The following is a 111,990-nucleotide window of genomic DNA, read 5'->3' as shown; positions in this document are numbered from 1 at the left end:
GAAAACGAGCATCGGCGGCCGAATCGGCCGGATGTTCCGCGCCGTGCTGCGAACGGTCATTCCCGTTCTGGCACTCTGCGCCGCGCTGGCCGCGCTGTACCTCTATATGGATACCATATTGCCTTACTTCGCCGACGGCCCGGCGCGATGGCTGACGGTCAGCCATCTCCTGGTTCCGCTCGCCTTCCTGGCGGTGCACCTCACCAATCGCCGCTACGGCCCATCCTATGCCTTCGCCCAGATCGTCTTGTCCTTCGCGGCGCTGGGCGCGGCGATCCTGTTCGGCGGAAAGGTCTTGGCGCTGCTTCTGCCGGACGCGGCATTTCCCAGCATCCGCATGGTCGCGTCGTTCGGCGGTGCGTTCTTCGTGGCGGGCTTCCTGGCCATCGTCGCCTTCGACGGGGCCCGTGGGCCGCGCTGGTGGACCGCGCCGCTGACCGGCTCGATCGTCGCCGCGCTGATCTTCGCGCCGATCTTCTACGCCGCCGCTTACGTCGGCACGCCGACGCCCTGGTTCGCGCATATGGCGATCCATGCCGGCCTGCTGGTCGGCGGTGCGGTGCTCACCCTCATTCCCTACTGGCTGCTCCGCCGTCTGGTGCAGCCGCTGCCAGGGTTCGGCGGGTATTAGACGGCCTTTTCGACCCCCAATGTCGAAATAGCGATTCGTTCCCTTTCGCGACAAAATGTCGAGAGGTGATAAAGTTTCTTCGCACGCATACACCACCGGAATCGTGATTACATGCGTTTCCATGACACGGCGTGGGAACGCAGCTAGGACGACACCGATGGCCATTCCATCTCTGCAGGATTTCCTGCGCTGGATGCAGGGACGAGATCAAAAGAAGAAATCTGCGTTCGACAGCGAGCGGGAGGCCTATGAGTTTGTCCAGAAGGTCTACAAAGATACAGGAGGCGTTTCCCCCGAGCTCCGCAACGCCTATCTATTTTATTTGAAGAATATTCATGACGACTGCCCAGCAGCTAGCTCTGGACCTGGATCGAATTAGAATCGTTCCGATCCCGAACCACGAAGCGCTGCGTGGCTTTCACTGCGGCGAAAATTCGGTCGACGATTGGGCTGCCACGTGCTGGGACCGCGAGAAGTCATATCGCGCGCGGACTTTTTGCGCGATAGAGGATGGCGCAGTCGGCGCATTGGGCTTCTACTCGCTTTCGATGACGGGCATCTCGGCAAAAGGATTCGGTGGCGGCGCTGCGGATCAATTCACCCGCGATGGCTACATCCCCTTCATCTACGTCGACTTCATCGGCGTTTCGATCGCGCATCAACAGCAGAAATTGGGCACCCTGTTGATGGTCGCGGCCCTTCGGCGCTGCGCGAATGTCGTCAGGAGTGTCGCCATCTATGGCGTGGCATTGAACTCGCTAAATGCGCGCACCACAGCTTTCTACAAAAAGCTCAATTTCGGTGTTCGAGATCGGCCGGGAATGCAGCACCCGCTCATGGTCCTTCCGGTCATGACACTGCTGGATGCAGAAAGAATAGCAGAACAGCAGGGCCGGTGATCACCGCGCCCCAACACGCCGCGCCGCGTGGCCCGCGTGCTTGGCGCCGGCGATGCGCTTGGGCGCGCGCATATGGCCCTCATGGCCTTTCTCTTCGTGGAACAGGCCGATGAGCTGCTCGGTCATCGCGCCACCGAGCTGCTCAGCGTCGACGATGGTCACCGCCTTGCGGTAATAGCGCGTCACGTCGTGGCCGATGCCGATGGCGGTGAGCTCGACGTCGGATTTCTCCTCGATCTCCTCGATCACCCGGCGCAGGTGGCGCTCGAGATAGTTGCCCGCGTTGACCGACAGCGTCGAATCGTCGACCGGCGCGCCGTCGCTGATCACCATGAGGATCTTGCGCTGCTCCGGGCGGTGTACGATGCGGTTGTGCGCCCACATCAGCGCCTCGCCGTCGATATTCTCCTTGAGCAGGCCCTCGCGCATCATCAGGCCGAGATTCTTGCGGGCGCGGCGCCAAGGCTCGTCGGCCGCCTTGTAGACGATGTGGCGCAAGTCGTTGAGGCGGCCGGGATGCGGCGGCTTGCCGTCGGCGATCCATTTCTCGCGGGACTGCCCGCCCTTCCACGCGCGCGTGGTGAAGCCCAGGATCTCCGTCTTGACCGCGCAACGCTCCAGCGTGCGCGCCAGGATGTCGGCGCACATCGCCGCGACCATGATCGGGCGGCCGCGCATGGATCCGGAATTGTCCAGAAGCAAGGTCACCACCGTGTCGCGGAAGGTCATGTCCTTCTCGCGCTTGAAGGAGAGCGGGTACATCGGATCGATGATGATGCGGGGCAGGCGCGACGTGTCGAGCATGCCCTCCTCGATGTCGAACTCCCAGGTGCGGTTCTGCTGCGCCATCAGGAGGCGCTGCAGCTTGTTGGCGAGGCGCGAGACGACGCCCGACATCGCCTGGAGCTGCTGGTCGAGGAAGTTGCGCAGCCGCCCCAGCTCCTCGGCGTCGCACAGCTCGTCGGCGTGGACCTCCTCGTCGAACTGCAGCGTATGGACCTTGTAGCCCCATTCGTCCGAATGGCTGAAGGGCTGCTCGGGCCGCTGCGGCTTGGCGCCGTCTTCCGGCTCGGCCGCGTCCGACATCTCGTCGGTCTGCTCGGCCCGCATCTCGGCAGAGGCGTCTTCGCTTTCCTCGCCCTCGGAATCCTGCATGTCGGCTTCGGAGGTTTCCGATTGCGTGTCCGAATCCTGCTCCTCGCCCTCCTGCTCCTGGCTCTCGGCATTCTCGCCTTCGCCGGAATCGTCCGACGACTCGTCGGCATCGAACTCGTCCGACAGTTTGAGGTCGCGCAGGATCGTGCGCGTCAGCTTGGCGAAAGAGGCCTGGTTGCGCAGCGTGCCGGTGAGCTTCTCAAGGTCCTTGCCGGCATGCTCTTCGATGAAGGGTCGCCACAGATCGACCGCGTATTTCACGGACTCCGGCGGCGCTTCGCCGGTCAGCTTCTCGCGCACCATCAAGCCGAGCACGTCGGCGATGTTCGCATCCGCCTTGACCCGTGCCTTGGCAAGGCCGCGCTGCACCAGACGCTGCTCAAGTCCGGCCGCGAGGTTGTGCGCAACGCCCTTCATCGCGAGCGAACCGATGGCTTCGACCCGCGCCTGCTCGGCCGCCTCGAACACGGCGGCGGCGTCGGCCGATTGCGGGCGGAACTGGTCGTGGACCTTGTCCTCGTGATGCGCCTTGCGCAGCGCATAGGCGTCGCCGGCGCCGCGCACGATGGCGACCTCGTTCGGCGGCAGGTTGCGCGAAGGCAGGGGCAGGCGTGCCTTGAGGCCCCGCAAGGTGGGCGGCTCTGCGGAGAACGTGACCTCGAGCTCCGGCTCGCCCGACAGCGCCCGCACCGCGGTACCGACGGCTCTCTTAAAAGGCTCCGAGGGATTTTCCGGCTTGGACATGGCTGCTCGCTACGCTCGCGCGAATAGCGAATGGCGAGTAGCGAATAGGGACGCTGCGTCCCCTACTCGCCATTCGCTATTCGCTATTCGCTGCGTCACGGTCATGTCACCAGCACCTTGGCGGCGCTCTCCGGCAGATCTTCGCCGAAGCAGCGCTGGTAGAACTCGGCCACCGAGGCGCGCTCGAGCTCGTCGCACTTGTTGAGGAAGGTGAGCCGGAAGGCGAAGCCGACGTCCTGGAAGATCTCGGCGTTCTCGGCCCAGGTGATCACGGTGCGCGGGCTCATGACGGTGGAGAGGTCGCCGTTGATGAAGGCGTTGCGCGTCATGTCGGCGACGCGGACCATCGCGGCGATCTGCTTCTTCTTCTCCGGCGTCACCGCATAGGACGGCACCTTGGCAAGCACGATCTCCTGCTCGGCGTCGTGGCTGAGATAGTTCAGCGTGGTGACGATGCTCCAGCGGTCCATCTGGCCCTGGTTGATCTGCTGCGTGCCATGATAGAGGCCCGTCGTGTCGCCCAGGCCGATCGTGTTGGTGGTCGAGAACAGGCGGAACGCGCTGTGCGGACGGATCACCTTGTTCTGGTCGAGCAGGGTGAGCTTGCCGGCGGTCTCCAGCACGCGCTGGATCACGAACATCACGTCGGGGCGGCCCGCGTCGTATTCGTCGAACGTCAGCGCGACGGGATGCTGCAGGCACCAGGGCAGCAGGCCCTCGCGGAACTCGGTGATCTGCTTGCCGTCCTTGAGGACGATGGCGTCCTTGCCGATCAGGTCGATGCGGCTGATATGGCTGTCGAGGTTGATGCGCACGACCGGCCAGTTGAGGCGCGAGGCGACCTGCTCGACATGGGTCGACTTGCCGGTGCCGTGATAGCCCTGGATCATCACGCGGCGGTTGAAGGCGAAGCCCGCGAGGATCGCCAGCGTCGTCTCGCGGTCGAAGCGATAGGCCGGATCGTGATCGGGCACCCAGGTCGTGCGGGTCTTGAAGCCCTTGACCTTCATCTTGGTGTCGATGCCGAAAAGCGCCTTGGCGTCGACGTCGACGTCGGGCGTCATCGTAGCGTCGAGGTCCTGCTGCTGCTCACTCATGATTTTGCATCCGGCCCTTAAAACTCTTTGCGGAAGATGACCGCCGGATGAGGGAAGGGCGTCAGGAGCCCTTGCTTAGGTCAGCCCGGAGGCGCGTAGCACGCCATAGGCCTTGATAACCTGCTTCAGACGCTCCTCGGCGCCCCGATCGCCGCCGTTCGCGTCGGGATGAAACCGCTTCACAAGTTCCTTATACCGCGCCTTGATCTCTATCAAGGTGGCGCCGGCCTCGAGCTGCAGCGTATCCAGCGCCTGGGTCTGGAGCCGCGTCAATGTGCGCTCCGGGCGGCGGACATGCGGCGTGGTTTCGGTGTCTTTCTCGAATGTTCCGTGACCGTCCTCGACCCCGAACCCGCCGCCAAACGGATTCTGCATACGTGCCGCGCGCTTGCCGAGCGGCCAAGTCGGGCGATGCCCGGTGAGAGCGTCGTTGCGGAAGGATTCGATGGCTTTTTCGTCCATGCCGGCGAAGTAGTCCCACGACTCGTTATGCTCGCGGGCGTGTCCGAGACAGAGCCAGATATACTCGCCCAGCTGGTCGCGCGAACGGGTCACTTTGAAGGCGCCCTCTTCCTTGCAGCCGGCGCGATCGCACGGCCGCACCGCCGCCTTCGCAGGCTGCGCGCGCGCGCCGTCCGGCTTGATCCGGATGTCGGATTTGAATCGTGCGCTCTGTTTGGCTGCCATGGGGGAATTATGGGGCGTGAAGGTGAAAAAACAAGAAAACCTATTGCTTGACTTACGTCGCCGGTCGGATGACACGCTATCGCATGACGATGGCCGACACGATCCGCGAAAAGCTGACCGCTGCCTTCGCGCCGACGGAACTCTCGATCGAGGACGACAGCGGCAAGCACGCCGGCCATTCCGGCGCGCGCGCCGGCGGCGAGACTCACTACAGCGTGCGCCTGGTGTCGGAGGCTTTCGCGGGCCTTGGCCGCGTCGAGCGCCAGCGCCGGGTCTATGCCGCCCTGGCGGAGGAACTCAAACCCGACAAGATCCACGCCCTGGCACTCACGACGCTGACGCCTGCGGAGGTTTGGCAGGAGCATTGACGCCGCTGCCCGGCGCCGGCGGGATCACCCGCAGCGCCGTGATCTGGTTGCGCTGCCGCCGCAGGATCTCGAACTGGTAGCCGAAGAAGGCGAAGCGCTGGCCTTGCTCCGGAATCGTCCGCGCCTCATGGATGACGAGCCCCGCGATGGTCGTCGCCTCCTCGTCCGGCAGGTTCCAGTCCAGCGCCCGGTTGAGTTCGCGCACCGGCACCGTGCCGTCGATCAGGAAGGAGCCGTCGGGGCGCCGGCGCACGTCGGGGCGCTCTTCCTCTTCATGCTCGTCGGGGATGTCGCCGAAGATCTCGTCGAGGATGTCTTCCAGGGTGATCAGGCCCTGCAACGCGCCATACTCGTCGACCACCAGCGCAAAATGGGTGCGCTGGTCGCGGAACGCCGCCAGCTGCTCCTCCAGCGTCGTGGTGTCGGGCACGAACCAGGGCGGAGTGGCGAGCGCCGCGATGTCGACGGCATTGGCCGAGCCGCCATGGGCGATCACCGCGCGCACGATGTCCTTGGTATGGACCACGCCGATGATGTTCTCGGGCTGCTCCCGCCATAGCGGCACGCGCGTGTGGTTGGATTCGAGGATCGTGTCCAGGATCTCCTGCGGCGGCTGGGCCGCATCGACCGTCACCATGTTCTTGCGGTGGATCATCACGTCGCCGACGCTGAGCTCGCGCAGGTCCAGGATGCCGCCGATCATGTCGCGGTGCTCGCGCTCCACCGAGCCTTCCTTGTGGTGCAGGTCGACCGTGCCGCGGATCTCCTCATGCGCCTCGACGTCGGACTCCTCCTGCTCGCGCACGCCGAAGATGCCGAGCACGCGCCACACCAGGAACTGCACCGCGTTGACGGCCGGCGCCAGGATGCCGACCACCAGCTTGACCGGCGTCGCCACGGTGAGGGCGAAGCGGTCGGTGCGCGCGATTGCCAGCGTCTTCGGCAGGACCTCGACGAAGAACAGGATCAGCACCGTCATCACGGCCGTCGCGACATACACCGCGCGGGGCCCGAAACTGTGCTCGAGCACGGTGGTCGCCAGCGACGAGGCGAGGATGTTGACGAAGGTGTTGCCCAGCAGCAGGGCGCCGACCATGCGCTCGCGGTCGCCCATCAGCGCATTCACGTCGCGCGCCGCCCGGCTTCCTTCCTTCTCGAGCTGGTGCATCCGCCCGCGCGACACCGCGGTGAGCGCGGTCTCCGAACCGGCGAAGAAGGCGCCGAGCAGCAGCAGCAGCACGATCGGCGCAAAGGAGAGGAGCAGGACGGTATTCATGGGACACTCGCGGATTTGGATGACAAGAATGTCATTCGACGGGGCAGGGTACCAGCGGCGCGATTTCACCTCCCCGGAGGGGCGGCGAAATCAGCCCAGGGTCTCCAGCACCGCCCCGACGGGCACGTCGGTCGTCACGAACGCCTGCCCGATTCCGCGCACCAGCACGAAGGTGAGCCGCCCATCCTTGACCTTCTTGTCATGTGCCATGTGCTCCAGCAGCGCCTGGGGCGACGGCCGCGGGCCGGCGATCTCGGCGATGGCGGTGGGCAGGCCGACGCTCTTCAAGTGCCGGACGAAGCGCTCGGCATCCTGGCCGCTGCACAGGCCGAGGCGCACCGACAGCCGGAACGCGAGCGCCATGCCGATGGCGACGCCTTCGCCGTGCAGTAGGCGCTCCGAGAAGCCCGTCGCTGCCTCGAGCGCGTGGCCGAATGTGTGACCGAGATTCAGCAGCGCCCGATCGCCGGTCTCGCGTTCGTCGCGCGCCACGATCTCAGCCTTCATCCGGCAGGCATGCGCCACGGCCTGCACCATGGCGGCGCTGCCGCCGTCAAGCGCCTCGCGCCCATGCGCCTCGAGCCATTCGAAGAACGCGGCATCGCCCAGTCCGCCATACTTTGCGACCTCCGCATAGCCGGCGAGCAATTCGCGGCGCGGCAGCGAGGCCAGCAGATCGGTGTCGGCGACGACGATCCGCGGCTGATGGAACAGCCCGACGAGGTTCTTGCCGAGCGGCGTGTTGATCGCCGTCTTGCCGCCGACCGACGAGTCGACCTGCGCCAGCAGCGTCGTCGGGATCTGCGCAAAGCCGATCCCGCGCTTGAGCACGCCGGCTGCGAACCCCGTGAGGTCTCCGATAACGCCGCCGCCGAACGCGACGACGAGTCCGTTGCGGTCGACGCCTGTCTTCAACAACTCGCTGGTCAGAAGCTCCAGTCCCGCGAAGCTCTTGGTCCCTTCGCCGGGCGGCAGCACGATGGGCCGCGCATCGAGGCCGGCCTTGGCGAAGGCGTCGAGCAGGGCCGCGAGGTGCATCTCGCCGACATGGCTGTCCGTCACGACCGGCAGCGGTCCGCGCGCCAGCGGCCGCAGAAGCTCGGGCACCCGCGCCAGCAGGCCCGGTCCGATATGGATCGGATAGCTGCGCTCGGCGAGGCTGACGGCCACGATCTCGCTCATGCCGCGCAGGCTCCTGTTTGATTCAGCAGGCTCACGACGCGCTCGACCGTGGCGGTGTGCGGCCCCTCTTCGCTGTCCAGCGTGTGGTCCGCCTCGGCATAGGTCGGAGCCCGCTCGGCAAGCAGGCGCGTCAGCGTCTCGTGCGGATCGCCGTTCCGCAGCAGCGGCCGCGAATCGCGCCGCTGGGTTCGCGCCAGCAGCACGGGCACCGGCGCGCGCAGCCAGATCGTGACCGCACCGCGCTTGAGCGCCGTACGCGTCTCGCCGTCCATGAAGGCACCGCCGCCGGTCGCCATGACATGCGGCGGCTCCGCCAGCAGGCGCGCGATCACCTTGCGCTCGCCCAGGCGGAAGGCGGGCTCGCCGAAGCGCTCGAAGATCTCGGAGATGGTGCAGCCCGCCGCCGACTCGATCTCCGCATCGGCGTCCTTGAACGGCACGTTCAGCCGCGCGGCCAGGCGACGGCCGATCGAGCTCTTGCCCGCGCCCATCATGCCGACCAGTGCGACCGTTCGCGTCAGTTTCATCGCTTTCGCTTACACGTCCGGCGCGTTTCATTCCAGCAGGGCTTGGCGAAGCCCCGCAATTCCGCCACAAACGCGTGAGGAGTTCGCGTATGCGCAACAGGAACATGGACGGGATGGGCTGGGGTTCACGGATCGCGATCGCGCTGGCTGTACTGGTCGTCTTGGCCGCCGTCGCACTCGCGGTTTACGGCGGTCGGGTGCAGCCTCAAACCCATCCGGTCGAGCAGATCATTCCGAATGACCGGCTGCCGAGCTAGAATCGCCTTCGCGGCGTTCCTCGCGCTTGCCGTCATGGCCGCGGCGCAGGACCAGCCGCCCGCCACCGGTGCGCCGACGCCGCTGGGCGGCCCCCAGACCGCGCCCGCGCCGTCATCCGGCGGCCAGGGCCCGGACGCGCAGCCTTCGGACGATCCGCCGCCCGCCGCCGACGCGGTGCCGGGCGAATTCAAGCCCGGCATCTTCCGCAAGGCCGTCCAGCCCGTCGTCACCGAAGGCGATCTGAGCGGCGTGGTCGACGGCCCGCCGGTCGGTACGCTCGACGACGCCCATGGCGGGCTCGGCCAGGCGATGTGGTCCGGCGCGGCGCGCGGGGACATCGAAGACCTGCTCGGGCGGATTCCCTTCGCCAGCGCCGATCCCTTCGCGCGCAGCCTGTCGCGCCGCGTGCTGCTCACCATCTCCGATGCGCCGCCGGGCGCCGCCAGGCGTGCCCTGGTGACGATCCGCATCGAGAAGCTGCTGCAGGGCGGCCTGATCGACGAGGCCGGCGCCACCGCCGCCGCGCTGCGGCTCGGCAACGATCCCGATTTCGCCCGCGTGCAGGCCGAGGCCTTGCTCTATGCCGGACGCGACAAGGAGGTGTGCAGCGATCTCACGGCGACGCGGCTGACCGCGCCCGAGCCGTTCTGGCTGCAATTGCGCAGCTGGTGTTTCGCCGCGAGCGGCGACGGCGCGTCTGCCGAACTGACCCGCGCCGTGCTGGAGGCGCAAGACATCAAGGACCCGGCCCTCGACCGCCTGACGTCCGACATTCTCGCCGGGCGGAAGACGTCCCCGGCCAATATCGAGCATCCTACCGCGCTGCACATCTATCTCTTGCGCAAGGCAGGGCTGCCGGTGACCAATGCGATCGCGGCGAAGCTGGGCACCGCCGCGAACCTTTTGGCGGCGCGCGATCCGCGCAACAAGCCGGCAGACCGCCTGGCGGCCGCGACGCGCATTGCGAGCACCGGCGCACTCTCCGGTGCCGAGACCGTGGCGCTGCTGAACGCGCAGGACATCCCCCCTTCGGCGCTCGTCAAAGGCGACGCGGACAAGCTGCCTTACCTGCCTGCGCAATCCCTGTTGCGCCGCCAGGCATCGCTGGAAACCCGCTTGCCGGTCCGCGCCGCGATCCTGTCCACGGCCGTCACGCCCTATCCGGAGCGCTGGGCCCAGACCGCGCAATTGCAAGGCGATCTCGCGGCGACGATCCCGCCCGATTCCGCAGACCCGGCAAACCGGATCCTGTTCGCGCGCACGCTGGCGCTGGCCGGCCGCAGCGATGCCGCCGCCGGCTGGTATGCGGGCGCACCCGACAGCATCGAGCGCGAAGCCTTTCTGGTTCTGATCGACTTGGCCGCGCCGACGGCCGCCCGCGACGCCGCGGCGCAGCGCGCGATTTCCTGGCTCACGATCAACGCGACGCCGCAGAAAGATCCCAGCCCGCTGGCCGCGCTCGCGCTCGGCTTGAGCGACGCGCTCGGTCGCCCGATCTCACCCCAGGCGCAGACACTGGCGGCCGCTTTCGAGGCCTTGCCGTGGGCAAGCGTCACGCGCCGTCCGCCGGATGCCGAACTGGCTATGCTGCGGGACGCCGCCGCGCAGCCCGGTCGTCGGGGCGAGGTCGCGCTGCGCGTGCTCGCCCTCGTCGGCGACGGCGGCCCACGCGGCCTGTCGCCCAGTGTCCTCATCGCCTGCGTCCGCGCGCTGGACCGGGCCGGGCTGACCGCCGACGCCCGGGCGCTCGCGGTCGAGGCGCTGGCGCTGTCGCCGCTATGAAGGCCGACGATGCCGCGCTGATCGAATCCTTCCTCGACATGATGGGGGCGGAGCGGGGCGCGAGCATCAACACCCTGGCCGCCTATCGCCGCGACCTGCTCGACTTCGTCGCGCATCGCGCCGGTAGGGGCGGCAGCGTGCGCAGCGCTGCCCGCGACGACGTCAAGGCTTATCTGGAAGTCCTGTCGCGATCCGGCGCCGCGGGCTCGACCCAGGCCCGCCGCCTCTCGGCCCTGCGCCAGTTCTACGGCTTTCTCTATACCGACGGCGTCCGCAAGGACGATCCGACCACGGCGATCGAGGCGCCGCGCCGCGAGAGGCCGCTGCCCAAGGTCCTCTCGCGCGATGACATGGATGCGCTGATCGTCGCCGCGCGTGTCCAGGCGGGAGAGACGCCCGAAGGTCTGCGACTGCTCTGCATGGTCGAGATGCTCTATGCGTCGGGCCTGCGGGTGTCCGAGCTGCTCACGCTTCCGGTGTCGGCGGCGCGCAACCGCGACGGCTTCCTGCTGGTGAAGGGCAAGGGGCAGAAGGAGCGTCTCGTCCCGCTCAACGATCCCGCCCGCGAGGCGATCGCGGCCTATATGACGGCCCGCGACGCCTTCCTGCCGCAGGGCCCGCGCCGCGCCCACGCCGAACGCTTCCTGTTCTGCAGCCGCGCGGCGGAGGGACACATCACGCGCCGCCGCTGCCACCAGATGCTCAAAGCGCTGGCGCTGGCCGCGAACATCGATCCGGACAAGCTCTCCCCGCATGTCCTCAGGCATGCCTTCGCGACCCATCTGGTCGAAGGCGGCGCCGACCTGCGTTCCGTCCAGACGCTGCTCGGCCATTCCGACATCGCGACGACGCAGATCTACACCCATGTTGCCAGGGATCGCCTCGCCGCCGTGGTGGACGACGCGCACCCGCTCGGCCGGCGGCGGCGCAAGCCGCCCGCTTGATCGCGCCGCCGCGCGATGGCAGTTTCCCGCCCGCGCCGGCGCCGCCGCAACCTCACGACGGACCCTCATTGCCCCAGCTCACACCATCCTTTTTCCGGCAGGATCGGAAGGAGCTGCTCGCCGATCTGCCGCGTTTCGCGGACGGCCCGCGCAACGTCCGCTTCCGGCACATCGTGCACCCCTATGTCGACCGCTCGACGCCGTTCAACACCGAGGTGCAGGCGATCACCTTCGAGACCATCCGCATCGCTGCCGCGGCCGCGCCCGACATCGCAACCCGCTGTGTCTGCGTGACGCTGGCCGATGAGGGCCATATCGTGCCACCCGATTGCCTCGCGGTTCCCGGGCTCACGCGGATGGCGGGCGATGTCGCTCCCTTCAAGCATCCGCGACCCTTGCCGCTTCTGTTCGACAGCATCGATCTGGGCGTCGCCGCCGACATCGGCGCGGCGGACGGCGAGGAGTTCGTGATCTTCACGAACTCCGACATCCATCTGCTGCCGCATTTCTACCGCAGCATCGCCAGGCTCATCGCGGAAGGCTATGACGTCATCACCGTCAACCGCCGCGTGATCCCGCGCCAGCCCGGCGACGCCCGGGACCTTGCCCTGATGTTCGCCGACTACGGCAAGGATCACCCCGGCTTCGACTGCTTCGTCTTTCCGGCGCGGCTCTATCCCGCTTTCGTCAAGAGCAACGCCTGCGTCGGCGCCGGCATGGTGATGCGCAGCCTGCTGTTCAATCTTGCGGCGCTGGCCGGGCGCTTCCTGATGCTCACCACCCCGCATCTCACCTTCCACATCGGCGAGGACAGTTTCTGGGTCAATCCGAAATACGCCGACTATGTCGACTTCAACCTGCGCCAGGCGCAGGAGGTCGTCGCGGGATTTGCCGCGCGGTCGCCGGAGCGCGAGAAGCTCGCCGGTTTCCTGCGCGCGAATGGCGAGAAGAAGGTCTTCCGCCGCCAGCTCGCGGGCATCGCCGCGCCGCAGACCGGCGGCGCTCTGGCATCGGCCATGCGGCGCTGGCGCGGTTGACGCCATCGGACGGCCGCGCCACGGTTGCGCGGAATTGGAGGGCCTTTCCGTGAGTTTCACCACCATCGAACGCCAGGCGCCCGTGCGCATCTACCGCTCCAAGCTTTTCGTGCCGGGGTCCAAGACCGCTTTCTTCGAGAAAGCGGCCGCCGGCGCCGCCGATTGCATCTGCCTCGACCTCGAGGATGCGGTCGCCCCCACCGACAAGGACAAGGCGCGCGACAACGTGGTGGCGGCGCTCAACGACGTCGACTGGAAGGGCAAGATCGTCACCGTCCGCATCAACGGTCTCGACACCGGCTGGTGCTATCGCGACGTGATCGCCCTGGTGGAGAAGGGCGGCGAGGCGCTCGACGCCATCATGATCCCCAAGGTCGCCAACGCGAAAGACGTCTACGCCATCGACTGGCTGATCACCCAGTGCTCCGCCGCCGCCGGCCGCAAGAAGAAGATCGGGCTGGAGGTCATCATCGAATCCGTCCTCGGCCTCAAGAACATCGATGAGATCGCCGCGTCCTCGAAGCGGATGGAGACCCTGCACTTCGGCGCCGCCGACTACGCCGCCAGCCAGGGCATGCGCACCACGAACATCGGCGGCGGCAACGCCGACTATGTGATGCTCACCGACAAGGATGACGCCGGCGCACGGGCGCGACACTGGAACGACCTGTGGCACTACCCGCTGTTCAAGCTGGTGCAGGCGGCGCGGGCGCACGGCCTCGTCGCGATCGACGGTCCGTTCGGCGACTACCAGGATCCCGACGGCTTCCGTGCCCAGGCCAATCGCACCGCGATCCTCGGCTGTGAAGGCAAATGGGCGATCCATCCCAGCCAGGTCGAGCTCGCCAACGAGATCTTCACGCCGCCGGAAAAGGAAGTCGCGCGCGCCCAGGCGATCTTGGATTCGATGAAGGATGCCCATAGCACCGGCAGCGGTGCCGCCTCGTTGGGAGGTGTCCTGATCGACGCGGCCTCGATCCGCCAGGCCGAGGTGATCGTCAAGCAGATGGCGATGATCAGGGACAAAGGGAAATAACACACCCACTGTCATCCCCGGCCGAGCAGCGCGAAGCGCTGCGAGAGGGATGACGGGTTTGCTTGGGTGGCAGCGTATCACCACGGCCTTGCCGCCGGCTCTTCAGTGGAGGACGATGCCCCGCGCCGGAAGCTGACCGTACCTGGCGGAATTGGGGGAGGGTCCTATGCGCATCCTGATCGAGGCCGCGGCGGCGGTCCTGTTCATCGTCTCGACCGCGCTCCTGTTCAGCGAGCGCATCCGCGCCAGCCGCATCCTCTTCGTGCTGGTGGGCCTGCTCACGCTGGCGTCGTCCTACGTCATCACAAAGCACATCCTCGACGCGACCGTGGGCCAGCGCATGCACCGCCACCACGTCGTCGCGGGCGCGCCGGCGCCCGGGCCGCAGGAGCCACCGACCCAGGCCGACGATGCGCAATCCACGACCGACACGCTGCTCCAGGCCGTCTACCAGGGCACCGAGGGCGCGCTGAACCGCATCGTGCGCTCCGGCACCGGTCAGGCAAGCGCCAGCGTCGGCAGCGACACGGTGGTCGACGTCATCGTCGGGCTGTCGCTCGCAGTGCTCGGGGTGCTGTCGCAGCTCGTCTCCATGTTCTTCCGCCGCCTGACGGGCGCCGATTGAGCCAAAAATAGGCTGCGAAGACCAAGCATTCGCATGTTCTGTACTTGCTGATCCGCCTCGCCGCCGACATCATGTCTTCTGTTTTCCTGTATCGGAGGGACACCATGAAGGCATTCTCTTTCGCTCTGGTCGCTGCGGGACTTTTCGCGCTGGCGTCGCCCGCATCGGCCGACGATCCCAACAGGCTCTCGATCGAAAACGTTCCGCCGTCCACCCATCCGGCGAACGTCCCGGCCGGGCTCAAAGTGACCTGCGTTCCCAACCCCAACAACGGCGCGCAGGCCGGCGAATGCCCCGTCGTCCACTACAAGGGCATCACGACCTGGGCTTACAGCTATCTCGACAACCGCGTCTCGCTGGCGCTCGTATCCTATGATGCGACCGGCAAGGTCGTCGCCACGGTCGAGAAGCCCGGAACGCGTTATGTCTGGAACGCGACGTCCGACGACGCGACGCAGACCGTGATGTTCTTCGGCCAGAGCTCGACCCACGTCACGGCGTCGTATGCGTCGCTGGCGGGCGGCCAGTAGCGGCCGGCACGCGCTGGAGCTTGTCCGGATTGCGCACCGCATAGAGCGCAGTGATGCGCGTACCGTCGCTTTCGATGGTGAGGGCGCCGAACAACGTGTCCTGTCCGCGCAGGACGAGGCCAGGACGACCGTTGATCTCGGTCGCGGTCATTTCGATCGGCACGCCGGTGTAGAATTTCCGTCCCAGGCCGATGACGAAGCGCGCGATCCTGTCCGCGCCATGGATGGGGTTGAGCGCCGCCGCGACGCGGCCGCCGCCGTCGGTAAAGGCGATGGCGTCCGGCGCCAGCAGCGCCATCAGCTCCACCTCGTCGGCCGACGCGCTGGCCTTGGCGAAGCGCGTAAGCAGGTCGCGGTGCTGTTCGGCAGACGCTTGGAAGCGCGGCCGGCCCTCGCGCACCCGTTCGCGCGCCCGCGATATCAGCTTGCGGCAGGCGGCTTCGCTTTTCTCCAGCGTCTGCGCGATGGTTGCGTAGTCGCAGTCGAACGCGTCGTGCAGGATCAGCGCCGCGCGCTCCTCGGGCGACAACCGCTCCAGCACATGCAGCAGCGCCAGCGACAGATCCGATGCCAGGTCGGCGCGCGCTGCGGGCGCATCGGCCGCCAGCGCCCGCATATCGTCGGGCAGCAGCGGCTCGGGCAGCCAGGGCCCGACATAGGTCTCGCGCCGCGCCCGCGCCTTGCGCAGCGCATCGAGCGCCAGCCGCACCGTCACGGCCGACAGCCAGGCGCGCGGATCCCGGATTTCCGCGCCGGCAGCACGCTCCCAGCGCAGCCAGGCCTCCTGCGCCACATCCTCCGCCGCACCCATCTCGCCCAGCATGCGATAGGCGATGGAGAGCAGGTGCGGGCGCTGCGCCTGGAAAGTATCGAGCCTCGTCATGCCGCCTTCAGCATCTGGTTGACCGCAACCTCGTCCTTGCCGACACGCACGCGTTGGCAGGTCTTGGCGTGGCCGAGCGCGCGTTTGAGCACCGGATAGTTGCGCGCGGTCATCGCCCGCAGCGACAGCGCGAGCAATGCCGTCTTGCCCCAGCGCGTCGCGACGGTCTCGCGCAGTTCGTCGAGGTCCGCGCTGCCATTGAGCAAGGCGCGGCCATAGTCGAAGCCGAGCTGCGCATCGGAATCGGTCGGTGCACGACGGAGCAGGGCGCCGATCACCTCCGCCTTCATCCCCGCCTCTATCGCCATGTCGGTCGCGATCTGCACGCAGGGGCCGCAATCCTCGACGAGTGCGGCGGCGATGCCGGCGGCGCACCACGGGTCACGCGGCGCGTCGCCGCGCCAGCCGCCGCCCGCCATCTGCATCTTCATGAAGCGGCGGAACCCAGCCGTCGAGGTGTCGAGCATCTCGTGCATATAGGTCGCATCATAGCCGTAATGCGCCTCCATGCGGCGCACATAGCGGTGCAGGAACCATTTGAGCATCACACATCTCCTCGTTTGTCGCGCAGGCGCAGCCAGGCGAGCACCGCGCCGGCGATGCCAGCCAGGATCACGCCCACGCCTTCGCTGATCCGGTCGCCGGCCGCGACGGGCGGCCCTATCGCGATCCATTCCTCGACATGGAGCAGGCCGTGGAGCAGGGGCCAGGCCGCGCCTGCCGCCGCATAGGCCGCGCGCGATGCGCCGCGTCGCGCGCCCAGCAGCATCCCGATGCCGCTCGCGGCGAAAGCCAATCCGATATCGGTGATGAAGTGATGGTGCAGATGATCTGGCGCGTTCAGATGCACCACCACCGCCGCCCACCACGCCGGCCACAGCAGCATGGTGAGACCGTTCGCCAGATGGAACAGCCCCAGAAACCCCAATCCCAGCCTGACACCCATTGTCCGTTCCCGGCGTTACAAACCATAAGACGATGCGCCCACTGGATTTGTGACCACAAATCCGCATATCAGGGATGGACCACGGCCGAGCCGGGCGGAAAACCCCTGTTTTCCGCCATTTTCATCGGGAACCCATGCACACCTATCTCGACTTCGAACGTCCCATCTCCGAGCTGGAGGGCAAGATCGTCGAGCTGCGCAAGCTCGCCGAGGAAGACCCGGCGATGCAGATCGACGCCGAGGTCGGCCGCCTGCAGACCCGTGCCGATGGCCTGATCAAGGACACCTACGCCAAGCTCTCGCCATGGCAGAAGGTCCAGGTTGCACGCCATCCCGGCCGTCCGCACTTCTCCGATTATGCGCGTGGTCTGTTCGACGAGTTCACGCCGCTCGCCGGCGACCGCAGCTTCGGCGACGACCATGCCATCGTCGCAGCGCTGGCGCGCTTCCGCGGCCGCGCCGTGGCGGTGCTCGGCCATGAGAAGGGCAACGACACCAAGTCGCGCCTGAAGCACAATTTCGGCATGGCGATGCCGGAGGGCTACCGCAAATCCGAGCGCCTGTTCCAGATGGCCGACCGCTTCGGCCTGCCGGTGATCAGCCTGGTCGACACGTCGGGCGCCTATAGCGGCGTCGCGGCGGAGGAGCGCGGCCAGTCCGAGGCCATCGCGCGCTCGACCCAGGCCGGCCTCGAGATCCGGGTGCCATTCGTTTCGACCATCATCGGGGAGGGCGGCTCGGGCGGCGCGCTCGCCATCGCCACGGCGAACCGCGTGCTGATGCTGGAGCACTCGGTCTATTCGGTGATCTCGCCCGAGGGCTGCGCCTCGATCCTGTGGCGCAAGCCGGAGAAGGCGCAGGACGCCGCCGCCGCGATGCGGATCTCGGCGCAGGACTGCCTGCAGCTCAAGGTGATCGACGCGATCATTCCCGAGCCCGTGGGCGGCGCCCATCGCGCGCCGGACGAGGCCATCCTCAATGTCGGCGAGCAGATCGCCCGCGCCATCGCCGAGATGGACCGCGTGCCGGGCGACGAATTGCGCAACGAACGCCGCGAGAAATATCTCGCGATGGGAAGAAATCTTCTCGCCTGATCCAACCTCCCCACGGCGCGGGGAGGTGGCTTCATCCCAGTCCTCTCGCAAATCCCCTGATGCTCGCCACCAGGTCGTCCGGCCGTTCCAGCGCCGCGAAGTGGCCGCCCTCCTCGAACTGGTCCCAGCGCGCCACGTTCATCGAGCGCTCCACCTGGCTTCGCGGCGGAAAGGGGATGAGGTCGACCGGAAACGCCGCGATCCCCGTCGGCTTGGTCAACCGCGCGCCCTGCGGCAGCGGGTTCAGGAATACCTCCTCGGCGCGGCCGCGATACATCCAGGTCGCGGTATTGAAGGTCCGCGTCACCAGATAGATCATCACATTGGTCAGCAGCTGGTCCTTCGTATAGGCATTCTCGAAGCCCTTGCGCGTGTCGGACCAGCCGTGGAATTTCTCCACGATCCAGGCGGCGACGCCCACCGGCGAATCCATCATCCCGTAGGACAGCGTCTGCGGCTTGGTCGTCTGCTCGAGGAAATAGGCGCCCTCGGCCTGGAACAGCGCGCCGGCCTTGGCGGCGAACGCCTTCTCCTCCTCGCTCTGCGGCGCCACGCCGGGCGAGAACCAGCCCATCATGTTGAGATGCGCCGCGCGGCAGCCCTTGCCCTCATAGGACATGTAGGCCGAGATCGAGCTGCCCCAGTCGCCGCCCTGCGCGATGTAGTTCGGCAGGCCCAGCACCTCGGTCATCAGCGTGTCGAACAGCGCCGCCGTGCGCCGCGGCCCGATCGGGCGCCCGGGCTTGCCCGACCAGCCATAGCCGGGCAGGGACGGCACCACGACGGTGAAGGCGTCCTTCTCGTCGCCACCATGCCGTTCGGGATGCGCCAGCGTGTCGATGATGTGCTGGAATTCGAACACCGAACCCGGCCAGCCATGGCTGAGGATCAGCGGCTTCGGCGCCGCGCCCGATCCCGTCTCGCGGTAGAAATGCAGGTCGATATCCTCGACCGCCGCGCTGAACTGCGGAAAGCGGTTCAGCGCCGCCTCGGCCTTGCGCCAGTCATAGCCGGAGGTCCAGTAGGCACACAGCTCCCGCAGGAAATCGAGATTGGCGCCATAGGCCCAGCTGCCCTCGAGGCCATCGCCGCGCGGCATCTCATGCCATTCATAGGCGCGGACTTTGGCAAGGATCGCATCGAGCGTCGCTTGCGGCACTTCGATCTGGAACGGTTTCATGGCGGCCTCCCGGGATGCCGCATGTTGGTCCGGCGCGGGCGAAACGGGAAGGGGCTCCGCCGCGTCAGCCCCGCCTTACCACCAACCGCGCCATTTGAACCAGGCGATCGGGATGAGCGTGCTCAGCAGGATGACGCCCCAGCCGAACGCATAGCCATAGGTCCAGCCCAGCTCCGGCATGTTGTGGAAGTTCATGCCGTAGACGCCGGCGAAGAAGGTCGGCGGGATGCCGACGATCGAGGCGATGGTCAGCACCTTGAAGATGTCGTTCTGCTCGGTGTTGATGAAACCCAGCGTCGCGTCGAGCAGGAATTGCACCTTGTCCGTCAGGTGGGTCTCGAAATCGTCGAGCGACTGGACGTCTGCGGCGGCGGTTTTCAGCCGCGCCGCGATGTCGTCGCCGATCCAGCTCTTGGCGCGGTCGAGGACGAAGGGGATCGCCCGCTGCAGCGCCAGCAGGGTCTCGCGCAGCTCGGAGAGCCGCTCCTCCATGTCGCCCAGATGGACCAGGGTCTCGCGCAGCATCTGCGCCTTGCGCTTGACGTCGCGGCGCCCCTGCACGGTGCGGTGGAAGACCTTGCCGGAGCAGGCACGGGTGTCGGCCTTGATGGTCTCCAATTTGTCGGCGCTGTAGTCCACGATCGCCTCGACGATCTCGGCGAAGACCTGCGCCGCGCTGTAGTCGGTCTTGCTCTGCGATATCCGCTCGCCGACCTTGTGGAAGGTATGCAGTTCGTCGAACCGCACGCTGACCAGCAGCTTGGGCGTCAGCACGAAGCCGATCGGCGCGGAGACCGGCTCCTGGCCGGGATGATAGGGCGTGATCGGCAGGCTGAGCGTCAGGATGTCGCCGCTGGCCTGCATCCGGCTCGAGGTCTCGATCTCGTCGAGCGCGGCACGGGTGGGGATGTGCAGGCCGCAGAACTCGCGCGCGTCCTCGATCTCCTGCTGCGTCGGATCGTGCAAGTCGATCCAGACGGCCTCGCCGTCCTGCTTGTAGTCATGCCGCATGGTGCGAATGCCCTGGAGCGCAATGGGTCGCCATGCCTGCGGCGGTCAAACAAGCGCTCCGTGGCAATGCTTGAATTTGCGGCCCGAGCCGCAGGGGCAGGGGGCGTTGCGCTGCACCTTGCCCCAGGTCTTGGGATCGTTGGGGTCGACCGGCACCTCGCGGTCGCGGAACACGGCGCGCGGCCCTTGCGCCGGCGGTGGTTGGTTGGCGAATTCGTCCTCGCCGGTCAGCGGGTCGATATGCGACGCGCGCATCGAGAGCGGCGACGGATCGACCAGTTCCGGCGGCGGCTCACTCTGGATCTGCACATGCATGATCTGGCGGATCACTTCGGTGCGCATCTTGCCGAGCAGGCTCTCGAACAGCGCGAAGGCTTCGCTCTTGTACTCGATCAGCGGGTCACGCTGGCCGATGCCGCGCAGGCCGACATACTGGCGCAGATGATCGAGATGGATGATGTGCTCGCGCCAGTCGTGGTCGAGAGTCTGCAGCAGGATCGCCTTCTCGGCATAGCGCATCATGTCGCTGCCGATCTCCGCCGCCCTGGCCGCGGCGCGCTTGTCGACCGCGCTCTGGATGCGCTCGCGCACCTCTTCGTCGGCGATGCCTTCTTCCTTGGTCCAGTCGACGATGGGCAGGTCGACGCCGAAGATCCGCGCGATCTCGTCGTGCAGGCCGGCCGCGTCCCACTGCTCGGCATAGGCGCGCTCGGGGATGTGGCTGGCGACGAGATCGCCGACCACTTCGGCGCGGAACTCGGCGATCTGGTCGCTCACGTCGTCCGCCGACATGATCTCGCGGCGCTGCTCGAAGATCACCTTGCGCTGGTCGTTGAGCACGTTGTCGTATTTGAGGATGTTCTTGCGGATCTCGAAGTTGCGCGCCTCGACCTTCTGCTGTGCCTTCTCCAGCGCCTTGTTGACCCAGGGATGGGCGATCGCCTCGCCCTTCTCCAGGCCCAGTCGCGTCAGGATCGTGTCCATCTGCTGCGAGCCGAAGATGCGCATCAGGTCGTCCTGCAGCGACAGGAAGAACTTCGACGCGCCCGGATCGCCCTGGCGGCCCGAACGGCCGCGCAGCTGGTTGTCGATGCGGCGGCTTTCGTGCCGCTCGGTGCCGATGATGTAGAGCCCGCCGGCTGCCAGCACTTTGTCCTTGTCCGTCCTGACTTCCGCGCGGATCTGGTCGGTGCGGCGCGCCAGCTCGTTTTCGTCGACGATGCCGCCGAGCTCGGTGCGGATGCGCATCTCGGCATTGCCGCCGAGCTGGATGTCGGTGCCGCGGCCCGCCATGTTGGTGGCGATGGTGACCGCGCCCGGCACGCCGGCCTGCGCCACGATGGCCGCTTCCTGCTCGTGATAGCGCGCGTTCAGCACATAGTGCTGGATCTTGCGCTTCTTCATCAGCTCGGACAGCTGCTCGGACTTCTCGATCGAGGTCGTGCCGACCAGCACCGGCTGGCCCTTGACGCGGCATTCCTCGACCAGCTTGACGATCGCGTCGTTCTTCTCGTCGGCGGTGCGATAGACCTCGTCATCGGCGTCCTTGCGCTGCACCGGCACGTTGGTCGGCACTTCCATGACGTCGAGATTGTAGATGTCCATGAATTCGGCAGCCTCGGTCAGCGCCGTGCCGGTCATGCCCGCCAGCTTGTCGTAGAGCCGGAAATAGTTCTGGAAGGTGATCGAGGCGAGCGTCACGTTCTCGGGCTGGACCTCGACATGCTCCTTGGCTTCCAGCGCCTGGTGCAGCCCTTCGGAGTAGCGCCGCCCTTCCATCATGCGGCCGGTGAATTCGTCGATGATGACGATCTTGCCGTCCTTGACGATGTAGTCGCGATCCTTCTGGAAGATCGTGTGCGCCTTCAGCGCCTGGTTCACGTGATGCACGACCGAGATGTTCTCGATGTCGTAGAGGTCGCCGGTCTCCAGCAGGCCCGCGCCGCGCAGCAGCTCGACCATGTGCTCGTTGCCCGCCTCGGTCAGCGTCACCTGGCGCGACTTCTCGTCGAGCTCATAGTCGCCCTTGTCCTCGAGCTCCTCCTTGCCGTCGCGGTTCTTGATCTTCTTGGTGCCGGGACGGCGGAGAGAGGGGATCATCGCATCGACCGCGACATACATGGCCGTCAGGTCGTCGGTCGGGCCGGAGATGATCAGCGGCGTGCGCGCCTCGTCGACCAGGATCGAGTCCACCTCGTCGACGATCGCATAGGAATGGCCGCGCTGGCTCATCGTCGCGATCGAATACTTCATGTTGTCGCGCAGATAGTCGAAGCCGAACTCGTTGTTCGTGCCGTAGGTCACGTCGGCATTGTAGGCCTGCTTGCGCTCCTCGTCGGTCAGGCCGTGCACGATGCAGCCGACCGAGAGGCCGAGGAAGCGGTAGACCTGGCCCATCCACTCGGCGTCGCGCTTGGCGAGATAGTCGTTCACCGTCACGACATGCACGCCCTCGCCGGCCAGCGCGTTCAGGTAGACGGGCAAGGTGGCGACCAGGGTCTTGCCTTCGCCGGTCTTCATCTCGGCGATGTTGCCGCCGTGCAGCACCATGCCGCCGATCAGCTGCACGTCGAAATGCCGCTGGCCCAGCGTCCGCTTGGCCGCCTCGCGGACGGTCGCGAAGGCTTCCGGCAGCAGGTCCTCCAGCGTCTCGCCCTTGGCCAGCCGTTCCCGGAAATGGGCGGTCATTGCCCGCAGCTGGTCGTCGGTCTTGGGGACGAATTGCGGCTCGAGCGCGTTGATCTCGGCCACTTTGGCCTTGAATTGCCTGATCTTCCGCTCGTTGGACGAGCCGAAGATGCGCTGTGCGATGCCGCTGAAACCCAGCATGAAATCCTCTTAACAAAGCCGGAAAAGGCGGGCGCGCCCTGCCGAACCGGCAAGGCAGCCGCGCGGGAGAGATAAGAACGGCTCACCCCCTTGTCAAATCAGGCGTTTCGGGTCACATGCGCGCCCGATTTGGAGGCAGGTTCCATGGCGAAGGGCAAGGCGTCCGTAGCGGCCAAGGCGGCCAAAGCCTCCGCAGGTCATGCCGTTTCGCCTCTGGCGCCCAAGAGCATTGCGAGCCTGCCTCCGCTGGCGGGCGTCCGGCTGGCGACCGGCGAGGCCGGGATCCGCTACAAAGACCGCACCGACGTCCTGCTCGCGGTGTTTGCCGAGGGCACCCAGGTTGCCGGCGTCTTCACGAAATCCCGTACCGCGTCCGCCCCTGTGGACTGGTGCAGGGCGGGCCTCGCAGGCGCCGGCGCCCGTGCCCTGGTGGTCAACAGTGGCAACGCCAACGCCTTCACCGGCAAGGCCGGCATGGAGGGCGCGCGCCAAGTCGCCGAATCCGCCGCCGCCATCGTCGGCTGCAAGCCGGGCGAGGTCTTCCTCGCCTCGACGGGCGTCATCGGCGAACCGCTGCCGGCCGGCCGCATCACCCGGATTCTCGGCCCGTTGGCAGAAGCGGGCGCCGCGGGCGGCTGGCGTGCCGCGGCCGAGGCGATCATGACGACGGACACCTACCCCAAGCTTGCCACGGCGCAGGCCACCATCGACGGCAAACGCGTGACGATCAACGGCATCGCCAAGGGCTCGGGAATGATCGCGCCCGACATGGCGACGATGCTGTCCTTCGTCTTCACCGACGCGAAGCTTCCGGCTTCCGTGCTGCAGGACCTGCTGACCGCCGGCGTGTCGACCTCGTTCAATGCGATCACCGTCGACAGCGACACCTCGACCAGCGATACGCTGCTCCTGTTCGCAACCGGCAAGGGCGCGGCGCATCCCGCGATCGCCAAAGCGTCCGACAAGCGGCTGAACGAATTCCGCCGGGCGCTCGACAAGGTCCTGCTCGATCTGGCGCTCCAGGTGGTGCGCGACGGCGAGGGCGCGCAGAAGCTCATCCGCATCGACGTGACGGGCGCCGAGTCCGACGGCTCGGCCAAGCGTATCGCGCTCGCCATCGCGAACTCGCCGCTGGTGAAGACCGCCATCGCGGGCGAGGACGCCAATTGGGGTCGCATCGTGATGGCCGTCGGCAAGGCCGGCGAACCCGCCGACCGCGACAAGCTCAAGATCAGCTTCGGCACCCAAGTCGTCGCCGAGGCTGGCGCGCGCGCCGCGAAATACAACGAAGCTGCCGCGACCAAGGCGGTGAAGGGCCGGGAGGTCGAGATCGCGGTCGACCTGGGCCTCGGCAAGGGCAAGTCGCGCGTCTGGACCTGCGACCTCACCCATGGCTACATCGATATCAATGGCAGCTATCGCAGCTGAGATGGACACGCAGCGCGACATCGTCTTTGCCGATGCCGGCAAACGGCCGTTGGCGCTCGATATCTATCGTCGCTCCGGGGCCGCAAACGGCGCCGCCGTCCTGTTGCTTCATGGCGGCGCCTGGGCGCGCGGCAGCAAGACGATGCTGGCGCCGCACGCCCAGGCACTCGCCGCGCAGGGATTCGTCGCCGTCGCATCCGAATACCGGCTGGTCGGCGAGGCGCGCTTTCCGGCGCAGATCCACGACGTGAAACGGGCGCTCAGATGGATGCGTTCGCACGCCGCCGAACTCGGTTTCGATCCGGACAAGCTTTGCCTGGAAGGCCATTCCGCCGGCGGTCATCTGGCGCTGCTCGCGGCCGGCAGCGGCGACGACGAACGGCTCGACCCGCCCGAGGGCGCGGGCGGCATCTCCGCCGCCGTGGCGGCCGTCGCGGCGATCTATCCGCCGGTGCTCTTTTATCTCGGCGACGCAAGGCCATCGGGCGGCGTCCCGGCGGCGGTGCTGCCCGGCGCGGAGATTTCCGCCGGCATGGCCGCGCTCGCCAGCCCCATCGCGCATGTCGGACCCGGCCTGCCGCCGGTCATGCTGCTGCACGGCGACGCCGACAGGATCGTTCCGGTCGACACGTCGCGCGCCTACGAAGCGCGCGTGCGCGAAGCCGGCGGCAAGGTCGATCTGCATCTCTTCGCCGGCTTTCCGCATGGCTTCGCCAATCATCCAAAGGTGGTGCCGCAGGTCATGACGATGATCGGCGATTTCTTCCGCCGCACGGTTGTCGAGCCGGAGGCCTATGTGTTCGGACCTTCACGGTTCGAACGCGCAGCCGCCCAGGGCTGAGCGCCGGTGGAATTTGCGTTCGACCTCCGTCAAAACCGCTGATAAATCTTAATCCAACCTTAGGGCTGGGCGGAGATCATGGAACGCATGGGTGCGAGGCTCGTTCTGGTGGTCGCCTGCGCGCTGATCGATCCGGACGGCCGCGTTCTCATCGCGCAGCGGTCGCCACAGAAAGCGATGGCAGGACTATGGGAATTTCCGGGCGGAAAGGTCGAGCCGGGCGAGCGGCCCGAAGAGGCGCTGATCCGCGAGCTCGCCGAGGAATTGGGAATCATGGTCAAGGAGCCATGTCTCGCGCCCTTCACCTTCGCCTCGCACGCCTACCCGGATTTCCAGCTCCTGATGCCGCTCTATGTCTGCCGCCGCTGGGAGGGGATCGCGGTGCCGCGCGAGCACAGCGCGCTCAAATGGGTGCTGCCGCGGGAGCTGACGCAATATCCGATGCCGGCGGCCGACCTGCCGCTCATCCCCATGCTGCGCGATCTGCTCTGAGCCGGCTTGCGGCCGACGCGAGCGGTGCCACGGCGATCGAATATGCCATGATCGCGAGCATCATCTCGATCGTGATCTTCACCGCCGTTAGCGCCATCGGCACCAGCCTGACGACCTTCTTCCAGAACCTCTCGAACGCGTTCTAGCCGGGGCTCAGCTCTTGCGCGCGCCCAGCACGTCGGCCAGCCGGGCCGTCGCGCTGCCGGGCTTCAGCGGCGTCTGCTGGCTCGCATGCGGCGCCCAGCCGGTCAGGTAGACGATCTCGAAGGTGGCGCGCAGCCGTCCGTCGGGATCGGTGAAATGCTCCGCATAGTGCGCCCAGGCGGCGGCGAGCAGGGCGCGGGGCATCGGCTTGCGCGACCGCTCCACCAGCGCATTGGTCTCGCCCATCGCGCGCAGGTCGCGCACCAGCCCGCCGAAATCGCGATAGCGCACGACGGTCCGCTCCACATCGGCAACGGGCAGCGCGAAGCCGGCGCGCTGCAGCAGGCCGCCGAGCTCGCGCACGTCGGCGAAGGGCGCCACCCGCGGACTGACGCCGCCCAGCACCGCGATCTCGGCCGCTGCCAGGGACTGGCGCAATTCGGTCAAGGTCTCGCCGCCGAACAGGGCGCCCAGGAACAGTCCATCGGGCCGGAGCGCGCGTCGCACCTGCACCAGCACGCCCGGCAGGTCGTTGACCGCATGCAAGGCAAGGGCGCTGGTCACGAGGTCGAGCGACTCCGGCGCCGCCGCAAAATTTTCCGCGCCGTCGAGCGCCAGCTCCGTCCGCGCCGCGAAGCCGCGCAGCACGCCGCCGAGCCGTTCGGCGAGCCCGGCTTCCGCTTCGCGCAGCAGGAACGCGTCGCCGCCGATCCGCCGCGCCCGTTCACGGTGCAGCGCGAGCGCCTTGGAATCGAATATGCGCGGAACGTCCATTGCGCTAGTCTAGCGCCATGAGCGGGGGATTGCAGGGCGGCCTCAAGCGCGCGGCACGGGCCGCCCTCGACCTCGTCTTCCCGCCGATGTGCATCGCCTGCCGCACCCAGGTCGCCGAGCCTGGGGCGCTCTGTGCCAAGTGCTGGCAGGACGTGCGCTTCCTCGAAGGGCCGATGTGCGGCTGCTGCGGCCTGCCGTTCGATTTCGACATGGGCGGCGAGACGCTGTGCGCCGCCTGCCACGCCGACCCGCCCGCCTTCGACAAGGCCCGCGCCGTCATGCGCTACGATGCGGCGAGCCGCGGCCCGCTTCTGGCCTTCAAGCACGGCGATCGCCTCGATCTCGTTCCGGGCTTTTCGCGCTGGCTGGAGCGCGGCGGGCGCGCTCTGCTCGACGAGGCCGATCTGATCCTGCCGGTTCCGCTGCATCCGGGGCGCTTGTGGTCGCGGCGCTACAACCAGTCGGCGGAACTCGCGCGCGCCTTGGCCCGCCTGAGCGGCAAGACCGCCGACCTTTTCGCCTTGCGCCGGGCCCGTGCCACGCCCAGCCAGGGCGCCATGACCTCGGCCAAGGCGCGGCGGCGCAACATGTTGGGGGCGTTCAAGATTCCGCCCCGCCACAAATCGGCCATCGCCGGGCGTAATATCCTGCTGGTCGACGACGTGCTGACCACGGGCGCGACCGTCGAAGCCTGCGCCCGTGCGCTAAAGCGCGCAGGCGCGGCGAAAGTGCTGGTTTTGGCGCTCGCCCGCGTTGTCCGGTCGCGTGCCGGCGATATGATGTAACTGTCACGGAAAGGTGCTGCCGAGTCGCCCGCGATGTCCAACGTCAAGATCTACACCACCCCGATCTGTCCCTATTGCGTGCGCGCCAAGGCGCTGCTCAAGAAGAAGGGCGCGACCTTCGACGAGATCGACGTCTTCATGGATTCCGATGCGCGCCGCGAGATGGAAGCCAAGAGCGAAGGCCGCCGCACCGTGCCGCAGATTTTCATCGGCGAGAAACATGTCGGCGGCTGCGACGACCTGTACGCACTCGAAAGCCAGGGCAAGCTCGACCCGCTTCTGGCGAGCTGACATCCGCGCTATCATCGCCGCATGACCGCTTTCAAAGCCGCCTGCGTCCAGCTCCGCTCCTCCGACGATATCGCGGAGAACGTCCGTACGACCTCCGCCTTCATCCGCGAGGCACATGGGCAGGGTGCGCAGTTCGTCGCCACGCCCGAGAACACCACGCTCATGGCGCCCGACGGCGGCGCCAAGCTGGCGCAGAGCTATGACGAGGCGCACGATCCGGCCCTCCCGGCCTTCGCCGCGCTGGCGGAGGAGCTCGGCATCTGGCTGCTGATCGGTTCGCTGGCGATCAAGGTCAGCGAGACCAAGACCGCCAACCGCCAGTTCCTGATCGATCCCAAGGGCCGCGTCACGGCGCGCTACAGCAAGATCCATCTGTTCGACGTCGACCTGCCCTCGGGCGAGAAATACCGCGAGTCGAATACCGTTGCGGGCGGCGACGAAGCGGTGCTCGCAGACACGCCCTGGGGCAGGATCGGTCTGTCGATCTGCTACGACATGCGCTTCCCGCAACTTTACCGCGCCCTGGCGCAGAAGGGTGCATTCCTGCTCACCGCCCCGTCCGCCTTCACCGAGACCACCGGCAAGGCCCATTGGCATGTGCTGCTGCGCGCCCGCGCCATCGAGAACGGCGCGTTCGTCGTCGCGCCGGCGCAAGGCGGCACGCACGCCAATGGCCGCAAGACCTATGGCCACTCGCTGATCGTCGCGCCGTGGGGCGAAGTGCTGGCCGAAGCGGGCACCGAGCCGGGCATCATCGTCGCGCAGATCGATCCGGCGGCGGTGGTCGACGCCCGTAGCCGGGTGCCGAACCTGCAGCACGACCGGCCGTTCCGCGGCCCTTAGCCGCCCGATCCCTCACGCCCTTCCCCAGCCGATGGCACCATCTTGGTTAATACGGACGGGCAGGACGCGTGGACGCGGATTGCGAATTGTCCGTCCCATTTGCGAATCCGTCGTATAAAGTGCTTTGAGGAGCGGAACCGGCAAAAAGGCTTGCGCGTGATCGTCTACAATCTCCGGTGCAGGAATGCCCATGAGTTCGAAGGCTGGTTCCGCGACTCCGCCGCCTATGACGCGCAGTCCCGGACCGGCAAGCTGACCTGTCCGGTCTGCGATTCCCGCAAGGTCGAGAAGGCGATCATGGCGCCGGCGGTCTCGGTGGCCGCCAGGAAATCGACCATCACCGCCGACGAAGCCAAGAAGATGCGCCAGTTCATGACGGGCCTGCGGAAATACGTGCAGCAGAACGCCGACTATGTCGGCCCGAACTTCGCCGAAGAGGCGCGCAAGATCCACTATGGCGAGGCCGAGGAACGCCATATCTACGGCGAAGCGTCGCTCGAGGAAGCCAAGGAGCTGGTGGAGGAGGGCGTCGACGTCGCCCCGCTGCCGCCCGATCTCGACGGCGTCAACTGAGCGCTAGCGTCCCGCCACGACCATGTAGTTGACGTCTACATCGTCGGACAAGTGCCAGTCCCAATTGAGCGGATCGAATGCCACGCCCTGTGTTTTTAGCGGGTTGAGCCCCGCACCTTCAAGCAGCCTCCGGAGTTCCGCCGGCGCGACGAACTTGTTCCAGTCATGCGTGCCCGGCGGCAGCCAGCGCAACACGTACTCCGCCCCGATCTTGGCCAGTGCCAGCGATTTGAGCGTCCTGTTCAGCGTCGCCACGATCGTCAGGCCGCCGGGCTTCACAAGCCTCGCGCAGGCCTGGAGATAGGCCTTGAGGTCCGCGACGTGCTCGACGACCTCCATGTTGAGGACCACGTCGAACGCCGCACCCTCCGCTTCCAGCGCCTCGGCGGATGCCGCGCGATAAGTGATCGGCAGCGTCCCGGCATGCGCCCTGGCGGTGCCGATGTTCTTCTCGGAGGGATCGACCCCGGTCACCGCAAAGCCCAGCCGCGCCATCGGCTCGCACAGCAGCCCGCCGCCGCAGCCGATATCGAGCAGGGCGAGCCCCGCGAAGGCCTTCAGCCCGGTGCGCCCGAAATGCGCCGCCGCCGTATCGCGAATGAACTGGAGCCGCACCGGGTTGAACTTGTGCAGCGGCGCGAACTTGCCCGCCGGGTCCCACCATTCCGCCGCCATGGCGGAGAATTTGGCGACTTCGGCGGGATCGATGGTGGCGTCGGTCAGGGTCATGGGCATCTTCATACGCCCGGCACGGGTGTGCCGGCGAGGGGCAGAAGACTCGCCCACAGGACCTTTATCTGCAAGGAATCATGATAGTATTCATATAGAAATCATCCAATTTCATGTTTTTTGTATAAGTATTACTCGGATATTTGGAGGAAATATGAAGTTGTCACGCATATTTTCAGCAGCCGTAATTACAATTTTATTGAGTCTGACGGTGCCGGTCGATCGCGCCGCCGCGGGGTTTGGCGTCGGGCTGACGGTCAGTATCCATATCATACCGACCAACGATCCCGGACGCTTCAATCTGCAGATCGACGGCGTGAACCGCGCTGTCTCCGTCGGCAATGGCGGCACGACAGGCTCGGTCAGCATGTCTATGGGCACGCATGGCGTTTCCGTCACGCCGGGAACCGGCAGCGGGACCAATCTCGCCCAGTACACGATTATGGTCGGCGGGGACTGCGGTCCGGGCGGCACCGTGCTTCTCGGCTTTGGCCAGCATAGGACCTGTATCGTCACCGCCGTCAGAAAACCGCTCTGGACCCACGGCACATGGACCAGGGGGCCCGGCACCTACAGCTTTTCCGTCTGCGCCTATGGCACGCAATGCGACCTCATCGCGACGGCCGGCCAGGCCATTCCCGTCAAGGCGGAGGCATGGGGCGCCGGCGGCGGAGGCGGAGGCGGGGGGGAAGCAAACCACCAGGGCGGCAGCGGTGGCAATGGCGGCGGCGGTGGAGGCGGCGGCGGATATGCGACGACCACAACCACGATCGTCGTCCCCAACGGCGGTGGCACCCAGTATTACACCGTCCATGTCGGCGCCGGCGGTCACGGCGGAGCAAAAGCCGACCCGGCGGCCGGCCGCGACGGCGGAACGGGCGGGAACAGCGACGCCCAGCTCGGCTCTGGCCAATATCTCTATGCAACAGGCGGCACGGGCGGCAAATCGGGGAAGCCCGGCAGTAACGGAACGTTCGGTGGCATCGGCTTCCCCGGCAGCGGCGATTTCGACAACTGGGCCGGGACGGCCGGCTACCCTGGCGCCCCCGGATTGATATGTACCGGCGGCGGCGAAGGGCTTGGCGGTGCAGGCGGCGGGCCCGGCAGGACGGGGCCCGGATACATCAACGAGGGCGGCGTTGGCGGCCATGGCGGCTATCTCAACAAAGGCCTTATTTCCTGCAACAAGCACGGCACGGATTATCTGCTGGCGCCGGGCGCGCCGGGAGGCAACGGAAAGGTGACGTTCACCTGGTGACACGCGCGTGACGGAACGGACGCGCGATCATTCCGCGCGTTGAGCATTGCAACGTCGCCGTCTATGTATCGCGCGGAAACCCGCGCACACTCAGGCACATGGCGAAGATTGCGATGAAATTCGGCGGCACCTCGGTGGCCGACCTGGACCGCATCCGCCATGTCGCCCAACTGGTGAAGCGCGAACGCGATCGCGGCAACCAGGTGGCCGTCGTGGTTTCCGCCATGGCCGGCGAGACCAACAAGCTCGTCGCCTGGTGCAACGACATCGCCAGGGCGCCCGGCTCCAACGCGCCCGCGGTGCCCGACCCGCGCGAATACGACGTCATCGTCGCCTCCGGCGAGCAGGTGACCAGCGGTCTCCTCGCCGTCGCGCTTGGCGCCATCGGGGTCCCGGCACGGTCCTGGATGGGCTGGCAGATCCCCATGCGCACCTCGGCCGTGCACGGTTCGGCCCGCATCGAGGGCATGGACGGCGACCTGATGAACGAAAGCCTCGCCCGTGGCGAGGTCGCGGTCGTCGCCGGCTTCCAGGGCGTCGCGCCGCATGACCGCATCTCGACGCTGGGCCGCGGCGGCTCGGACACCTCGGCGGTGGCGGTGGCGGCGGGGCTGAACGCCGACCGCTGCGACATCTACACCGACGTCGACGGCGTCTACACCACCGATCCGCGCATCGTGCCGAAGGCGCGGCGGCTGGAGAAGATCAGCTTCGAGGAGATGCTCGAAATGGCATCGCTGGGCGCCAAGGTCCTGCAGACCCGCTCGGTCGAGATCGCCATGCTTCACCGCGTTCCCACCCGCGTGCTGTCGACCTTCGACCCCGACGCGGGCGGAACGCTTCTCTGTGACGAGGACGAAATCGTGGAAAAGAAACCGGTCACCGGCATCGCCTATAGCCGCGACGAGGCGAAGATCACCCTCCTGAAGATCCCCGACCGGCCCGGCATCGCGGCGGCGATCTTCGGACCGCTGGCGGATGCCGGCGTCAATGTCGACATGATCGTCCAGAACGTGTCGGAGGACGGCAAGAAGACCGATCTCACCTTCACCGTCACCCGCGGCGAACTGCAGCGCGCCCTGGCCTCGATCGAGAAGGCGGCCGAGCAGATCGGCTATCGCGAACTGCTGCACGACGCGAATGTCGCGAAGGTCTCGATCATCGGGATCGGCATGCGGGCGCATCCCGGCGTCGCCCAGACCATGTTCCGCACCTTGTCGGAGAAGGGGATCAACATCCAGGTGATCTCGACGAGCGAGATCAAGGTGTCGGTCCTGATCGCCGAGGAGTATGTCGAGCTCGCCGTGCGCGCGCTGCACTCGGCGTATGAATTGGATGTGGCGTAGATGAAGAGCCCGGCGCCCGGCAGCTCCTCCCCCGTCATGACGGGGGAGGGAGACCATTGCGAAGCGATGGTGGAGGGGGAGTTGGCCCCCTCCGTCTCAGCGCTGCGCGCCGAGCCACCTCCCCCGCTTTGCGGGGGAGGATCGGGAGCGCCCTGATGCCCGTCTCCGGCGGTCCGCGCCTGCTGCTGCGCAAGCTGCGCGAGATCATGGCCGAGCAGACGAGCGCGCAGACCCGCCTCGACAAGCTGGTCACCGTGATCGCGACCAATATGGTCGCCGAGGTCTGTTCGATCTATCTGCGCCGCGCCGGCAAGGCGCTCGAGCTCTTCGCCACCGAGGGCCTCAACCGCGCCGCCGTGCATACCACGCGGATGAAGGAAGGCGAGGGCCTGGTCGGCCTGGTCGCCCAGACCGCCGAGCCGGTGAACCTCTCCGATGCGCCGTCGGATCCCCACTTCTCCTACCGCCCGGAGACCGGCGAGGATCCCTACAAGTCGTTCCTGGGCGTGCCGATCGTGCGCGGCGGCCAGGTGTTCGGCGTGCTCACCGTGCAGAACCGCGCCGCGGTTCTCTATTCGGAAGAAGAGGTCGAGGCGCTGCAGACCGTCTCGATGGTGCTGGCCGAGGTCGTGGCGCAAGGCGGCCTGTTCCGTATCACAGAGCTCGACGAGCCCGAGCTGCGCGCCGACCGCCCGCGCACCTTCACGGGCGAGGGCCTGGCCGAAGGCGTCGGCATCGGCCGCGTCGTGCTCCACGAGCCGCGCGTCAAGGTCGAGAAGATGATCGCCGACGACACGCAGGAGGAGCTCACGCGGCTCGAAGAGGCGATCGGCAAGCTGCGCGACGCCGTCGACGAGATGCTCGAGTCCAGCGAGCTCGATCTCACCGGCGAGGGCAGGGAGGTCATCGAGGCCTATCGGCTCTTCGCCCACGACCAGGGCTGGCGCCAGCGCATGCGCGACGCGGTGCGCACCGGCCTCACCGCCGAGGCCGCGGTCGAGCGTGTCCAGGACGAGATGCGGGTGCGCGTCCAGCGCCTGGACGATCCGGTGCTGCGCGAAAGGCTGCACGATCTCGACGATCTCGCGCGCCGCCTGCTGCGGCATCTCTCGGGCGAGATCGGCGCGCAGGAACTGCCGCTCAACGCCGTCATCATCGCCCGCGCCATGGGTCCGGCTGAGCTGCTCGATTACGGCCGCGAACGCCTCGTCGGCCTGGTGCTGGAGGACGCCGCCTCCACCAGCCATGTCTCGATCGTCGCGCGCTCGATGGGCCTGCCGCTGATCGGTTCGGTCGAGGGCATCTCCGATTCCGCGCGCGGCGGCGACCTGATCGCGCTCGACGGCGAGACCGGCGAGCTGCACCTGCGGCCGCAGCCCGAGATCGTCGCCGCCTTCGAGGCCAAGCGCGCCCTGCGCGAACAGGTCCAGGCGCGCTTCGCCGCGCTGCGCGACCTGCCCGCCATCACCAAGGACGGCGTGCCGATCCAGCTGATGATGAATGCCGGCCTCAAGCTCGACATGCCGCATCTGGCGGAATCGGGCGCCGACGGTATCGGCCTGTTCCGCACCGAGCTGCAATTCATGATCGGCGAGACCATGCCGCGGCTGGCGGACCAGGTGGAATTCTACCGCGCCATCATCGACGCCGCCGGCGACAAGCCCGTGGTCTTCCGCACGCTCGACCTGGGCGGCGACAAGGTGCTGCCTTATGCGCGCTGGGAGCGGGAGGAGAATCCGGCGCTGGGCTGGCGCGCCATCCGCATCGCGCTCGATCGCCCTGCGCTGTTGCGCTACCAGGTGCGCGCGCTGTTGATGGCGTCCGCCGGCGGCACGCTGCGCATCCTGTTGCCCATGGTCTCGAATGTCGACGAGTTCAATCGCGCCCGCGCCCTGATCGACCGCGAGACCGAACGCGCCCGGCTCCTGGGCATCGAACGGCCGCGCCAGGTCCTGGTCGGCGCGATGCTGGAAGTCCCTTCGCTCGCCTTCATGCTGCCGCAGCTCATGCGTTCGGCCGATTTCGTCTCCATCGGCTCCAACGATCTTCTGTCCTTCGTCTTCGCGGTCGACCGGACCAATCCGCGCGTTTCGCGGCGCTACGACGTGCTCAATCCGGCCGCGCTCTACCTGATCCGCCTGATCGTGAACTCGGCCGCGGAGGCGCATGGCGAGTTGTCGCTGTGCGGCGAAATGGCCGGTCGTCCGCTGGATGCCATGGCCTTGCTTGGCTTGGGGCTTCGCACGCTTTCCATGCATCCGGCGAACATCGGTCCGATCAAGGCGATGATCCGCAGCATGAATCTCAGCGAAGTCACGCCGTTCGTGGACAAGCTCTGCGGCCGGACCGACCATAGCCTGCGCACAAGGCTGGCGGCGTTCGCGGCGGAGCGCGGTATCGCGCTAAAGTGAACGGCCGCCCGTGACATTGTGTTCGGCAGGGTTGTGTCCGCAACCGGCGGCTGCCACAATCCGGCATCCGTTTTTCAAGGGGCACCCATGCGTCGTGCAGTCGCGATAATGTTTCTGGCCGCCAGCTTGCTTGTTCCGCTGGGCGGCGCGCTGGCCGATGGTGACGGCGCGCCCGCGGCGCAGACCGATGGTGCCGCGCCCGTGGCCCAGACCGCCGCACCGAGTGATGCAGCCGCGGACGACAACGCCCTTGTCTGCCGCTCCGAAAGCGCGACGGGATCGATGCTCACCAAGCGCACCTGTCACAAACGGCGGGAATGGGAGAGCATGCGGAACCTGCGGCAGAACGTGGACAAGCTGAAGACCATCAGCGCCACGGAGAACGGCCGCTAACCGGGTCGGCACCGGCTTTTCCGGGAGCGCCGGACCGGGCCCGGCTGCGGCCGTCTCAAAGATTTGGCTGGCAGGTGTGCGGCGCAGCGGATATTGGTTGCCCGGATGACCAAAGTGACACGCCTCACCGTGGACGACGGCGGCAATATCAAGACTCGCCGCATCCATCTGCGCGAAATCTCCGGCGACAGCGATACGCCGCTGGAGACCGTCGGCCAGGATCTGCGCGCCGCAAGGCTGCGCCGGGGCGACGACCTGGCGACCGTGTCGAAACACCTGAAAATCCGCAAGGATCATCTGGAGGCGATCGAGGAAGACCGCCTCGACGTGCTGCCCGGCCGCACCTACGCCGTCGGGTTCGTCCGCTCCTATGCCGATTATCTCGGTCTCGACACGGCACAGTGCCTGGAACGCTTCAAGGCCGAAATCGCTGGCCGCTCCGATGCCGACGTCGCCCAGCCGGTGACCGTCATCGACGAGGACGATCAGCGTCGCCTGCCGCAAGGCTGGAAGATCATCGCCGCCGTCGTCGTCGCCCTGATGGCGTATGGCGCCTATTACGTCCTCTCCTCCAGTGCGATGCTGTCCGCGCCCGTGGCGGCCCCGCCGGAGCAGGTCGCACCCAAGCCGGTGGTGGCGCGGGTGCCGCCGCCGGCCATGGCACCGCCGGCACAGCCCACCACGCCGCCGGCCAGCCCCGCGCCCCAGGGCGTCGCGGGCCAGCAGGCTCCGGCCGCCGCCAGCCCCGCAACCGGTGCGCCGCCCGTACCGGCCGTTGCGGCGCCGCTCCCGCCGGGCAAGATTTACGGCCAGAACAATCGCGGCGCCCGCGTGGTGCTGCGCGTCCACCAGACGACACGCGTCCTCGTCCAGGGCGAAGACGGCATGGTCTATATCAACCGCACGCTGCAGCCGGGCGACACCTATCAGGTGCCCAATGTGGTCGGCCTTGCGCTGACAGCGGCCAACGCCAATGCGGTCGAGGTCGATCTCGACGGCGAATCGAAGGGCTTCGCGGGCAAGGATCCCGGCGTGGTCGAAGCCCTGTCGCTCGATCCGCAGTCCATCGTCGACCGGCAAAACGGAGGTCCGGCACAATGAGCGTACGCGCCTATCGCGACATCCATCGTCGCAAGTCCCGCCAGATCATGGTCGGCAAGGTGCCGGTCGGCGGCGACGCCCCGATCAGCGTGCAGACCATGACCAACACCGTCACCGGCGACGCGCGCGCCACCATCGACCAGATCCGCGCCATCGAAGAGGCCGGCGCCGACATCGTGCGCGTCTCGTGCCCCGACGAGGACGCGACCAAGGCGATGCGCGCGATCACCCGCGCCGCCAACATCCCGGTCGTCGCCGACATCCACTTCCACTACAAGCGCGCCATCGAGGCCGCCGTCGCCGGCGCCGCCTGCCTGCGCATCAATCCGGGCAATATCGGCTCGGCCGCGCGGGTGAAGGAAGTCGTCCAGGCCGCCAAGGACCATGGCTGCTCGATGCGCATCGGCGTCAACGCCGGCTCCCTCGAGAAGGAGCTGCTCGAGAAATACGGCGAGCCGTGCCCCGAGGCGATGGTCGAGAGCGCGCTGAACCATGCCAAGATTTTGGACGACCTCGATTTCCGCGAATACAAGATCTCGGTGAAGGCGTCGGACGCCTTCCTCGCCGTCGCGGCGTACCAGCAGCTTGCCGACGCCGTCGACTGCCCGATCCATCTGGGCATCACCGAAGCGGGCGGCATGATCTCCGGAACGGTGAAATCCTCCATCGGCATGGGCATGCTGCTGTGGAGCGGCATCGGCGACACCATCCGCGTCTCGCTCTCCGCCGATCCGGTCGAGGAAGTCCGCGTCGGCTTCGACATCCTCAAGAGCCTGAACCTGCGCCATCGCGGCGTGAACATCGTCTCGTGCCCGAGCTGCGCCCGCCAGGGCTTCAACGTCATCGAGACGGTCAAGACGCTCGAGGACCGCCTCAAGCACATCGCGACGCCGATGTCGCTCTCGATCATCGGCTGCGTCGTGAACGGCCCGGGCGAGGCGCGCGAGACCGATCTCGCCTTCACCGGCGGCGGCGCCGGCAAGGGGCACGGTCAGATCTATCTCAACGGCAAGCCGGCCTACCGCCTCGACAACGAGAAGCTGGTCGAGCACGTCGTCGAGCTCTGCGAGAAGAAGGCCGCCGAGATCGAAGCCGCCCGCGGCAACGCCGAACCGGCGCTCGAGCCGGCGCAGTGACCATGGCAGGATTGCCGTGAGCGACGGCGATTTCCTCGACCTGGCGCTGCAGGAAGCGCGGGCGAGCTTCGATCAAGGCGGTATCCCCATAGGTTCGGTTCTCGTACGGGCCGGAGATGTCATCGGGCACGGCCACAATCAGCGCGTCCAGCTCGGCGACGCAATCGCGCATGGCGAAATGGACTGCATTCGAAATGCCGGACGCCAGCGGACCTACAAGGATACCGCCATTTACACGACGCTTAGCCCCTGTATGATGTGCTCCGGCACGATCGTGCAGTTCGGCATTCCCCGCGTCGTCATTGGCGAGAATGTCACCTTCGGCGGCAATGAGGACTTTCTTCGCTCGCGCGGCGTGGAGGTCGTTATTCTGGGTGACTCGCGATGCATCGATCTGATGCGGACATTCCAGCAAAAATATCCTCGAATTTGGAACGAGGACATCGGGGCCGACTGAAGCTCCTTATTAAGCGCAGCCTTCCGCTCGACGATGATGAAGTCGATGAATACATCGCGGCGTGGAAGCAGCTGCTCGACGCCAAGGATGCTGCCGAGCCTCGCGAGCCGCAGCGGCATTCGGAGGCCAAAGGCGCGACCGAGCCCCACGAACTGCAGCGCCGGCTGTTCGACCACATGTACGGCAATCTGGATGTGCTGGACAACAAGACGAACTCGCTGATCCAGATGACGGGGATACTCGTCGCCGCCTATGCCGTCATACTGGACAAGCTGCATCTCGACATCGTCGCCGCGCAGTATATCACGCTCGGTGTTTGCTACGCCGCGTATGCGATTCTGCTGTGCCTCAAGGTCATTTGGGTGCACTGGTCCTCGCGGGACGACCTCGAAGACGCGCACGAGCACATGGCCTCGCTCATTCGCGTCCGCACAGCGCGCACCGTAGAATTTCGCCGGGCATGGACATTCTCTGCGATCAGTCTCGTTTCGCTCGTCGTGCTGCTTCTATATGCCGTGGCTCAGCGCCCCGACGTCAGCAAAGCGACGCCCGCCTTCATCGCCTCGGCCTACCCGCTCGTCGTGTACGCGCCCTACCTGGCCTTGGTCCATCTGATCGCCGTTTACGCCTACGACAACCTTCTCATAGGCTACCGGAGGCGTCCCGGGCAGCCCGCAATTGCGGCGAAACCGCCTCATCCGGCACGCCAAAGGCGCTTGCCGCGCTGACCGGAGGGCGCACCGGGCTCGAAACCCTTGAGAGGCGCTGGCGCGACGTGATAGCCGAGTGCCCGTATGCCGCGTCCGCACCTCGCCGGATGCGGTCTCATTCGTACAGGCGCCGATATCCATGATTCCCACAGCCAAGCTCGAACGCCTGCTCGACCGCTTCCATGCGATCGAGGCGCAGCTTGCCTCGGGCGAAGGCGGTGCCGGCTTCGTCAAGCTTTCCAAGGAGCATGCGGAACTCAGCCCGGTGATCGACGTCGTGCGCGACTACCGCAAGGCGCAGGAGCAGCTTCAGGGCGCCGAGACGATGATCGCCGATCCCGCCACGGACACCGAAATGCGCGGTCTCGCGGAGGAAGAGCGCGCCGAACTGAAACAGCGCGTCGAAACGCTCGAGCACGACCTGCAGATACAGCTCCTGCCCAAGGACGCCGCCGACGCGTCCTCCGCCATCCTCGAGATCCGCGCCGGCACCGGCGGCGACGAGGCGGCGCTGTTCGCCGACGACCTGCTCGCGATGTACACGCGCTATTGCGCGCTGCAAGGCTGGAAGACCGAGGTCATGTCGCGCACCGACAGCGATCTCGGCGGCATCAAGGACGCGGTGATGGACGTGACCGGGCAGGGGGTCTACGCCAAGCTCAAATTCGAAAGCGGCGTGCACCGGGTGCAGCGTGTGCCGGTGACCGAGACGCAGGGGCGCATCCACACCTCCGCCGCCACCGTCGCGGTGCTGCCCGAGGCCGAGGACGTCGACATCGTCATCAACGACAAGGACCTGCGGATCGATGTCTATCGCGCCCAGGGCGCCGGCGGCCAGCACGTCAACAAGACCGAATCGGCAGTCCGCATCACCCATCTGCCGACCGGCATCGCGGTCGCGCAGCAGACCGAGAAGTCGCAGCACAAGAACAAGGCGCATGCGATGAAGCTGCTGAAAGCCAAACTCTACGAGATCGAGCGCGAACGCGTCGACAGCGCCCGGGCGTCGGAGCGCAAATCGCTGGTCGGCTCCGGCGATCGGTCCGAGCGCATCCGCACCTACAATTTCCCGCAAGGCCGCGTCACCGACCACCGCATCAACCTGACGCTCTACAAGCTGGACAAGATCATCTCGGGCGACGATCTGGGCGAGATCGTCGACGCGCTGGTGGCGCAGGACCAGGCCGACCGCCTCGCCGCCCTGGACTCCGAAGCGTGAGCGATCCGGTCGGCGATGCGGCGCAGCGCCTGCGCGAGGCCGGCGTCGGAACGGCACGGCTCGATGCGCGCCTGCTATGGGAGTTCTCGCGCCCCCGGGACGCCGCGCTGTTCGAGCGCCTGGTCGCCCGCCGGGCTTCGCGCGAGCCGCTTGCCTACATCACCGGCGCCAAGGAGTTCTGGAGCCTGGCTTTCGCGGTGGGTCCCGGCGTCCTGATCCCGCGTCCCGACACCGAGACGCTGATCGAATCGCTCACCCGGCGGATTCCGGACCGGACCACGCCGCTCTCGCTGATCGATCTGGGCACCGGCTCCGGCTGCCTCCTGATCGCCGCGCTCAAGGAATATCCCAATGCGCATGGCGTCGGCATCGACGCCTCGCCGGACGCGCTCTATTGGGCGACCCGCAATCTCGCGACTCACCGCCTGAAGGAGCGCGCGACGCTGATCGAGACCGCCTGGCCCGAGGAGGCCAGTCCCGGCTTCGACGTCATCCTCTCCAATCCGCCCTATATCCCGTCGCGCGACATCGCAGGCCTTGAGCCCGAAGTTGCCCGCTACGAACCGCATCAGGCGCTCGATGGCGGACCCGACGGCCTCGACGCCTACCGCGCCCTGGCGCCCCGAATCGCCCGCCTGTTGAGGCCCGGCGGCGTCGCATTCGTCGAGATCGGCCAGGGGCAGGGTGACGCGGTCACCGGGTTCCTACGCGCGGCGGAGCTGCAAGTTCCCGTTATTGAGCCCGATTTGGCGGGAATCCCGCGCTGTATCGTTGTGGAACGCCCAAGTTCCGCGCCTGAGAAAACAGTTGGAATGTCGGGGGCAAGTCGCTAGTTTCCGGCCCCGTGGGGACATAGGGACCCTGCCGGCAATCGGTCATACGGACCGAGGGGGGCCGGAGCGGCAAGTCCGCGGTTCTTGTGCAAAACGAAAGACGAGCCCTGCATTGCTGCGGCAGCCCAATTGCGCGGCCCCAAAGGGCTAAAGCGCATGCATCGCGCGCGGTGAAGCGATGTTCGTCCTCTTATTAGGGGCATAGTTTGAAACGATCACGTAGAGGCGGCCGCAGGCCGCAACACGCAGGCGGCGGCCACTCCAACAACAATGGCGGTGGTGGTGGCGGCGGCGGCGGTGGACACAATCCGAACCGCACCTTCGATTCCTCGGGACCGGAAGTGAAGATCCGCGGCTCGGCCGCGAATGTGTACGAGAAGTATCTTCAGCTCGCGCGCGATGCGAATGCCAGCGGCGACCGGGTGATGGCGGAGAACTATCTCCAGCACGCCGAGCACTATTATCGCATCATGGCGGCACAGCAGGCGCAGCTCGCGCAATACCAGCAGCAGCAGGCCGCGCAGCAGCAGAACAACGGCCAGCCGCGCGGCAACGCACAGGGCGACCAGCCCTTCGTGCCGCAGCCGGGCCAGAGCGCGCCTGTCTTCTCGCTCAACGAGAATGAGGAAGAGGGCGAAGAGGAAACCGCCGAATAGGCGGTCGCCTCGCCTGCGGAACGCGGGCAGGGCGGCGGCGTTTGCCTCCCTGTCCATTCCGCGCTAACTCCGGCACATGCTCGTCGACAGCCATTGCCATCTCGATTTCCCCGAATTCGCGCCCGAGCTCGATGCCGTGGTCGCGCGCGCCCGCGATGCCGGCGTACGGGTTTGCGTCAGCATCGGGACCAAGCTCACGAATTTTCCGAACGTCCGCGCGGTCGCCGAGCGTTTCGATGACGTCTGGTGCTCGGTCGGCGTGCATCCGCACGAGGCGGAAGGCGAGCTGCTCGACGGCCCGCAGGTCCTGATCGACGCCGCGGCGCATCCCAAGGTCGTGGGCATCGGCGAGACCGGTCTCGACTACTACTACGAGCACAGCCCCCGTCCGCAGCAGATCGCGAATTTCCGCGCCCATATCCAGGCGGCGCGCGCGACCGGCTTGCCCGTCATCGTCCACACCCGCGACGCCGACGACGACACGATCGGCGTGCTGCAGGAGGAGATGGCGGCCGCGCCCTTCACCGGCCTGATCCATTGCTTCACGGGGACGCGGCGCCTGGCGGAAGCGTCGCTCGACCTGGGCCTGTCCATCTCGGTCTCCGGCATCGCGACTTTCAAGAAGTCGGAGGAACTGCGCGCGGTGCTGAAAGGCGTGCCGCTCGACCGCCTGCTGGTCGAGACCGACGCCCCCTTCCTCGCGCCCATGCCCCATCGCGGCAAGCGCAACGAGCCCGCTTTCGTGACCCACACCGCCGCGATGCTGGCGACCCTCAAAAGCGTGAGCGCCGAAGAGCTTGCGTCGGCCACCACGGAAAACTTCTTCCGCCTCTTCACGAAAGTGGAGCGACCGCGGTGAGTGTGCCGCCTGGTTCCAACACCGTCATGGCCGGGCTTGACCCGGCCATCCATCGTGGCCGCGCCTGCGGGCGCAAAGGACTCACTTCGGCGCGCCGGCACGCGCCGGATGGATGGGCGGATCAAGGCCGCCCATGACAGAGGAGAAATTCCACGCCGTCATCCTCGGCTGCGGCTCCTCCGGCGGCGTGCCGCGCATCGGCGGCACGGATGGCGCGGGTTTCTGGGGCGCCTGCGATCCGGCCAACCCGAAGAACCGCCGCCGCCGCTGCTCGCTGCTGATCAAGCGCATCGCGGCCGGCGGCGAGACCGTCGCGCTGGTCGACACGTCGCCCGACATGAAGGACCAGCTCGTCGACGCGCGGGTGGCCAGGCTCGACGGCGTGCTCATCACCCACGACCACGCCGACCAGCTCCACGGCCTCGACGACCTGCGCCAGCTCGCCTTGCTCCAGCGCCGCCGCCTGGACGTCTATTCCGACGCCCAGAGCTTCGTCGGCGTGATGCAGCGCTTCGGCTACTGTTTCACCCAGCCGCAAGGCAGCGACTATCCGCCGATCCTCAATGCCCACACGCTGCCCGAGCCTTTTGCGTCGTTCGCGATCGCCGGGGCAGGGGGCGACCTGCCCGTGCGCGCCTTCGGCCAGCGCCATGGCCGGATCCGCTCGCTCGGCTTCCGCTTCGGCCCCATTGCATACTCGCCGGACGTCGACGGCCTGGACGACGCAGCCTTCGAAGCCCTGGCTGGCGTCGACACCTGGATCGTCGACGCGCTGCGCTACACGCCGCATCCGAGCCACGCCCACCTCGGCCGGACTCTGGAATGGATCGCCCAGGTCAAGCCGCGGCGCGCCATCCTGACCGACATGCATGTCGATCTCGACTACGAGACCCTGAAGGCCGAACTGCCCGACGGCGTCGAGCCGGCCTATGACGGGATGACGGTGTCGGCTTAGAACGGTGCTCCACAGACACGTGTCATGGCCCGCGAATTGTTCGGTCCGGAGACATAGCCGACAGGTGTTCGGGGACATGGTCGACACATTATCGGCAGACGGTCCCGGCCATCGATCTATGATTTCCCATAATATTACTTATACGTATAATGGATGATGCTGCGCCTGTGCATAGCGGCCCGCCCGAGCCCCGCCGGCCGGATCGATGCGCTATCAATCAGGCATGACCAAGCCCGAGCCCAGCCGCGATGTCGCGGACCTTGTCGAGATCCTGCGCCGGCTGCGCGATCCCGTCGCCGGCTGCCCATGGGACCGCGATCAGACCTTCGAGACCATTGCGCCCTACACCATCGAGGAGGCTTACGAGGTCTCCGCTGCGATCGAGGACAAGAACTGGCCGGAGCTCAAGGACGAGCTAGGCGACCTGCTCCTCCAGGTCGTCTACCACGCGCGGATCGCCGAGGAGCGCGGCCTGTTCGCCTTCGGCGATGTGGTCGAGGCGATCACCGGCAAGATGATCCGCCGCCATCCCCATGTCTTCGGCGACACCGCGGCCGAGCAGGACGCTCACGCCCAGAAGGATACCTGGGAGGCGCTCAAGGCCGCCGAGCGTGGCGCCAAGGGCCAGGCCGGCGTGCTGGACGGCGTTCCCCTCGCCCTGCCCGCCCTGGCCCGTGCCGACAAACTTCAGAAACGTCTTTCAAGCGTCGGATTCGATTGGAATTCTCCGGAACGCGTGATCGACAAGGTGACGGAGGAAGCCCGGGAGATCGTCGAGGCGCAAGCCGCCGGCGCCTCCCAGTCCGAGATCGAAGGCGAGTTCGGCGACCTGCTCTTCGTGATCGCCAATCTGGCCAGGCACCTCAAGGTCGACCCGGAAGCCGCTCTTCGCATGACGAATTCCAAGGTCACCCGCCGCTTCGCCTGGATCGAGGCACGTCTCGCCGCCCAGGGCCGCGGCCCTAAAGACGCGACCCTGGCCGAGCTGGAGGATCTGTGGCTCGGAGCGAAAGCAGCTCTCAGACCCACAGATCCGTCCACAGGTTTATGAACAGGTCCTGCTAACCGCTTGCTGGAACAAAGTTCTTGTCTGTGAAGCGTTGCGAGAATCGCTCCACATCCCGGGGATCGATCGCCAGCGTCAGCGCGACGCCTTTTGCCTGGTCTTCCCGCCCCAGGACCTGCGCGTGGCGATAGACCCAAGCGAGGCCCTCGCCGTCGGCATGCGGCAGCATTAGGCGATATTGAATGTTGGCATGCGTCAACTCGGTCTCGAAACGGCGCAAAAGCTGGCTTAATCCGTCACCGGCCAGCGCGGAGACCGCGACCGGACCGTTCGGCCTTTCGTTGCCGGCCAGCAGCCCGGCGCGGACCTCCGGTTCAATCCGGTCGATCTTGTTGAGGACCTCGATGAACGGCCGCCCCTCGGTGTCGACGCCGAGATCCGCCAGCACTTTGAGCACGTCGGCTTTTTGGGCAGAACTTTCCGTATGGGACGCGTCACGGACGTGAACGATGACATCGGCTTCCAGGACCTCCTCCAGCGTGGCGCGGAAGGCGGCGACCAGCTCGGTTGGCAGGTCGGCGATGAAGCCCACCGTGTCGGACAGCACGGCCCGTGTCCCATGCGGCAGCTTGAGGCCGCGCATCGTCGGATCGAGAGTCGCGAACAGCAGGTCCTTGGCCAAGACCTCGGCGTCGGTCAGCGTGTTGAACAGGGTCGACTTGCCGGCATTGGTGTAGCCGACCAGCGCGATCACCGGGTAAGGCACCCTCTTCCGGGCCTGGCGTTGCAGGCCTCGGGTCCGCTTGACGCTTTCGAGTTCCTTCTTGATCCGCGCGACGCGGTCGCCGATCAGGCGCCGGTCGGTCTCGATCTGCGACTCGCCGGGACCGCCGAGGAAGCCGAAGCCGCCCCTCTGCCGTTCCAGATGGGTCCAGGACCGCACCAGCCGCGAGCGCTGATAGCTCAAATGCGCCAGCTCGACCTGCAGCCGGCCCTCATGCGTGCGGGCCCGCTCGCCGAAGATTTCGAGGATCAGCGCCGTGCGGTCGAGCACCTTGGTCGCCCAGGCCTTTTCCAGGTTGCGTTGCTGGACCGGCGAAAGCTGCGCGTTGACGATGATGACCGTCGGCTCCAGCGCCTTCGCCTCGCCGCCGATCTCCGCGACCTTGCCGCTGCCGATCAGCGTCGCGGGCGTCGGCCGCACCAGCGGCACGATATGGCTCGCGATGACCTCGAGCCCGATCGCCGCCGTCAGGCCGATCGCTTCCTCGAGCCGTGCCTCGGCGTCGCGGTCCAGCCTTGCGCCGGCGGCGCGCGCCTTGGGTTCGACATGGACGACGACCGCGGTGCGCACGAGATCGCGCACGCCGTCATAGCCGGCCTTGGCGGGAGCCTTGCGGACTACGCGTTTTCCTTCTCGATCGCCGTTTCTTCCTGCAGCTGGATCGGACCCAGCGGCATGACGGTCGAGATCGCGTGCTTGTAGACGAGCTGCGCCTGGCCGTCCCGGCGCAGGAGAACGCAGAAATTGTCGAACCACGTGATGTTCCCCTGAAGCTTTACGCCGTTGACCAGAAAGATGGTAACGGCCGATTTGCTCTTGCGAACTGCATTGAGAAAGGTGTCTTGCAGATTTTGTTGTTTTTCGCTCATCGGGGAATCCAAGAGATGACTGTGCCGCGCGCCCCTGCGAAGCACTTTCCGTAGCATAGGCTGCATTGCTGCGTTTGCGAAAGGGCTTAGCTGCCTGTTTTTGCGGCGCGCTGTGAGGACGTCAGGAAATAAAGTTCCTGGACCCTTCGGGTCACCGGCCCCGGTTTACCATCCCCAACGCGCTTTCCGTCGATTGTGGTGACGGGGACCACGCCGGTGGCGGAGGATATGAAGGCCTCGCGCGCCGCCAACGCGTCGGCCAAAGCAAATCGAAGTTCCGTGACCTCGAGCTGCGATGTCGCAGCCGCTTCCAGGATGACCCGGCGGGTCACGCCGGGGAGGATGTCGTTGCCGAGCCCGCGGGTCCGGAGCTGGCCGGCGGCATCGACGATCCAGGCATTGGTCGAGCTGCCTTCGGTCACGAAACCGTCGTCGTCCACCAGCCACGCCTCATAAGCGCCGGCGCGCCGGGCGGCGGTCTTGGCCAGGAGGTTCGGGAGCAATTGGACCGTCTTGATGTCCACCCGCCCCCAGCGCTCGTCGGGCCGCGAGATCACCGCGACGCCGTCGCGCTGGCGCTTCTCGAGATCGACCATGGAGATGCTGCGGGCGGTGAGGATCAGGCTCGGGCGCACGGGCACGCTCGGGATCGGATGATCGCGCCTGGCGATGCCACGGCTCACCTGGAGATAGAGCAAGCCATCGCGAACGCGATTGCGGCGGACGAGCTCCCGCATCACGAGCTCGAGCGCGTTCCGCGGCATCGGCATCGCGATCTCGAGTTCGCGCAGCGAGCGCTCGAGCCTGTCGAGATGCTCCGCCACGTCCATCAGCACGCCGTGCGCGATGCCGCACACTTCATAGACGGCGTCGCCGAGCTGCAGCCCGCGATCCTCGATATGCACATGCGCCCGGCCATGCGGTTCATAGCGGCCGTCGACATAGGCGATCCGCCCGGCCGGGGCGCGGCCGTTCCAGCCCTTGCTCACGAATGCCTCACGCGTTGAAGCCCTGCTCCCGCCCGTTGGGGCCGACGCCGAGGGATTTGAGTTTCCGGTGCAGCGCGGAGCGCTCCATGCCGATGAACGCCGCGGTGCGCGAGATGTTGCCGCCGAAGCGATTGATCTGCGCCACCAGGTAGTCGCGCTCGAAGATCTCGCGGGCCTCGCGCAACGGCAGCGAGATGACGAGGTCGCCCCGCCCTCCCCCGCCGCCCCAAGGCGCGCTCGAGCCGAGGTCCGCCGGCAGGAGGTCGGCCGAGATCACCTGTGCCGCGTCGTCGGTCGCCAGGATCAGGAGACGCTCCACGATGTTGCGCAGCTGGCGGACATTGCCCGGCCAGCTATGCGATTGCAGCACCGCCATGGCGTCGTCGCCGATCTCGCGCATCGCGAGGCCCGACGTCGCCGACAGGCGCTTCATGAAATGCGACACCAGCGCGGGGATGTCGTCCCGCCGCTCGGCCAGCGAGGGCACCCGCACCGGCACGACGTTGAGCCGGTGGTAGAGATCCTCGCGGAACTTGCCGGCAGCGATCTCGGCCCGCAGATCCTTGGTCGTCGAGCAGATCACCCGCGCATCGACCTGCACCCGCATCGTGCCGCCGACCCGGGTGAAGGTCTGGTCCACCAGCACGCGCAGGATCTTGCCTTGCGTCTCCAGCGGCATGTCCGCGACTTCGTCGAGGTAGAGCGTGCCGTTATGCGCCAGCTCGAACATGCCGGTCTTGCGCGCGCCGTTCTCGCCCGCCTCGACGCCGAACAGCTCCGCTTCGATGCGCGACGGCGCCATGGTGGCGCAGTTGATCGCGACGAACGCGTTGCCGGCGCGGCGCGAACGGGAATGGATCAGCCGCGCGACGACCTCCTTGCCCGAGCCCGACGGGCCGGTGACGAAGATGCGGCTGTTGGTCGGGGCGATCTTGTCGACCGCTTGGCGCACCTGGCTGATCGCCGAGGATTGCCCGACCATCTCCGAATCGTCGCCGGTCTTGAGCTTCAGCTCCTGCACTTCGCGGCGCAGGCGCGAGGCCTCCAGGGCGCGGCCGACGACGTGGATCAGGCGGTCCGCCTTGAAGGGTTTCTCGATGAAGTCGTAAGCGCCCTTCTTGATGGAGGCGACCGCGGTCTCGATCGTCCCGTGGCCGGAGATCATCACCACCGGCAGGTCGGGCTGCTCGCGCTTCAAGGTGTCGAGCACCTGGATGCCGTCGAGCTTGCTGCCCTGCAGCCAGATGTCGAGCACGACGAGATGCGGCCGGCGCACGCGCACGGCGTTGAGCGCACTGTCGCTGTCGCCGGCGACGCGCGTCTCATACCCCTCGTCGCGGAGGATGCCCGCGATCAGGTCGCGGATGTCCTCCTCGTCGTCGACGATCAGGATTTCAGACGCGATCTGCGATCCGTTCTTGCTCATCCGATGGTCCCTTGGCTTTCAGGCTTTTCTGTTTCGGCGGGAAGATCATCACGACCTCCGCGCCATGCTGGCTTTCGCCGTGCTCGTGGCCGTCCTGGCCGGCATCCTGCAGCAGCAACTCGCCGCCATGGTCTTCCAGGATCTTGCGCACGATCGCGAGGCCGAGGCCGGTGCCCTTGGCGCGCGTCGTGACATAGGGTTCGGTCAGCCGGTCGCGATGCTCGTGCGGCAGGCCGATGCCGTTGTCGGTGATGCGGAACACGACGCGGTCCTCGCCGGGCTCCAGTGCGATGACGATGCGGCCGGGCGTGTCGTCGCCCTTGCCGAGCCGGGCCTGGATGCCCTCGCCGGCGTTCTTGAGCACGTTGGTCAGGGCCTGCGCCACCAGCCGGCCGTCGCATTCGACATAGACCGGGTTCTTGGGCAGCCGCGTCTCATAGGTGATCTGCGGATTGCCGACGCGCTGCAGGAACACCGCCTGCTGGATCAGCTCCTGCGCATTCTCGCGCCGCATCACCGGCGTCGGCATGCGGGCGAAGGAGGAGAACTCGTCGACCATGCGACCGATGTCGCCGACCTGGCGGATGATGGTGTCGGTGCATTGCGCAAAGACCTCGGGATCGGTCGTGATCTCGCTCGCATATTTGCGCTTGAGCCGCTCGGCGGAGAGCTGGATCGGCGTCAGGGGGTTCTTGATCTCGTGCGCGATGCGGCGCGCCACGTCCGCCCAGGCGGCGGTGCGCTGGGCCGAAACGAGGTCCGTGATGTCGTCGAAGGTCGCGACATAGCCGCTGCCGTCGGAACCGCGTTCGCTGGAGACCTGGACGCTGAGCGCCCGTGTCGTGGAGCCGCGCTTGACGGTGACCTCGCCGCCGGCGCGCCCGACCGGCTCGGTGATGGCGCGGCGGATCATGGCGGCCATTTCGGGCACCGATTCCGAATAGTGGCGGCCTTCCAGCTCCTCCGGCGCGGCATTGAGAAGACGCGCCGCGGCACGGTTGACGATGGTGATCGTGCCGTCATGATCGAGGCCGATCACACCGGCGCTCACGCCCGCGAGCACGGCCTCGGTGAAGCGGCGGCGCTCGTCGTTTTGCCGGTTCACCGAGACCAGCGCCGTGCGCTGGGCGTCGAGCTGCGAGGTCATGCGGTTGAAGGCCCGGCCCAGAAGCCCGATCTCGTCATCGTCGCGCTCGACCTCGACCTGCGCCTTCAGATCGCCCGCCGAGACCCGCTCGGCCGCCGTGATGAGGCCGGAGATCGGCCGCACCAGGCGGTTTGCCGCCCACAGGCCGAGCCAAATGGCGGCGAGCAGGATGACCAGCGAGACCACGCCGTAAAGCGCCGCGAAGATGAGCTGGACCTCCGCCAGGTTCTGGCCGAGGCGATCGTATTCGTTGGCCGTGTCGTTGGTGAGCTTGTAGTAGCTGTAGACCTGCGGATCGACCGGTCGCGCCACCAGCAGATAGGCATCCTTCAGGATCGAGATCCGGATCAGCGCATACATGACGCCGGTCTTGGGATCGCCATAGGTGATGGCCGACGGGTTGGTGCGCGCCCATTCGAACTCGCCGGCTCCCGGCTTCTTCGTCGCGGAATATTTGAAGTTGGTGTTGCTGCCCTTGTAGTTGCCGTGGCTGTCGATGATGAACGAGCCCAGCAGGCCGCGCTTCTCCGCCATGTCCGCGAGCTTGGCGAACATCAGGCCAGCCTTCATCTGATGCCGCTCGTCGACCAGCGACGGATCGCTCTCCAGCGCGATCATCATCTCGATCGCGTCGTTCGCGATGCCCGTGCCCTTGTCGAGCATGTAGCGGTAGGAAATGCTCTTGGAGTTGTCGATCGCGCCCTGCACCCGGGCGGAGAACCATGCCTCGATGCCGAGGTTGAGCGTCACGGTGGAGAAGATCGCGACGAGAATGGCCGGCGTCACCGCGATGACGCTGAACATCAGGACGAGACGCACATGCAGCCGTGCTCCGGCAGTGCCCGCCGTGCGCGCGCGCCACAGCCGGGCGATGCGCCAGGCAATGAGGCCGGCCAAGGCCAGGCCAAGCGTCAGGTTCAGCGCGAGCAGCCCGTCCAGGACCTCGGGCGTCGGCGCGATCGGTACTGCGCCCGTGACGGTGGCATAGGTGAGTATCCCCGCCAGCACGGCGAGAATGCCGACGCCGAAGGCAAGCAGCGACGGGCGCGAAATTGCCCGTATCCAATTCAGAACACCGCCGCGAGGCGGTTCTGCAACAAGGTTCGCTGTCGACATAGGGTTCCGTTGCGACCGCTAAACCGTTAGCGGCATTCGGCAATCCGACATAGTGTAGCGAAGCGGCAGCATGTTGCAAGAATGCTGCGTTGCGATACCGCAACACGGTTAAGCGGGCGCCCTACTCCGCTCGCAATCCCCGGATGACCTCAAGCCCGAGATCCCGGATTTTTTTGCGCAGCGTATTTCGGTTCAGGCCCAGCAGGTGCGCCGCGCGGATCTGGTTGCCGCGGGTCGCGGCCAGGCAGATCGACAGCAAAGGCCGCTCGATCTCCTGCAGGATGCGATCATAGAGCCCCGGCGGCGGAAGCTTCTCGCCCTGGGCGAGGAAGTATTTCGTCAGATGCCGCTCCACCGCGGCACTCAGCGACGCGGGCTCGTCGCCCTCGTCGGCACCGATCGCGCGGGCCGGTTCCTTCAGCTCGGCCGAGATCGCCGTCGCCGGAATGGTGTCGCCCGAATGCAGCACGGCCAGACGGCGGATCAAGTTCTCCAGCTCGCGCACATTGCCCGGCCAGCGATAGTGCTTGAGCATGTCGAACGCTTCCGGCTCGAGGCGCTTCGACGGCAATCCCTCATCCTCCGCCTTGTGCAGGAAGTGGCGCACCAGGTCGGGCACGTCTTCGGCGCGTTCGCGCAGCGGCGGCAGGCGCATCGGCACGACGTTGAGACGATAGTAGAGGTCCTCGCGGAACAGGCCCTGCTGGATCAGCTGGCGCAGGTCGCGATTGGTGGCGGCGATGATGCGGACATCGGTCTTGATCGGCGTGCGGCCGCCGACCGTCGTGTACTCGCCCTGCTGCAGCACGCGCAGCAGGCGGGTTTGCGCCTCCAGTGGCATATCGCCGATCTCGTCGAGGAACAGCGTGCCGCCTTCGGCCTGCTCGAAGCGCCCGACGCCGCGATTGGTCGCGCCGGTGAAGGCGCCGCGCTCATGACCGAAGAGCTCGCTTTCGACCAACTCCTTTGGAATCGCCGCCATGTTGACGGCCACGAAAGCCCCGTGCCGGCGCTTGCCGTAGTCGTGGAGGGCGCGCGCGACCAGCTCCTTGCCGGTGCCGCTCTCGCCCATGATCATCACGGTGAGGTCGGTCTGGGTCAGCCGCGCGATGACGCGGTAGATCTCCTGCATCGCCGGGGAGCGGCCGATCAGCGGCAGGCGGTCTTCGCTGCGGGCTTCCTGGGGCTCGCGCCGCGTGCCCGGGCTCGCCAAGGCGCGCTGGACGACGGCGGTGAGCTCCTTGAGATCGAACGGCTTGGGAAGATAGTCGAACGCGCCGCGCTCCGTCGCGGTGATGGCGGTGAGGATCGTGTTCTGCGCGCTCATCACGACGACGGGCAGGTCGGGACGGATCTTCTTGATGCGCGGGATCAGGTCGAAGCCGTTCTCGTCGGGCAGGACGACGTCGGTGATCACGAGATTGCCGTCGCCCGCGGCCACCCAGCGCCACAGCCCCGCCGCCGTGCCCGTCGTGCGCACGTCATAGCCGGCGCGGCCCAGCGCCTGGTTCAACACGGTGCGGATCGCGGAATCGTCGTCGCACACAAGGATCAAGCCGGCGGGCACATCAGCCTCCTTCGCTCGGTCCCGCCGCCTTGGGCAGCAGGATGCGGAAAATGGTTCGGCGCGGCGCGGAATCGCATTCGATGACGCCCCCATGGTCGCCGACGATCTTGGCGACCAGCGCCAGGCCGAGACCCGAACCGCGCGGCTTGGTCGTGACGAAAGGATCGAAGATGTTCGGCATCAGGTCCGGCGGCACGCCCGAGCCGTTGTCGCGCACCGTGACCTCGAGCGGCAGGCTCAGGCGCTCGCCGGCGACGGCGGCGCCGAAGCGGACGCCGGGCCGGTAGCCGGTCGTCAAGGTGATCTCGCCGCCCGTCTCGGGAAGCGCGTCGGCCGCGTTGCGGACGAGATTCATGAAGACCTGGATGAGCTGGTCGCGATCGCCCAGCACAGGCGGCAGCGAGGGATCGAAGGACTCGATGATCGTCACACCCTTGGCGAAGCTGGTCTCGGCGACCTTGCGCACGCGGTCCAGGACTTCGTGGATGTTCACCGGCGTGCGCGGCAAGGCGCGCGTGTCGCCGAACGACTCCATGCGGTCGATCAGGGCGCGGATGCGGTCGGTCTCGTCGCAGATCAACTGCGTCAGGTCGCGCTCGGTCGGCGGCAGCGCTTCTTCGAGGAGTTGCGCCGCGCCGCGGATGCCCGCCAGCGGATTCTTGATCTCATGCGCCAGCACCGCCGCCATACCGTGCATCGAGCGCACCGCGCCGCGATGCAGGAGCTGCCGGTCGATCCGCTGCGCAAGGCTGCGCTCTTGCAGGATGACGACCACCGAATCTTCGGGTTCGGGAAGCGGCGTGACGAGGACATCGGCGATCCGCTCGCCATAGCGCGGCGTGGTGAGATCGACATTGCGCTCGCCCACAGAGGCGCCGCGCTCGCGGGCCTGCGCGACGAGTTGGATCAGCGGGCTGCCGAAGGGGACAAGCGCGTTGAGGCTCTGGCGGACCAGTAGCCCCGCGCCGCTGTCGAAGAACTGCTCGGCCGCCGGATTGACGAAGAGAACACGCAATTCCGGGCCGACGATCAGCAACGGCATGGGCAAGGCACCGGCGATCGCTGCCGTGGCTGCCCCTTCCTTCAGTCCGGCCTTGTCGCGTTCCATGCCATCTCATGCCTAATGGATAGGCATGGTAGGACACTGTCTACAAACTAGGCAACACCTATGTTGCGCCGCAGCGTAGCCTTGCCGCGTCGTGCAATTGTGCTACCCAGTCCGCCAAACTGCGGAGAAAACATGGCTGGGGTCGCCGTCCTTGTCGTTGCTGCCGGAAGAGGCGAACGGGCCGGCGGGCCGGTGCCCAAGCAATATGCGCCCTTGCTCGGCAAGCCGATCCTGCGCTGGACGCTCGAAGCTTTCGTCCGCCATCCGGCCGTCACCGCGATCCAGGTCACCATCGGTCCGAACGACGAAGCGCTCTATCGGGAAACCGTCGCCGGCCTGGATCTTCTGCCGGTGCTCGCCGGCGGCGCGACGCGGCAGCATTCGGTGATGCACGGGCTGGAGGCGCTCGCGCATCGCCGGCCGGATTATGTGCTGATCCACGATGCGGCCCGCCCCTTGGTGTCCGCGAAGCTGATCGACGCCGTCATCGCCGCGCTGCAGGCCGGGACGGAAGGTGCCGTGCCGCTGCTTCCCGTCGCCGACACGCTGCGCAAGCGGGAAAGCGGCAAGTGGGTGACGGTACCGCGCGATGGCTTGCTGCGCGCCCAGACACCGCAGGGTTTCGCGTTTCCGAAGATATTCGAGGCGCATCGCCACTTTGCGCGCGAGAGCGTGACCGACGACATGGCGCTCGCCGAGCTGGCCGGCTTGCATGTCGAGGCGGTGCCGGGCGAAGACAGCAACATGAAGGTCACCGCGCCGGAGGACTTTGCCTTGGCCGAACAGCATCTGCGCGCCCGGCTCGGCGAGAGCCGCACCGGCATGGGCTACGACGTGCACCGCTTCACCGCCGGCGACCATGTCTGGCTCTGCGGCGTGAAGGTGCCGCACGACCACGGGCTGGAGGGACATTCCGATGCCGATGCCGGGCTGCATGCCCTGACCGACGCGATCCTCGGCGCGATCGGTGAAGGCGATATCGGCCAGCATTTCCCGCCCACCGACGCGCGCTGGCGCGGCGCGCCGTCCTGGAAATTCCTCGACCATGCCGCGTCGCTGGTCGGCGCCAAGGGCGGCGCCATCGTCCATTGCGATGTCACGATCATCTGCGAGCGGCCGAAAGTGGGACCGCACCGCGAGGCGATGCGGACGCGGATCGCCGAGATCCTCAAGCTCGACCCGTCGCGCGTCAGCGTGAAGGCGACGACGACCGAAGGCCTCGGCTTCGAGGGCCGGCGTGAGGGCCTGGCGGCGCAAGCCGTGGCGACGGTCCGGTTGCCGTGATGCGGGTGATCGAACTCAAGCCCGGCGACGAGGCGCTGCTGCAACGGGCCGAGGATCTGTTCTATCCGGGCGCAGCCGCGCTCCAGCGCGCCGCCGCGTTGCTGCGCGAACCGACCTTCGTGATGGTGGCCGCCCTCGACGAGGACGGAGACGTGATGGGCCGCATCTACGGCCATATCCTGCACCGCTTCGAAGCCACCGACTTCCTGCTCTATGAGGTCGACGTCGCCGAGGCGCACCAGCGCAAGGGCGTCGGCCGCGCCATGGTCGAACATCTGAAACGTCTCGCCATCGCGCGCGGCTGGCGCGAGATGTGGGTGCTGACGGAGCTCGACAACGAGGCCGGCAACGCGCTGTACCGCTCGGCCGGCGGCAGCCTCGAAGGCTCGCCCGCGAACATGTATGTCTTCCCGGTCGTCGAGCGATGATCGTCGGGGCGATCTCGACCGTCTTCGGCATCGGCCATTTCCGTTACGGGCCCGGCACCGTGGCCAGCCTTGTCGCCTTACCCTTTGCCTGGCTGATGCTGTCGGCGCTCGGACCCGCCGCGCTGCTGGTCGCGAGCAGCGCCGCCTTCGCCGCCGGCGTGTGGGCGACGGGTATCTATGAAGCCCGAACCGCAAAGAGCGATCCATCGGAATGCGTCGTCGACGAAGTGGCCGGGCAGTGGCTCGCCTGTGCCGCGGCGCCGCTCTCGCCGCTCGGCTTCACCCTCGCCTTCGTGCTCTTCCGCTTTCTCGACATCACCAAGCTGTGGCCGGTGTCGCTGGGCGAGAAGCTGCCGCGCGGCTGGGGCATCATGACCGACGACATGATCGCGGGTGCCCTGGCGGCGGCGATCATTGCGGTGCTGCGCTGGCGCGGCCTAGTCTGACCCGCCCCAGCGAAAGGCCCGCGATGTTCTCCTCCCCCCTGCTCCGTCTTGCCGAAGTCGTGATCGCCGACGCCCGCGCCGCCAAGCTGCGCATCGCCACGGCGGAGAGCTGCACCGGCGGATTGATCGGCGGGCTGCTGACGGAGATCCCCGGCTCGTCCGCGGTGTTCGATCGCGGCTTCATCGTCTACACCAACCGCGCCAAGCAGGATCTGCTGGGCGTGCCGGGCGATCTGATCGCCGACATGGGCGAAGTCTCCGAGGCGGTGGCCCGGATGATGGCCGAAGGCGCGGTCGAGAATTCCAACGCGCAGCTCGCCGTCGCCGTCACCGGCATCGCAGGCCCGGGCGGCGGCACGCCGATGAAGCCCATCGGCCTGGTGCACATCTCGGCCTGCCGCGAAGGCCGTTCGATCCTGCATGAAGAGCAGCGCTTCGGCGACATCGGGCGGACCGAGGTGCGGCTGAAGACCTGTGAAGCGGCGCTAAACCTGCTGCACCGGCTGATCTGACGGAGGGCATCGATGAGTGCGAGCGGAACACAGCCCACGACACATCCCATACCGTTCGAAGAATTCAAGCTGATGTACGAATCGACGGAGCGTGTGACCGACCGGCGGATCGAGCTGGCACGCACCAACTCGTCGCTCTGCACGCTTGTGATCGCCGGGCTGGGAGTCACGGCCGCCTGGGCGCATGGGCGACAGGACGTCGAGCTTACAGCCGCCGCGATCATCGTCGTGATTTCCCTCCTTGGCATCGTGTTCTGCCGCTTCTGGAGCAGCCAGATCGAGGCCTACAAGGACCTCAATGGCGCCAAGTTCGACGTCCTCGACGAACTCTCAGACCGCGTGGTTTTCCCGGGCTATCCGGCGGGCGTCAAATCGTCCAAGCCGTTTGCCCGTGAGTGGGAATTCCTTCAGCAGAAAAAAGCGCTACAGCGCTACAAGGGAGGCTTTGCGCTGGGGTCGACCGCTTCCGAATTCGTCGTACCGATGAGCTTCCTGATATTCTTCCTCCTGGTGGCGCTATGCGCCCTGGGCTTCGCCGTCTCGATATCGCGCATCTTGTGACCGGCCTTGACCGATGAACATATTCGTCATCGCGCCTCGTGGAGTGGACCTCGACTGGCCGAGGAAGCGGAACATTCTCGAACGTGCGGCGGCTGACCTGGAGGTCGCCATCACGATCCCCAGCTATGGCGCCGCCGACGCCGTCTCGCACTCGATCAGCTCGCCGCTGGTCGCTGCAGACGCCGTCCTCGCCGATCTTTCCTTCGAGAGACCGAGCTCGTATTACGAACTCGGAGTCGCGGAGGCACTAGACAAGACGGTCAAAGCCGTCGCGAGAGCCGGCACCCCCATCCATCAGACGCAGCATCGCCAAGATGTGATGATGTATGAGACTCTGGAAGACTATGACCGCATCATCCGGCAGGTGTTCCAGGATCTTCGGTCGGCCTCCCGGACAGCGCCTTCGCCCGCGCTTCGAAGGCGTCGGCCATCTTGATGTAGACCTTGCCGAAGGCGGCGCCGGCGACGGCGTTGAGGACGCGGCTCTTGAACTCGAATGCCAGCGTGAAGTCGACACGGCAGCGTCCGCCCTCCGGCGTGAAGCGCCAGTGGTTCTCGAGTTGCTTGAACGGACCCGAGGTCTGCGCCACGTCGATGGTATGAGCGGCGGGATCGAGGATCACGCGGCTGGTATATTTCTCGCGCAACGCGCCGTAGCCGATCGCCATCTCGGCGGCAAGGACGTCGCGACCTTCCTCCTGTTCGCGGCTCAGCACGCGCAGTGCGACGACCCAGGGAAGGAATTTGGGGTATTGCTCGACGTCGGCGACGACCCGGTACATCAGATCGACCGTGTACGGAACAATCCGTGTTTCGGTGTGAGTGGTCACCAGCAGACCTCCATTCGCCTTCGCTCCTTCGGAGCTTCGGCGCGACAGGCCCGAAAAATCGCATCGCGTTTTTTCGACCTCCCCGCAAGGGGAAGGCGAATCGGAGCGAACACCGTCACGCGCGCGCTTTTGAAAGGCGCGCGATCTTCAGCGCGGCGAAGTCGCTGTCGGCATGATAGGAACTGCGGGTCAGCGGCGAGGCGGAGACCATCGCGAAGCCCTTGGCGCGGGCGGTCGCCTCCAGCGCGGCGAATTCGTCCGGCGTCCAATAGCGCTGCAGCGCCGCATGCTTCCTGGTCGGCTGGAGATATTGCCCGATGGTGAGGAAGTCGACGCCCGCGGCGCGCAGGTCGTCCATCACCTGCATGATCTCCTCGCGGCTCTCGCCCAGCCCGACCATCAGGCCGGACTTCGTGAACCCCTGCGGCGCCAGTTCCTTGGCCTTCTGCAGCAGGCGGAGCGAGGCGAAATAGCGCGCGCCGGGACGCACGGTCAGATAGAGCCGCGGCACGGTTTCGAGATTGTGGTTGAAGACGTCCGGCGGCGACGCCATCACGATCTCGACCGCGCCGTCCTTGCGCAGGAAGTCCGGCGTGAGGATCTCGATCGTGGTGCCTGGGCTGGTGACCCGGATGGCGCGGATCACGCGCGCGAAATGCTCGGCCCCGCCGTCGGCGAGGTCGTCGCGGTCGACCGAGGTGATCACGACATGCTTGAGCCCGAGCTTCGCCACCGCGTCGGCGACGTTCTGCGGCTCGGCATCGTCGAGCGGTGACGGCAGGCCGGTCTTCACGTTGCAGAAGGCGCAGGCGCGGGTACAGGTGTCGCCCATGATCATCATGGTGGCATGACGCTGGGTCCAGCACTCGCCGATGTTCGGGCAAGCCGCCTCCTCGCAGACCGTGTGCAGGCCGTGGTCGCGCACGATCGATCTCGTCGCGGCATATTCCTTCGACACCGGCGCCTTTACGCGGATCCAGTCGGGCTTGCGCAGCACGGCCGTGTCGGGGCGATGCGCCTTTTCCGGGTGGCGCGGCGCGATTTGATTCGTGCGGTCGATGACGACGGTCATGGTCCGCCTGATATAAAGGGTCGCGCGCGCGAAATCATGGAAAATTGAACTTTTGTTGCCATGGTACGTTGCATAGGCCTCGAAGGAGATTCACATGGCAACCCGCAAAGCCGCCCGTCCGGCCAACAAGGCCCTCGCGCGGGCCTCCATACCCGCCCGCCGCAAGCGCGCCTCGCGCTCCTTGCTGAGCGGATTGCCGGTTCGCAGCATCGCCGTGCTGGTCGGCGTCGCCGGCCTTGCGGCGCTCGGGATTGCGCTCGCCAATTCACGGCGCTTGCGGGAAGACGTCTGGCAGCCTTTGCAGTCCGCGGTCGAGCCGCAGGCCGATCGGGTCTGGGCCGAGACGCGGCCATGGCGAGACCACGTCTCCCGTGTGCTCTCTTCCATCAACGCCGACGAAGTCCGGGACGCGATTGCCCAGCGCTTGTCGCAATGGGTGGACCGGCTGCACTGATTTGTTGAATTCAATCCGACAAGATCCTCTTTTTTTGGCGCTCCGCCAGATACTTGCTCAAATTTGCCGGATGCAGGCGCCGAGGTCGGCCCGTCCTGCCCGCTGACGTCTCGGCCTGCCTGCACCAGGCCCGGCACTTTAGGAAAGTAGTCCCTGCCCTCTCTCATTCAAGAGGCGACGCCCCAAATAATTCGTAATATATCGGGAGAGTGCCGGTGCAATCCGGCCGGTGCGGGCTTACCTGCTCGCATCCGAACAACAAATCCTGGGTGGAAAATTTGAGCGTCGCGAATATCGCCGCCGCGTCCGGCGAAGAGAGCGCAGCCGGTCTCGATGCGTCGAGATGGCAGCAGCCGGTGTTCCATGCCCTGATCGAGGCCCGCGGGCGCTACGGCGCCGATCGCGCGGCGCTGATCGACGGCGACGAGCGCAGCCTCACCTATGAAGAGATCATCCGCGCCTCGCTGGCGCTGGGTCACGCGCTCAAGCGCGGCACCAAGGCCGGCGAGTCGGTCGGCATCCTGCTGCCGACCGGCGCCGGGGCGGTGATCGCCTTCTTCGCGGTCTCGGCCTATGGCCGGGTGCCGGCGATGCTGAACTTCACCAGCGGCGCCGCGGGCCTGCGCAGCGCGCTCGCCACGGCCAAGATCAAGCGGATCGTCACGGCGCGGCGCTTCGTCGAGCTCGGCAAGTTCGAGGCGCTGATCGAGGACCTCTCGAAGACCTACAAGATCGTCTATCTCGAAGAGGTGCGCGAAAAGCTCTCGCTGATCGACAAGGCCTTCGCCGCGGTCGGCACCTTCCTGCCCAGCCTGGTCGCGAGCAACGCGATGCATGCGAAGCCGGCGGTCATCCTGTTCACCTCCGGCACCGAGGGCGAGCCGAAAGGCGTGGCGCTCAGCCATGCCAACCTGCTCTCCAATGTCGAACAGGTGCGCAACCATATCGGGCTCTACGAGACCGACATCCTGTTCAATCCGCTGCCGACCTTCCACTGCTTCGGCCTGACGGTGGGCTCGCTGATGCCGCTGCTCCTCGGGATCAAGGTGGTGTGCCATCCCACGCCGCTGCAGCCGCGCGAGATCGTCAGCCGCATCCGCAAGACCGGCGCGACGATCCTGCTCTCCACCGATACCTTCATCTCGCAATATGCCCGGGCCGGCGACCAAGGCGACCTGAACTCGCTGCGCCTGGCGGTCTGCGGCGCCGAGCGGCTGCGCGACGAGACGCGCGCCCTGCTGCGGAAGAAGTATTCCATCGAGCTGCTCGAAGGCTATGGCGTGACGGAAGCGGCGCCGGTGATCGCGGCGAACCAGCCCGAGGCCAACCGCCCGGGCACGGTGGGCCGGCTGCTGAAGGGCATGGCGGCACGGTTGGAGCCGGTCGAGGGCATTCCAAATGCCGGCCGCCTGTTCGTCAAAGGGCCCAACATCATGCTCGGCTATATCAAGGCCGACCAGCCGGGCGTGATCCAGCCGCCCGACGGCGGATGGCACGACACGGGCGACGTCGTGTCGATCGACGACGAAGGCTTCATCGCGATCAAGGGCCGCCTCAAGCGCTTTGCCAAGATCGGCGGCGAGACGGTATCGCTGGCGGTGGTCGAAAGCATCGCCTCGGCGCTGTGGCCCGACCACAGCCACGCCGCCATCGCCGTGCCCGACGGGCGCAAGGGCGAGCAGATCGTGCTGGTCACCACCAACAAGGACGCCAACCGCCACGATCTCGTCGGCTGGGCGCACAATCACGGCGTGGCCGAGCTGGCCGTGCCGCGGCGCATCCTGGCGGTGGAGGACATCCCGGTCCTGGGCACGGGAAAGACCGACTATGTGCAGGTCGAGAAGACGGCCAAGGCACAGATCGCAGCCGCAACGGCCGCCTGACGCGGGAAGAGCGCCGTTGCGCAGTTTGCGGCCTAGCCGAACGGCAAGGTGGTGACGCCGGCCGCATATAGCGGCCACCAGACTGCCAATGGCTGCAAGGCCAGCCTGATCCAGTAATACGATCTCGCCGATGGCAAGCCCTGGACGTCAAGACCGTGGACCGCATTCTTGATGTTGGCGGGAAAGACGCAGACGAAATAGATCGCCAGGGCCCATCCCGCCGCCGGCCGCAGCAACGAAACCATCAGGCCGGCGGCGCCGGCCAGTTCGCACAGCCCGGTCAGCGCCACCACGGCGCGAGGCGCCGGAACGATGCTGGGCATCATCGGCAGATAGCGCTGCGGGGTGCGCAGATGATCGAGCCCGAAGAACAGCAGGCTGATGCTGAGGCCCCAGCGCATGGCTGCCGGAGGGTCGACGCCGTGGCCCGCCAATTGCTGAACAAGGGCCGCGGCGCCGGAAATCGTCGCCAGGAACACGAAAAACATCATGCAGCAGACCCTTCAGACGACAGGAAACGCTCCGCAATGGCGGCGGCCGTCAGACTGTGACGACGATCTTCCCGAACTGGCCGTTGGCTTCGAGATAGCGATGAACCTCGACGATCTCGTCGAAGGCGAAGATCTTGTCGATGATGGGTTTCAAACGGCCGCTGGCGAGGCCCCCGAGGATGTAATCGACCGCCGCTTTCTGCCGGACGGGGTCGCCGCTGGTCAGCCAGATGTTATGGGCTTTGATGGTCTGCATCTTGGCGAGGAAGTCGAGGACCGGAATCGGGGTGGCTTGGTGGCTCAGCGCTCCATAGAGATAGATGGTCCCACGGAACGCCAGGACCTCCATCAGCTTGAGGAAGTTGGGTCCGCCGACCGGATCGAATATCACGCGGGCGCCCTGGCCGCCGGTGAGCTTCAGGACCTCCGACACGAGATCCTGTTCCTCGGTCGCGATGACGTGCCGTGCGCCGGCATCGAGCAGTTGCTGGCGCTTGGCGCCGGTGCGGGTCAGGGCAATGGGCGTCGCGCCGGCCAGGTTGGTCAGCTGGATCGCCGCCAGCCCGACACTGCTGGAGGCGGCAGGGATCAGGACGACGTCGCCCGCCGTGAGCTTGGCGTCCTCGATCAGCGCGCCATAGGCGGTGACGAACATCATCCAGATCGAGGCCGCCTCCGCATAGGAGAGCGACGGCGGATGCTTGACGACCGCGTGGACCGGAGCGAGCACGACTTCGCCATACATGCCGTAGCTGTTCATCGAGAAGGCCGGGACGGTGTTGACCGCGTCGCCGGGCGCGAACCCCGTCACGCCCTCGCCGACGGAATCGACGATGCCGGCGGCCTCGTAGCCCAACCGCGCCGGGAGGATCGGCGATTCGATATAGGCGTCTTCGCGGAACATCGCCTCGGCGCGGTTGATGCCGATCGCCTTGACCTGGATGCGGACCTCGCCAGGCCCCGCTTCGGGAATCGCGACGTCTTCGAACGCAAGGACTTCAGGGCCGCCGGACGCGGCGAAACGCACGATGCGAGACATGGGCCACCTCGTTTGCTGCGTCGCAGGGTTGCGATCGCTGAGGTGAAGATGGGCGGTGTGGGCATCGGAACTAGTCGGTAAGCCGGACTAAAGCTCATTCCAAATCGGCATGAATGACGAAAGACAGCCCGACTTGGGTTCAGGCAATCCGTTCGCCGTTCGGAGGCTCCAGGCAGGTTTCGACGAAGGCGATGAATTCGCGAACCTTGGCACTGACCAGCCGGCCGGTCGGGAAGACGGCGGAAAGCGCGACCGGCGCAAGCGCCCAATCCTGCAGGACGGAGACGACCGCGCCGGAGACGAGCTCCGGCGTGAAGGACCATTCCGACGCGATCGTCAGGCCCATGTCCGCCAGGATGGCCGCCCGCACACCCTCCGACGCCGTGATGCTGACCCGGCCGCGCGGGGTCACGGTCATCTCGGACGTCCCTTGCCGGAACGTACATGTCTCCCCGACGCCATCATGGGTGTAGATCACCACTTGATGGGCTTGGAGATCGCCGGGAGAGGTCGGCGTCCCGTGGCGCTGGAGATAAGCGGGCGTGGCGATCACCAAGCGCCGCGCCTCGCCGATCTTGCGCGCCACCATGGACGAATCCGGCATGGCTCCCATGCGCAGCGCGACGTCGATCCCCTCGTCCACCAGGTCGATGCTGCGCTCGTCGAGCATGAGATGGAGGTCGAGATCCGGATGCTTGGCCAGGAAGCGCGGAAGCTGCGGGACGAGATGAAGCCGGGCGAAGCAGACCGGCGCCGACACCCGCAAACGCCCGCACAGACCGGCCACGCCTCCGCGCGCCGCCCGCACCGCTTCGTCGGCTTCTTCCACCGTCCGCTTGGCGTGGTTGTAGAAGTCCCGGCCGGCCTCGGTCGGGCTCAGGCTGCGAGTCGATCGAAGCAGCAGGCGTACGCCCAGCCAGTCTTCGAGCTGGGCGATGGCCTTGGACACGGCGGGCTGCTTGACGCCCTGGCTTTTCGCTGCGGCGGAGAAGGAGCCGCTGTCGATCACCCGAACGAAGATCTCGATGGCCGCCAACCGGTCCACGGTTATGCTCCCTTGGAATAAATACTACCATTTTGACAGCAGCCTGCCAGCCGGGCTGGTCAATCGGTGCCCAGTTGACAATCATTCTCAGTCGCACCATATCTGGGGGCGACCGGCTGAGGCCCTTTCTGGATGATCGTCTGCGTCTGCAATAGGCTGAACGATGCGAAGATTCGCGGCGCGATCGCGCAGGGTGCGGAGTCTTCCGACGACGTCTATTCTTACTGCAACGTGAGAAAGAACTGCGGCCGATGCCAGACGACAATCGAAAAAATGCTGGACGGCGCGGACGCCCGTCCCCACCTCCTGGTAGCGGCGGAGTAACCGCGCCCGGCCCCGAGCCGCATGCCGGCGTTGCGGGCGATCCCGAGACCCTGCGCTGGCTCAATGTCGTGCTCAAGAACGAGCTCACGGCGATCAATCAGTATTTCCTGCATTCGCGCATGCTGGCCGATTGGGGCCTGTCGCAGCTCGCCAAGCACGAATACGAAGAATCTATCGACGAGATGAAGCATGCCGACAGGCTGATCAAGCGCATCCTGTTCCTCGGCGGCCTGCCCAATCTGCAGGATCTCGGCAAGCTGATGATCGGCGAGAACGTCAAGGAGGTGATCACCTGCGACCTGTCGCTGGAGATGATCGCCTATCCCGACCTCAAGCTCGCCATCGTGCACTGCGAGAACAGCCGCGACTTCGGCAGCCGCGAACTGTTCGTGCACATCCTCGAAAGCGAGGAGGAGCACATCGACTATCTGCAGACGCAATTGCGCCTGATCGAGCAGATGGGCATCCAGAACTACGTCCAGCTCCAGACCAAGGCGAACGAAAGCGGGGCTTAGCTTGGCGATGCCCGCTTGCGCGGGCGTGACATGCCTCGTGCTTGCCTCAGAACTCCGCTTCCAGCTCTTCCACCGCGTCCGGCTCGGACTTGGCGGCTTCGATCCATTCGAGCATGTCGGGGAGATTGAGGATCGTCTCGCAATAGTCGGCGCTGAGGCGGTCGAGCTTCACGTGATAGGTCGTGAAGCGGGTGCAGACCGGCGCATACATCGCATCGGCCACGGTCGGCTTGTCGCCGAAGAGATAGGGACCGTCATAGGTCTTGAGGCATTCGCGCCAGATCTGCACCACGCGGTCGATGTCGGCCTGCGCCCCGGCCCAGATCTTGAAATCGGGATAGTCCGCCTTGAGGTTCATCGGCAGCGCCGAGCGCAGATTGGCGAATCCCGAATGCATCTCGCCCGAGACCGCGCGGCAATGGGTGCGCGCCTTGATATCCTTGGGCAGCAAACCGCTCTTCGGGTGGACCTCGTACAAATACTCAGCGATGGCCAGCGTGTCCCAGACCTTCACGCCGGCATCGGTCAGGCACGGCACCAGGAAGGACGGCGACAGCAGCAACAATTCGGCGCGGGCGTCGGGATCGTCGCTGGACAGCAGCTTTTCCTCGAAATCCAGCCCCGCCATGCGGCAGAGCAGCCAGCCGCGCAGCGACCAGGAGGAGTAGTTCCGGCTCGAGATCGTCAGAAGGGGCTTGGCCATGGCGACGCGTCTTCCGCTTGCAACCGTAACCAATTATTTCGCAGTGCAGCATAAAATGCACTAGCATTTTTCGTGGGCTCGGCGTGAAATCGTCAGAATATTGCCGCACCGCACAAGCGGGCGCGGCGCGGGCTCCAGGGGCGTTTCGAGTTTGATGCTGTACGACGCCTATCAGGCCCAGTCGGATTTCTTCGCGCCCCTGCGGGCCTGGGCGGGGCTGACCAGCGCCGCCTTCCGCGACACCTGCGCCGGGCCCAGCGCCAACTACGTCATGAAATCGATCTCGGCGGCGGCGGAGATCGTCAACCGCGCCCATCTGACCCATGAGCGGCCGAGCTACGAGATCGACAGCGTGATGCTCGAGGGCCGCGAGGTCCCGGTGGCCGAGGTTGCGGCCTACGAGACGCCGTTCGCCAGCCTCGTCCGCTTCAAGAAGGAAACCAATATCGAGCAGCCGCGGGTCCTGATCGTGGCGCCGATGGCGGGACATTTCCCGACGCTGCTGCGCCACACGGCGCAGACCATGCTGCCCGACCACGACGTCTACATCACCGACTGGAAGAATGCGCGCGACGTGCCGCTGGCGGCGGGCCGCTTCGGGGTCGACGAATATATCGAGCACACGATCAGGTTCTTCGAGCAGATCGGGCCCGGCGCGCATGTCGTGGCGGTGTGCCAGCCCTGTGCGGCCCTGCTCGCCACCGTCGCGGTGATGGCGCAGGACGATCATCCCTGCCAGCCGCGCAGCATGACGCTGATGGCCGGGCCGGTGGACACCCGCGTCAGCCCGACGACCGTGAACCAGCTTGCGACCGAGCATCCGATCGAATGGTTCGAGAAGAACCTGATCTCGAGCGTGCCGGGGCGCTATGCCGGGGCGCATCGCCGGGTCTATCCCGGCTTCGTGCAGGTCGCGGCCTTCATGTCGATGAACCTGCCGCGCCACGTCCGCGCCCATGCCGACCTGTTCGACCACATCCGCAAGGGCGAGGACGCCAAGGCCGACGCCAACCGCAAATTCTACGACGAGTATTTCTCGGTCTCCGACCTGCCGGCGGAGTTCTACCTGGAGACCGTGCGCAAGGTGTTCCAGGAATTCCACCTGCCGCGCGGGATCTTCGAATATCGCGGCCGGCGCGTCGAGCCGGCGGCGATCCGCAAGACCGCGCTGCTGACGGTCGAAGGCGAGCGCGACGACATCTGCTCGGTCGGGCAGACCGTGGCGGCGCACGACCTGTGCACCGCGATCAAGCCGTTCCGCCGCAAGCACTATGTGCAGCCCGGCGTCGGGCATTACGGCGTGTTCTCCGGCACGCGCTGGCAGACGCAGATCTATCCGATCGTGCGGAACGTGATCCTGGCGAACAATTAGAGCGGTGGCTGCGCACCATTGCCGTCATGGCCCGCAACAGCGGGCCATCCCGTTGGGCGTCGAGCGCAATCGATGACGATCGTCGCTGCGTCACCTGGATGGCCCGCTGTTGCGGGCCATGACACGTTTTGGGTTCAAGTTTGCGACGCCGCTGCGTCGCGCTTCTGCTTCAGCACATCTTCATGCCGCTCGACGATCTTCGGCCATAGCGTCGCGACCTCGGGAACATCCAGCGCGAACTCGGTCTTGAGGGTCGCGAGCAACTCGTCGGCGCTGCCGATCACGTGCTCGCGCGTCGCAGTGGGAGTCAGATAGCGTACCGTCCGTCCACGGAGGATCGTCAGGCCCTGGGGCGTGTGGCGCTGGGCGACGAGGTTCTGCACGAAGGGCGATTGCGGCGAGGTCTGGAGGAACTCGCAGCGCTCGGCGAGCCGGCGCTCGTCGGCCGGCGCGAGGTTGAAGTCGAAGCTCGGCGCGCCGCCCCGCGGGTCGTTGGCGAAGCGCCACCAGGTGTCGTCGACGCGCGACAGGCCGTAGTGGAAGCCCTGGCTCTCGAAGGCGCCGACGGCGACGGGGATGGGATCGCGCGGGCCGTCTCCGAAGCCGACATCGGCGAGATAGATTCCTTCCGGCAGCGCGACGCGCAGCACGAGATGATTGCCCTCGGCCATCTCGCCCTTCATCTCGCGGACCACGGCGCCGGTGGCGCGGGTGGCGTCGAAGCCGAGCTCGCCCAACGCCCAGCCGAGCAGGCCGTTCATCTCGTAGCACCAGCCGCCCCTGCCCCGGGTGACGATCTTCTCGAAGATCGCCGGCCGCTCGATGGTGAGGGGGCGTCCCAACTGGACGTCGATATTCTCGTAGGGGATCGCAAGGAGATGGGCGGCGTGCAGGGTGCGCAGACCAGCCAGGGTTGCCGGCGGCGGAGCGGCGAGACCGATGCGCGCGAGATAATCATTTATATTCATATGGTTATGATAGTTTCGGCAATATAATTGTTATTGTTGCGACGCGATAGAAACGCGATTTTCCGGTATTTGAACGCTTCGAAAAATCGAGGGGTATGCCGCCTTCTGTTTCGCAGGAGCGAAACTACGCTCGGCGATATTGTCCTGTCCGTTCGAGGCTTCAAGGCTTCGGTTGAAATAAAGGCGTTGTATCAACACCCCTTGTCATCCCCGGCCGAACGCGAGCGAAGCGAGTGCGAGAGGAAGGGGACCCAGGTCGGAAATACCGTCGCGATCTTTGGCGCCTGGGTCCTGCCTACGCTGCCGCTAGGCAGTCCCCTCACGCCGCTGCGCGGCGTTCGGCCGGGGATGACAAGGGGAGTTCACTTTCGCGCATGCCAAGGGCGGGGGCCGCATGCACCCCAAAATGAATAGGAATTTCAGATGCATATCGCCTGTCCGCGATTTTCGCCTAGTCTCTTGCCGATCGGTCAGTCAGAAACTCATGAAATCTGCCAACTGTCAGCAAAACTGCAGCCGAATCGAATTATCTTGGAGTCCAGTACAGTTCACTCTTGCATAGTGCGAAGTTCATGCTAGATAGGACTTCGTAATAGCAATGGAGGCGGAGACGAGCGCGTTGTGACCGAAGAATCCCAATACACGCGCAAATTCCGAAAAGAACTCATGGCCGGGCTCTCATCGCTCGTCCTGCTGGCGGTACTCGCCCGCGCGGGACGCGAAATGTACGGATACGAAATCGCCAAAGCCGTGAAGGCCGAAGGCGAAGGCGGACTGATCTTCAAGCAGGGCGCGATCTATCCCGTCCTGCGCTCGCTGAACGCCACCGGGCTGCTGCACAGCCGGGTCGAGGCGTCGGCCTTCGGACCGCCGCGGCGCTACTACGACATCACCGACGACGGCCGCAAAGCCCTCGCCGAATGGCAATTCGCCTGGCGCGACATGCGCGAGTTCGTCGACGATGCCCTGCAGGCGGGCACCACCCCTGGAGCGACACCCGATGGTCATGCCGGCGCCGCCGCCTGACACGGTCACCGCCTATCTCTCGCAGCTGCGGCGTGCCCTCAAAGGGGCGCCCGCCGGCCTGATCAGCGATGCGCTGGCCGACTGCGAGGACCATCTCAACAGCGAGATCGCGCAGAACCCCGATCTCAGCGAACAGCAGATCCTGGCCGGCGTGGTCGAGACTTACGGCACGCCCGCAGAGATCGCCGAGGAGTACCGCGACATGGAACACACGATCGCCACGCCCTTCCCGCAGCCCGAGAGCCAGGGCGACGAGCGGCATTTCGGATTCTTCAACGTCGTCTCCGATCCGCGCACCTATGGCGCCCTGCTCTATATGCTGCTGTCGCTCGCGACGGGCATCTTCTACTTCGTCTGGTCGGTGGTCGGCATCTCGCTGTCGCTTTCCTTCGCCGTCCTGATCATCGGCGTGCCCTTCTTCCTGCTGTTCGTCGCGTCGATCCGCGTCATCAGCCATGTCGAGGGCCGCATCGTCGAGGCGCTGCTCGGCGTGCGCATGCCGCGCCGCCTGCCCTCCCCGCCGTCGCCCGACGATACGCTGTTCGCCAAGATCCGCGAGGTCTTCACCGACCTGCGCACCTGGTCGTCGCTGTTCTACATGCTGCTGATGCTGCCGCTCGGCGTCGTCTACTGCGTGATCGCGGTCGTCGGTCTCGCCTCCTCGATCGGCATCACCGGGCTTTCGATCTACAGCCTGATCACCGGCGAATCCCATATCCACGTCGACGGCGCGCCGGTCCTGGCGCACCTGCTGCACACCGCGCCGGGCCTGCTCGTGCTCGCGCTCTGCGGCATCCTGGTGTTCTTCCTGGTCCTGCACATTGCCCGCGCCATCGGCTGGGTCCATGGCCGGATCGCCGAAGCGCTTCTCGTCCGTCTGTAAGCCCCCGCTGGCAGTTGGACGACGGCCCGCGGTGGCGACACCGCGGGCCACTTTCTTTGCCGACCTGCATCGATCGGCAGCAGGCGCACCTCGCAGTTCGTTCCGGCATCACCGCAGGAGGCGCATGACGCGTTCCTGGATCCGGCCGCGCCGGCGCGCAGGCATACCGGCGCAAAAGTTCCGCGACTGCGCGCGGTTTGGTCAATGCCGCGTTAACCGGATTGCAAGGGTTGACGGCCCTATTGTCAGCAAGGCTATATGCCCCCGCACGCCGGTCTCGCGGCTCGCGCCATGGTGCGATTCGAGGAACGCTTCGGCTGGGGCAGAACACTGGGCTGGGGTTGATGCGGCCCTCACGCATCAGCACTGAACGACAGGAGCCGACGTGGAACGACTTGACGCTGCGACGCGCCTGCGCCGTTCGTTGGACACGGCCGCCGCCGCCCTTTCGACCACCGATGGACGCTGGGCCGTCGTCTCCACCACGATCACCGGCCTCGTCGCCGGCTCGATGGCCTGGCTCGCCGCGAGCGCCATGCCGCCGCTCCACACCAAGACGCAGGACGCCTCGACCACCTTCCTGCCCTATCGCCTCTTCACGCAACTCGTCCAGGCCGGCAGCAATCTGATGGGCGGCCACAGCGATGCCACGCGCGCCGCGGTGCCGCCGCCCGCGCAGCTCGATCACGCTTTGGCCGACGAGGAAGCCGGCGACAACGGCAATGCGACGCCGGGAATCGAGACGCGGACGCTGACGCTGGATTCCGGCGACACGCTGGCCGGCGTGCTCGAGGATACCGGCGTGCCGAGCGCCGATGCCAACGCCGCGATCCTCGCGCTGGGCAAGGTCTACGACCTGCGCGATGCGCGGGCGGGACAGAGCTTCACGATCTCATTCGAGACGGCGCCCGAGGCCGCGGCGCCCGCGCCAAGCGGCCCAGCCGAGGCGAACACAGCAGGGATCGACGAGGACGGCGCCGACACCAATGACGTGACGCCGGTGGCGACGCCGCTGGGCCGCCTGCTGTCGATCGCCTTCTCGCCCTCGGTCGAGCACGACATCAATGTCGCGCGCCAGGCCGACGGCAGCTTTGCGGCGACGGATGCGGTCAAGAAGCTCGAGCAGCACGTCCATCGCGCCGGCGCGACGATCGATTCCTCGCTCTATCTCGCGGCGACCCAGGCGGGCATCCCGACCGACGTCGTGGTGTCGATGATCAAGATCTTCTCCTACAAGGTCGACTTCCAGCGCGACCTGCGGCCGGGCGATTCCTTCGAGGTCTATTACAGCTACTACTACACGCCGGACGGCCAGCCGGCGCGCGACGGCAATATCGATTACGCCGTGATGCGGACCAAGGGCCGCGAATACGCGCTCTACCGTTACCAGCCCGATCCCAACGCGCCGGCCGATTATTTCGACGCACATGGCGAGAGCGTGAAAGGCATGCTGATGAAGACGCCGGTCGACGGAGCGCGCATCACGTCCGGCTTCGGCATGCGCTTCCATCCCGTGCTGGGCTACACCCGCATGCACAAGGGCATCGACTTCGCGGTGCCGATCGGCACGCCGGTGATGGCCGCGGGCAACGCCACGGTGAAGGTCGCGGGCCATGCCGGCGGCTACGGCAATTACATGAAGCTCGACATGGGCAACGGCTATGGTTTCGCCTACGGCCATCTGTCGCGCTTCGCGCCCGGCATCCATCCCGGCAGCCATGTGCACCAGGGCGAGATCGTGGCCTATAGCGGCAACACCGGCGTCTCGACTGGGCCGCATCTGCACTACGAGATCCTGATCCACAACGAGCAGGTCAATCCGCTGACCGTGAAGGTGGCGCAAGGCCGCATCCTCGCCGGCCCGGAGCTGCGCGACTTCCTGATCGGGCGACTGCACACCGATGCGGTGCTGGCCTCGACGCCGCTGGAAAGCAAGGTCGCCGACGTCGCGACCGACCTGCGCCAAGCCAAGGCGCGGTAGCCGTCCCCTACACGAGCACGCGAGTCGACTGCACCCACCATTCGGGATGCGCCTGCGCGATCGCTTCGGCGGCAAGCGGCCCGGACGCCTCGCCGTCGAACAATGCGAAGCAGGTCGCGCCGCTGCCGCTCATCCGCGCCAGCAACACGCCGGGCTGGGCGCGCAGCGCCGCCAGGACGTCGCCGATCACGGGCGCGATCTCGAGCGCCGGCGCTTCGAGATCGTTCGTGGTGGACCGCAGATATTCCGCCACCGACCAGGCATCGGGGTCCCACGGGATGCGGCCCTCGCGCATGCCGACGCCGGTTCGCGTCTTGAGCCCGCGGAACACCGCGGCGGTCGGCACCGCGACCCCCGGATTGACCAGCACGAGCCGGGCGTGCGGGATGGCTTTGCTCCGCGTCACGATCTCGCCGCGCCCTTCCATCCAGGAGGTACGGCTCTCGAGGCAGACCGGCACGTCGGAGCCGAGCGCCTCCGCGATGCCGCCGAGGCCATAGGCGCCGATCTCGATGTCCCACAGGCGCACCAGTCCGCGCAGCGTCGCCGCCGCATCGGCCGAGCCGCCGCCGATTCCCGACGCGACGGGAAGGTTCTTGGTCAGCGTGATCTTTGCGCCGCGATCGCAGCGCTCCTGCAGCGCCAGGGCGCGTGCGGCGCGCAGGATGAGATTGTCACCCTCGGCCGTCAGCGCGGCACCGAACGGTCCGGTGACTTCGAGCGACAGCGTATCGGCCGGTTCGAACACCAATGTATCCGCCACCTCGGCGAACGTGACCAGGCTTTCGAGTTCGTGATAGCCGTCGGCACGCTTGTCTCCGACATGCAGGTAGAGATTGATCTTGGCCGGCGCGAAGCCGCTAATTCGGCTTGGGACCGTCATCCAGACCGTCCTTCAGCTTCTTCTCGATCGTCGCTTTGTCGGCATCGGCGGCACCGAAGGCCAATGCGTGGTTCCACTGGAACTGGGCGTCCAGCTTGCGTCCCACCCGCCAATAGGCGTCGCCCAGATGATCGTTGATCGTGGGATCGCCCGGCACCAGCTCGACGGCGTTCTCCAGCGCCTTCGCCGCTTCGCCATAGCGTCCGAGCTTGTAATAGGCCCAGCCCACGCTGTCGACGATATAGCCGTCGGTCGGCCGCAGCGCCCGCGCCTTCTCCAGCATCGCCAGCGCCTCGGGGATGTTGCGGTTCTGGTCGACCCAGGTGTAGCCCAGATAGTTCAGCAGCGTCGGCTCGTTCGGCGACAGCAGCAGCGCCTGCTTGAGATCGGCTTCGGCCGCGCTCCAGTTCTTCACGCCCTGCTCCGCCACCGCGCGCGCGAAATAGAGCGGCCAGTCGTTCGGCTTGGCGTTCCCGCGCAGGGCCAGCGCATGATTGTAGGCGTCGGAGGCTTCGGCGAACTTGTCCGTGGCGCGATAGGTATCGCCCAGTGCGATCCACGCCTCCCCGTCGGTGGGGTCGCTGTCCGTCAGCAGCTTCAGATGCGCGATGGCCTCGTCGTTGCGCGCCAGGCGCGCCTCGTCGATCGCGATCTCCACCGCCGCCATGCGATAATAGGGCGAGGACTTCTCGACCGTGCCATAGGCGGCGATCGCCTCGTCGTATTTCTGCAGATTCTCGAGCCGGTCGGCGAGCAGCACGGCGCCCAGGTCGAGCCCCGGCCGCAGATAGAGCGCCAGCCGCAAATAGAGGATGGAGACATCCGCGCTCGCCTGGTCGTTGAGCGAGGCCGCGACGCCGAACAGCGCCTCCGCCGCCCCGTCCTCGGCGCGGGTGATCAGGCCCTGCGGCTTGCGGCCGGCCTTGATGCGCGCCAGCCCCGCCAGCGCGATCGGCTTCATGGCGCCGTCGCCCGCGATCTTGCCGTAGAACGCCGCGGCGTCCGCGGCGCGGCCGTTGCGCTCCAGGAAGCGGCCATAGGCATCGACCACGCGCGGCGTCGGCCCGCTCTGCAGCGTCGCCAGATAGGAGGCGTCGGCCAGCTTGGCGTCGCCGGTGAAATCCGCCAGCAGCGCGAGATGGAACATGGCCAGCGCATCGGCGGCGCCCTGCGCGCGCAAAGCCCCGAGATCGGCGATCGCCGCCGCCTTGTCGCCCGTTCCCGCCGCCGCCCAGGCATCGATCAGCGAAACGGTGATGGCCGCGAACGGGCCCTTCGCCGAAAGGCCGATCTGCTTGCGGGCTTCGGCATAGTCACGATGCTTGAGCGCCCGCACCGCGAGGGTCAGCCGGCCGGCCCGGTCGTCGGGCTGTGTGACGACGACCTTCTCCGCCAGCTTCGCCGCATTGTCGATATCGCCGGCCGAGGTCGCGAAGAAGAACGACAGGGCCAGCAGGTCGGGGTTGGTCGGATCGTTGGCGAGCGCCTCGCGGTAGTAGCGCGCGGCGTCCTTCATGTTGTGCTGGCTCGCCGCGAAGCGCGCCGAGAGATAGATGCCGAACTCCGAGCCTTTGACATTGTCGTCCGGGGCCGTCGCCGCCGGCCGGTCCATGCTCGCGCACGCCCCCAGCATCAGGGCCATTCCAAACGCGGCAATCCGGGTGATGCGCAAAGCGAAGATCCTCACATGTTGGGGTAGTTCGGTCCGCCCCCGCCTTCCGGCGTCACCCAGTTGATGTTCTGCGCCGGGTCCTTGATGTCGCAGGTTTTGCAATGCACGCAGTTCTGGGCGTTGATCTGGAAGCGCGGTCCGCTCGCCTCCTGCACCACTTCGTAGACGCCGGCCGGGCAATAACGCTGCGCCGGCTCGTCGTACTCGGGAAGGTTTACCCTTATCGGGATGCTCGGGTCGGTCAATTTCAGGTGAACCGGCTGGTCTTCTTCGTGATTGGTATTGGAGAGGAAGACCGACGACAATTTGTCGAAGCTGATCACGCCGTCCGGCTTGGGATAGGCGATCTTCTTGCCCTTGGAGGCATGCACCAGCGTCGCATAGTCCGGCTTGCCGTGCTTGAGCGTGCCGAAGGGCGAGAACCCGAAGAGCTGGTTGAACCACATGTCGATACCGCCCAAGGGCAACAGGCCGAAGATCGTGCCGAATTTGGACCACAGGGGCTTAACGTTCCGTACCCGTTTGAGGTCCTTGTAGACGCCGCTCGCGCGATAGGCCTCTTCATAGGCATCGACCGTGTCGCCGGCCCGGCCGTCCTTGAGCGCCGCCGCCACCGCGTCTGCCGCCATCATGCCGGTGAGGATCGCATTGTGGCTGCCCTTGATGCGCGGCACGTTGACGAAGCCGGCGGCGCAGCCGACCAGCGCCCCGCCCGGGAAGGCCAGCTTGGGCACCGATTGCAGCCCGCCTTCGGTGATGGCGCGGGCGCCATAGCCGATGCGCTTGCCGCCCTCGAGATATTGCTTGAGCACATGATGGTGCTTGACCCGCTGCATCTCGTCGAAGGGCGAGGTGTAGGGGTTCCAGTAGTTGAGATGCACCACGAAGCCGATGGAGCACAGATTGTCGCCCCAGTGATACATGAACACGCCGCCGCCGGTGCGGTTGTCGAGCGGCCAGCCCGCGGTGTGCAGCACCAGGCCCTTCTTGTGCTTGCCGGGCGCGAGCTCCCACAATTCCTTGACGCCGATGCCGAACTTCTGGAAGTCGCGACCCTCGGTGAGCTTGAAGATGTTGAGGAGCTGCTTGGTCAGCGAGCCGCGCGCGCCTTCCGCAAACAAGGTGTACTTGCCCAGGATGTTCATCCCCGGGGTGAAGCCGTCCTTGTGATGGCCGTCTTTGGCGACGCCGAGATCGCCGGTCGTCACGCCTTTCACCACGCCGTTCTCGATCACCAGCGCGGCCGCCGGAAAGCCCGGATAGATCTCGACGCCCAGCGCCTCGGCCTGCGCCCCCAGCCATTTGGTGAGGTTCGACAGGCTGGCGATGTAGTTGCCGTGGTTCGACATGAAGGGCGGGAAGATGAAATCCGGGATGCGGATCGAGCCCGCCGGTCCGAGGATGTAGAAGCGGTCGTCGCTCACCGGCGTATCGAGCGGCGCACCCTTTTCCTTCCAGTCCGGGATCAGCGCGTTGAGGCCGACCGGGTCGATCACCGCGCCCGACAGGATGTGCGCGCCGATCTCCGAGCCCTTCTCGAGCAGGCAGACGGTGATGTCGGGGTTGATCTGCTTGAGCCGAATCGCGCTCGCGAGGCCGGCCGGCCCGCCGCCGACGATGACGACGTCGTATTCCATGCTCTCGCGCTGAATGGGCTCTGGCTCGGCCATGACTCGAAGTTCCGCTAATTCCCTGTAAACCGGTTATGGGGCGCTGGGATTCCGCGGTCAACCGACGTCATTGCCGCCATGCTTCGCCCTCCTCCCGGGCTCGCGAGGACGGAAAAGAGCCGCTACCCTGCGAGCACCACATGTTATCCTGATCCAATGCCGTCCTCCGACCTCGCCCCTCTCGCCGCCCTCGACTGGCTCCTCCAGGCTGGCGCCGACGAAGCCATCGTGGAGACGCCCGTCGATCGCTTCGTCACGCGGCCTGCGCCACCTTCCCCGAGGCAGGAGGTCGACACAGCGCAGCAACGTCGGGCGGCGCCTGCGGCCAGACCCGCGCCGGCGGAAGGCAAGCGCCCCCTCGCCGCGCTCACGCCTGCGAACACGCCGCCGCTCGCGACCGACGGCTTCGGTTCCGCGCTGGAGATCGCGGCGCGCGCGAGTTCCCTGGCCGAGTTGAAAGCCGCGCTCGAATCCTTCGAGGGTTCCCAGCTCAAGAAGCTCGCGAAAAGCACGGTCTTCGCCGACGGCAATCCCGCGTCACAAATCATGTTCGTCGGCGAAGCGCCGGGGCGCGACGAGGACGCGGCCGGCCTGCCCTTCGTCGGCCGCGCCGGCAAACTGCTCGACCGCATGATGGCGGCGATCGGGCTCGACCGCGGCAGCGCCTATATCATCAACGTGATGCCGTGGCGGCCGCCGGACAATCGCAATCCCGATCCCGGCGAAGTCGCGATGTGCATCCCCTTTCTGCGCCGCCATATCGAGCTGGCGCAGCCGAAGATCCTCATCCTGCTCGGCGCGGTCGCGGCGCGGCATGTGCTGGGGGTGAACGAGGGAATCATGAAACTCCGGGGGCGCTGGCTCGAATACCGCGTCGGAACTGCGATGATTCCCGTCCTGCCGACGCTGCATCCCGCCTACTTGCTCCGGCAGCCCGCACATAAGAAACTGGCCTGGCGTGATTTGCAGGCGGTGGCCGACAGGCTCGACGCGCTCGGATTGCCCGCACGCGCCAAAGAATAAGCGCAATCGGCCGCGACCATAGGGCCCTTCGAAGCAGGATAGTAATATGCGTTTTGCGACCTGGACGACCCTGGCCCTCGCCGCCGTTGCCGTGTGCGGTGTCGCGCGGGCGGAACTTCCGCTGCCCGCCGACAGCGGCGCCGCGGCGTCGGTGCCGATGGAGATCCTGTCGTCCGCCGACGTCTCGCTCTACCGCCGGATCTTCGACGCCGAGCGCGACGGCCGTTTCGACGATGCACGCGATCTCTTCGCCAAGGTCCAGGACCCGTCGCTGGAGGGCTATGTGCTGGCCGAGCATTATCTCTCGCCGCACGGCCATGCCACGCTCGCCGAGCTGGTCGACTGGATGCATCAATACGCCGACCTACCGATCGCCGACCGCGTCTATCGCCTCGCCGTGCAGCGCGCGACCAAGAAGGTGCACAAGCGTCATCACGTCGTCGTCGCCGTGATGACGGCCAGCGTGCCGGTCCCTACCGGCCCGGCGCGCCGCCGCGGCGGCGGCTATGAAGAGCATGACGCGTCCGATCCCGGGCTCGGCTCCGATGTCGGGCGCATCGCGCAGGCGCAGATCGAGCGCTTCATCAAGGCCGACCAGCCCGAGCAGGCGGCCGCAACGCTGCGCGACGCGATCGCCAATGGCGCCCCGGCCTACGATGTCGCGCGCCTCACCCAGCGCGTCGCCGCCTCCTATCTCGCCGAGGGCGAGGACCAGGCGGCGTATGACACCGCGATGAGCGTGCAGGGCGCGGCGCGCCAGAGCGTTCCGACGCTCGACTGGTATGCGGGCTTCGCCGCCTATCGTCTCGGCAATTACGAAGACGCCGGCGCGCGTCTAGAGACCCTGGCGCAGGCCGGCAGCGTGCCGAACTATCTGCGCAGCCAGGCCGCGTTCTGGGCGGCCCGGGCGCATCTGCGCTACGGCGACCCGCAGCGCGTGGTGACGCTGCTCACCGCCGCGGCGCGGGAGGAGCCGACCTTCTACGGCATCCTCGCCGAACGCCTGCTGGGCCAGGACACCCAGAACGGCTTCCGCGATCCGGTCCTCACCGCAGCCGATTTCGCCGCGATCATGGCGGTGCCGGCGGCCCATCGCGCCGTGGCGCTGGCGCAGGTCGGCGAGGAGCGCGCCTCCATCGCCGGCGAACTCAACCGCGCCTTCGGCGACAGCGACGGGAGCCGCGACATGGGCTATGCGGCATTGGCCCGCCGCATGAACGTGCCGAACATCGAGCTGCGGGCCAGCGAGACCGCCGCGGGACGCGGCATCCTGCTCACCGGCCTGTTCCCGGTGCCGGGCTACAAGCCCGATGGCGGCTACACCATCGATCCCTCGCTGGTGCTCGCCTTCATCCGCTGCGAGAGCCGGTTCGTCGCCGATGCGGTATCGCCGGCGGGCGCGCATGGCCTGATGCAGCTCATGCCCTACACGGCGACGAAGTTCGGCGGCAATGGCGCGGTCTCGGCGCTGCACGATCCGACCTACAACATGTCCATCGGCCAGCGCTACATCGCCTATCTGCTCGATTCCTACGGCGGAAATCTCGTCCAGGTGCCGGCCGCCTACAATGCCGGCCCGATGCGCGTCGCCGGCTGGATCAATGCCAGGGCCGGGAAGGAAGACGATCCGCTGGTCTTCATCGAGAGCATCCGGATCAGCGAGACCCGCTATTACGTCAAGCGCCTGCTGATGTATCACTGGCTCTACAGCCGCCGCCTCGGCCAGCCGACGCCGAGCCTCGACATGACGGCGGCCGGCAACTGGCCGACCTATCGCGCCCCGGCCCAGCCGCCCGCGCCGCGTCCGCCGGCGGTGCCCGCCGACCAGCAGCCCGCTGCGAGCACCGTGGTGAGCGATGCCCGGTATTGACGAGAGCATCGCCTTCGTCCCGGTCCGCATCGCGATCATGACCGTGTCGGACACCCGCAGCCTGGCCGACGACAAATCCGGCGACACGCTTGCCGCGCGCATCCATGACGCGAACCACGTCCTCGCGGCGCGCCTCATCGTGAAGGACGACCAGGCGCTGATTGCCGCGCAGCTGCGCGACTGGATCGCCGACCGGCAGATCGACGTCGTGATCTCCACCGGCGGCACGGGCCTCACCGGGCGCGACGTGACGGTCGAGGCCTTCAAATCGGTGTTCGAAAAAGAGATCGACGGCTTTGCCGCGATCTTCCATCAGATCAGCTACGCCAAGATCGGCACCTCGACCGTCCAATCCCGCGCCTGTGCGGGCGTCGCGGGCGGCACCTACCTCTTCGCCCTGCCCGGCTCGCCCGGCGCCGTGAAGGACGGCTGGGACGGCATCCTGAAATCCCAGCTCGACATCCGCCACAAGCCCTGCAACTTCGTCGAGATCCTGCCGCGGCTGGAAGAGCACAAGCGCTAGCTGCGCCTTTGCCAGTGCGCCGGGTCGCGGCTGCTGTGCAGGCACGCCGTGATCACAATGTCCTCGTCTCTAACGACAAAAAACATGCCATAGGGAAATCTGCGCAAGGGTGCGCGGCGAATGGATCCCAACCGGATTTGGTAGCCAAGGGGATTCCGCACGATGTTGCCGAGAGCCGCGTCGACGGCGCGCAAAAACTCCGTGCCGAGCCCGTCGGAACGCGTCTCATACCAGTCGAATGCGTCTTGGATGTCAATTTCTGCTTCGCGCTTGAAATTCAACGCGCGCGTCATTTTACGCGCGACCAAAGTCGCGCGCGAACGTCATTCCAGTCCAGCACATCCGATGGATTTGCCTCGAGCTCGGCCAAGCGCCGATTCAATTCGGCCTCTTGCGCCTCTGTGAGCGGTGGACCCTCCGAATCCGCCGCGATGCTATCCCACAGGTCTTCGACCAGTTGAATGCGCTCGGCCAGCGGCAGCTTGAAGATATCGCGGATATCGTTCATGGCGGGATTATCCCAAAAGTTGTGGGCCGCGGCAAGATACGGATGGCTCGGCGCTAGCCGATCTTCGCGACCACCGAGCTGGGGACGCGCAACGCATGCAGCATCGCGACCAATGCGCCGCGGCGCTTCTCCGCGCGCTCCGGCGTGTTGACGGCCTTGGCGCGCAGCTGCACCAGCCGCGCGCGGCCGATGCGGCGCACCAGGTCGGCGTCTTCCATCGCGATGGGGCGATGGCCGCCCAGCTTCTGGTAGAGCCGCCGCGGAATGAGCAGACCCTGATCCGCATAAGGCAGCGCGAACAACCGCGAGCGCCACGCCACCATCGCCTCGCGCCGCCGGGCCGCGGCTTCGAAATCGTCGAGCGCGAAGCCGAAGACGGCGGCGCGCGGCCGCTCCAAGGTTGCCGCGCCCATGAACGAGTCCGCCTCGTTCTCCCAGCCCGCTTCGAGCGCCGTTCCCGGCAGCAGGAACAGAAGCCACTCGCCCCGCGCCAGCGCGGCACCGGCCGCGAAGCAAGCCGCGCGCCCGCTGTCCGCCCGCGCGATATGGCAGCCGGCAGCGTCCGCGATCACCAGCGTGTCGTCGTTCGAGCCGCCATCGGCGACCACCACCTCCTTCACCAGCCCGCGCACCGTGGCGCCGATCAGGCTGTCGAAGCAGCGCGGCAGCGCGCTTTGCGAATTGAGTGTCGGAATGACGACGCTTATCATGCGCCAACTATGACCGGTCCGGGCGGCGGCGACAAAAACTTTCCTGTCGCACGGGTTGGCGGCAAAGAATATTACGGGACTTACATCTGGGGGCGGATGCAATGGGCGAACTCGACGATCTGAAGGTCTATGGCGAAAGCCCGACCGGCTGGTGCGCGGCCACGCCGCCGAACGAGACCACCGACGACGATGGGGCGCCCTACGTTCCCGAACTGGGTTCCGGCCGCGTCGACCCCCGCGCGCCCGGCGGACGCGCCTACGACCACCCGGACGTCCAGGCCCTGCGCGCCCATCTGCGGCAGCACAATGGCCTGCGCGGCGTCGAGATCGTCGAGCCGCATGAGGTCGAGCGCGCCGCCCGCATCTTCTTTCGCGACGGCTTCGTCGTCGTGAACAATCTGCTCGATCCGGCGCGCCTGGCCGTCTGGCGCGAGGCTTCGGCCCGCGTGCTCGGGCTGATCCTCCAGAACAAGGGCGAGGGGACGCGCAAATACATCACCGAGACCGGGCGCCTGCCCCACCGCTATTCCTACGGCACGGCCTCGGCGAGCCGGGAGCTGCTGCACGATCCGGTCTGGGCGGCGATGATCGACCTGCCGACCACGACGCCGATCCTGACGAAGATCTTCGGCACCGCGGACTACTTCGTGCGCGGCGCGGGCGGCGACCTCTGCCTGCCCGGTGCGATCGAGTATCAGGGCCTGCATGCCGACACCCGCGACAGCTTCCAGATCACGCCGGCGCGCCGCGAACAGGCGGCGCGGGTCGGCATCCGTCTCGACAAAATTCCGGGTACGGATGAACTCGATCCCGCCGCGGCGAGCCTGATCCTCGAGCGCACCCCGCCGCATGTGACGATCAACTTCCTGATGAGCGATTTCACCTGGGAGAACGGCCCGATCCGCCAGATCCCCGGCACCCATGGCCGGGTGCCCAAGCCGCCGCTGCTGGCGGACGAGCCGGAATGGATGCGGCTCTCCACCCTGGTCGGCGCCAAGGCGGGCGCGGGCGTGTTCCGCGACAACCGGGCCTGGCACGGCGCGACGCCGAACCTGTCGCGCGAGATCCGCGCCATGCCGAATGTCGAATACCACGCGCCCTGGGTCGATCCCGCGCAGTACTGGAAGTCGATGCCGCACGAGATTTGGGAGACCCTGTCGCCGCATGCCCAGGCGCTCTGCCGCCATGTAAAGGAAGCCCCCGGCGTCTGGCCGGCCGGCGCCGGCGTGATGCATCCGCTGGCGGCGAAGCGCAAAGCGGCGAAGGAATTGACCTAGTGGCGGGCCTCCCTGGACGGCGGGGAGGATGGCTCGCGCTTCGCATCCTGTTCGGTCTCGCCTTCGCCGCCGGTCTGCTCGGCGACGCATCCGCCGGCACGCAGGGGCGCGCGGGCATCCTGATCCTGGGCGATTCCAACAGCGAAGGCCCGTTCGGCGGCACGCTGTACGACGCCTTGCGCGCGCTGCGCGATCCGGTGTCGGGCGCGCCGCTCAAGGTGAGCATCTTCGCCAAATGCGGCGCCGGCGCGAACGACTGGACCAGCCGCGACTACGCCCGCATCGATTGCGGCGCCTGGGCCTGCGACGACGGCCGCGCGCTGTCCGCATGCCGCCATTTCATGGGCGGCAGCATCCCGCCGCTGGCCCGGCTCTATGACGAGCTCGGCGCCGAACGCCGCGTCACGCTCCTCGTCCTCGGACTCAACATGATCATCGGCAACCGCGCGGAGAAGCTGCGCGACGCCGACCGCCTGATGGCGGCGATCCGGGCGCTGGGCAGCGCCTGCATCTGGGTCGGCCCGCCGCAGCCCGGCGACCTGTTCGTCGATCCCGCGATCTATGAGCGCTTCGTCGCCGACCTGAAGCGCACGGTCGTCCGCGGCGGCTGCCGCTACATCGCGAGCGACGACAAGACCGATCGCCGCGATCTCGGGCGGCACACCAGGGACGATCACTATTCTCGGCAGGACGCGATCCGCTGGGCCCGCAAGGTGCTGGAAGAATTGGCGCGCCCCGTGGATCGCGACGACAAGCCTCTGCTCGCGCTGTTCGCGCCGTAGGGTCTGGACTCGATCGGAGCCTTGATCCCCTGCCGTCATGGGCGTCCTTGAGGCGCCCATGACGACCTTTTTTCCATTCAATCGAGTCCGGACCCCAGACGGTCAGAGCGACCGCGACGCGGACTGCCCGACCAGCACGGGGACATAGCTGTGCACGATCGACACCTTGGTCCCGGGCTTCGCATCGGCGATGCCGACATGCGCACTGAGCTGCTTGGCCAGCGCCTGGACGATGCTTGTGCCCAGGCCGGGCTTCGCGCTCTCGGGATTCTCGGGCATGCCGATACCGTTGTCGGCGACCGACAGCGTCCAATTGGGCCCGCGCGCATGATAGTCGACCAGGATCTGTCCGTCGCGATTGCCGGGAAAGGCGTGTTTGAGCGCGTTGATCACCAGCTCGGTGACGATGAGGCCCAGGCTGACCGAGGTGTCGGCGGTGGTGATGCTGTCGTCCGAGGTAACCAGCAGCGCGAGACGGCTGTGATCGGGGATCATCGAGGCGCCGATGCTGGCGCACAATGCCTTGAAATAGGGACGCAGCTCGACATCGCCCAGCCGCGAGGCCGCGAGCTGCTGCTGCAGCGCCGCCACCGACATCACCCTTTGATGGGCGTCGTAGAGATGGCTTCGCGTCTCCTCCGACTGCACCTTGCGGGCGCTCTGCATCAGCACGCTGGCGATGATCTGGAGACTGTTGGCGACCCGGTGATGGAGCTCCTTGAGCAGCACGTCCTTTTCGCGCAGCAGGTCCTCCTTGAGCCGCTCGGCGATGCGCGCATCCGTCACGTCCGAGACCGACAGCACGATCCGGACCTCGCCGTCGCCGGCATAGCTGAGTTTGGTGGCGCTCAGGACGAGGCGCCGGGTTTCATGGTCGTCGCGCACCAGGTCCATCTCGTATCCGTCGATGGCGGCAAAGCCCATTGCGGTCGCGGTCAGCAAGGACGTCAGCTGCGGCATGCCCCATTCGCCGGCGCCCAGCTCCGCCACGGTATGTCCGGTTGCGACCGCCGGATCGACGTGAAAGGCCGCGCAGAAAGAGGCACTGGCCGCGACAATCTTGAGGTCGCCGTCGAGCAGCAGGACCGGCGCAGCGGAGGCCGCCACGACCGCCAGGGCGAGGTTGAGGGCAACGGCCGTATCAGGCGATTGGGCAGCCATGGCCACCCCTTTCTAGAAGACCGGAGGCTCGCGAAGCGAAAGCCATCCCCGTCGAACGTCTCGGTCTGCGCCCGGCCCGCACGGGCCGCGACGCCCACCGCGCCGCACCATAGCACGTCGGTTCCGCTGTGTACGCAATAGCACGCAGGCCGCGGCTATCGATCAAATTTGTACTTGCTTTGTTCTATATCGCGCACTATATTCTTATCACCATGACGACGGTCCTAGACATCACGGCTGACAGGCGGCTCCTTCGGGGCCGGGGGGCGCTTTCCAATGCGGTGGGGCGCTATGAGACTCAGGCGCGCGTTCTCGTCGACGACGGATGGGACGATGGCTGGCGGGCCGAGGACGGGGCGCCGCCGCCCCTGCGCACCGAGGTCATCCGCGACGCCAGCCGCAGCATCATCGCGCGCAACAAATCGCCGGACATCTCCTTCGACCAGTCGATCAATCCCTATCGCGGCTGCGAGCATGGCTGCATCTACTGCTTCGCACGGCCGACCCATGCCTATCTCGGCATGTCGCCCGGCGCCGATTTCGAATCCCGGCTGTTCGCCAAGCCCAATGCGGCCGAGCTTCTGGCGCGGGAATTGTCGGCGCCGGGCTATGTCCCCAAGGTGATCGCCATCGGCACCAACACCGATCCCTATCAGCCGATCGAGAAGAAGATGCGCATCATGCGCTCGGTGCTCGAAGTGCTGCGCGATTTCCGCCATCCGGTCGGGATCGTGACCAAGTCGCCGCTGGTGCTGCGCGACGTCGACATCCTGTCGGAGATGGCGCGCGACGGCCTCGCCAAGGTCGCGCTGTCGGTCACCACGCTCGACCGCGGCTTGGCGCGGGTGATGGAGCCGCGGGCCGGCACGCCGCAGCGCCGCCTCGACGCGATCAAGGGCCTGTCGGAGGCCGGCATCCCCACCGCGGTGATGTTCGCGCCGGTGATCCCGGCCCTGAACGACAGCGAGATGGAAGCGGTGCTGGCAGCGGCGCACGACAAGGGCGCGCGCAGCGCCGGCTATGTGCTGCTGCGCCTGCCGCTGGAGATCAAGGATCTGTTCCGCGAATGGCTGGAGGCCAACCGGCCCGACAGCGCCAAGCACGTCATGTCGCTGATCCGCTCGATGCGCGGCGGCAAGGACTACGACGCCAATTGGAACACCCGCATGAAGGGCACCGGCCCCTATGCCGAGATGATCGGGCGCCGCTTCCACATGGCGGTCAAGCGCATCGGCCTGAACCAGGAGGTGCGCTCGCTGACCACGGCGAAATTCCGCAAGCCGCCCAAGACCGGCGACCAGCTCAGCCTGTTCGATGCCCCCAACGCGAGCCGCGCGGCGCGCTGAGGCGGCCGCGCCTTTTGCTTGCCCGTACGGGGGATATGACGCGCGTTTATCGGCTTTCGTCGAATACCGACCCTGGTCGGGGGGAGCCTGTTGGGTTGGGGCTTTTCCTCCGGAAGGGCCTGCACATGTCCGGCCGCCCCGCCTGCTGGAGGCGCTTGCATCCGTTCGCGACTCCGCGCGCATCTAATCCCCTCGAACACCGCCCGCGGGCGGAAAAAGAAGGGAATCGTCCATGGTCACCGGGGTCGTCGCCATCGCCATCACATTCTGGATCGTCATCGGCATCGTCGTCGTGGCGAACGGCTATTTCGTTTTCCAGGTCCGCGTCGCGCGCTACCGCGTGATGCAGACCCTGGCCGAGAAGGGCCAGCCCGTGCCGCCCGAGCTGCTCATCGGCGCCCTGCGCCGCGCCCCGGTGGGGATGATGCGCGGCGGCATCGTGCTGCTCTGTCTCGGCCTGGCGCTGGGCACCTTCCTCTGGGCGATGACCGCCCAATCGGTGTTCGCCGGCCCGATCCCCGATGCCGGCTGGCTGCCTTCGGTGGCCCTGTTCCCGATCATGATCGGCGTCGCGCTGCTGCTGATGGCGCTGTTCGAGCGCCGGCGGCCGGTCTGAGACGGAGGCGCGCCTTGGCGTAACCCGCAATGGATGACAGCGCGCTGGTCGGACGCGCGGCGGCGAAGGACGTCGCCGCCTTCAGCCAGCTTGCGCGCGGCCATCAGTCCAAGGTGCGCGGCCTGCTGCTGCGGCTGACCCGCGGCAACCACGCGCTGGCCGACGATTTGGCGCAGGAGACCTTCCTCGAAGCCTGGCGCGGGCTCGGCAATTTTCGCGGCGACAGCGCCTTCTCGACCTGGCTCTACCGCATCGCCTATTCGCGCTTCCTGATGCATGCACGCAAGCGCCAGGACGCGCCGCTCGGCGACTGGCACGGCGAAGCACCGAGCGGCGAAGGCGCCGCCCTCGCCCGCATCGATCTGGAACGCGCCTTCGCGAGACTCTCGGCGCCGGAGAGCGCGGCGCTGACCCTGTGCTTCGCGCTCGGCCTCTCGAACACCGAGGCGGCGCAGGCGCTCGACATGCCGCTCGGCACGCTCAAATCGCATGTGCTGCGCGGCCGCGAGAAACTCAAAGCGACCCTGGGAGATCCGTCATGACGATGACCGACAGCGAACTCGATGCCCTGCTCGCCGCGCCACTGCCCGAGCGCGATGCCGGCAGCTTCTCCGTCGTGCTGATGGAGCGCATCGCGCACGACCAGGCCCGCCCGGCGCGCATCCTCGCCTGGATCACGGTGGGGATCCTGTTCGCGCTGGTCGGCCTCGCCTGCGTCTTCGCGCCGCTCGCGGCGCGCTCGGCCTCCATCGCCCTGCCCGCGGCGCTCACGCTCCTGACCCTGCTGCTGTCCTTCGCGGTGCTGCAGGCGGCGCGGGAGTGACACAAAGGCCGAACTGATCAATGGTGCGCACGTGCATGCTCGTACTGGATGCACGTCTCTAGTCGTCCCCAGGTTAGGCCGCTGTCATGGCGACCAATGCCCCAAACGCGGCGCAGCTCCGCTGCACAAGGTGGGTCGCGCGGCGCACCCGACACAAACATCCAGACAGCGAGCAACCCTGCTGGCGCGAGCAGTGCCGCTGCGAGCAAAATACTGCGCCACGACGGCGGCACGATCGTCGCCCGCTTGGTCCGCCGTGATCTCGTCGCCAAGGCATGTCTCGACGATCTGGACAACCTCAGGCCTCTGTCTGCGTTAGGGCCAATACACATTCGAGCAGCAGCCTGCGCTTGGCGAATGTCACACGGTCGCTGGGAGCTGGCAAATACTGTCAAAGAGATGCGGCACGCGATAGGAAGAAGCACACACTAGCAAGTGCAAGGACATCCCATGGACAAGATCGCCTGGGTCCGCTTTCCCGGCAAAGGCCGCGGCGTCGTCGCGCGCGCCGCCATCGCGGCCGGCGAGATCGTCGAGACCTCGCCCGTCCTGCCGCTGGCGCTCAAGGATTCCGAATGCCCCGGCCTCGACAGCTACAGCCTCGCCTGGGGCGAGGACGTCGAGGGCGGCCTCGGCCCGCAAAAGGATTGCGCCATCGGGCTGGGCTATCTGAGCCTCTACAACCATTCCGCCGCGCCCAACGTGACCTTCGACCACCGTTACGCCGCCGAGGAGATCGCGGTCCGCGCCCTGCGCGACATCGTGGCGGGCGAGGAGCTGACCATCGATTACGGCGTGCCGCTGTGGTTCGACCAGACGGTTTCCTGACCCGCCGCATCGGTGCATAACTCGATCCGTTCGCTTTTCGGCCCGAATCGGTTTGCTAAGGTCCGGCCATGCCGCACTACATCTACGAGTCGCGCGTGCTGAAGCGGATCGTCACCGGCCTCGTCGCCGGGGTGGACGAAGCCGGCCGCGGCCCGCTGGCCGGTCCCGTCGTGGCGGCGGCGGTGATCCTCGACCGCAAGAAAGTGCCGAAGGGCCTCAACGATTCCAAGCAGCTCGATGCCGAGACGCGCGAGGCGCTCTACGCCCACATCACCTTCAGCGCGATCGCGGTCGGGGTCGGCGAGGCGACGGTCGACGAGATCGACCTCATCAACATCCGCCAGGCGACGCACCAGGCGATGGCGCGCGCGGTGCGGGCGCTGAGCTTCGCGCCGGCCTTCGCGCTGGTCGACGGCAATGATGCACCCGCGCTGCCCTGCCCCTGCGATACCATCGTCGAGGGCGACGCCAAATCGGTCTCCATCGCCGCCGCCTCGATCATCGCCAAGGTCACCCGCGACCGGATGATGGTCGCGCTGCATGAGGCCCATCCCCATTACGGCTGGCTCAAGAACAAGGGCTACGGCACGCCGGAGCATCTTTCCGCGCTCAATCGCCACGGCCCGTGCCACCACCACCGGCGCAGTTTCGCCCCTGTGCACAACATCTTGTACGGTGGGAATCCTCAGGACTCTACGATAACGCCCTGATTCAATTCGGACTCTTGACGGCGACTCAGGCCCGAATCACTGTGCGTCCTTCTGTGGACAAGCGGTGGGGCACATGGCGCATTTCGAATTGGACCGGGTGATCGAAGGCGACTGCGTGGAGAGCATGCGGGCGCTGCCGGACGGCGTCGCCGACCTCGTCTTCGCCGACCCGCCCTACAACCTCCAGCTCAAGAACGAGCTGCGCCGCCCCGACCAGTCCAAGGTCGACGCCGTCGACGACGCATGGGACCAGTTCTCCAGCTTCGCCGAATACGACCGCTTCACGCGCGCCTGGCTGACCGAGGCCCGCCGGGTGATGAAGGACACCGGCGCGCTGTGGGTGATCGGCTCCTACCACAACATCTTCCGGGTCGGCGCGATCCTGCAGGACCTGGGCTTCTGGATCCTCAACGACGTGGTGTGGCGCAAGACCAACCCGATGCCGAATTTCCGCGGCCGCCGCTTCACCAACGCGCATGAGACGCTGATCTGGGCGACCAAGAACCCGAAGCAGCAATACACCTTCAACTACGAAGCGATGAAGGCGCTGAACGACGAGCTGCAGATGCGCTCGGACTGGAACCTGCCGATCTGCGCCGGGCATGAGCGCATCAAGGGCGCCGACGGCAGCAAGGCGCATTCGACCCAGAAGCCCGAGTCGCTGCTGCATCGGGTGATCGTGTCGTCGACCAAGCCCGGCGACGTCGTGCTCGACCCGTTCTTCGGCTCCGGCACCACGGGCGCCGTCGCCAAGCGGCTCGGCCGCCATTTCATCGGCCTGGAGCGCGACAAGACCTACGCGAAAGTCGCGCGCGATCGCATCGCCGCCGTCACAAGGGCGCCGGACGACGCCATCGAGGTCACGCGCTCCAAGCGCTCCGAGCCACGCATCCCGTTCGGCTGGGTGGTCGAGCGCGGCCTGCTGCCGCCCGGCACCGTGCTGCAAGGCACGCAGAAGCGTCACAAGGCCAAGGTCCGCGCCGACGGCACGCTGGTCACCGCCGACGCCACCGGCTCGATCCACCAGATGGGTGCGCATGTGCAGGGCCTCGACGCCTGCAATGGCTGGACGTTCTGGCAGTACGAGGCGGGCGGCAAGCTGATCCCGATCGACTATCTGCGCCAGCAGCTACGCGCGACGGTATCCTGAGGCGAAGAGCGGGCCGTCATCCGGGAAGGCATGCGCGACGATCTTCTTCATGACCGTCGGCAGTGCGACAGTCGCGAGATCTGCGACCCAAACACCGCTGTCATCCCCGGCCGAGCAATGCGGAGCATTGCGAGGGGAAGGGGACCCAGGCGTCAAAGACCGCTCAGATTTGGTGGCCTGGGTCCCCTTCCCTCGCCGCGCTGACGCGCGGCTCGCCGGGGATGACAGCGGAGAACCAGCGATCTCCGCCACATACACTTCGATCTCCAGTTCGAAATGCGTGAAGCCGTGCGTCACGATGCCGGTGCGTTTTCTCCACTCGGCGTCGAACGGCGCCTGGCTCCGCGCCTCTGCCGTCGTGGGAAAGTCCTCGCCCCACGGCCCCAGCGGGGGCTGCATCATGTTGCCGAGCAGGCCCTTCTCCGGCCGCTTGACCAGCAGCACCGCGCCCTGTGCATCGCGCGCCACGAACGCCGCACCGCGCTTCAGCGGCCGCACCATCTTCGCGGCCTTGACCGGCAGTGCCTCCTGAATGCCGCGCCGCCGCGCCTCGCAGCCTTGTGCCCACGGGCAGCGCTCGCAGGACGGCCGCTTGGGCGAACAGATCGCCGAGCCCAGATCCATCAGCGCCTGGGCGAAATCCCCCGCCCGCGTCGCCGGCACCAGCGCCTGCAACGCCATCCGCATCGCGGGTTTCGATTTCGGCAAGGGCTCGTCGATCGCGAACACCCGCGCGATGACGCGCTCGGCATTGGCATCCATCGCGGCATGCGGCAGGTCGAAAGCGATCGCCGCGATCGCGCCCGCCGTATAATCGCCAACGCCGGGCAGCGCGCGCAGGCCGTCATAGGTCTGCGGAAAGCGCCCCGCCATCTCGCCCGCCACGACTTTCGCCGCGGCGTGCAGGTTGCGCGCCCGGGCATAATAGCCGAGCCCCGCCCAGGCGGTCAGGACGTCGTCCTGCGACGCCGCCGCCAGTGCCGTCACCGTCGGCCAGGCCTTGAGGAACTTGACGTAATACGCGCCGACCGCCTGCACCGTGGTCTGCTGCAGCATGATCTCGCTGAGCCACACATGATAGGGATCCGCCTTGCGCCCGGCCGGGGCGCGCCAAGGCAGCGTGCGGCGATGGCGGTCGTACCAGGCGAGCAATTGCTGTGCGTCGACGTGCTTTGTCTTTTGCTTCTTCGTGGTCGTGGCGGGCATACTGCCACCATGGCGCAACCGCCGAGCAACAGACAACAGGGTGACGCCGATGCGCCGCCGCAGCGCCGCGGCCGCGCCGGCGAAGTCGGCGGCGACGCGACGCTCGCGGCGCGCAGCATCTTCGCGCGCCACGGCTTCACAGATCCGACTTTGGTGCTGCGCTGGACCGAGATCGCCGGGCCGGAGACCGCGCGTCTCGCCCGTCCCATCAAGCTGAGCGAAGGCCCCGCCGGCGGCATCCTCACCCTCAAGGCGGAGCCCGCCGCCGCGCTCTTCCTGCAGCATGACAGCCGCGCGCTGTGCGCCCGGATCAACGCCTATCTCGGCCGCGTCGCGGTCGCCAAGCTGCGCTTCGTCCAAGGCCCCCTGGCGATGAAGTTGCCGCCGCCGCCCAAGCGCCCCACGCCGGCCGAGCCGCCCGCCAGCGATCCCGCCCGCCGCTGGGCCGGCCCGCCCCGATTGGGCGAGGCCCTGCTCAATCTGGCCCGCCGGCGCGGTTCCACGCCCGATTGAACCCAAGCCCCGCCTCTGCCAAAAGCAAGGCGCTTCAGACGCGGAGACTTCCAGTGAGTCGCAATCAGCTTCTTCTCGGCATTCTTGTCGTCGCCCTCGTGATTCTGGGCGGCGCGGCCTGGTACGTCATGAACAGCCCGACCGCCGACATCTCGCCGACCGCCAGCGCGCCCGGCGCCAACGCCCTGGCCGCGGACGAGCGCACGCTGGGCAATCCCAAGGCCCCCATCGTCGCCATCGAATATGCCGCACCGATGTGCCCGCACTGCGCGCGCTTCAACGAAGAGGGCATTCCCGAGCTGAAAGCCCGCTATATCGACACCGGCAAGGTGTTTTACATCTTCCGCGTCTTCCCGATCGGCCAGCAGGACATCGCGGCCGAGTCGCTCGCCCGCTGTTTGCCTGCGGATAACTATTTCGCATTCATTGACCAGCTCTACCGGAATCAGAAGAACTGGGACCCGGAGTACGGAATCACCGACCCCGAGGCCGGACTCGTGGCCCAGGCCCGTATCGCGGGCATGAGCGGCGACCAGGCCGAAGCGTGCATGAAGGACAAGGACAAGAATGCCCGGGTCATGGCCGTCGCACAGGAGGCCCAGACGCGGTTCGGTATCAGCGGCACGCCGACCTTCGTCATCAACGGCGAAGTTCAGACTCCCGGCGCGCCCTGGGCGGACGTGAAGGCGAAGTTGGATTCACTGCTGGCGAAGAAGTAGCGCCAGCCATCAGCGTAGGACGGCGCATCCCAGTTGAAGTTCACCAGGCTCAGGCTTTCCGGTTTCAAGTCCTTCGTCGAGCCGACCGAGCTCTTCATCGAACCCGGCCTGACCTCTGTGGTCGGGCCCAATGGCTGCGGCAAGTCGAACCTGTTCGACGCGCTGCGCTGGGTGATGGGCGAGACGCGCCCCTCGTCGCTGCGCGGCGGCGAGATGGACGACGTGATCTTCGCCGGCTCCGGCGGCCGTCCGGCCCGCAACATGGCCGAGGTCACGCTGTTCGTCGACAACACCGAACGCAACGCCACCGGCGCGTGGAATGAGTACGACACGATCGAAGTGAGCCGCCGCATCGAGCGCGAAGCGGGCTCGGTCTATCGCATCAACGGCCGCGACGTGCGCCAGAAGGACGTGCAGCTGTTCTTCGCCGACGCGTCGTCGGGCGCGAGCTCCACCGCCTTCGTGCGCCAGGGCCAGATCGGCCTGCTGATCAGCCAGAAGCCGCTGGCGCGCCGCGCCATCCTCGAAGAAGCCGCCGGCATCTCCGGCCTGCATCAGCGCCGCCACGAAGCGGAGCTGCGGCTGCGCGCCGCCGAGGCCAATATGAGCCGGCTCGAGGATGTGATCCACGAAGTCGAAGGCCAGCTCGCCAGCCTCAAGCGCCAGGCGCGGCAGGCCTCGCGCTACCGCAACCTCTCCGGCCACATCCGCAAAGCCGAGGCGCTGGCGCACCACCTGCGCTGGACCGCCGCCGAACTCCGGCTGCGCGCGGCGGAGGAAGAGCTCGCCGCGGCCCTCGCCGCGGTCGAAAGCTGCACCGCGCTGGCTGCCGAGGCCTCGACCGTGCAGGCCAATGCCGCCAGCGAAGTGCCGCCGCTGCGCGAGGCCGAAGCCGCCCGCAACGCCGCGCTGCATCGTCTGACTGTTGCGCGCGAGCAACTCGATGCCGAGGAGGCCCGCGCCCGCGAGACCGCGCAGCGCCTGCGCCAGCGCATCGGCCAGACCGAGCAGGACATCGCGCGCGATCGCGCCCTCGACAACGACGCCCAGGCCGCGCTCGCCACGCTGGGCGAAGAGGCCGAGGGTCTCGAGGCCGCCATCGCGCGCTCGACCGACGAGCTGGCCGAAGCCGACGCGCTCGCCGCGAGCCTCAACGAAGCCCGCGCCGAAGCCGAACGCACGCTAGAGCGTCTCACCGCCGAGCTCGCCGATTGGAACGCGCGCAAGACCAGCGCCGAGCGCTCGCGCCAGCTCGCCGCCGCCCTTGCCGAGACCAGCGCCGCGCAGCTCGATCAGGCGCAAGCCCGCCTCAACACCGCGATGGAAGCCGCCGCCCAGGCGCCCGACGTGCGCGAGGCCGAAGAGGCCGCCGAACGCGCCCGCGCGCTCACCGAAACCGCTCGCACGGCCGCAGCGGCCGCGCGTGACGCACTGTCCGAAGCACAGCGCCAGGAATCCGAGACGCGCACACCGCTCGAAGCGGCGGAGCGCGAATGGCAGCGTCTCTCCGCCGAGGCCAAGGCGCTCGGCGACCTGCTGCGTCCCGACGGCCACGATCTCTTCCCGCCGCTGGTCGATGCGATCACGGTGCAGCCCGGCTACGAAGCCGCGCTCGCCGCCGCGCTGGGCGACGATCTCGAAGCGCCGCTCGACGAAGCCTCGCCGCATCACTGGCGCGATCTCGGCGCCTTCGACGAAAGCGCACCGCTGCCCGAAGGCGCCCGCCCCCTCGCCGATTTCGTCCAGGCGCCCGCCGCCCTCGCGCGCCGCCTCTCCATGACCGGCATCGTCTTCCCCGACCAGGGCAAGCTGCTGCAGCCGTCGCTGAAGCCCGGCCAGCGCCTGGTCTCGCCGCGCGGCGATCTGTGGCGTTGGGACGGCTATTCCGCCTCCGCCGACGCGCCCTCGCCCGCCGCGATCCGCCTGTCGCAGAAGAACCGCCTCGCCGCGCTCGACAGCGAGATCGAGACCGCCAAGGCCCAGCGCGCCGAGGTCTTCGCGACCTGGACCGCCGCCAAGGATGCCGCCCTCGCCGCCCGCGAATCCGAACGCGCCGCCGAGACCGAGCAGCGCAACACCAGCCAGGCCCTGATCGCCGCGCAGGATTTCGCGACCAAGGCGGCCCGTGCCGCCGCCGAACGCGCCTCGCAGCTCGCTTCGCTCGAGGCCGAGATCCGCCGCCTGGCGCTGAGCGTCGATGCCGCCAACGAGTCGCGCCGCGGCGCCGAAGCCGAGCTCGAACAGCTCGGCGACGGCGTGGCCCTCACCAATGACGGCGCCACCGCCCGCGCCCGCACCGCCGAGGCGCGCACCGCCTATTCCGAAGCGCGCGCCACGCTCGACGGCCTCAAGCGCGAAGGCGAGGCCCGCGCCCGCCGCCTCGTCGCCATCGCCGACGAGCGCACCCGCTGGGAAGAGCGCCGCGCCGCCGCCACCGCGCATATCGAAGAGCTGGAAGGCCGCCACGAAGCCTTGAGCGTCGAGCTTGCCGCCGCCGAGGCGGTGCCCGAACAGATCGCGCAGAAGCGCGGCGCGCTGCTTGATGCCATCGCCGAAGCCGACACCGCGCGCCAGCAGGCCGCCGATGCGCGCGCGACGGCGGAGACCCTGCTCGCCGACGCCGACAAGACGGCCAAGGCCGCCGATGCGGCGCTCAGTGCCGCGCGCGAGGAACGCGCCCGCACCCAGGCGCTGCTGGAAGCGGCGACCGGGCGGATCACCGAGCTGCGCGACCGCATCCGCGACGAGCTCGAAGCGACGCCGGAAGACCTGCCCGAGCGTGCCGAGATCAAGGAGGGCGAAGAGCTGCCGCCCATCGAGCAGGCCGACAAGCGTGTCGAGAAGCTCAAGCAGGAGCGCGAGCAGCTCGGCGGCGTGAACCTGCGCGCCGAGGAAGAAGCGGCCGAGCACGAGGCGCGCCTGCTGACCCTCACCACCGACCGCGACGACCTGGTCGGCGCGATCGAGCGGCTGCGCCGCGGCATCACCAGCCTCAACAAGGAAGGCCGCGAGCGCCTGCTCGCCTCCTTCGAGAAGGTGAACGCCAATTTCCAGACCCTGTTCGGCAAGCTGTTCGAAGGCGGCGAAGCCAAGCTCACGCTGACCGAGTCGGAAGACCCGCTGGAAGCCGGCCTCGAGATCTTCGCCCGCCCGCCGGGCAAGCGGCTGCAATCCCTCGCCCTGCTCTCGGGCGGCGAGCAGGCGCTGACCGCGATGGCGCTGATCTTCGCCGTGTTCCTTGTGAACCCGGCGCCGGTCTGCGTGCTGGACGAGGTCGACGCGCCGCTCGACGACGCCAATGTCGAGCGCTTCTGCAACCTGCTCGACGAGATGACCCGCCTCACCGACACGCGCTTCCTGGTGATCACCCACCACGCGCTGACCATGAGCCGCATGCACCGCCTGTTCGGCGTCACAATGGCCGAGCGGGGCGTCAGCCAGCTGGTCTCGGTGACGCTGGCGGAAGCCGAGAAGGTCGCCGCGGAGTAGTCCGGACGCCTAAAATGCGGTAGAATGACCGTATGGCGGAAGACCTTCTGAAGCGCATCACCATCCGCGCCGACCAGTGCCACGGTCACCCGTGCATTCGCGGCATGCGCATGCGTGTGGTCGACATCTTACAGATGCTCGCCGGCGGGATGACCGCGGAAGAGATTCTTGTCGATTTCGATTTTCTCGAAGCGGACGACATCCGGGCGGCCATCACATACGCCGCAGCGGTGCTTGATCATCCGATCATCAAAGCCGCCGAATAATCGGCAATGGGCGCCGCATTCATCTGCGACGTCCACATTCCGCCGCAACTGGCCAAGCTGCTGCGAGCAAAAGGGCACAATGCCGTCCACGCCATCGATCTGAATTTCGGGACGGCATCCGACCCTGAGATTTGCCGCTATGCGATCGAAAACAGCGCCATCATCATCACAAAGGATCAGGATTTCATCGAACTTCACGCCTCATTGCCTGGGCCGCGCATCGTCCTGGTGCGATTGGGCAATTGCGCAAACAGTCTTCTGCTGCGCCGGTTTGAAGAATCGCTCGCCGAGATTTTGGCGCATTTCGAAACCGGGATTCGTCTGGTCGAATTGTCCTGAGCAGATACTTGCGCGCATATCGCCGCGCCTCGAAATCGCCCTTTGGAACCAACCGTTTAATGCGTTTCTTGCGTTATTGACACCTTCCGGACCCAACCCTATGTTCCGCCCGCCTTCGGGGAGCCGCGAAGGCCGGTTTCGCGCGGAATTTCGGCACAGAACGGGAGTTTGGGCGTGGCCGCTCAGGACCCAGGAAAGCTGCGCGAGTTGGGCAAGCGGCTCGATGAAGCCCAGGCGAAGCATGCGACGGGCGCCACGCGCCCGCCGCCGACGCAGATGGGCATCGCCTTCCGTTTCGCGACGGAGCTCGTGGCGGCGCTGCTGGTGGGCGGCGCACTGGGATGGGGCATCGACTGGACGTTCGGGCATTTCGGTGTCCACACCAAGCCGGTCTTCCTCATCGTGCTGGTCGTGCTGGGCGCGGCGGCGGGAATCCGCGGCGTGCTGCGCGCCGCAAACGAGATCAATGCCGACATCGCGGGTTCCGCGCCGTCGGCGAAGGACGGCGAGGAGCGTTGACCGTGGCCATGAACCCCATGGAGCAGTTCGAGGTGAAGCCGCTGCTGGAGCATCCGCTCTTCAGCATCGCCGGCCATCCGATCTTCTTCACCAACCAGGCGCTGTTCATGATCGTCGTCGTGCTGGCCGCGTCGGCGTTCCTCACGCTCGCGATGTCGAAGGGCGCGCTGGTGCCGTCGCGCGCGCAATCGATGGCGGAGATGTCCTACGAGTTCGTCGCCAACATGATCAACACGGCGACCGGCGAAGACGGGCTGAAATTCTTCCCCTTCGTCTTCACCCTCTTCATCTTCGTGCTGTTCAGCAACTTCTTCGGGATGATCCCGTTCACCTTCACCGTCACCAGCCAGATCGCGGTCACCCTGACCCTCGCCTCGCTGGTGATCCTGATGGTCGTGGTGACCGGCTTCGCCCGTCACGGCCTCGGCTTCCTCAAGCTGTTCGTGCCCAAGGCGCCCTTCGCGCTCCTCCTCCTGCTGGTGCCGATCGAGGTGATCTCCTTCCTCACCCGCCCCATCAGCCTCTCGGTGCGTCTGTTCGCCAACATGCTGGCCGGCCACACCCTGCTCGCGGTGTTCGCGGGCTTCGTGATCCTGCTGGGCGGCGCCGGCGGCGCGCTCTCGCTGCTCTCCATCGCGCCGATGGCGCTGATCGTGGCCATCATGCTGCTCGAGCTGCTTGTCGCGTTCCTGCAGGCCTATGTGTTCGCGATCCTCACCTGCATCTATCTGAACGAAGCTCTCCACCTCCACGACCATCACTAGACACCAGAAGGGATACCATCATGAGCGTTCAAGCAGCACAGATGATCGGCGCGGGCCTGGCCTGCATCGCGCTCGTCGGCGCCGGCATCGGCATCGGCAACGTGTTCGGCAGCTACCTCTCGGGCGCGCTGCGCAATCCGGGCGCCGCCGCGACCCAGACCACGAACCTGCTGCTCGGCTTCGCGCTGTGCGAGGCGACCGGCCTGTTCGGTCTCGTGATCGCGCTCATCATCCTCTTCAAGTAAGCCCGATGGCCGCCGCCGACAGCACGACCGCCACGACGCAGCACGCGCCGGGCGCGAAGGAGACGGGGGGCTTTCCCCCGTTCGACACCTCGACGTTCCCGAGCCAGATCTTCTGGCTCGTGATCACCTTCGCGTTCCTGTTCGTCGTGCTGTGGCGCGTGGCCGGGCCGCGCATCGCCGGCGTCATCACCACGCGGCGCGGCCAGATCAACCGCGACCTCGCCGAGGCGCAGAAGCACCGCGGCGATGCCGAGGCGGCGTCCGTGGCCTACCAGACCGCGCTCGCCGGCGCCCGGGCCCGCGCCCTCTCGCTGGCGGACAGCAACCGCAAGACGATCGGCGGCGAGATCGACCGCGAGAAGGCGGCGGCGGACGCCAAGGCCCAGGGCGAGATCGCCCAGGCCGAAGCCCGCATCGCCGCCTCGCGCGGCGCCGCGCGGGTTCAGGTCGTCAAGGCGGCCGAGGAGGCGGCGATCCAGATCGTCGTCCACCTCACCGGCGAGACCGTCCCGGCCGACGAAGCCGCCGCCGCCGTGCGCGCCGCAACCGGAGCCTGACCGATGGACATCCTCAAAGAACCGGAGCTGTGGGTCGCCGTCGGCTTCGTGCTGGTGATCGCCCTGCTGCTCTATGTCCGCGTGCCCAAGATGGTCGCCGGCCAGCTCGACAGCCGCGCCGCCGGCATCAAGGCCGAGCTCGACGAAGCCCGCCGCCTGCGGGAAGAAGCGCAGGCGATGCTCGCCGGCTTCCAGGCCCGCGCCGCCAGCGCCGAGCGTGAGGCCGAGGCCATCGTGACCGAGGCCCGCGCCGAGGCCGACCGCTTCGCCGCCGACGCCCGCGCCGCGCTGAGCCTGCAGATCGAGCGCCGCGCCGCCCAGGCGCAGAGCAAGATCGCCCAGGCCGAAGCCGCCGCGCTCGCCGAGATCCGCACCCTGGCGGCCGACGCCGCCGCCGCCGCCGCGGAGAAGCTGATCGCCGCGCGGATGGACGAGCAACGCCAAGCCGCATTCGTCGAATCGAGCCTGCGGGAAATCCGTACCAATCTCGGTTGAGCGCTCAGTGCGGTGCGACAGCCGGTTGGCTGTCCAGAATGCCTTCCGGAATGTATCCCTCGTCGTAGAACTTCTGGCAGAGCGCATAAGGCGCGAGGAAGTCGTCGTGCTCGCGGAACGCCGACAACCGGCAGGCCCCACCGCAAAACGTGTTGAACGGACAGCGTCCGCAAATTCCCTCGATCTTGCGCGTGTCGAGCGCGCGCGTGTGGCGAAAGAGCGGCGACATGCTCCAGATGTCGCGGAACCGCGTCTGCTTGACGTTGCCGGCGACGAGATCCGGCTCGTCGCTCGCCACGCCGCAGATCGTGACATCGCCATTCGATAGCACGCCGCAGAAGTTCACCGCCCAGCCGCAGGCCGCACCGCGGGCGGGAATGATCTCATCGAGATACTGCAGCAGCGGCGGAAGGTTGATGAACACCTTCACGCCGAGCTTGCGCATCGTGTGGCAGTATTCGCGCAGCTCGAAAATCTGCTCCGCCGACAATTCCTTGGCGGCCATCGTTTCGCCGCGGCCATTGGGATGCAGCAGCGAGAACCGCATATTGCTGTCGAAATCCCGCGAAATCTTCGTCAATTGCGGGACGTCCGCCAGATTGGCCTTGAAGATCGTCGCGTTCATATCGAAGTCGACGCCGGCCGCGCGCAGATGCGCGAGCCCGCTCAGCGTGCGGTCGTAGGCGCCTTGCTGGTCGCGCAACCGATCGTGGATTTCGCGCCCGCCGTCGATGGAGATGGACAGCGTCACATGCTTGAGCCCGGAAAGAAATTGCGCGACCGATTCCGTGATCAACGTACCGTTGGTCGCCAGGGATATTTCCATGCCCTGCATATCGAAAATTCTGGCCACATCCCGCCAGTCGGTGCGCGCCATGGGCTCACCGCCCGACAGGATGACCCGTCGCGCCCCCAGTTCGGCCGCATCGGCGGCGATCTGCTCGACAATATCGAGCGGCAGGTTCTCCGTCTTGCCGCGGATCGCCTTGTCGTAGCAAAAGGCGCAGCCGAGATTGCAAGTCTTGGTCGCATTGAAATGTATGGTGTCCAGCTTCGGCGGCGGCGAACCGTCGTCGATCAGCGCACCCTTGCCCTGCCAAGGTTGTGGCATATGCCTAACCCAGCTTGACGGCGGATATGAGTTTTGCGGCAATCTCGTCCACGACGGCATCGCTGAGCGTCGCCGGATCGGATATCCGCGCGAGGGGCGATGCGGCGGCGCCTGCGCCGCAAGCCACGCACCAATCCTGCTCCAGCCGCGCCCGATCTGAGAGCTGGTTGATGAAATCCTTGAGAACGGCCGGTTCGGTGAGTTGCTTTCCAAGCGAGGCGACGATCTCGCCCGGGTAATCCAGCTTGGAAGACGCCGCGCCGGCGCCGCAGGCAACGCACCATTCGTTCTCCGCACCCGGCTTCTGCAGCGTGGCAAGAACCTCGCGAATGGCCTGCCGATCAACCTGCAGGTCCAATTTCCGTGTTGTCATTGGAGCATCCCCTGTCTCGAAGGCGATGCAACTATAAGTCTAATGTTACGTCGTGGCAATATTGGCGACTTCTATTCTGCAGAAATATTCTGAATACTTAAGGCTGTACTGTATAATGCTTGTAATCCGCAATTCGAATACAGGACACGCGCATCGCGAAGATGAGCGAAAGCCCGTCCGGCCGGTGCATCTCCGTTGCCAAGCCGAACTTTCCGGGCGGACGCGGGGAAGGGCCGGCGCGGCGCTCGCCCCGTCCGTCTCGGCGTCGCGTGGCGCCTCCCCCCGTAACCGCGGGAGGAAACAGGGGCGTCACACCTTTTCGGGCTGCACCACGCGGATATGCAGTTCGCGCAGCTGCTTGGGCAGCACCTCGGTCGGCGCGTTCATCAGCAGGTCCTGGCCCTGCTGGTTCATCGGGAACATCGTGACCTCGCGGATGTTCTCCTCGCCGGCGAGCAGCATCACGACGCGCTCCAGCCCCACCGCGCAGCCGCCATGCGGCGGCGCCCCGTGGCGGAAGGCGTTCAGCATGCCGCCGAACTTGGCTTCCGTGAAGTCGCGGCCATGGCCGGCGATCTCGAACGCCTTGAGCATCACCTCCGGATCGCGGTTGCGCACCGCGCCCGACAGCATCTCGTAGCCGTTGCACACGATGTCGTACTGGAAGACCTTGATCCCGAGAATGGTCTCGCGGTCGCGCTCGGCGTCGAGCTGCATGAAGGCCGGGGTCTCGAACTGCGGCAGCGAGAACGGGTTGTGCCCGAAATCGACGCGCTTCTCGTCCTCGTTCCACTCATACATCGGCATGTCGACGATCCAGCAGAACTTGAAGACGCCTTCCTCGATCAGCTTGAGCTCGGTGCCGATGCGGGTGCGCGCCAAGCCGGCCAGCTTGGCGGCGCGCTCGGTCTTGGCGTCGGCCGAGAAGAACAGTGCGTCGCCCGCCTTGATCCCGGCGCGCGCGACCAGCTCCGCCAGCGCCGCCTCGGGAATGAATTTCGCGATCGGCCCCTTGCCGGTCAGCCGGTCGCCATCCGCCTCGAACTGGACATAGCCCAGTCCCGCCGCGCCTTCGCTCCGCGCCCACTCGTTCAGCTTGTCGAAGAAGGAGCGCGGCTGGCTCGCGGCGCCGGGCGCCGGGATGGCGCGCACCGTCTTGCTCTTGAACGCCTTGAACGCCACGTCGTCGCGCCCGAACACGTCCGACACGTCGCAGATCCGGATCGGGTTGCGCAGGTCCGGCTTGTCCGTCCCGTAGAGCAGCGCCGCGTCCTCATAGGTGATGTGCGGCACCTCGGCATGGACCTTCCGCCCGTCCGCGAATTCGCCGAAGGTGTCGAGCAGCACCGGCTGGATCGCGTCGAACACGTCCTGCTGGGTGACGAAGCTCATCTCCATATCGAGCTGGTAGAACTCGCCCGGCGAGCGGTCGGCGCGGCCGTCCTCGTCGCGGAAGCAGGGCGCGATCTGGAAATAGCGGTCGAAGCCCGCCACCATGATGAGCTGCTTGAACTGCTGCGGCGCCTGCGGCAGCGCGTAGAAATGCCCGGGATAGCGCCGGCTCGGCACCAGGAAGTCGCGCGCCCCTTCCGGAGAGCTGGCGGTGAGGATCGGCGTCTGGAATTCGGTGAAGCCCTGCCCGATCATCCGCGTGCGGAGCGACTGGATGATCTTGCTGCGCAGCACGATGTTCTTGTGCAGCCGTTCGCGCCGCAGGTCGAGGAAGCGGTATTTGAGCCGCGTCTCCTCGGGATATTCGAGGTCGCCGAACACCGGCAGCGGCAGTTCGGGCGCGGTCGCCTGCACCGTCACCGTCTCGATGCGGATCTCGATCTCGCCGGTCGGCAGGTCCTTGTTGACGACCTCGGCGAAGCGCGCGACGACCTTGCCGGTCAGCGTCAGCACCCATTCCGAGCGCGCCTTGTCGCATTCCGCGAACGCCGCCTCGCCCGGCTCGATCACGCATTGCGTGATGCCGTAATGGTCGCGCAGGTCGATGAACAGCAGCCCGCCATGGTCGCGCCGCCGGTTGACCCAGCCCGAGAGCCGGACGGTCTGCCCGACATCGTCCTTGCGAAGCTGGCCGCAAGTGTGGGTGCGATAGGCATGCATGGCGAGAAACCTTTGAAAACGCTGGTGTTTGACGGGTATCGCGGGCCCGGTCAAGGGCCGCGCGGGCATAATGCAACTGTCGCAAATAAGGGCTTTAAGCTACCGCAGCCACAGGGGAATCCCGTCCATGCTTCTGCCGCGTCTGCGTGCCCTCGCCCTCCTCGCCGCCGCTTTCGCCCTTGCCGCGGGCGCACAGGCCCAGCCGGCGCCGGCCAGGCCGCCGCGCAACGTCCTGATCTTCATCGCCGACGGCCTGCGCTATGACAGCGTGACGCCGCAGACCGCGCCGACGCTGTACCGCATCCGCAAGCAGGGCGTGGACTTCGCCAACAGCCATTCGATCTATCCGACCGTCACCACCGCCAATGCCTCGGCGATCGCGACCGGCCACTATCTCGGCGACACCGGCGATTACGGCAACACGCTGTTCACAGACTTCCCGGTTCCCTGCCGGCTCGGTGCCGTCGTCACCTTCCTCGAGGACGACTGCATCCTGCGCGACGTGAAGGGTCATTTCGGCAGCGGCTATATGGGCCAGGCGACGCTGGTCGGCACGGCGCGCGCCGCCGGCTTCAACACCGCGATCTTCGGCAAGCGCGGTCCGGCCGCGCTCCAGGACCTCGCCTCGCTGGACAGCGCCGGCGCGAAGGTCGACGACAAGAACGGGTTGTTCGTCGACGACGCCACCAACCGCGAGCTCAATGCCGACGGCACGCCGACCCGGAGCACGATGCTCAAGGGCGGCCTCGGCGCCGACGTCTTCGCCTTCACCGGCGAGGGTGCGCCGGCCCTGACCGCGGCGCCCAACCTGGTGCAGCAGGCCTATCTCGTCACCGCCGCGACGCAGGCCGTGATCCCCAATCTCAAGCTCTCCGGCAAGCCCTTCGTGCTGGTGTTCTGGTCGCGCGATCCCGACGCCACCCAGCACAGCGCGATCGACAGCGAAGGCCGCCTCGTTCCCGGCATCAACAGCCCCAATGCACGCGCCGCCATCGCCAATGCCGACAACAACCTCAAGGCGATCCTCGACGCGCTCGAAGCCCAGGGCCTGCTGGCGAACACCGACGTCTTCGTCACCGCCGACCACGGCTTCTCGACCATCGCCAAGGGCATCCCGGACGCGCAGGGCGGCACCCCGCCCGCGTCGCTGCCCCAGGGCTTCCTCGCCTTCGACGTCGCCGAGGCGCTGGGCGGCCAGAAGCTGTTCGATCCCGACCGCGCCAATGCGGAGATCCTCCGCGAAGACGGCGACCGTCCCGTGCAGGGCAACGCGCTGATCGGCCCCGCGCCCGACGCGCCGCAGGCCATTGTCGCGAGCAATGGCGGCACCGATTTCGTCTACACGCCGGCCGGTGCGCCGGTTGCGAAGGCGGTCTACGCCAGCCTGGTCGCCAAGCCTTATGTCGGCGCGCTGTTCGTCAACGACACGCTGCTGGCGGCGGATCCGGCCGCCTTCGCGGGCGCCTTGCCGATGAGCAAGATCAACCTGATCGGCGCCGCGACCGTGCCGCAGCCCGCCATCGTGATCGGCTTCCGCTCCTTCCTCGCCAAGGGCTGCAAGCAGGCCAGCCCCCTGCTCTGCGCCGCCGAGATCGCCGATACCTCGCTTCACACCGGCCAGGGCATGCACGGCACCTTCAGCCGGGCTGACACCCGCAACTTCATGGCCGCCATGGGGCCGGACTTCAAAAAGGGCTTCGTCGACCCCAGCCCGGTCAGCAATGCCGATATCGCCCCGACCCTGGCCCATATCCTGGGCCTGACGCTGGCCGGTCCCGGCAGCCTGCCCGGACGGCCGGCGACTGAGGCCCTGGGGGGCGGCAAGCCGGTCGCCTTCACGGCCGGCAGGCTCCAGGCTCCGGCCGCGGCGGGCGGCCTGCGGACGGTCCTCGAATACCAGGACGCTGCCGGCGTCCGCTATTTCGACGCCGCCGGCATCCCGGGCCGGACGGTGGGTCTGAAAGCCAAATAGCCGCGAGCGTCCCGGAGGAGAATCCGCTATCACGGTCCCATGCGGATCGTGGACAACACTGAGGATTTGAAGGGGCTGGTGGCCGACCTGGCCGGCGCGCCCTATCTTGCGCTCGACACCGAGTTCATGCGCGACCAGACCTATTGGCCCAAGCTCTGCCTGATCCAGGTGGCGGCACCGGGCTTCGAGGCGATCATCGATCCCCTGGCCGACGGCATCGACCTCACGCCCTTCTACGACCTGCTCAAGACGCCCGGCATCGTGAAGGTGCTGCACGCGGCGCGGCAGGACATCGAGATATTCCACCACCAGGGCGGCATGATCCCCGACCCGCTGTTCGACAGCCAGATCGCCGCGATGGTCGCGGGCTTCGGCGACGCCGCCTCCTACGAAACGCTGTGCCGCAAGATCGCGCGCGTCGAGATCGACAAGTCGTCGCGCTTCACCGACTGGTCGCGCCGGCCCCTGAGCCAGAAGCAGCTCGACTACGCGATCGGCGACGTCACGCATCTGCGCACGATCTACGAATACCTGAAGAAGAATCTCGAGAAGACCAACCGCGCGAGCTGGGTGCAGGAGGAGATCTCCGCGCTGCAGGATCCCGACCTCTATGCCCTGCATCCCGAAGGTGCGTGGAAGCGGCTCAAGCCGCGCACCAGCAACAAGCGCTTCCTCGCGATGATCGCCGCGCTGGCCGCGTGGCGCGAGCGCGAGGCGCAGGCGCGCGACATCCCGCGCGGCCGCGTCCTCAAGGACGAAGCGCTGATGGAGATCGCCGCCCATCCGCCCGAGAGCGCCGATGCGCTGGAGCGCATCCGCGCCGTGCCCAAGGGCTTTGCCAATTCGCGGCTCGGCAAGACGCTGATGGACGCGATCGAGGAAGGCCGCCACGCCACGCCGCCCGAGCCCCTGGAGCACGACCGCCCGCGCCGCCGCCGCGAGCCCAGCCAGGCGGCGGTCGACCTGCTCAAGACGCTGCTGCGGCTGCGCGCCGAAGCGGTGGGCGTCGCGCCGCGCCTGATCGCCAATGCCGACGATATCGAGCGCCTGGCGGCCGAGGAAGACGAAGGCGTCCCCGCCCTGCACGGCTGGCGCGCCCAGGTCTTCGGCAACGACGCGCTGCTCCTGCGAAAAGGCGATCTCGCGATAGCCCTGGAAAACGGCGAAGCGGTGGTGGTGGAGCTGGAGGACTAGGTTGGGGCCTCGATTGCATTGCAAGAAAGGCTGTCATGGGCGGGGTTGACCCGCCCATGGCGCAAGGGATCAAGGCTCCGCTTGAGTACAAATCCTGGCGCTGCCCCTTCCTCCCGGTGTCATGCGGAGGGCATTCTTCTAAGGCGCGCGCACGGCGGCGATCGGATGCCCGTCCAGCGGCCGGCCCGGCGCCAGGCCGAGCAGCGTCATCACCGTCGGATGCACGTCGATCTGGTCCAGCCGCTTGACCTCGCCCGGCGTCACGCCGGCGCCCCAGGCATAGAAGATGCCGTGCATCTGCACGATATGCGGATCATAGCCATGCGTCGCCTTCAGCGGCACGGTGATCGGCTTGAAGGACAGCGGCCAGAACCAGTTCACCCCAAGCCATTTCGTCCAGGCGGGAAACAGCTCCGGTCCCGCCATCCAATAGGGCGGATGGGTGACGAGCAGCAGGTCGCCGGCCCGCGGTCCGCTCCCCAGATGCGCATAGGCGGGATAGTGCCCCTTGCGATAGACGGCGAAGAGATCGGGATAGGCCTTCAGCGCCGTCTCGACCCGATCGACGCTCTCGCCCTTGTCGACATAGATATAGGCGCTGGCGCCGTCCGTCGCCTGGTCGGCTTTGATGTGATTCTCGGCGAGGATGCGGCCCAGATTGATCAGCGGCCCGACATCCATCATCCCGTGATCGGTGCCGACCACCAGCGTCGCCTCGCGGTTCGGCGGCAGCGCCTTGATCGCGGCCATCAGACGCCCCGTGATCGCATCGGCGCGCCGCACCGCGGCCTGCGTCTCCGCGCCCGTCACGCCGTATTGGTGCGCGACGCTGTCGGGAATGGAGAAATAGAGGGCGATCAGGCGCGGATGCTTGGGGCCATTGTCCTTCAGCAGCTTGAGGGCGCGCTCGATGATGGTCTCGTCGCTCTCGTGCTGCTTCCACGGCACTTCGGGATTGATGTAGGTGGCGCGCGCCCCGGTCTTGCTCGACCAGCGGCTGACGAAGTTGAACGCCGCGCTCCGCACGCCCTGGCGCTCCGCCGCCTCCCAGATCGTCTCGCAGCCGGTGCGCCATTTCGCGTCGCCCGCGTCACCGCCCTCCGCGCCGAAGCGGCCGAGCTTGGGATCGACGAAGATGTTCGACAGGATCCCGTGATGCTCCGGCCAGCAGCCGGTCAGGAAGGTCGTGTGGTTGATCAGCGAGATGGTCGGGAAGGCCGGCACCAGATGGCGCGACCAGGCGCCCTCGCGCTTCAGCCGGTCGAAGGCCGGCGTGCCGTGCGTCGCGTCGAGCTCCGCCGGCGCGAAGCCGTCGAACATCACGACCACGACGGTGCGCTCGGGCTTCGGTCCCGAAGCGCCCGCGACGGTAGCGGCCGTCGCGAATGCGGTAGTGGCCGCGCATAGCAGCACGGCAAAAGCCACCAGGAAACGCTTCACGACCAGCCCCCCAAGGCGAAACGCAGCGGGACATTACGCCCGCCGCGCGCCGGAGTCTTGCAGGGCAGCTATGCGTTACGCTTTTTCCAGGATGTGCACCGCACAAGCGCTGCCGGCGCCGACCACATGGGTCAGGCCGATTCGCGCGCCGTCGACCTGGCGGTTGCCCGCTTCGCCCCGCAGATGCGTGGTGATCTCGTAGATGTTCGCGATTCCCGTCGCGCCCAGCGGATGGCCCTTGGAGAGCAGCCCGCCCGAGACGTTCACCGGAATCCTGCCGCCGAGGCTGGTGGCGCCCGTGTCGATGAGCTGGCCGGCCTCGCCGTCCTTGCACAGGCCGAGATTCTCGTAATGCACCAGCTCGGCCGTGGCGAAGCAGTCGTGCAGCTCGATCAGGTCGACCTCGTCCGGCCCCAGCCCCGCCATCTCATAAGCCGTCTTGGCCGCCAGGCGCGTCACCGCATTGAAATCCATCATCGCGATGTTGCGCGGCGTGTAGGGATCGGAGGTCAGCGCCGAGGCCCGCACCTTCACCGCGCGTCCCATCAGGCCCAGCTCCTTCGCCTTCTTCTCCGAGCACAGCACCGCCGCGGCCGAGCCGTCGACGTTTACCGAGCACATCAGCTTGGTGTTGGGATAGGAGATCATCTCCGCGCCCATCACCTCCTCCAGCGGTGTTTCCTTCTGGTACATCGCCTTCGGATTGAGCGTCGAGTGGTGGTGGTTCTTCACCGACACCTTGGCGAACTGCTCGAAGGTCGTGCCGTATTGGCGGGTGTGCTCGAGGCCGACATGCGCGAAGACCGAGGGCATGGTGCCGGAGCCCAGCAGGCCCTCGGTCGGGATGCCCTTCGAACCGCCGCCGCCGCCCAGCAGGCCGCTGCCCATCTGCTCCGAGCCGACGCACAGCACGATGTCGTAGACGCCGGCCTTGATCGCCATCCAGCCTTCGCGGAACGCGGTGGCACCGGTGGCGCAGGCGTTCGCGACGTTCACCACCGGCACGCCGGTCTGGCCGATCTCGCGCAGGATGCGCTGGCCGACGCCGCCCGAGGCCTCGAACAGGTTGCCGCTATAGACCGCCTGGCAGTCCTGGATGGTGAGGCCGCAATCGTCCAGCGCCATCAGCGCCGCCTGGGCGCCCAGCTCGGGCACGCTGCGTTCGGGAAAGCGCCCGAACTTGATCATGTCGGTACCGACGACGTAGACGTCGTTGCTCATGGCTGTGCCTCCTTCAGGCGCGCGGTTCGAAGAAATAGGCGAGATAGGAATTGCCGTCCTTGTCCTTCTGCGGCACCGGACGGATCACGATGTTCACCGGCAGGTCGAATCTGATCTTCGCCGGATCGGGCTCCACGCCGAGCAGGTTGCCCTTCAGCGTGCCGCCGCCATCGACATCCACGATGGCCGAGATGAACGGCACGGGCACGCCCGGGAAATTGCGATACACGACGGTGAAATTATAGAGCGTGCCGGTGCTGCCCAGCTTGACATGCGCCATGCCCGCGCGCGCGCCGCACTTGCCGCAGGTCAGCCGCGTGCCGGCGACGACTTCGCCGCACTTGCCGCACTTCGATCCGGCGAGATAGGGCGCCGCGCCATCCTTCGGCACGACGAGAAACGGCACCGCGCCCTTGGTGGTGGGCTCTGGCTTCAAGGCGGCTGACATATAGAGCGTGCTCCCGTTGTTTGGCGGGGAGCAAATCGCGCCGCGCGACGGAACGCAACCGTGACGTTGGGGAAAGGGGTGCTGTTCCCGTTCCCTTGCTGTCATGGCCCGCAAAGCCGGGCCATCCAGTTGGTGCGCCATGACTGTCGAATGTTCTGAGGGGGCACCTGGATGGCCCGCTGTTACGGGCCATGACAAGTGAGGGGTTAAGCCCGTCAGCATCTCACCCTGTGCGCGGCAGCGCCTCCGCGATGATGCTTTCCGCCTTCGCGAACAGCGCCGGATCGACCTCGGCGCCGCTCGCCGCGGCGTTCTCGTCGAGCTGCTCGGGACGGCTCGCGCCGACGATCGCCGACGCCACATTGGGCTCGCGCAGCACCCAGGCGAGCGCGAACTGGCCGAGCGTCAGCCCCGCCTCCTGCGCCAGCGGCTTCAGTTTCTGCACCGCCTCCAGCACCGGCTTCTCCATCCAGCGCGCGATCGCGCTGCTCATCTCGCTGGAGGTCGCGCGGGTGCCGGCCGGCGGCGGCGAGTTGGGATCGTACTTCCCGGTCAGCACGCCCTGCGCCAGCGGCGACCACACGATCTGCGAGATCCCGTTGGCGGCGCTCAGCGGGATCACCTTCGCCTCGGGCCGCCGGTAGAGCAGCGAATATTGCGGCTGGCTGGAGACGAAATGCTCGACGCCCGTCATCGCGACGGCGGCCTGGATCTGCTGCGGCGACCATTCGGAGAAGCCGAGCCAGCGCACCTTGCCGCTCTTCACCGCGCCGGTCAGCGCCGTCATCGTCTCCTCCAGCGGCGTGTTGGGATCGTAGCGGTGGCACTGGTAGAGGTCGACGAAATCGACCCGCAGCCGCTTCAGCGAATCGTCGAGCTGCTTCTCGATCTGGGCCCGCGACAGGCCCTGATTGCCGCCGCCCATGTCGCCGAACACCTTGGTTGCCAGGATGTAGGACGCCCGCTTGCGCCCCGCCAGCGCCTCGCCCAGCACGGTCTCCGCCGCGCCGCGGCCATAGACGTTCGCCGTGTCGATGAAGTTGATGCCGAGCTCGAAGGCGCGGTTCACGCAGGCGATGGCGCCGTCTTTCTCCACGCCGACGCCATAAGTCAGCCACGATCCGAGGGAAATCTCCGAGACGTCGAGATCGCTGGCGCCGAGCTTGCGGTATTTCATGGGGCAGTCCTTTCGGTTTTGCTGGCCCGACAATCGGATAGACTCCGCACAAAAGATAGGGGAGCGGACGCATGGTTTTCGACGGACAGCGGAGCGGCTCCTCCTCCCCCGTGACAACGGGGGGAGGAGCCGCTCGCGGCAAAGTGACATGATGCACCCCGCGCCTTTCGCCCTTTTCGGCCGCTCGCACCTCGTCGCGCTGGTGCTGCCCTTCGTCGCGCCGCTCCTGGCCGCCTGGCTCGTCCGGCCGCGGAAACATCCGCAGGCGGACAAAATCCTGCGCTGGACGCTCGGTGCCGCGATGACCGTCAACTGGGTCGGCTGGATGCTGCTGCTGCACGGCAAGGGCTGGCTCGGGGTCGACAACGCATTCCCGCTCAACCTGTGCGACTGGGCGACGGTCGCCACGGTCTATACCCTGTTCCGCCCGAACCAGCGGACCTATGAGCTTGCCTATTTCTGGGCCCTGGCGGGAACGCTGCAGGGCATGCTGACGCCCGACGTCCAGCTCGACTTCCCCGACATCCAGTTCCTGCTGTTCTTCGTCTTCCATGGCGGCATCATCGCCTCGGTGCTCTACCTGACCTTCGGCCTCGGGATGCGGCCCTACCCCGCCTCGCTGCCGCGCGCGATCGGCTGGACCTTCGTCTATGCCGGCACCGCCGGCCTGTTCGACTGGGCGACGGGCGCCAATTACGGGATGCTGCGGCGCAAGCCGCCCTTCCCCACCATCCTCGACCTCATGCCGCCCTGGCCCTGGTATGTCGGGGTGCTGATCGCGATGGGGCTCGCCTCGACCTTGGTCTATTATGCGCCGTTCTTCGTCCTCGACCGGATTCGCGGCCGCCGCGATCCGCAACCCGTAGAGGGTCCGGCCGTTTCCACGCCATGAGCACCGTCAAAGACAACCGCGACTATCGCCGCTTCGAGCTCGAAGAGAACGGGCAGACCGCCTTCGCGAACTATCATCGCAGCGGCCTGCACGTCGTCATCCCGCATGTCGAGGCGCCGCCGGCGCTGCGCGGCACCGGCGCGGCATCCCGCCTGATGAACGGGATCGTGACGCGGGCCCGCGCCGAAGGCTTCAAGATCACCCCGACTTGTTCCTACGCCTTCGCCTGGTTCCGGCGTCACAAGGACGCGCAGGACGTGCTGGACTAATGAGTCTTGGGCGCCAGGCGCGCACCGAACTTGATGATCAGCCGTTTCAGCCCAGGCTCCATGACGGCCTTGGCCGCCTCGGTCGCCGGCAGCCAGCGCGCCTCGCGCGCCTCCTTCTCCGCCCAGGTCTTGCGCTGCCGCGTCACCTTGAGCGGGAAGACGTCGACCCGGCAAGGAACACTGAGGCCGCTGCGCAACTCCTTCAGATAGGAGAAGCTGCCCAGCGCGTCCGTGTCGACCTCGCCGCTGATCCCCGCCTCTTCCAGCGCCTCGCGCGCCGCCGTGGCGGCCGGTGTCAAACCCTCGATCGGCCAGCCCTTGGGCACGATCCAGCGCCGCGTGCGCCGCGTCGTGATCAACAGGATCTCGACACCCGCCTCGGTCACGCGATAGGGCAGCGCCGCATATTGCGTGCCCGTCGCCTTCTTTGCCGCCGCAAGGCGCGGCGCCGTCGCGCTCGCTCTCATGCCCGAAGTCTCACGTCATGGCCCCGAACAGCCAATAGAACGCGGCGCCGATCGCGCCCGCCGCAGGCATGGTAACCACCCAGGCGATAAGAATGTCTTTCGCCACGTTCCAGCGCACCGCCGAGGTCCGGCGCGCCGCCCCCACGCCGACGATCGCACCCGTGATCGTGTGGGTGGTCGAGACCGGGATGCCGAGGCCTGTCGCCAAGAACAAGGTGATCGATCCTGCCGTTTCCGCGCAGACGCCCTGGAACGGCGTCAATCGCGTGATTCGCGAACCCATTGTACGCACGATGCGCCAGCCGCCGAACAGAGTCCCCAGCGCCATCGCGGCCTGGCAGCTCAGCACGACCCAGAAGGGCACGTGGAATTCGCCCTTGATGGCGCCATGTGCCATCAGCAGCGCGGCGATGATGCCCATCGTCTTCTGCGCGTCGTTGCCGCCATGGCCCAGCGAATAGAGCGACGCGGAAACGAACTGCACCTTGCGGAACAGCCCGTCGACCCGCGCCGGCGTCGATCGCACGAACGCCCAGGACAGGATCAGGACCAGCAGCAGCGCCAGCACGAAGCCGAGCGCCGGCGACAGGAAGATCGCGCCGATGGTCTTGCCGAGCCCGCTCCACACCACCGCATGCCAGCCGACATGGGCGACGCCGGCGCCGACCAGCCCGCCGACCAGGGCATGTGAGCTCGACGACGGGATGCCGGCGAGCCAGGTGACGACGTTCCACACGATGGCGCCCATCAGGGCACCGAAGATCACCTGGTCGGTGATGACCTCGGGCGCCACGATGCCGGTGCCGATCGTCTTGGCGACGTGCAGCCCGAACACCAGGAAGGCGATGAAATTGAAGAACGCCGCCCAGAACACCGCATAGCGCGGCGACAGCACCCGGGTCGACACGATGGTGGCGATGGAGTTCGCCGCGTCGTGAAGCCCGTTCAGGAAGTCGAAGGTCAGCGCGACGACGATGAGGAAGATGAGCAGCGGTTCCACGGCGCCTAGGCCTGCTCGATGACGATGCCGCCGATGCGGTTGGCGACGTCCTCGAAGCGGTCCATGACCTTTTCCAGATGGTCGTAGATTTCGATGCCGACGATGTACTCCATCGCGTTGCCGCCGCGATGCTTGAGGTAAAGCACCTTGATTCCCAGGTCGTGCAGTCCGTCCGCGTGATCCTCCAGCCGGATGATCTCTTCGGTCAGGGCGTTGAGCCTGGTCGCCTGCTCGCGCACCGAGCCCATCAACGCCACCGCCTCGCCGGTCAGTCTCGCGGTCTGGACGATGACATCGCCCATCTGCGCCATCTCCGGCTCGAAATCGCGCACCTCGAACAGCAGGATCGCCTTGGCGGTCTTCTGCATCTGGTCGATGGCGTCGTCGAGCGAGTTGATCAGCTCCTTGATGTCGCTGCGGTCGAACGGCGTGATGAAGGAGCGCCGCGTCAGCAGCAGCACGTCGCGCGCGATGCCGTCGGCCTGGTCCTCGAATTCCATCACCCGGCGGCAGGCGTCCGGCACGCCCTCCCCGCCCTGCAGCACGGCACGCAGTGCCAGCGCGCCGTCGCCCAGAGTCGCCGCATGGCGGTTGAACAGCCCGAAGAACCGTTCCTCCCTGGGCATGAGCGCCTGAAACCAGCGGAGCATCACAAATCCTTCACAGAATCGTCACACGATTCATGCGCCGAGGTCCCGCCTGCGTCCAGCGGTGCCGGCGCGGCTTCGGGTTGGTTCGGAATAGGCGTCGCGCCAACGCCGTCGTTGCGCCCCGGTCAGCCGGACATCCACCCCGAGAGCAATTTGCGTTCTGGCTGAATCACCACCGGTCATCCCGGCCGGGCGGTGCGGAAGCATCCGCAGCGC

The 111,990-nt window shown here is 66.9% G+C and carries 118 protein-coding genes (1 of these 118 cut by a window edge); 72 read left to right on the top strand and 46 right to left on the bottom strand.

Going from position 1 to position 111,990, the window contains the following annotated elements; translation table 11 throughout:
• The 3 genes from WDM91_03430 to WDM91_03420 all read left to right on the top strand — a co-directional run.
• Positions 1-631, top strand: the 3' portion of a protein-coding gene (locus WDM91_03430; protein MEI9993624.1) for a hypothetical protein. Its footprint begins 80 nt before the window's first position; the window shows 631 of its 711 coding nt (coding positions 81-711); its start codon lies beyond the left edge, outside the window; it ends in the stop codon at positions 629-631.
• Positions 632-788: 157 nt separating this feature from the next.
• Entirely contained in the window at positions 789-1,010 is a 222-nt protein-coding gene (locus WDM91_03425; GenBank protein ID MEI9993623.1) for a hypothetical protein, read from the top strand.
• Complete coding sequence (locus WDM91_03420) at positions 967-1,530, top strand: GNAT family N-acetyltransferase (GenBank protein ID MEI9993622.1); 564 nt, start codon at positions 967-969, stop codon at positions 1,528-1,530. Before WDM91_03425 ends, WDM91_03420 begins: the two co-directional genes overlap by 44 nt.
• Here the strand turns inward: WDM91_03420 and cobT are convergent, their stop codons facing one another.
• The 3 genes from cobT to WDM91_03405 form a co-directional block, all read right to left on the bottom strand.
• A complete protein-coding gene (gene cobT, locus WDM91_03415; GenBank protein MEI9993621.1) occupies positions 1,531-3,429 on the bottom strand; it encodes a cobaltochelatase subunit CobT in 1,899 nt (632 codons plus the stop codon). It lies immediately after the preceding gene.
• Positions 3,430-3,530: 101 nt separating this feature from the next.
• Positions 3,531-4,526 carry a cobaltochelatase subunit CobS gene (cobS, locus tag WDM91_03410; protein ID MEI9993620.1) on the bottom strand — a complete coding sequence of 332 codons (996 nt, stop codon included), beginning with the start codon at positions 4,524-4,526 and terminating at the stop codon, positions 3,531-3,533.
• A gap of 75 nt (positions 4,527-4,601) precedes the next feature.
• Positions 4,602-5,288: a J domain-containing protein gene (locus WDM91_03405; GenBank protein MEI9993619.1), complete on the bottom strand. Its 687-nt coding sequence runs from the start codon at positions 5,286-5,288 to the stop codon at positions 4,602-4,604.
• On the opposite strand from WDM91_03405, the gene WDM91_03400 reads away from it, so the two are divergent.
• On the top strand, positions 5,282-5,581 hold the full coding sequence (locus tag WDM91_03400; protein ID MEI9993618.1) for a BolA family protein: 300 nt from the start codon (positions 5,282-5,284) through the stop codon (positions 5,579-5,581). The genes WDM91_03405 and WDM91_03400 overlap by 7 nt on opposite strands.
• Here WDM91_03400 and WDM91_03395 read toward each other — a convergent pair.
• The 3 genes from WDM91_03395 to WDM91_03385 form a co-directional block, all read right to left on the bottom strand.
• Positions 5,541-6,857, bottom strand: coding sequence for an HlyC/CorC family transporter (locus WDM91_03395; GenBank protein MEI9993617.1), 1,317 nt, complete (start codon positions 6,855-6,857; stop codon positions 5,541-5,543). The genes WDM91_03400 and WDM91_03395 overlap by 41 nt on opposite strands.
• A gap of 90 nt (positions 6,858-6,947) precedes the next feature.
• Positions 6,948-8,039 (bottom strand): 3-dehydroquinate synthase, encoded by a 1,092-nt coding sequence (aroB, locus tag WDM91_03390; protein ID MEI9993616.1) that lies wholly within the window; start codon positions 8,037-8,039, stop codon positions 6,948-6,950.
• A complete protein-coding gene (locus WDM91_03385; protein ID MEI9993615.1) occupies positions 8,036-8,566 on the bottom strand; it encodes a shikimate kinase in 531 nt (176 codons plus the stop codon). The genes aroB and WDM91_03385 overlap by 4 nt, the downstream gene beginning before the upstream one ends.
• 89 nt (positions 8,567-8,655) lie before the next feature.
• On the opposite strand from WDM91_03385, the gene WDM91_03380 reads away from it, so the two are divergent.
• From WDM91_03380 to WDM91_03350, 7 genes are all read left to right on the top strand, one after another.
• Positions 8,656-8,823, top strand: a complete 168-nt coding sequence (locus WDM91_03380; protein ID MEI9993614.1) for a hypothetical protein — start codon at positions 8,656-8,658, stop codon at positions 8,821-8,823.
• The gene (locus WDM91_03375) at positions 8,804-10,606 is read left to right on the top strand and encodes a hypothetical protein (protein ID MEI9993613.1); all 1,803 of its coding nucleotides are present in this window, start codon (positions 8,804-8,806) and stop codon (positions 10,604-10,606) included. Before WDM91_03380 ends, WDM91_03375 begins: the two co-directional genes overlap by 20 nt.
• On the top strand, positions 10,603-11,550 hold the full coding sequence (locus WDM91_03370) for a site-specific tyrosine recombinase XerD (protein ID MEI9993612.1): 948 nt from the start codon (positions 10,603-10,605) through the stop codon (positions 11,548-11,550). The genes WDM91_03375 and WDM91_03370 overlap by 4 nt, the downstream gene beginning before the upstream one ends.
• A gap of 68 nt (positions 11,551-11,618) precedes the next feature.
• Positions 11,619-12,587 carry a hypothetical protein gene (locus WDM91_03365; GenBank protein ID MEI9993611.1) on the top strand — a complete coding sequence of 323 codons (969 nt, stop codon included), beginning with the start codon at positions 11,619-11,621 and terminating at the stop codon, positions 12,585-12,587.
• A gap of 49 nt (positions 12,588-12,636) precedes the next feature.
• Positions 12,637-13,623, top strand: a complete 987-nt coding sequence (locus WDM91_03360) for a CoA ester lyase (GenBank protein MEI9993610.1) — start codon at positions 12,637-12,639, stop codon at positions 13,621-13,623.
• 166 nt (positions 13,624-13,789) lie between these two features.
• Positions 13,790-14,248: a hypothetical protein gene (locus WDM91_03355; protein MEI9993609.1), complete on the top strand. Its 459-nt coding sequence runs from the start codon at positions 13,790-13,792 to the stop codon at positions 14,246-14,248.
• 104 nt (positions 14,249-14,352) lie between these two features.
• Positions 14,353-14,778, top strand: coding sequence for a hypothetical protein (locus WDM91_03350; protein ID MEI9993608.1), 426 nt, complete (start codon positions 14,353-14,355; stop codon positions 14,776-14,778).
• On the opposite strand, the gene sigJ is transcribed toward WDM91_03350, so the two are convergent.
• From sigJ to WDM91_03335, 3 genes are read right to left on the bottom strand one after another with little or no spacing between them, the layout of a single operon-like run.
• Complete coding sequence (gene sigJ, locus WDM91_03345; GenBank protein MEI9993607.1) at positions 14,741-15,661, bottom strand: RNA polymerase sigma factor SigJ; 921 nt, start codon at positions 15,659-15,661, stop codon at positions 14,741-14,743. The two genes, WDM91_03350 and sigJ, sit on opposite strands and share 38 nt — an antisense overlap.
• Complete coding sequence (locus WDM91_03340; protein MEI9993606.1) at positions 15,658-16,206, bottom strand: hypothetical protein; 549 nt, start codon at positions 16,204-16,206, stop codon at positions 15,658-15,660. Before WDM91_03340 ends, sigJ begins: the two co-directional genes overlap by 4 nt.
• Positions 16,206-16,607 carry a hypothetical protein gene (locus WDM91_03335; protein MEI9993605.1) on the bottom strand — a complete coding sequence of 134 codons (402 nt, stop codon included), beginning with the start codon at positions 16,605-16,607 and terminating at the stop codon, positions 16,206-16,208. The genes WDM91_03340 and WDM91_03335 overlap by 1 nt, the downstream gene beginning before the upstream one ends.
• A gap of 134 nt (positions 16,608-16,741) precedes the next feature.
• Between WDM91_03335 and WDM91_03330 the strand changes: the two genes are divergently transcribed.
• Positions 16,742-17,701 carry an acetyl-CoA carboxylase carboxyltransferase subunit alpha gene (locus tag WDM91_03330; GenBank protein ID MEI9993604.1) on the top strand — a complete coding sequence of 320 codons (960 nt, stop codon included), beginning with the start codon at positions 16,742-16,744 and terminating at the stop codon, positions 17,699-17,701.
• Between the two features lie 31 nt (positions 17,702-17,732).
• Here the strand turns inward: WDM91_03330 and WDM91_03325 are convergent, their stop codons facing one another.
• The 3 genes from WDM91_03325 to secA all read right to left on the bottom strand — a co-directional run bounded on the left by WDM91_03325 (position 17,733) and on the right by secA (position 22,721).
• Positions 17,733-18,881 carry an epoxide hydrolase family protein gene (locus WDM91_03325; GenBank protein MEI9993603.1) on the bottom strand — a complete coding sequence of 383 codons (1,149 nt, stop codon included), beginning with the start codon at positions 18,879-18,881 and terminating at the stop codon, positions 17,733-17,735.
• A gap of 75 nt (positions 18,882-18,956) precedes the next feature.
• Positions 18,957-19,892: a magnesium transporter CorA family protein gene (locus WDM91_03320; protein ID MEI9993602.1), complete on the bottom strand. Its 936-nt coding sequence runs from the start codon at positions 19,890-19,892 to the stop codon at positions 18,957-18,959.
• Positions 19,893-19,937: 45 nt separating this feature from the next.
• Entirely contained in the window at positions 19,938-22,721 is a 2,784-nt protein-coding gene (gene secA, locus WDM91_03315) for a preprotein translocase subunit SecA (protein MEI9993601.1), read from the bottom strand.
• A 144-nt stretch (positions 22,722-22,865) separates the two neighbouring features.
• On the opposite strand from secA, the gene argJ reads away from it, so the two are divergent.
• The 4 genes from argJ to WDM91_03295 all read left to right on the top strand — a co-directional run bounded on the left by argJ (position 22,866) and on the right by WDM91_03295 (position 25,628).
• Positions 22,866-24,149, top strand: a complete 1,284-nt coding sequence (gene argJ / locus WDM91_03310) for a bifunctional glutamate N-acetyltransferase/amino-acid acetyltransferase ArgJ (protein ID MEI9993600.1) — start codon at positions 22,866-22,868, stop codon at positions 24,147-24,149.
• A gap of 1 nt (position 24,150) precedes the next feature.
• Positions 24,151-24,990 (top strand): alpha/beta hydrolase, encoded by an 840-nt coding sequence (locus WDM91_03305; protein ID MEI9993599.1) that lies wholly within the window; start codon positions 24,151-24,153, stop codon positions 24,988-24,990.
• 78 nt (positions 24,991-25,068) lie between these two features.
• Positions 25,069-25,482, top strand: a complete 414-nt coding sequence (locus WDM91_03300) for a (deoxy)nucleoside triphosphate pyrophosphohydrolase (GenBank protein MEI9993598.1) — start codon at positions 25,069-25,071, stop codon at positions 25,480-25,482.
• On the top strand, positions 25,398-25,628 hold the full coding sequence (locus WDM91_03295) for a Flp family type IVb pilin (protein ID MEI9993597.1): 231 nt from the start codon (positions 25,398-25,400) through the stop codon (positions 25,626-25,628). The genes WDM91_03300 and WDM91_03295 overlap by 85 nt, the downstream gene beginning before the upstream one ends.
• Positions 25,629-25,635: 7 nt before the next feature.
• On the opposite strand, the gene WDM91_03290 is transcribed toward WDM91_03295, so the two are convergent.
• Positions 25,636-26,400, bottom strand: coding sequence for a methyltransferase domain-containing protein (locus tag WDM91_03290; protein MEI9993596.1), 765 nt, complete (start codon positions 26,398-26,400; stop codon positions 25,636-25,638).
• A 17-nt stretch (positions 26,401-26,417) separates the two neighbouring features.
• Here WDM91_03290 and WDM91_03285 point away from each other — a divergent pair, with 17 nt between their 5' ends.
• From WDM91_03285 to WDM91_03270, 4 genes are all read left to right on the top strand, one after another.
• The gene (locus WDM91_03285) at positions 26,418-27,185 is read left to right on the top strand and encodes a ComF family protein (GenBank protein ID MEI9993595.1); all 768 of its coding nucleotides are present in this window, start codon (positions 26,418-26,420) and stop codon (positions 27,183-27,185) included.
• A 33-nt stretch (positions 27,186-27,218) separates the two neighbouring features.
• Positions 27,219-27,476, top strand: a complete 258-nt coding sequence (gene grxC / locus WDM91_03280) for a glutaredoxin 3 (protein MEI9993594.1) — start codon at positions 27,219-27,221, stop codon at positions 27,474-27,476.
• A gap of 21 nt (positions 27,477-27,497) precedes the next feature.
• A complete protein-coding gene (locus WDM91_03275; GenBank protein MEI9993593.1) occupies positions 27,498-28,319 on the top strand; it encodes a carbon-nitrogen hydrolase family protein in 822 nt (273 codons plus the stop codon).
• A 156-nt stretch (positions 28,320-28,475) separates the two neighbouring features.
• Complete coding sequence (locus WDM91_03270) at positions 28,476-28,892, top strand: DUF1178 family protein (protein ID MEI9993592.1); 417 nt, start codon at positions 28,476-28,478, stop codon at positions 28,890-28,892.
• A gap of 3 nt (positions 28,893-28,895) precedes the next feature.
• On the opposite strand, the gene ubiG is transcribed toward WDM91_03270, so the two are convergent.
• A complete protein-coding gene (gene ubiG, locus WDM91_03265) occupies positions 28,896-29,621 on the bottom strand; it encodes a bifunctional 2-polyprenyl-6-hydroxyphenol methylase/3-demethylubiquinol 3-O-methyltransferase UbiG (protein MEI9993591.1) in 726 nt (241 codons plus the stop codon).
• On the opposite strand from ubiG, the gene WDM91_03260 reads away from it, so the two are divergent.
• From WDM91_03260 to mazG, 14 genes are all read left to right on the top strand, one after another.
• Entirely contained in the window at positions 29,599-30,879 is a 1,281-nt protein-coding gene (locus tag WDM91_03260) for a hypothetical protein (protein ID MEI9993590.1), read from the top strand. The genes ubiG and WDM91_03260 overlap by 23 nt on opposite strands.
• A gap of 98 nt (positions 30,880-30,977) precedes the next feature.
• Positions 30,978-32,225, top strand: a complete 1,248-nt coding sequence (locus tag WDM91_03255; GenBank protein MEI9993589.1) for an aspartate kinase — start codon at positions 30,978-30,980, stop codon at positions 32,223-32,225.
• 155 nt (positions 32,226-32,380) lie between these two features.
• Entirely contained in the window at positions 32,381-34,636 is a 2,256-nt protein-coding gene (gene ptsP, locus WDM91_03250; GenBank protein MEI9993588.1) for a phosphoenolpyruvate--protein phosphotransferase, read from the top strand.
• Between the two features lie 108 nt (positions 34,637-34,744).
• On the top strand, positions 34,745-35,029 hold the full coding sequence (locus WDM91_03245; protein MEI9993587.1) for a hypothetical protein: 285 nt from the start codon (positions 34,745-34,747) through the stop codon (positions 35,027-35,029).
• A gap of 105 nt (positions 35,030-35,134) precedes the next feature.
• Positions 35,135-36,130, top strand: a complete 996-nt coding sequence (locus WDM91_03240; protein MEI9993586.1) for a RodZ domain-containing protein — start codon at positions 35,135-35,137, stop codon at positions 36,128-36,130.
• Positions 36,127-37,266, top strand: coding sequence for a flavodoxin-dependent (E)-4-hydroxy-3-methylbut-2-enyl-diphosphate synthase (gene ispG, locus WDM91_03235; GenBank protein MEI9993585.1), 1,140 nt, complete (start codon positions 36,127-36,129; stop codon positions 37,264-37,266). The genes WDM91_03240 and ispG overlap by 4 nt, the downstream gene beginning before the upstream one ends.
• Positions 37,267-37,282: 16 nt before the next feature.
• A complete protein-coding gene (locus WDM91_03230) occupies positions 37,283-37,723 on the top strand; it encodes a nucleoside deaminase (GenBank protein ID MEI9993584.1) in 441 nt (146 codons plus the stop codon).
• A complete protein-coding gene (locus tag WDM91_03225) occupies positions 37,696-38,451 on the top strand; it encodes a hypothetical protein (GenBank protein ID MEI9993583.1) in 756 nt (251 codons plus the stop codon). Before WDM91_03230 ends, WDM91_03225 begins: the two co-directional genes overlap by 28 nt.
• A 121-nt stretch (positions 38,452-38,572) precedes the next feature.
• On the top strand, positions 38,573-39,652 hold the full coding sequence (gene prfA / locus WDM91_03220; protein MEI9993582.1) for a peptide chain release factor 1: 1,080 nt from the start codon (positions 38,573-38,575) through the stop codon (positions 39,650-39,652).
• Positions 39,649-40,485 carry a peptide chain release factor N(5)-glutamine methyltransferase gene (prmC, locus tag WDM91_03215; protein MEI9993581.1) on the top strand — a complete coding sequence of 279 codons (837 nt, stop codon included), beginning with the start codon at positions 39,649-39,651 and terminating at the stop codon, positions 40,483-40,485. Before prfA ends, prmC begins: the two co-directional genes overlap by 4 nt.
• 206 nt (positions 40,486-40,691) lie before the next feature.
• Positions 40,692-41,141: a DUF4167 domain-containing protein gene (locus WDM91_03210; GenBank protein MEI9993580.1), complete on the top strand. Its 450-nt coding sequence runs from the start codon at positions 40,692-40,694 to the stop codon at positions 41,139-41,141.
• A 76-nt stretch (positions 41,142-41,217) separates the two neighbouring features.
• The gene (locus WDM91_03205) at positions 41,218-42,000 is read left to right on the top strand and encodes a TatD family hydrolase (protein ID MEI9993579.1); all 783 of its coding nucleotides are present in this window, start codon (positions 41,218-41,220) and stop codon (positions 41,998-42,000) included.
• A gap of 133 nt (positions 42,001-42,133) precedes the next feature.
• The gene (locus WDM91_03200) at positions 42,134-42,955 is read left to right on the top strand and encodes an MBL fold metallo-hydrolase (protein ID MEI9993578.1); all 822 of its coding nucleotides are present in this window, start codon (positions 42,134-42,136) and stop codon (positions 42,953-42,955) included.
• A gap of 223 nt (positions 42,956-43,178) precedes the next feature.
• Complete coding sequence (gene mazG, locus WDM91_03195; GenBank protein ID MEI9993577.1) at positions 43,179-44,006, top strand: nucleoside triphosphate pyrophosphohydrolase; 828 nt, start codon at positions 43,179-43,181, stop codon at positions 44,004-44,006.
• A 10-nt stretch (positions 44,007-44,016) separates the two neighbouring features.
• Here mazG and hflX read toward each other — a convergent pair whose 3' ends face one another.
• The 7 genes from hflX to WDM91_03160 all read right to left on the bottom strand — a co-directional run bounded on the left by hflX (position 44,017) and on the right by WDM91_03160 (position 52,967).
• Positions 44,017-45,327 (bottom strand): GTPase HflX, encoded by a 1,311-nt coding sequence (hflX, locus tag WDM91_03190; protein ID MEI9993576.1) that lies wholly within the window; start codon positions 45,325-45,327, stop codon positions 44,017-44,019.
• A 35-nt stretch (positions 45,328-45,362) separates the two neighbouring features.
• Positions 45,363-45,614, bottom strand: a complete 252-nt coding sequence (hfq, locus tag WDM91_03185; protein ID MEI9993575.1) for an RNA chaperone Hfq — start codon at positions 45,612-45,614, stop codon at positions 45,363-45,365.
• 86 nt (positions 45,615-45,700) lie between these two features.
• Positions 45,701-46,603 (bottom strand): D-amino-acid transaminase, encoded by a 903-nt coding sequence (locus tag WDM91_03180; GenBank protein MEI9993574.1) that lies wholly within the window; start codon positions 46,601-46,603, stop codon positions 45,701-45,703.
• A gap of 7 nt (positions 46,604-46,610) precedes the next feature.
• On the bottom strand, positions 46,611-48,029 hold the full coding sequence (locus WDM91_03175; protein MEI9993573.1) for a sigma-54 dependent transcriptional regulator: 1,419 nt from the start codon (positions 48,027-48,029) through the stop codon (positions 46,611-46,613).
• Complete coding sequence (locus tag WDM91_03170; protein ID MEI9993572.1) at positions 47,998-50,292, bottom strand: PAS domain-containing sensor histidine kinase; 2,295 nt, start codon at positions 50,290-50,292, stop codon at positions 47,998-48,000. The genes WDM91_03175 and WDM91_03170 overlap by 32 nt, the downstream gene beginning before the upstream one ends.
• A 121-nt stretch (positions 50,293-50,413) precedes the next feature.
• Positions 50,414-51,952 carry a nitrogen regulation protein NR(I) gene (gene ntrC, locus WDM91_03165; protein MEI9993571.1) on the bottom strand — a complete coding sequence of 513 codons (1,539 nt, stop codon included), beginning with the start codon at positions 51,950-51,952 and terminating at the stop codon, positions 50,414-50,416.
• A complete protein-coding gene (locus WDM91_03160; protein ID MEI9993570.1) occupies positions 51,861-52,967 on the bottom strand; it encodes an ATP-binding protein in 1,107 nt (368 codons plus the stop codon). Before WDM91_03160 ends, ntrC begins: the two co-directional genes overlap by 92 nt.
• A 132-nt stretch (positions 52,968-53,099) precedes the next feature.
• Between WDM91_03160 and WDM91_03155 the strand changes: the two genes are divergently transcribed.
• Genes WDM91_03155 through WDM91_03135 form a run of 5 tightly spaced genes read left to right on the top strand, consistent with a single transcriptional unit; the run spans position 53,100 to position 56,198 of the window.
• Complete coding sequence (locus tag WDM91_03155) at positions 53,100-54,251, top strand: bifunctional 2-C-methyl-D-erythritol 4-phosphate cytidylyltransferase/2-C-methyl-D-erythritol 2,4-cyclodiphosphate synthase (GenBank protein MEI9993569.1); 1,152 nt, start codon at positions 53,100-53,102, stop codon at positions 54,249-54,251.
• Positions 54,251-54,679, top strand: coding sequence for a GNAT family N-acetyltransferase (locus WDM91_03150; GenBank protein MEI9993568.1), 429 nt, complete (start codon positions 54,251-54,253; stop codon positions 54,677-54,679). Before WDM91_03155 ends, WDM91_03150 begins: the two co-directional genes overlap by 1 nt.
• Positions 54,676-55,125: a phosphatidylglycerophosphatase A gene (locus WDM91_03145; protein MEI9993567.1), complete on the top strand. Its 450-nt coding sequence runs from the start codon at positions 54,676-54,678 to the stop codon at positions 55,123-55,125. Before WDM91_03150 ends, WDM91_03145 begins: the two co-directional genes overlap by 4 nt.
• A 23-nt stretch (positions 55,126-55,148) precedes the next feature.
• On the top strand, positions 55,149-55,637 hold the full coding sequence (locus WDM91_03140; GenBank protein ID MEI9993566.1) for a CinA family protein: 489 nt from the start codon (positions 55,149-55,151) through the stop codon (positions 55,635-55,637).
• 12 nt (positions 55,638-55,649) lie between these two features.
• Positions 55,650-56,198: a hypothetical protein gene (locus tag WDM91_03135; GenBank protein ID MEI9993565.1), complete on the top strand. Its 549-nt coding sequence runs from the start codon at positions 55,650-55,652 to the stop codon at positions 56,196-56,198.
• 353 nt (positions 56,199-56,551) lie between these two features.
• Here the strand turns inward: WDM91_03135 and WDM91_03130 are convergent, their stop codons facing one another.
• Positions 56,552-57,028, bottom strand: coding sequence for a type II toxin-antitoxin system RatA family toxin (locus WDM91_03130; protein ID MEI9993564.1), 477 nt, complete (start codon positions 57,026-57,028; stop codon positions 56,552-56,554).
• A gap of 115 nt (positions 57,029-57,143) precedes the next feature.
• Positions 57,144-58,100: a lipoyl synthase gene (lipA, locus tag WDM91_03125; protein ID MEI9993563.1), complete on the bottom strand. Its 957-nt coding sequence runs from the start codon at positions 58,098-58,100 to the stop codon at positions 57,144-57,146.
• 94 nt (positions 58,101-58,194) lie between these two features.
• Between lipA and WDM91_03120 the strand changes: the two genes are divergently transcribed.
• Positions 58,195-58,554 carry a hypothetical protein gene (locus WDM91_03120; protein MEI9993562.1) on the top strand — a complete coding sequence of 120 codons (360 nt, stop codon included), beginning with the start codon at positions 58,195-58,197 and terminating at the stop codon, positions 58,552-58,554.
• A gap of 278 nt (positions 58,555-58,832) precedes the next feature.
• Positions 58,833-60,437, top strand: coding sequence for an AMP-binding protein (locus tag WDM91_03115; protein MEI9993561.1), 1,605 nt, complete (start codon positions 58,833-58,835; stop codon positions 60,435-60,437).
• Positions 60,438-60,469: 32 nt separating this feature from the next.
• Here the strand turns inward: WDM91_03115 and WDM91_03110 are convergent, their stop codons facing one another.
• From WDM91_03110 to WDM91_03100, 3 genes are all read right to left on the bottom strand, one after another.
• Positions 60,470-60,928 (bottom strand): hypothetical protein, encoded by a 459-nt coding sequence (locus WDM91_03110; protein ID MEI9993560.1) that lies wholly within the window; start codon positions 60,926-60,928, stop codon positions 60,470-60,472.
• A gap of 49 nt (positions 60,929-60,977) precedes the next feature.
• A complete protein-coding gene (locus tag WDM91_03105; protein MEI9993559.1) occupies positions 60,978-61,967 on the bottom strand; it encodes a zinc-dependent alcohol dehydrogenase family protein in 990 nt (329 codons plus the stop codon).
• Positions 61,968-62,106: 139 nt separating this feature from the next.
• Complete coding sequence (locus tag WDM91_03100; protein MEI9993558.1) at positions 62,107-63,012, bottom strand: LysR family transcriptional regulator; 906 nt, start codon at positions 63,010-63,012, stop codon at positions 62,107-62,109.
• Between the two features lie 251 nt (positions 63,013-63,263).
• Between WDM91_03100 and bfr the strand changes: the two genes are divergently transcribed.
• Positions 63,264-63,851 carry a bacterioferritin gene (gene bfr, locus WDM91_03095; protein ID MEI9993557.1) on the top strand — a complete coding sequence of 196 codons (588 nt, stop codon included), beginning with the start codon at positions 63,264-63,266 and terminating at the stop codon, positions 63,849-63,851.
• 46 nt (positions 63,852-63,897) lie between these two features.
• Here bfr and WDM91_03090 read toward each other — a convergent pair whose 3' ends face one another.
• A complete protein-coding gene (locus WDM91_03090; GenBank protein ID MEI9993556.1) occupies positions 63,898-64,554 on the bottom strand; it encodes a glutathione S-transferase family protein in 657 nt (218 codons plus the stop codon).
• A 154-nt stretch (positions 64,555-64,708) separates the two neighbouring features.
• Here WDM91_03090 and phaZ point away from each other — a divergent pair, with 154 nt between their 5' ends.
• A complete protein-coding gene (gene phaZ, locus WDM91_03085; protein ID MEI9993555.1) occupies positions 64,709-65,926 on the top strand; it encodes a polyhydroxyalkanoate depolymerase in 1,218 nt (405 codons plus the stop codon).
• A gap of 134 nt (positions 65,927-66,060) precedes the next feature.
• Here the strand turns inward: phaZ and WDM91_03080 are convergent, their stop codons facing one another.
• Positions 66,061-66,894, bottom strand: a complete 834-nt coding sequence (locus tag WDM91_03080; protein MEI9993554.1) for an arylamine N-acetyltransferase — start codon at positions 66,892-66,894, stop codon at positions 66,061-66,063.
• Positions 66,895-67,560: 666 nt separating this feature from the next.
• Here WDM91_03080 and WDM91_03075 point away from each other — a divergent pair.
• The 3 genes from WDM91_03075 to WDM91_03065 all read left to right on the top strand — a co-directional run bounded on the left by WDM91_03075 (position 67,561) and on the right by WDM91_03065 (position 70,784).
• Positions 67,561-67,920 (top strand): PadR family transcriptional regulator, encoded by a 360-nt coding sequence (locus tag WDM91_03075; GenBank protein ID MEI9993553.1) that lies wholly within the window; start codon positions 67,561-67,563, stop codon positions 67,918-67,920.
• Positions 67,895-68,803, top strand: a complete 909-nt coding sequence (locus tag WDM91_03070; GenBank protein MEI9993552.1) for a sensor domain-containing protein — start codon at positions 67,895-67,897, stop codon at positions 68,801-68,803. Before WDM91_03075 ends, WDM91_03070 begins: the two co-directional genes overlap by 26 nt.
• Positions 68,804-69,188: 385 nt before the next feature.
• A complete protein-coding gene (locus WDM91_03065) occupies positions 69,189-70,784 on the top strand; it encodes a peptidoglycan DD-metalloendopeptidase family protein (protein ID MEI9993551.1) in 1,596 nt (531 codons plus the stop codon).
• 7 nt (positions 70,785-70,791) lie between these two features.
• On the opposite strand, the gene WDM91_03060 is transcribed toward WDM91_03065, so the two are convergent.
• Genes WDM91_03060 through WDM91_03050 form a run of 3 tightly spaced genes read right to left on the bottom strand, consistent with a single transcriptional unit; the run spans position 70,792 to position 75,009 of the window.
• Complete coding sequence (locus WDM91_03060) at positions 70,792-71,667, bottom strand: 4-(cytidine 5'-diphospho)-2-C-methyl-D-erythritol kinase (GenBank protein ID MEI9993550.1); 876 nt, start codon at positions 71,665-71,667, stop codon at positions 70,792-70,794.
• The gene (locus tag WDM91_03055) at positions 71,645-73,300 is read right to left on the bottom strand and encodes a tetratricopeptide repeat protein (protein MEI9993549.1); all 1,656 of its coding nucleotides are present in this window, start codon (positions 73,298-73,300) and stop codon (positions 71,645-71,647) included. The genes WDM91_03060 and WDM91_03055 overlap by 23 nt, the downstream gene beginning before the upstream one ends.
• A 50-nt stretch (positions 73,301-73,350) precedes the next feature.
• Positions 73,351-75,009 carry an electron transfer flavoprotein-ubiquinone oxidoreductase gene (locus tag WDM91_03050; protein ID MEI9993548.1) on the bottom strand — a complete coding sequence of 553 codons (1,659 nt, stop codon included), beginning with the start codon at positions 75,007-75,009 and terminating at the stop codon, positions 73,351-73,353.
• A gap of 156 nt (positions 75,010-75,165) precedes the next feature.
• Between WDM91_03050 and WDM91_03045 the strand changes: the two genes are divergently transcribed.
• From WDM91_03045 to moaB, 3 genes are read left to right on the top strand one after another with little or no spacing between them, the layout of a single operon-like run.
• The gene (locus WDM91_03045; protein MEI9993547.1) at positions 75,166-76,032 is read left to right on the top strand and encodes a uracil-DNA glycosylase; all 867 of its coding nucleotides are present in this window, start codon (positions 75,166-75,168) and stop codon (positions 76,030-76,032) included.
• Between the two features lie 46 nt (positions 76,033-76,078).
• Positions 76,079-77,902 carry a lytic transglycosylase domain-containing protein gene (locus WDM91_03040; protein ID MEI9993546.1) on the top strand — a complete coding sequence of 608 codons (1,824 nt, stop codon included), beginning with the start codon at positions 76,079-76,081 and terminating at the stop codon, positions 77,900-77,902.
• Positions 77,889-78,425 carry a molybdenum cofactor biosynthesis protein B gene (gene moaB, locus WDM91_03035; protein MEI9993545.1) on the top strand — a complete coding sequence of 179 codons (537 nt, stop codon included), beginning with the start codon at positions 77,889-77,891 and terminating at the stop codon, positions 78,423-78,425. The genes WDM91_03040 and moaB overlap by 14 nt, the downstream gene beginning before the upstream one ends.
• On the opposite strand, the gene WDM91_03030 is transcribed toward moaB, so the two are convergent.
• From WDM91_03030 to WDM91_03020, 3 genes are read right to left on the bottom strand one after another with little or no spacing between them, the layout of a single operon-like run.
• On the bottom strand, positions 78,422-78,718 hold the full coding sequence (locus tag WDM91_03030) for a type II toxin-antitoxin system RelE/ParE family toxin (protein ID MEI9993544.1): 297 nt from the start codon (positions 78,716-78,718) through the stop codon (positions 78,422-78,424). The two genes, moaB and WDM91_03030, sit on opposite strands and share 4 nt — an antisense overlap.
• Positions 78,715-78,933 (bottom strand): addiction module protein, encoded by a 219-nt coding sequence (locus WDM91_03025; protein ID MEI9993543.1) that lies wholly within the window; start codon positions 78,931-78,933, stop codon positions 78,715-78,717. Before WDM91_03025 ends, WDM91_03030 begins: the two co-directional genes overlap by 4 nt.
• Positions 78,934-78,986: 53 nt before the next feature.
• A complete protein-coding gene (locus tag WDM91_03020) occupies positions 78,987-79,643 on the bottom strand; it encodes a glycosyltransferase (GenBank protein ID MEI9993542.1) in 657 nt (218 codons plus the stop codon).
• Between the two features lie 101 nt (positions 79,644-79,744).
• Between WDM91_03020 and WDM91_03015 the strand changes: the two genes are divergently transcribed.
• Complete coding sequence (locus WDM91_03015; GenBank protein MEI9993541.1) at positions 79,745-80,920, top strand: phytanoyl-CoA dioxygenase family protein; 1,176 nt, start codon at positions 79,745-79,747, stop codon at positions 80,918-80,920.
• Positions 80,920-81,702 carry a hypothetical protein gene (locus WDM91_03010; GenBank protein ID MEI9993540.1) on the top strand — a complete coding sequence of 261 codons (783 nt, stop codon included), beginning with the start codon at positions 80,920-80,922 and terminating at the stop codon, positions 81,700-81,702. The genes WDM91_03015 and WDM91_03010 overlap by 1 nt, the downstream gene beginning before the upstream one ends.
• 102 nt (positions 81,703-81,804) lie before the next feature.
• On the opposite strand, the gene WDM91_03005 is transcribed toward WDM91_03010, so the two are convergent.
• On the bottom strand, positions 81,805-82,863 hold the full coding sequence (locus tag WDM91_03005; protein MEI9993539.1) for a sensor histidine kinase: 1,059 nt from the start codon (positions 82,861-82,863) through the stop codon (positions 81,805-81,807).
• Positions 82,864-83,075: 212 nt separating this feature from the next.
• Here WDM91_03005 and WDM91_03000 point away from each other — a divergent pair, with 212 nt between their 5' ends.
• The 7 genes from WDM91_03000 to WDM91_02970 all read left to right on the top strand — a co-directional run bounded on the left by WDM91_03000 (position 83,076) and on the right by WDM91_02970 (position 88,336).
• Positions 83,076-84,209 carry a PA0069 family radical SAM protein gene (locus WDM91_03000; protein ID MEI9993538.1) on the top strand — a complete coding sequence of 378 codons (1,134 nt, stop codon included), beginning with the start codon at positions 83,076-83,078 and terminating at the stop codon, positions 84,207-84,209.
• Positions 84,210-84,441: 232 nt separating this feature from the next.
• Positions 84,442-84,825, top strand: coding sequence for a DUF6249 domain-containing protein (locus WDM91_02995; GenBank protein ID MEI9993537.1), 384 nt, complete (start codon positions 84,442-84,444; stop codon positions 84,823-84,825).
• A gap of 29 nt (positions 84,826-84,854) precedes the next feature.
• The gene (locus WDM91_02990; GenBank protein ID MEI9993536.1) at positions 84,855-85,367 is read left to right on the top strand and encodes a sigma-70 family RNA polymerase sigma factor; all 513 of its coding nucleotides are present in this window, start codon (positions 84,855-84,857) and stop codon (positions 85,365-85,367) included.
• Entirely contained in the window at positions 85,364-85,648 is a 285-nt protein-coding gene (locus WDM91_02985) for a hypothetical protein (GenBank protein ID MEI9993535.1), read from the top strand. The genes WDM91_02990 and WDM91_02985 overlap by 4 nt, the downstream gene beginning before the upstream one ends.
• A gap of 450 nt (positions 85,649-86,098) precedes the next feature.
• On the top strand, positions 86,099-86,476 hold the full coding sequence (locus WDM91_02980; GenBank protein ID MEI9993534.1) for an SET domain-containing protein-lysine N-methyltransferase: 378 nt from the start codon (positions 86,099-86,101) through the stop codon (positions 86,474-86,476).
• A 68-nt stretch (positions 86,477-86,544) separates the two neighbouring features.
• Entirely contained in the window at positions 86,545-87,186 is a 642-nt protein-coding gene (locus WDM91_02975; GenBank protein MEI9993533.1) for a ribonuclease HII, read from the top strand.
• A 73-nt stretch (positions 87,187-87,259) separates the two neighbouring features.
• Complete coding sequence (locus WDM91_02970; protein MEI9993532.1) at positions 87,260-88,336, top strand: site-specific DNA-methyltransferase; 1,077 nt, start codon at positions 87,260-87,262, stop codon at positions 88,334-88,336.
• Here WDM91_02970 and mutY read toward each other — a convergent pair.
• On the bottom strand, positions 88,316-89,542 hold the full coding sequence (mutY, locus tag WDM91_02965; GenBank protein ID MEI9993531.1) for an A/G-specific adenine glycosylase: 1,227 nt from the start codon (positions 89,540-89,542) through the stop codon (positions 88,316-88,318). The genes WDM91_02970 and mutY overlap by 21 nt on opposite strands.
• A 9-nt stretch (positions 89,543-89,551) precedes the next feature.
• Between mutY and WDM91_02960 the strand changes: the two genes are divergently transcribed.
• The 10 genes from WDM91_02960 (at position 89,552) to WDM91_02915 (ending at position 97,448) form a co-directional block, all read left to right on the top strand.
• The gene (locus tag WDM91_02960; protein MEI9993530.1) at positions 89,552-90,055 is read left to right on the top strand and encodes a DUF721 domain-containing protein; all 504 of its coding nucleotides are present in this window, start codon (positions 89,552-89,554) and stop codon (positions 90,053-90,055) included.
• Between the two features lie 53 nt (positions 90,056-90,108).
• The gene (locus tag WDM91_02955; protein ID MEI9993529.1) at positions 90,109-90,774 is read left to right on the top strand and encodes a DsbA family protein; all 666 of its coding nucleotides are present in this window, start codon (positions 90,109-90,111) and stop codon (positions 90,772-90,774) included.
• Between the two features lie 33 nt (positions 90,775-90,807).
• Positions 90,808-94,263 carry a chromosome segregation protein SMC gene (gene smc, locus WDM91_02950; GenBank protein ID MEI9993528.1) on the top strand — a complete coding sequence of 1,152 codons (3,456 nt, stop codon included), beginning with the start codon at positions 90,808-90,810 and terminating at the stop codon, positions 94,261-94,263.
• A 32-nt stretch (positions 94,264-94,295) separates the two neighbouring features.
• Entirely contained in the window at positions 94,296-94,529 is a 234-nt protein-coding gene (locus WDM91_02945; GenBank protein ID MEI9993527.1) for a DUF433 domain-containing protein, read from the top strand.
• A 6-nt stretch (positions 94,530-94,535) separates the two neighbouring features.
• Positions 94,536-94,868: a DUF5615 family PIN-like protein gene (locus tag WDM91_02940; protein MEI9993526.1), complete on the top strand. Its 333-nt coding sequence runs from the start codon at positions 94,536-94,538 to the stop codon at positions 94,866-94,868.
• Positions 94,869-95,042: 174 nt separating this feature from the next.
• On the top strand, positions 95,043-95,387 hold the full coding sequence (locus WDM91_02935; GenBank protein MEI9993525.1) for an AtpZ/AtpI family protein: 345 nt from the start codon (positions 95,043-95,045) through the stop codon (positions 95,385-95,387).
• Between the two features lie 8 nt (positions 95,388-95,395).
• On the top strand, positions 95,396-96,151 hold the full coding sequence (locus tag WDM91_02930) for a F0F1 ATP synthase subunit A (protein ID MEI9993524.1): 756 nt from the start codon (positions 95,396-95,398) through the stop codon (positions 96,149-96,151).
• A 20-nt stretch (positions 96,152-96,171) separates the two neighbouring features.
• Entirely contained in the window at positions 96,172-96,396 is a 225-nt protein-coding gene (locus WDM91_02925) for a F0F1 ATP synthase subunit C (protein ID MEI9993523.1), read from the top strand.
• A 5-nt stretch (positions 96,397-96,401) separates the two neighbouring features.
• Complete coding sequence (locus WDM91_02920) at positions 96,402-96,953, top strand: hypothetical protein (protein ID MEI9993522.1); 552 nt, start codon at positions 96,402-96,404, stop codon at positions 96,951-96,953.
• 3 nt (positions 96,954-96,956) lie between these two features.
• A complete protein-coding gene (locus tag WDM91_02915) occupies positions 96,957-97,448 on the top strand; it encodes an ATP F0F1 synthase subunit B (protein MEI9993521.1) in 492 nt (163 codons plus the stop codon).
• A 4-nt stretch (positions 97,449-97,452) separates the two neighbouring features.
• Here WDM91_02915 and WDM91_02910 read toward each other — a convergent pair whose 3' ends face one another.
• From WDM91_02910 to aspS, 3 genes are all read right to left on the bottom strand, one after another.
• Positions 97,453-98,559 (bottom strand): radical SAM protein, encoded by a 1,107-nt coding sequence (locus tag WDM91_02910; protein MEI9993520.1) that lies wholly within the window; start codon positions 98,557-98,559, stop codon positions 97,453-97,455.
• Between the two features lie 4 nt (positions 98,560-98,563).
• A complete protein-coding gene (locus WDM91_02905; protein MEI9993519.1) occupies positions 98,564-98,932 on the bottom strand; it encodes a hypothetical protein in 369 nt (122 codons plus the stop codon).
• Positions 98,933-99,241: 309 nt separating this feature from the next.
• Complete coding sequence (gene aspS, locus WDM91_02900) at positions 99,242-101,044, bottom strand: aspartate--tRNA ligase (protein ID MEI9993518.1); 1,803 nt, start codon at positions 101,042-101,044, stop codon at positions 99,242-99,244.
• Positions 101,045-101,171: 127 nt separating this feature from the next.
• Between aspS and WDM91_02895 the strand changes: the two genes are divergently transcribed.
• Together WDM91_02895 and rnd are read left to right on the top strand one after the other, a co-directional pair.
• The gene (locus WDM91_02895; GenBank protein MEI9993517.1) at positions 101,172-103,016 is read left to right on the top strand and encodes an alkaline phosphatase family protein; all 1,845 of its coding nucleotides are present in this window, start codon (positions 101,172-101,174) and stop codon (positions 103,014-103,016) included.
• Positions 103,017-103,064: 48 nt separating this feature from the next.
• A complete protein-coding gene (rnd, locus tag WDM91_02890) occupies positions 103,065-104,210 on the top strand; it encodes a ribonuclease D (protein MEI9993516.1) in 1,146 nt (381 codons plus the stop codon).
• Between the two features lie 138 nt (positions 104,211-104,348).
• On the opposite strand, the gene WDM91_02885 is transcribed toward rnd, so the two are convergent.
• The 4 genes from WDM91_02885 to WDM91_02870 form a co-directional block, all read right to left on the bottom strand.
• Entirely contained in the window at positions 104,349-105,650 is a 1,302-nt protein-coding gene (locus WDM91_02885) for an ectonucleotide pyrophosphatase/phosphodiesterase (GenBank protein MEI9993515.1), read from the bottom strand.
• A gap of 75 nt (positions 105,651-105,725) precedes the next feature.
• On the bottom strand, positions 105,726-106,871 hold the full coding sequence (locus WDM91_02880; protein MEI9993514.1) for a thiolase family protein: 1,146 nt from the start codon (positions 106,869-106,871) through the stop codon (positions 105,726-105,728).
• Positions 106,872-106,884: 13 nt separating this feature from the next.
• Positions 106,885-107,319 carry an OB-fold domain-containing protein gene (locus tag WDM91_02875; protein MEI9993513.1) on the bottom strand — a complete coding sequence of 145 codons (435 nt, stop codon included), beginning with the start codon at positions 107,317-107,319 and terminating at the stop codon, positions 106,885-106,887.
• Between the two features lie 223 nt (positions 107,320-107,542).
• Positions 107,543-108,496 carry an aldo/keto reductase family protein gene (locus tag WDM91_02870; protein MEI9993512.1) on the bottom strand — a complete coding sequence of 318 codons (954 nt, stop codon included), beginning with the start codon at positions 108,494-108,496 and terminating at the stop codon, positions 107,543-107,545.
• Positions 108,497-108,644: 148 nt separating this feature from the next.
• Between WDM91_02870 and WDM91_02865 the strand changes: the two genes are divergently transcribed.
• Both WDM91_02865 and WDM91_02860 read left to right on the top strand, forming a co-directional pair.
• Complete coding sequence (locus WDM91_02865) at positions 108,645-109,388, top strand: TIGR02206 family membrane protein (GenBank protein ID MEI9993511.1); 744 nt, start codon at positions 108,645-108,647, stop codon at positions 109,386-109,388.
• Positions 109,385-109,657 (top strand): GNAT family N-acetyltransferase, encoded by a 273-nt coding sequence (locus WDM91_02860; GenBank protein MEI9993510.1) that lies wholly within the window; start codon positions 109,385-109,387, stop codon positions 109,655-109,657. The genes WDM91_02865 and WDM91_02860 overlap by 4 nt, the downstream gene beginning before the upstream one ends.
• On the opposite strand, the gene WDM91_02855 is transcribed toward WDM91_02860, so the two are convergent.
• The 3 genes from WDM91_02855 to WDM91_02845 are packed head-to-tail and all read right to left on the bottom strand — an operon-like array spanning position 109,654 to position 111,774.
• A complete protein-coding gene (locus tag WDM91_02855) occupies positions 109,654-110,124 on the bottom strand; it encodes an NUDIX hydrolase (GenBank protein MEI9993509.1) in 471 nt (156 codons plus the stop codon). The two genes, WDM91_02860 and WDM91_02855, sit on opposite strands and share 4 nt — an antisense overlap.
• Positions 110,125-110,134: 10 nt before the next feature.
• Positions 110,135-111,124 carry an inorganic phosphate transporter gene (locus WDM91_02850; GenBank protein MEI9993508.1) on the bottom strand — a complete coding sequence of 330 codons (990 nt, stop codon included), beginning with the start codon at positions 111,122-111,124 and terminating at the stop codon, positions 110,135-110,137.
• Between the two features lie 5 nt (positions 111,125-111,129).
• Entirely contained in the window at positions 111,130-111,774 is a 645-nt protein-coding gene (locus WDM91_02845; GenBank protein MEI9993507.1) for a DUF47 domain-containing protein, read from the bottom strand.
• Between the last annotated feature and the right edge of the window lie 216 nt (positions 111,775-111,990).

This window comes from Rhizomicrobium sp. (assembly GCA_037200385.1).
Lineage (GTDB): Bacteria > Pseudomonadota > Alphaproteobacteria > Micropepsales > Micropepsaceae > Rhizomicrobium.
Note: the sequence above shows the minus strand (reverse complement) of the source record. Positions and strands in the feature narration are given on the sequence as shown.

Coding starts and splice junctions, on each gene's coding strand:
- WDM91_03340 (MEI9993606.1), bottom strand. CDS start 16,206: ATGCTCAAATGGTTCCTGCACCGCTATGTGCGCCGCATGGAGGCGCAT.
- WDM91_02895 (MEI9993517.1), top strand. CDS start 101,172: ATGCTTCTGCCGCGTCTGCGTGCCCTCGCCCTCCTCGCCGCCGCTTTC.
- WDM91_03375 (MEI9993613.1), top strand. CDS start 8,804: ATGACCGGCTGCCGAGCTAGAATCGCCTTCGCGGCGTTCCTCGCGCTT.
- WDM91_02920 (MEI9993522.1), top strand. CDS start 96,402: ATGGCCGCCGCCGACAGCACGACCGCCACGACGCAGCACGCGCCGGGC.
- WDM91_03000 (MEI9993538.1), top strand. CDS start 83,076: ATGACGACGGTCCTAGACATCACGGCTGACAGGCGGCTCCTTCGGGGC.
- WDM91_03385 (MEI9993615.1), bottom strand. CDS start 8,566: ATGAAACTGACGCGAACGGTCGCACTGGTCGGCATGATGGGCGCGGGC.
- bfr (MEI9993557.1), top strand. CDS start 63,264: ATGCCAGACGACAATCGAAAAAATGCTGGACGGCGCGGACGCCCGTCC.
- moaB (MEI9993545.1), top strand. CDS start 77,889: ATGCCCGGTATTGACGAGAGCATCGCCTTCGTCCCGGTCCGCATCGCG.
- WDM91_03425 (MEI9993623.1), top strand. CDS start 789: ATGGCCATTCCATCTCTGCAGGATTTCCTGCGCTGGATGCAGGGACGA.
- WDM91_03040 (MEI9993546.1), top strand. CDS start 76,079: ATGCGTTTTGCGACCTGGACGACCCTGGCCCTCGCCGCCGTTGCCGTG.
- ntrC (MEI9993571.1), bottom strand. CDS start 51,952: ATGGGGGCGTCATCGAATGCGATTCCGCGCCGCGCCGAACCATTTTCC.
- WDM91_03045 (MEI9993547.1), top strand. CDS start 75,166: ATGCCGTCCTCCGACCTCGCCCCTCTCGCCGCCCTCGACTGGCTCCTC.
- WDM91_02985 (MEI9993535.1), top strand. CDS start 85,364: ATGACGATGACCGACAGCGAACTCGATGCCCTGCTCGCCGCGCCACTG.
- WDM91_03015 (MEI9993541.1), top strand. CDS start 79,745: ATGGGCGAACTCGACGATCTGAAGGTCTATGGCGAAAGCCCGACCGGC.
- WDM91_03275 (MEI9993593.1), top strand. CDS start 27,498: ATGACCGCTTTCAAAGCCGCCTGCGTCCAGCTCCGCTCCTCCGACGAT.
- WDM91_02930 (MEI9993524.1), top strand. CDS start 95,396: ATGAACCCCATGGAGCAGTTCGAGGTGAAGCCGCTGCTGGAGCATCCG.
- WDM91_02880 (MEI9993514.1), bottom strand. CDS start 106,871: ATGAGCAACGACGTCTACGTCGTCGGTACCGACATGATCAAGTTCGGG.
- WDM91_03255 (MEI9993589.1), top strand. CDS start 30,978: ATGGCGAAGATTGCGATGAAATTCGGCGGCACCTCGGTGGCCGACCTG.
- WDM91_02945 (MEI9993527.1), top strand. CDS start 94,296: ATGGCGGAAGACCTTCTGAAGCGCATCACCATCCGCGCCGACCAGTGC.
- WDM91_03240 (MEI9993586.1), top strand. CDS start 35,135: ATGACCAAAGTGACACGCCTCACCGTGGACGACGGCGGCAATATCAAG.
- WDM91_03290 (MEI9993596.1), bottom strand. CDS start 26,400: ATGGACGTTCCGCGCATATTCGATTCCAAGGCGCTCGCGCTGCACCGT.
- WDM91_03020 (MEI9993542.1), bottom strand. CDS start 79,643: ATGATAAGCGTCGTCATTCCGACACTCAATTCGCAAAGCGCGCTGCCG.
- ubiG (MEI9993591.1), bottom strand. CDS start 29,621: ATGACCCTGACCGACGCCACCATCGATCCCGCCGAAGTCGCCAAATTC.
- WDM91_03140 (MEI9993566.1), top strand. CDS start 55,149: ATGTTCTCCTCCCCCCTGCTCCGTCTTGCCGAAGTCGTGATCGCCGAC.
- WDM91_02845 (MEI9993507.1), bottom strand. CDS start 111,774: ATGCTCCGCTGGTTTCAGGCGCTCATGCCCAGGGAGGAACGGTTCTTC.
- WDM91_03080 (MEI9993554.1), bottom strand. CDS start 66,894: ATGAATATAAATGATTATCTCGCGCGCATCGGTCTCGCCGCTCCGCCG.
- WDM91_03030 (MEI9993544.1), bottom strand. CDS start 78,718: ATGACGCGCGCGTTGAATTTCAAGCGCGAAGCAGAAATTGACATCCAA.
- WDM91_02995 (MEI9993537.1), top strand. CDS start 84,442: ATGGTCACCGGGGTCGTCGCCATCGCCATCACATTCTGGATCGTCATC.
- hfq (MEI9993575.1), bottom strand. CDS start 45,614: ATGAGCGAAAAACAACAAAATCTGCAAGACACCTTTCTCAATGCAGTT.
- aspS (MEI9993518.1), bottom strand. CDS start 101,044: ATGCATGCCTATCGCACCCACACTTGCGGCCAGCTTCGCAAGGACGAT.
- WDM91_02875 (MEI9993513.1), bottom strand. CDS start 107,319: ATGTCAGCCGCCTTGAAGCCAGAGCCCACCACCAAGGGCGCGGTGCCG.
- WDM91_03355 (MEI9993609.1), top strand. CDS start 13,790: ATGCGCATCCTGATCGAGGCCGCGGCGGCGGTCCTGTTCATCGTCTCG.
- WDM91_03420 (MEI9993622.1), top strand. CDS start 967: ATGACGACTGCCCAGCAGCTAGCTCTGGACCTGGATCGAATTAGAATC.
- WDM91_02980 (MEI9993534.1), top strand. CDS start 86,099: ATGGACAAGATCGCCTGGGTCCGCTTTCCCGGCAAAGGCCGCGGCGTC.
- WDM91_03145 (MEI9993567.1), top strand. CDS start 54,676: ATGATCGTCGGGGCGATCTCGACCGTCTTCGGCATCGGCCATTTCCGT.
- cobT (MEI9993621.1), bottom strand. CDS start 3,429: ATGTCCAAGCCGGAAAATCCCTCGGAGCCTTTTAAGAGAGCCGTCGGT.
- sigJ (MEI9993607.1), bottom strand. CDS start 15,661: ATGACGAGGCTCGATACTTTCCAGGCGCAGCGCCCGCACCTGCTCTCC.
- WDM91_02865 (MEI9993511.1), top strand. CDS start 108,645: ATGATGCACCCCGCGCCTTTCGCCCTTTTCGGCCGCTCGCACCTCGTC.
- WDM91_03075 (MEI9993553.1), top strand. CDS start 67,561: ATGGCCGGGCTCTCATCGCTCGTCCTGCTGGCGGTACTCGCCCGCGCG.
- secA (MEI9993601.1), bottom strand. CDS start 22,721: ATGCTGGGTTTCAGCGGCATCGCACAGCGCATCTTCGGCTCGTCCAAC.
- WDM91_03295 (MEI9993597.1), top strand. CDS start 25,398: ATGGGTGCTGCCGCGGGAGCTGACGCAATATCCGATGCCGGCGGCCGA.
- mazG (MEI9993577.1), top strand. CDS start 43,179: ATGACCAAGCCCGAGCCCAGCCGCGATGTCGCGGACCTTGTCGAGATC.
- WDM91_02960 (MEI9993530.1), top strand. CDS start 89,552: ATGGCGCAACCGCCGAGCAACAGACAACAGGGTGACGCCGATGCGCCG.
- WDM91_02855 (MEI9993509.1), bottom strand. CDS start 110,124: ATGAGAGCGAGCGCGACGGCGCCGCGCCTTGCGGCGGCAAAGAAGGCG.
- WDM91_02940 (MEI9993526.1), top strand. CDS start 94,536: ATGGGCGCCGCATTCATCTGCGACGTCCACATTCCGCCGCAACTGGCC.
- WDM91_03160 (MEI9993570.1), bottom strand. CDS start 52,967: ATGGAACGCGACAAGGCCGGACTGAAGGAAGGGGCAGCCACGGCAGCG.
- WDM91_03370 (MEI9993612.1), top strand. CDS start 10,603: ATGAAGGCCGACGATGCCGCGCTGATCGAATCCTTCCTCGACATGATG.
- ispG (MEI9993585.1), top strand. CDS start 36,127: ATGAGCGTACGCGCCTATCGCGACATCCATCGTCGCAAGTCCCGCCAG.
- cobS (MEI9993620.1), bottom strand. CDS start 4,526: ATGAGTGAGCAGCAGCAGGACCTCGACGCTACGATGACGCCCGACGTC.
- WDM91_03105 (MEI9993559.1), bottom strand. CDS start 61,967: ATGTCTCGCATCGTGCGTTTCGCCGCGTCCGGCGGCCCTGAAGTCCTT.
- WDM91_03400 (MEI9993618.1), top strand. CDS start 5,282: ATGACACGCTATCGCATGACGATGGCCGACACGATCCGCGAAAAGCTG.
- WDM91_03175 (MEI9993573.1), bottom strand. CDS start 48,029: ATGAGCAAGAACGGATCGCAGATCGCGTCTGAAATCCTGATCGTCGAC.
- WDM91_02970 (MEI9993532.1), top strand. CDS start 87,260: ATGGCGCATTTCGAATTGGACCGGGTGATCGAAGGCGACTGCGTGGAG.
- WDM91_03350 (MEI9993608.1), top strand. CDS start 14,353: ATGAAGGCATTCTCTTTCGCTCTGGTCGCTGCGGGACTTTTCGCGCTG.
- WDM91_03330 (MEI9993604.1), top strand. CDS start 16,742: ATGCACACCTATCTCGACTTCGAACGTCCCATCTCCGAGCTGGAGGGC.
- WDM91_03170 (MEI9993572.1), bottom strand. CDS start 50,292: ATGTCGACAGCGAACCTTGTTGCAGAACCGCCTCGCGGCGGTGTTCTG.
- WDM91_02975 (MEI9993533.1), top strand. CDS start 86,545: ATGCCGCACTACATCTACGAGTCGCGCGTGCTGAAGCGGATCGTCACC.
- phaZ (MEI9993555.1), top strand. CDS start 64,709: ATGCTGTACGACGCCTATCAGGCCCAGTCGGATTTCTTCGCGCCCCTG.
- WDM91_03155 (MEI9993569.1), top strand. CDS start 53,100: ATGGCTGGGGTCGCCGTCCTTGTCGTTGCTGCCGGAAGAGGCGAACGG.
- WDM91_03205 (MEI9993579.1), top strand. CDS start 41,218: ATGCTCGTCGACAGCCATTGCCATCTCGATTTCCCCGAATTCGCGCCC.
- WDM91_03120 (MEI9993562.1), top strand. CDS start 58,195: ATGGCAACCCGCAAAGCCGCCCGTCCGGCCAACAAGGCCCTCGCGCGG.
- WDM91_02905 (MEI9993519.1), bottom strand. CDS start 98,932: ATGACAACACGGAAATTGGACCTGCAGGTTGATCGGCAGGCCATTCGC.
- grxC (MEI9993594.1), top strand. CDS start 27,219: ATGTCCAACGTCAAGATCTACACCACCCCGATCTGTCCCTATTGCGTG.
- WDM91_02990 (MEI9993536.1), top strand. CDS start 84,855: ATGGATGACAGCGCGCTGGTCGGACGCGCGGCGGCGAAGGACGTCGCC.
- mutY (MEI9993531.1), bottom strand. CDS start 89,542: ATGCCCGCCACGACCACGAAGAAGCAAAAGACAAAGCACGTCGACGCA.
- WDM91_03395 (MEI9993617.1), bottom strand. CDS start 6,857: ATGAATACCGTCCTGCTCCTCTCCTTTGCGCCGATCGTGCTGCTGCTG.
- WDM91_03285 (MEI9993595.1), top strand. CDS start 26,418: ATGAGCGGGGGATTGCAGGGCGGCCTCAAGCGCGCGGCACGGGCCGCC.
- WDM91_03135 (MEI9993565.1), top strand. CDS start 55,650: ATGAGTGCGAGCGGAACACAGCCCACGACACATCCCATACCGTTCGAA.
- argJ (MEI9993600.1), top strand. CDS start 22,866: ATGGCGAAGGGCAAGGCGTCCGTAGCGGCCAAGGCGGCCAAAGCCTCC.
- WDM91_03335 (MEI9993605.1), bottom strand. CDS start 16,607: ATGGGTGTCAGGCTGGGATTGGGGTTTCTGGGGCTGTTCCATCTGGCG.
- WDM91_03380 (MEI9993614.1), top strand. CDS start 8,656: ATGCGCAACAGGAACATGGACGGGATGGGCTGGGGTTCACGGATCGCG.
- WDM91_03325 (MEI9993603.1), bottom strand. CDS start 18,881: ATGAAACCGTTCCAGATCGAAGTGCCGCAAGCGACGCTCGATGCGATC.
- WDM91_03005 (MEI9993539.1), bottom strand. CDS start 82,863: ATGGCTGCCCAATCGCCTGATACGGCCGTTGCCCTCAACCTCGCCCTG.
- WDM91_03055 (MEI9993549.1), bottom strand. CDS start 73,300: ATGCTGGGGGCGTGCGCGAGCATGGACCGGCCGGCGGCGACGGCCCCG.
- WDM91_02910 (MEI9993520.1), bottom strand. CDS start 98,559: ATGCCACAACCTTGGCAGGGCAAGGGTGCGCTGATCGACGACGGTTCG.
- WDM91_03245 (MEI9993587.1), top strand. CDS start 34,745: ATGTTTCTGGCCGCCAGCTTGCTTGTTCCGCTGGGCGGCGCGCTGGCC.
- aroB (MEI9993616.1), bottom strand. CDS start 8,039: ATGAGCGAGATCGTGGCCGTCAGCCTCGCCGAGCGCAGCTATCCGATC.
- WDM91_03025 (MEI9993543.1), bottom strand. CDS start 78,933: ATGAACGATATCCGCGATATCTTCAAGCTGCCGCTGGCCGAGCGCATT.
- prfA (MEI9993582.1), top strand. CDS start 38,573: ATGATTCCCACAGCCAAGCTCGAACGCCTGCTCGACCGCTTCCATGCG.
- WDM91_03305 (MEI9993599.1), top strand. CDS start 24,151: ATGGACACGCAGCGCGACATCGTCTTTGCCGATGCCGGCAAACGGCCG.
- WDM91_02915 (MEI9993521.1), top strand. CDS start 96,957: ATGGACATCCTCAAAGAACCGGAGCTGTGGGTCGCCGTCGGCTTCGTG.
- WDM91_03300 (MEI9993598.1), top strand. CDS start 25,069: ATGGAACGCATGGGTGCGAGGCTCGTTCTGGTGGTCGCCTGCGCGCTG.
- WDM91_03060 (MEI9993550.1), bottom strand. CDS start 71,667: ATGACGGTCCCAAGCCGAATTAGCGGCTTCGCGCCGGCCAAGATCAAT.
- WDM91_03150 (MEI9993568.1), top strand. CDS start 54,251: ATGCGGGTGATCGAACTCAAGCCCGGCGACGAGGCGCTGCTGCAACGG.
- WDM91_03070 (MEI9993552.1), top strand. CDS start 67,895: ATGGTCATGCCGGCGCCGCCGCCTGACACGGTCACCGCCTATCTCTCG.
- WDM91_03090 (MEI9993556.1), bottom strand. CDS start 64,554: ATGGCCAAGCCCCTTCTGACGATCTCGAGCCGGAACTACTCCTCCTGG.
- ptsP (MEI9993588.1), top strand. CDS start 32,381: ATGCCCGTCTCCGGCGGTCCGCGCCTGCTGCTGCGCAAGCTGCGCGAG.
- WDM91_02870 (MEI9993512.1), bottom strand. CDS start 108,496: ATGAAATACCGCAAGCTCGGCGCCAGCGATCTCGACGTCTCGGAGATT.
- WDM91_02860 (MEI9993510.1), top strand. CDS start 109,385: ATGAGCACCGTCAAAGACAACCGCGACTATCGCCGCTTCGAGCTCGAA.
- WDM91_03260 (MEI9993590.1), top strand. CDS start 29,599: ATGGTGGCGTCGGTCAGGGTCATGGGCATCTTCATACGCCCGGCACGG.
- WDM91_03320 (MEI9993602.1), bottom strand. CDS start 19,892: ATGCGGCATGACTACAAGCAGGACGGCGAGGCCGTCTGGATCGACTTG.
- WDM91_03200 (MEI9993578.1), top strand. CDS start 42,134: ATGACAGAGGAGAAATTCCACGCCGTCATCCTCGGCTGCGGCTCCTCC.
- WDM91_03110 (MEI9993560.1), bottom strand. CDS start 60,928: ATGATGTTTTTCGTGTTCCTGGCGACGATTTCCGGCGCCGCGGCCCTT.
- lipA (MEI9993563.1), bottom strand. CDS start 58,100: ATGACCGTCGTCATCGACCGCACGAATCAAATCGCGCCGCGCCACCCG.
- WDM91_03050 (MEI9993548.1), bottom strand. CDS start 75,009: ATGGCCGAGCCAGAGCCCATTCAGCGCGAGAGCATGGAATACGACGTC.
- WDM91_02925 (MEI9993523.1), top strand. CDS start 96,172: ATGAGCGTTCAAGCAGCACAGATGATCGGCGCGGGCCTGGCCTGCATC.